This window comes from Serratia sp. CY27727 (genome assembly GCF_052169275.1).
Taxonomy (GTDB): Bacteria; Pseudomonadota; Gammaproteobacteria; order Enterobacterales; family Enterobacteriaceae; genus Serratia; species Serratia sarumanii.
Map to the genome: position 1 here is coordinate 170,788 of NZ_JBJNLB010000005.1, position 112,512 is coordinate 283,299.

The window sequence follows — 112,512 nt, forward strand, 5'->3', positions numbered from 1 at the left end:
GCTCCATGTTTCGCGCCGCTTTGAGCGTCGCCTCCGCCTGCGCCACATTGGCGGAAAGCGTGTGCACCCGCGTTGTCGCCTGCTGCGCCGCCTGCTGGGAGCCCGCGCCGCTGCTGGCCATTCTCTGGTAGCGATTCTGCTCCTGGCGCGCAAACGCCAGCTCCGCCTGCGCCGCCTGCCGCTCCGCCTGCGCGGCGGCGATCAGCGCACTCTGGCGGGTGAGGTTAGCCCTGGCGTCGTCCTGCCGGGCGCGGGCGGATTGCTCCTGCGCCGTCGCCTGCGCCAGCGCGACGTTGAATTCACGCGGGTCGATCACCGCCAGCAATTCACCCTGTTTGACCCACTGGTTGTCCCTGACCAACACCTGCGCAATTTCACCGGCAATCTGCGGAGAAATACGCGAGATATCGGCGCGAATATAGGCGTCGTTGGTATTCTGCTGTGTTTCTTTAATAAATAATTTATTGATTAATAACCCCAGCGTAATGACGGTAACCGCCAATACGGCGACGGCGACTTTCTTGTTAGCCATAAAAGTGACTCCACTTAATATTTATTTCTGATGATAAAATGTCAGGCGGCGACCGAACGCGGCGGATAAATACGGGTCGGCATAAATAAAATCAGCGCGGTCAGTAATAACGCCAGGCCGGCAACCAACAGATAAAGATCGGCGCTGGCCAGCACGTGGCTCTGCCGGGCGGCAAGCTGCGCCAACTGCTCCGCCGACCCCGATGCGCGGCTGTAGGCCGAGCCAAAGCCGTCGGCGATCGTGCCGGCGTGATAGTCCCCGCGCTGCCGGCTGAGCAGCGCGATGGCGCCGCCGGCCGCGGTGGCGGCGAAACCCTTCACCGCGTTGAACCAGGCCGCCGCAAACGGCCCGTCGGTCGGCAACAGCCCGCCGGTCGCCTGCATCAACAGGGGGATGATCGCCATCGGTTGAGCGACCGCCTGCAACAGCGCGATAACGCGAAACGTGTCGCCGTTCCATTCCGGCGTCAGCTGGGCGGCCAGCACGCAGGCGGTGGCCATCAACAGCAGGCTGATCGCCAGCACCCAGCGGCAATCCACCCGCGGCGTATTGCAAATAATGGCGACAATCGGCAGCGTAATTAATTGCGGCAACGCCACCCACAGCATTAAGTCGGAAGTTTGTTCCTGACGATAGCCCTGAATCGCGGCTAAATATCCCGACGTAATATTAACCAGCGACACCATGATTAACAGCACGCCACCCAGCGTAATTAAAGAGAAGGACAAGTTCCTTTTGCTTAATAGCTGCAAATTGAAAAAGGGCAGCGGGTGATACCATTCATTCATCAGAAATAATGCCAATAGCCCGACGCCGCCCAACAATAAAACGTAGATCAGCGGCGAATTCAGCCAGTCGAGGCGCTCCCCCTGTGAGATGCCCATCGTCAGCATGCCGAGTGCCATGCCGCCGAGCAGCAGGCCGCGCCAGTTGAACTGCCGCAGGCGCTCCAGCCGCAGCGGATCCTGCGGCAGACCGTAACCGATGCACACGGCGGCGATCGCCATCAGCGGCAGGTTCCAGTAGAAATATCCGCTCCAGCCCCAGTGAAAGGCAAAGGCGGCGGCGGTGGCGCCCAGCGTGGCGCTCCAGGCGGAGACCCAGCCATAGGCGCCCAGCCCCAGCACCTTGATCAGCGGCGGCATAAAACGCAGCACCACCGTCATCAGCATCGGTGGCAACGCACCGCCGGCGAAGCCCTGCAGGCTGCGCACCGCCAGCAGCGCGCCATACTGTTCTCCCAACCAGGGCGTCAGCAGTCCACCGGCCAGGTAAATGCCGCACATCGTCAACGCCACCCGGCGCAGCGAAAAGGTCGGCCAAAAACAGGGCGTGAACCCGGAACCGATCACAAAGCCGGTGACATAACAGGTGGTCAGCCAGCTGCCGGCATCGAAGCTCAGCAGCATGCCGCCCTGTATATCCGCCAGCGCGAACTTGCTGGCGTTTTCCCCCACGCCGCTGGCCATCACCGCCAAAAACACGCCGAACAACCCCAGCCAGGTTCGGCCGTTGATTTCGCTGGCGCTGGCGAGCCATCGATTTTTGTGGTGCGGCGTAACAGACACCTCAACCATTCCCCACTCCTGCTGTTTCAGCCTCAATCTTTGTTGTCGTGGGCAGTATCCGGGCTTACTTCGATTGTTTAAAATGAAATGATGTAATTAACTAGTTGCACAAAACGCAATCCATAGAGCGCACCATTACCGGAGAGGCCATGCCGCAAAAAATTGATTTCAACCTGATCTATGCGCTGAATCTGCTGCTGGAAGAAGGGAGCGTGAGCGGCGCCGCCGAAAAGATGAATCTGAGCGCGCCGGCGATGAGCCGCATTCTGGGGCGCATCCGCCGGCAGTTCGACGACCCGATCATGGTCAGAGCCGGTAAGCATCTGGTGCCGACGCCGCGTGCGCTGGAGTTGAAACGCCAGCTCGGCGAGATCATCGAGCAGGCCGCCGCGCTGATCGCGCCGAATGAATCCTTCGAGCCCGGCAAGCTGACCAGAACCTTCACCATTCGCGCCAACGACATTTTTATCGGCGCGCTGGCAGGCGGCTTGCTGGAGACGCTGCGGGACATGGCGCCGCTGAGCGGCCTGAAGTTTATCGCCGAAAGCGACAGCGAGGATGACGCGCTGCGCAGCGGCAAGGTGGATCTGGTGATCGGTTCCTCACGCGACTGGCACCCGGAAATCAAGACACAGAGCCTGTTCACCAGCACCTTTCAGGCGTTGGTGCGGCCGGGGCACCCGATCATTGGCCGGGTAACGCCCGAAACCCTGACCCATTACCCGCATATCAGCGTCTCCCGCCGCGGGCGCACCCAGGGGCCGATCGACGACGCGCTGCGCGATCTTGGCCTGCAGCGCAACGTCGCCCTGACCCTGCCGGGCTTCCATTCAGCAATGATGCTGACCATGAAATCGGACTTTATCCTGCCGCTGCCGCGCCACGTGCTGCAGGGGGTGAGCAACATCCACCTGCCGTTAGCAGAGATCGAGCTGCCGCTCGAGCTGGAATCGGTGTTCATCGTGCAGGCCTGGCATCCGCGCCTCGATCGCGATCCGGCGCACCGCTGGCTGCGGCAGACCATCAAGCAGTTCTTTTTGCAAAGGGAGTGAAGGGGTTAGGTGTTGGGGAGAGGGACGATCGCGGCAGAACCCAAATACGCCTGCCAGATAAGCCGGTAACATGGCATTTTGCCGAAGCCCTGCGCATACTCGGTATATTCGATGAAAGCATTAATTATTCAATTAGTTAAAAAATCAGTATCTTGAGTTCCGCTCTATTAGGAGGAGCTCACGGTCTTACATTGTATTTGCTATCTTTTTAACCAATGGATTATGACATGAAAAAACATACGTTTGTCGCCCTCCTGCTACTGTGTTTGACGCCTGCGCTGGCGCTCGGTGCCGCACCGTCCCCCAAAGCTCTCATTAAAACGGCTCCCGTTTACCCTGAACAGGCCCTGTTGAAAAACACCAATGGCATCGTCAAGGTGAAATATGATATCGAGCACGACGGCACGGTCAGCCATGTGCGTATTATGCAGGCGAAACCCGCCGGGATCTTTGACGAGCCGGTGCTGACTGCCATGAAAAGCTGGCGCTTTGAACGCGGTCAGCCAGTGAAGGATCGTGAATTTACTTTTAACTTCACCACCAAACCGCACAACTCAGTCTATGGCAATGGGGTTCCGTTTCGCTGATCGTACGCTAAATTTTCTCTACCCACACAAGCCGTGCTCTCACAAAATGAAAGAAGCAAATTACCCTTACCGGAGCTGGCAATCGCAGAAGAGATTGGGAGATACTGATTGGCGATCACAAGAGTTGAATTTTTCATGTAACCATATGGCAAATAATATTTTATTATAAACTTATGGTGGGGCTATGCACATTTCTATACGTGTATTAAGCTCTTGATGTAATTATGGAACAACCTCAAATTAAAGAAATATAGGGTTATAGATTTACAGATACTTGTGAACGTATGATTCCATTAAATTACCTTATTATGTGAGTTTTCAATACCTCTAATCTCTTGAAAATACTTTCTGTTTAATTTTGTATAAAAATGAGGGTCAATACTCTTGGCATAAGCAATGTAACCTGAAAGTTTATTATAATCCTCTTGCTTTAATCTGCCCTTAGATAATAGAGATATATATAACCGTATTTTATCTTTCATTGACCTATGTAAAGTAACATGGAAATCATGGCATATTTTTAATCCTGTGGCAATTATACTTCCACCTGAAGCACTACAAATATGTATCTTGTCATTATTTATTTTAAAATTAGGCTCAATTCTTTTTATTGTGCTTTTTATAGCATTTAATATTTTAACGCTCGCTCCCTTCAGATTAGTAGATATGATAATATCATCTGCATATCTAGTATATACAGCATTAAGCCTGTCTATCGAATTTAGTTTCAAAGTAAGTTTTTCGTCAAACTCTCTTGCGACAAAATTCGCAATTATAGGAGATGTCGGAAATCCAATTGGAAGGCTTTCATCTGAAATGAAGCATATACTTTTTATCAGTTGCAATAACTCTGCATCATATACATCCGAAAATTCTATGCGATCGCGGTATAATTTAAATGCATACTCAAAGTTACTGTATTTTATTGAGGGAAAAAAATCTTTTAAATCGACTTTGACATAATATTTATTTTTAGCCGTTGCATGCAGAAGAGCATTACTTTTGATCGAACGTCCATTAACAAATGCATAAGCTGAATTATGAATCGGCAGATTTGAGAATATATTACTTATAAGCCAATATTGGATAAGCTTTACTTTGGATGAAGGGTGATAAATCGTCCTGACACCACCATTCCTTTTAGGAATATGCCATTTTTTAGGCAATTCGGGAGATCGCATTACCTCGCTGGTAAATCCCTTTCTCATCAATGTTTCACTGTCAATCAACTTATATATTTCCATTAATATTAACCCTACCCAATTTATTTTTAAGAAAAAAAACTTTAAACATTGATGATATGTTATCCATATCAAAATCATATTTAAAATAATATTGCTTATAAAGGGAATAGTAAAGTTCATCCTTACATGAAATGATTTTTATAGCCATTAAAATACCAAGATGTTTTAGCAGTTCTTTCCTATAGAGCCTATCCTTTCCAAATATCTTTATCGCTATTTCAATGAGCTCACTTAGTTTTAACGGGCCACAAGCTAAAATTATATCATGAATAAATCTAACTGAATCTTTATTAAAGTTATTGGAAGGATCTAGGTCCTCCTTCTTAAGTGTCCTAGCAATTGCACGTTCATTTTTTGATAATATTTCATGTAAGGGATTAAATATCTGACCTACTCCATCTGAACGCTCGATGCTTTCATATCCTTCAACCATCTTATAATGCAAGAAGTGGCCTGATTGTTGGGACTGTTGTGTAATTGCCTTTATAGGCCCCATGTTTATAAAAGATTTTTCATTAATAAATTTTGTGTTATTAATAATGATAAGCTTCTTACGTAAATGCTTACTGTATGCAAATGCCCCAAGTTCGGTAAAAGATGAAAAACTTTCTAAAACAATTATAATATGATCGGCAAGTTTTGAAAGGTCAGCTTCTATATCTAATAAGTTATCAGAGGATGATTCCTCTTCATCTTTACTAAGCTCTTTGAATACCAGTTCGGCAAGAAAGAAATGACAATTGCTAAGATGTTTCTCAGAAAAGTCTATCAGTTCTATGCGCCTTGCAGAAGGCTCACCATTATTTTTATTGGCTCCGCATAGAAAAATAAATTTTTTCACATCCCCGGGACATTTTACTTTGTTTTTTTCAACATAAGTTGCAAACAAATTAGTAGCTCTATGAACTTCTGTACCGACTTTTTTGAGCTGGGTTAACATTGGTCAGATCCTTACACACCAAAATGTTAGGGGACAGAAAAAACCAAACCTACTTGAGCACGTCGATCAGTTATCGGATCGGTGGCCCCCAGCCGCCGCTCCGATAACTGAACGACGGGCATAGTTAAAATACTAGGCGAAACCATGACTCATGGCCCGATGGGCTGTTAACCCATAAAATGCTAGGTTTGGCTACACAAAGCTCTCATATTTGGCGTATAGATTCAAGTCGATGAGAGGAGGAATAGACGTGAATTATTCTTTATGTAGTTATTGGTCACACTATTCACTATGTTTTTTATGAAAATATTTCAATGGATTGCTTGGTGAGGCTTAAGTGACCGGTGAATACCCTACTCATCACTCGCAACGTGTAATTATTAAAAGACCGGTTATTGCCGGTCAGAGATTGTTTAAGCGGGCTTTATCTGCAAACCGGTAGCGGAATCCCCATCCTTTGCTACCGTCGGGGTTTAAGAGCAAGGATAAGCCTTGTTCATCATTGATGAGTGTAGGGCTTGTCTTGTGCCTTGGCGCGTAGGATTTGTACGTCTGTAAGTGCCATATGTATAAGTGAAATCAGTGTATAAAAATTATACATATTTTTCATGGATTCAGGGAGATGCCCTTGGACTGATACGGACAGCAATGTCATTTAATTTACTGTAATTTATGATTTTATTTGGTTTCCTAGGACGTGATAAAAATATAATTTGGCGGAAGATCACAGGAGCACTAAAAGCAACACAAGTCACTGTTTTAAATAAAATAATTATGCATCACCCAGCCATAGTATACACACACATATACATACTTGTTACCGCTACATTCAGAGTTGTTTAAATTACAGCCAATACCGGCGCTTACTCCACTTACAAAAAAGATTTATCGCAAAACTGTTCACCCTATACACTTTTTTGTTTTCTATTTTAATTTCAATGTATTAGCGAGTGTATAGCTACCTTCTCAGTGTACACAACTGTTCACCTACAGGGTGAACAGTCTGAACCTCAGGCACAAAAAAAAACCGGACAGAGCCGGTTTTAAATATTTTTATCATATCAGCGAGTATACTTTATCGCCGTGAGTATAGCGTAAATATTATAACTCACCAAGATGTTGGGGCAATAAATAGCATTTCAGACCCCTCAAAATTTTTAACATTATTTAAATGCAAATGATACACTTTGGGGGAAAGCGTAGCGTCAGGAGAACAATCAACATTCCATGACCTCAGAAAAAACCCAGCCGTTGCCTCTCTTACTTTTATTTTTAGCATTCCTCTAATCATTTTATATTCATATTCTATTGTCTCTTTCACCTTTATACCTGGATGAGGAACAATATCTAACTCAATGAATAAATTCCACTTTTCATCATCCTCAATTTTTTCGCCCACACCTAGCTTTGAGTCAAGTAGTTTAGAGGAAACCACTCTTGATGGTGAAAAGTTTAAGAATTTCTTTCTATTGCTATCAAATGCTCTTATATATATCTTTAACCCATCATCAAAAAGACTGTGTGGTGTAATAATTCTTTTAGAAATGCCATTATCAACCGATAGATATTCAATCTCCACCTTCGATTTCTGCGTGATCGCTCTAGTAATTGGAGCAAACTCTCTTTGCGAAGGCAAATTTATCCTTTGGCATCTGTAAGTATAATACTGTTCACTCTTATCAACTTTCTCCGCCTTTAACCAGCAAAGTGCGTCTATGTCAGTAAGCTCAAAGTGTGGAGAGAAAGTTTCATCTCTAATTACATGTTTTTTAGACTTTTTATCAAAAAAACTGTTCTTTTCATTAGTTAACTCAATGTATTGATTCAGATCTCTTGTAGCAGACGCCTCTTTGATACCAAATGTATCCATGAGGTTCGCTCTTGACACCTCCCCTTTAAAGATGAGTGAAAACTCTATGTATTTCAGCCTGTCACGGCCATGGGGTATAAAACTAGATATCGGGTTCATAATCGCCACACCCTCTTGGTGAAAAAATCAATAGAAAACACTACATGTAGACATTATGACACACATCAGATCGTTTTTGTTCCATTGATGAGATCATTTTGATTCGATTAATGCTTGATCAATTCTGCGCCGTTGGTATACTGACAATCGGCAATAATGCCACGCACATAGGAAGGGCATATCATGGCAGTCAACAAACCATATGGTGATGGACATCGAATTGGTGCGGTACGGGATCGCAGCCAGTGCCAAACCCCCTCGGGTCATTGGGTTAAGCGAGATACTGATACAGGACGATTCATCGATGTGAAATCGGATGGGACTCCGTTTAAAGGAGTTCGCAAAGAAAAATAGCCATTATCGGTGGAACGAAAATGGCTATCCTTGGGGCTAGAGCTTGGTTAATAGTGGAATATTAAACAAGCGAGGATGCTACACGGGAGGTCTCAATCCCAGAGCATGACCTTTGATAAGACGCGAAGATTATACTCTTCTGGCCCCTATATATCCAGAGATCCCTCCTTAATGCAATAGAGGGATTCATATGAATCAACAAAAAGTTGTACATGTGTGCTCTTACGTACGCCGTCGCTTAGGACGTTTAGAGTATGTATGCGCACACTGGCGTTCACTACCGCACGCCGCTTGATAGACCATTAAAGGGGAGGTTTCACTCCCCTTTTTCCTATCAAGAACTTTTCATGCACCTCATCGAAATACCAGCTATCCATTTAAAACAATTTATTTACTTATCAATCAGTTGAAATATCACATTTTAATGATCATAGTGCTTAAAAAAACCGGCCTGAGCCGGTTTGGGGAGCGCTTGTCGTTATGATATTGGCCGTTCAGCGGCCGATAGGATGCCCTGGTGTTGCTGCGTGTATTCGGGTCACTGCCACTATAGGCGGCGTGGCGATTGAGCGTCCAATGGGTTCGGCAGATCAATAAATGCCTATTGATCGGCCCGGCCGATCGACTCGCTCATTGTCACACGGCGCCACACTTCGGCAACCAGTCCGCCTCACATTCCTCACTCAATATCAGGTTGGTCTGTATTCCTTGCTTGGTGCGGCGTTTCAGCAGCGTATGCTCATACTCTTTCAGCGTCTGCGGCACCGCCTGGCCGAACGCCGTCAGGTTCATCACGTGCTGATAGCCCCGTGCCGCCATAAACGACAGGTAGGCGTGGTAAAGGTAGCGACGTGGGTTCGGCGGGGTGATGTTGGCATTACCGATCATCATCCCTTCCGGGGTGCCCAGCACCGTCAGATAGCCACAAAAATCGACCAGCGGATCGGCATGCCGTTTGATTTCCAGGGCTTCCGCCGAACTTTGCTGCGCCTGGAGCAGTGCGCGCGCGTCATTCGGGCTGGCAAAGCGTTGCATCAGGTGACGCACAATCACGGCCAGCTCTTCGGTGATCTTCGCCAATAGCAACGGGTCGCGCTCTTCGGGTGCGATAGCCTCCGGGAACGGCAGAATAACGCGGCGGCGCGAGATGCCGCCGCTGCGGTCGCTGAACTGCATCGGGTTGTTGTTCACCGCCAAAATCACCGCCGGGATGTGCGCCGCGTAGGCATCGCGGTATTTGGGGTCGATGGCGACTGCATCGCCGCCGGTGATGGCCTTGATACCCGCCCCGTCACCGCTCCACTTCTCCTGGTCGGGCAGAATTATCAGCGAGAAGCCGACCACGCTGGCACGTTCGCGCGCCGACTCCAGGTTGTCAATGGTGGCCGAGGTGGTGTTATCGGCACCGGCCAACAGCCGGGCGATGGCCGCCATCACGCTCTTGCCGCTGCCGCCGGGGCCGGTCACTTCGAGGAACAACTGCCAGTCGTAACGGTTGGCCAGTACCATAAAGAGTGCCGCGAGAATGCGCTCCTGCTTGTCGTGGTTGCATCCGGCGGCTCGCGTCAGCCACTGCCAGAAGTGCGGCGCATGGTCGGCCAAGTTCTCCCCGTCGCGCGGCGGGGTGTAGTCCACGCTGTTGACGGTGCGCAGCCAGTGCTCTTGGCGGTGGGCGCTGAACTGCCCGCTGACGGTATCAAACACCCCGTTACGAAAACCTATCAACCGGCGAACCGGGTCGCCCATTTGCGGCACCATCAGCTTGAGGGTGTCCAAAATGCTGTTGATACCGGCGGCGGAGAACGGCGCGCGCACCTTCTGGAACAGCGCGGCAATTTCCCGGCTCAGCTGTCGCTGTGGCAGCACCTGCCAGGCGCCGCGCGTATAGCGGCACAGCTCTTCCCCCACCGGTGGCACGGCCAAGGTGTTGCCGTAGTGCTCGGCCAGCAGTTCGGCCTTCTCGCTGGCGCTCATGGCTTTCAGGTCAGCATCGCTCAGCGTGTCGAACGGGCTCGGCTGCGGCGGTTGGCTGAATGCCTGTAGCTGGGTGCGCGTGGCCTCGGCCCCTTCCCGGCCATAAACGTCGTTCCAGTCTCCTTCCAAGGGCGGCAGTGCCGGGACACCGCCGGTGAGGGTGGCCGCCTCGGCAGCGCGGGTCTGTCCGGTGCCGTTTCGGTCATTATCGGCCGCCAGCAGCAACCGCGCATCCGGGTAATGGCTGCGCAGCTGCTGCGCCACCGCCGCCAGGTTGTTGGCGCTCAGCGCGACGCACACCGTCTCACCGGTCAGGCGATGCACGGTGAGGCCGGTGGCGTAGCCTTCGGTGAGCCAGATAACCGCGTTGTCCGGGCCGTTCAGAATGTGGCAGGCGGCTTTCACCTGCCCGTCTGCCAGCATGCGCTTGTCCCCGTTGGCGTTAATCAGCTGCACGTTAACCACCTCGCCTCCGGCATTATGCAGCGGCAACAGCAGGTCGCCGGGCCGGAAGGTGATACCGCCGACGCGCAGCGGCTGGTCGTGCAAGGTCAGGGTTTCTGCCTCCGGCCAGCCTTTGGCGCTCAGGTAGGCATTGCCGCTTTTGCACTGAGCGGCAGCCACCAGAGCCTGTGCCTGTCGCGCGGCCTTGCGCTGGGCCTCGGCCTTGTCTTGTGGTGAATGACCGGCCTCAGCGGCCGGTGGCAAAGCGTTGGTGTTACTCCCCATCACAGCGGCCACCTGTTCGGCGGCGGCCTTTGTTGACAGCGACAGGGCCTTTTCCACCAGGTTGAGGCCGTCACCGGCCCCGCACTGATTGCAGAACCAGGTGCCGCGCCCGTTCTGGTTATCGAAGCGGAAGCGGTCTTTACCGCCGCAGGTCGGGCACGGTTGCGGCTTGCCGTTCGGCTGCAAGGCAATGCCGAGGGCCGGGAGTATCACCGGCCAGTGGCCGGTGGCGGTGCGTACGGTCTGGGAAACGAAGTGGGCGCTCATCCTTTCTCTCCTCAGTGTACGGTGGCGTTCTGCGATGCCGACAGGCGCTCGCAGCACAGCTCGTCCATCATCTTTTGCCCCAGCGCGGTCAGGCGCGGCGCAGCCACCAGAACGTCCGGCTGCACCATGTCGCTCAGCAGGGTGCACGCCATATCCATGCCGTCCTCTGCGCCGTACTGACGCACAAAATGCCCCTCCAGACGCAGGGCAATCGTCATCTGCAGCTCGTCCAGCGTGTACCCGAGGCTCACCCGGTAAAAGGCGCAGGTATCCAGATAGGCTTGCGCCACGGCGCGGCGGAAAACGGCGGTACGGACTTCAATCGGTAAACAGGATGCAGTGTTCATGCGGCGGTGGCCTCCATGCGGGCAAGGATTTGGGTTTCACAGGTGTTGACGACGTGGCCGAGCTGGTCAGTCAACAAGGCAATGACCGAGGCAAACGATGCCTGTTGCACGGCGTCGGGGCGCTGCCCGCCGAGGTCGAGGGTGTCCAGCAGGTCAAGGAACAGCACGCCGGTGGCGTGCGCATGCTGGAGACGCAGAAAATCGGCGTGCGGGATAGGGTAATGGGTGTCGCGGTAATAACGGTCGGCCAGGGTGTTCATGCTGCCGCCTTAACCGGCAGACGACCGGCAAAGGACAACACATAATCACGGGCCAGCACGCGGCGAGCGTTGTGCTCAGAATCCGCCACGGTGCGCACGATACGCGGGGCGGCAGTCAACGCAGAACGGCGCACGGCCGCAAACAAAAAGCAGAATGTAGGATGAGTCGGGGTGAGGGTCGTAGCCATGGTGGCAGCCTCCAAGGTTAATGGATTACCGCTACCACCGAAGTTCTCACGCAAGGGTGGTAGCCCAGACGGGGGTGAGAAACCGGCAACCTTGGAAACCGGCCAGCACAAAGGCTGCCCCGCCTGAGCCACCATTGATTGACTGCTGCGGTAGCATAACATGCACCGCGCAAAAAATGAGCACACTAAGGCTGTGACATAAAAAAACACGCGTGGCGCGTGTTCATTTGTCGCCAAGATTAAACTCGGGTTCTCACGCCCGGCTGCCGATTTTGCGACAGCGGGAGGACTATAGCGCAGGGCCAGACGTGGGGGCAAGCCGTAAGACGCCCCCGGACGTTCAATCGATCGCATAGTGATCAACAGTCGGTAAGCTGGTCGTTGCGAGTATCGGCAGCCGCGCAAGTCAGCGGCACCGGCCCGGCACGGAACAGGCGCGGCTCAGCCTGGCGACTCGCCAGACGAATAACGCCGTGTTTTTCGCTGCGGTGCTCCGGCAAGACGACGCCAGGCTCTTTACGCTGCAACAGGATAGCTTCCGCCACAAACAGCGCGTCGCGCTCATCGAGGGTGAAATGCTGGCGACCAAAGGTTAACTGCATCATACGGCGGCCCCCTGGTGACGGTTGGCGATACGTTCGTCCATCCACTGCTCGACCTCGGAGGCCAGCCAGGCGACGTTTTTACCGCCGAGGGAGACCTGAGCCGGGAACTGCCGGCGGCTCATCATCTCGTACACGGTGGAGCGGGATAGACCGGTGGTGTAGAGCACTTCCGGCAGACGAATAAAGCGCTCGCGTGGGGTGTAACTGCCAGGAATAACCGGCGACAGGGTGGATGGAGTGGGGGTGGAAACGGTCAACATAAAAACGCTACCTCTTTGTGTCCAGCCAACGCTGGCCGGGACTGTGTGAACTTCGGTAGCGCCCTATTATGTGAATATTTACCGGGGTGGCAACAAGGTGTTGTTGTGTAGCTCGTCAAGAAATGGTTATAAAAACAACAAATTATAATAGCTCAGCAATCCTCACTACTCCTCACCCTTCCTCAACATTACCCCATAGTTTTCAACAATGAATTCATTGCTAATGAATAGGTATAAACAGACTAACCACCGCTAGCCAGGGAAAAGGCTGTTTTGGGCTGGGTGAACAGTGGTGAACACCTGGTGAAGAGTTTAGCGAGAAGTGTTCACCCTATTATTTACTGATTTATCTCTATTTTTTATTTAGGTGAATAGTAGTGAATAGTTTTAGGTAAAACTAAAAACGGCTTGATGGTTTTCTCATCAGTGCTCAAGGCTGTTGTCCTGGGAACACTCCAACCGGGATGAATGGCGATGTTGTATGGCGGTCAGCAGAATAGCTTCACATTGACTGACACCGGAGACACGACCATGAGCACCACCGCCTTACCGAAATACATCACCGATAAACTGCAAGCCCTGCGTGACGCTCGCGCCGCCCACGACAAAAACTATCAGGCGTTGACCGACGTCGTGACAGGCATTGCCCGCTGCCACCAACAGAAGAAAGACACCGAAGTGCAGAGCCAGGAGGCAGAAAGCCAGTGGCGCACCCTGTTTCGCAAACTGCGCGGAGAAATGACGCCGGAACTGCAAGCGCAACACCACAGCCGGATTTCCAAGCGGGAGCTGGCGAAAGAGTTCGACGGACTGATTGAGGAGATGGAGCTGGACAAAATGCAGCTTCACCTCAACTGCGGCGGCACAGCCCCGAAGGTGGTGAGCGCGCACAAAGACGCCCTCACGACCTTTGCAGCTCACGCGATGCATCAGGCCGTGGATGCGCTGAGCAAGGCGCTAATCAGCCCTGACGTTATCAAGGCGTGTGCACTGGCTTCACGGGCTTACGGCGTCTATGCGGACAATCCGATGAGGATGATTGAGCTACAGGTACAGGGCGCCCTACAAGGCCGCATTCGCGCTACCATGGCTACGCAAAATATCGACCACCCGGTGCTGAATGAGATTGGCCTGACGATACCGCAAGAAACCGGCGTATTGCCGGAACTGCAAAGCAGCCCAATTCGCCGGACGCAAGTGGCAAGAGAACTGGCGGAAAAACGCCGTCTGCTGCAAGAGAAAGGGGCCCAATCATGATGCGCTGCCCGCTGTGCACCCATGCGTCCTATACTCGCACCAGTCGCTATATCACGGAACGGACAAAAGAGGCGTATTACCAATGTCAGAGCCTGACCTGTTCTTGCACATTCAAGACGGTGGAAAGCGTCGATAAAATCCTGTGCCAGCCGATACAGGCGCAACCGGTCGATGAGAACGCCTTGCCACCGCCGGAGAAACGGACGCTGAACCGCTATCGCCGCTACAACAGCAATCATACCCTGCACTAATCACACTCCGCCCCGCCGCTCTCGACAGCATCGCGGGGCATTCCCTCTCCCACCTCGCCCAAAACAGCCTTTTTCCTGGCTAGCCAGCCTCAAATTGCGCGTGCATGCATAGGGTGCATGATTTTGCATGCAAGAAAATGCACGTTTCATCCCCGCCAGCACCAGTACTGGCGCGGCCTACGGCCGTTCATGCAACTGCATGAAAAGCGACACATGAAGTGCGCAGGCGAGGCGGGGATAGCATTGCGCGCCATGGCTGCACTTAAGATCTGGACTACCAACGAATGATCAGTTATAAATTAATGGCTCTAAACGTGTATGGCATATTTAGTTATGCTTGTCGGGCGCTTAGCCAGACACTTTTATATTGAACGGCTTTAGGGTTGCGCTTGGTGTGCCTCTGGATTGCACTCCTAGTTGCACGTCGTCGCGCAATCCAGAGGCACACCAAGCGCTTCCTCTAGGTAAGAGCAACACGAAAGCTTACGCCACTATGTGGCGTAAGCTTCTTTTATGGCAATTAATATAAGTCTTTACTCATGGAAAAAAATCAAAAAGAAAAATATGAGGAAAAGTTAAAAAAACATGTGTCAGGCTGGGATCTTAAGAATTTTCGCGTATGTTATGACGAGCAAATAATATTTCTTTGCGGGGCTAAAGTTGCACCATTCAATGAGCCTCAAACGACAATGAGAGGCATGTTTTATGAATTCTGTAAAGAAAATGACTCTAGGCTTTTTAATAAACTTCTTCTTGCTGAAGCGTTTAAAAACTATTTAAAAGAAAGTCATTACCCTGACTTAATTTCATTTGAAAAAGACATTGCGAACTTATCCTCTTTGATTATTATATTTTTGGAAAGTAGTGGCTCCATTGCAGAATTAGGCTTGTTTTGTAATTTGGATGATATAAATAAAAAACTTTTAGTTATTGTCCCTGAACATGAAGTAAAGGATGATAAAAAAGAGTCGTTTATTTATCTCGGCCCACTATCCTATCTTCGTGAAAAGGTTAATGAGAAATCATATATTGTTTACCCTGGTCCTATTGATGGAAGGGATTACAATGAGCACCTAGAGTTAATTCTCGATGATGTAAACTCATTGGCCCCCTCAGATGGAAAGGAATATAAGTTTGATGTAAATAACTCAGGCCATTTAGCCTTTTTACTTACCCATATTATTTCTTTAGCCATGCCGATTAGACTAAAAGAAATCATGATGTGTGTAAATGAATTAGGTATTAATGCAACTTTGCAAAAAGACATAGAGCGAATGCTGTTCCTGCTTGAAACCTTTTTCCATATTGAAGTATATGAATATGGAGGTACAAAATATTATTATACCAAGAGTTCAAAAGGATGCATTAGATTGGGTAAAAACAAATCTGGCTTTACGGTTGATGAGGTTGGCATAAAAGCCGATTTGCTACTTTTTATTAATGATGTAGCAAGGTGTGATGATAAGAAAAGGCGGTTAGCATTGAATTCGATAAAGGAGAGGATCAATGAACATAATTGATATTATTTCTAAAAAGACCCTGCTTCCATCACCTAACGTTATGGTTTTTATTAATACAGCGCCATATCGCTATAAAAAATATTATTTACCAAAAAATAGTGGTGGCGTTCGTGAAATTGCTCAACCTTCACGTGAGTTGAAGGTTATGCAACGAATTATCATTGAAAAAATAGCTGATTTTTTACCAATTCATGAAAGTGCATTTGCATATGTAAAAGGGAAAAGCATCAAAGAAAACGCGCAAAAACACAAAAGAAATGAATATTTTCTTAAGTTAGATTTCTCAGATTTTTTCAATAGTATAAAACCCAGTGATTTGCGAAATGTCCTAATAAAGAACGGGTTTGAAGATGATTCATTTAGCCTTTTATTAATTGATAAAATATTTTTTTATAAAAAAACAAAAAAAAGTGGTCTTACCTTAAGTGTTGGTGCCCCAAGTTCGCCGCTTATTTCAAATGCTGTTCTTTACGAATTTGATGTGCAAGTTACAGAGCTATGTAATAAAGAGGGAATTACCTATACAAGATATGCGGATGATCTAACGTTTTCATGCAATGAGAAAGGAAAGCTTATAGGCTTTCAAAAAAACATAATCAAAATTTTACGAAAAATACCGTCGCCGCATTTAAGGCTGAATGATAAAAAAACGATCTATACATCAAAATCTGTGAGTCGCCGAGTCACAGGAATAGTTATAAACAATGACGGCCAATTGTCATTGGGCCGAAAAAATAAAAGAATGATTAGTAGTTTAATACATCATTATACACTTAATAAGTTAAGTGCTGAAGATGTTTATAAGTTGAAGGGATACCTTTCTTATGCAAAGCATATTGAGAGTACATTTATTAACTCGATGAAAATAAAGTATGGCGTTGATACGATCAATGCCATACTTAAATCTAATTAAGCCCTTTCGGAAACAATATTTATTATTGTCATTTGTGGAGTGGGTTTGGTTTCCAAATTAAATGTAAATAATATTATAACCACATTCAAAAGAATAAGAGTTAGGGGAATCAAACGCTCAATTGAAGTTAAATGGAAATAACACTTTGATTTAAGGTAGTCATGCTCTTCATTAAACGGCTTAAAAGGAAAGTTATTGTCATTTTCTATCTTGTTTATTGTTTCATATTTCGCTTCGTTTATTTTTTTGTATGTTGAAACTAAGAACATCCAGTACAGATTAACTATGATACATACAAGACATATAATTGAACTCCATGCAGTTTGTGATAACCCCGCAGTTGATAGGTAGCTGTTAAGTGATATAAGACCTGTGTTAATTGCTATAATGAATGCATTAGTCTTTAGTCTACGCTCACTAGTTTTATCTGCCATATCAATGCAGAGTTTATAAATATCTATTTTCTCTTTTAGTTCCATATAATTTATTTCCTCTAAGAATTTACAACCAAAATATTATTTATATAGTAAAGAAGCATACCACTGCATCATTTCTCTTCTTTTTTCAAGATATAAAGCATGGTTATATACTCCCCTTATAGAATTCTTATCCGCATGCGCCAACTGAATTTCGATCCAAGCACTATCAAATCCCTGTTCATGTAAAATTGTCGACATCGTATGCCTAAATCCGTGACCTGTAGCACGTCCTTTATAACCAATAAGTTCAATCACTTGTGAAACACTTTCTTTCGAGATCGGTTTGCTGCGGTTGTTTCTGCCAATAAAGACATAAGGGTAATGGCCGGTAATAGGTTTGAGTTGCTTAAATAGGTCAACTACCTGAGTAGATAAAGGAACAATGTGAGGCCTCCTCATTTTCATCCTTTCTGCTGGTATTTCCCATATACCTTTCTCAAAGTCAACTTCATCCCATGTGGAAAAGCGCATTTCTTGCGTTCGTACGCCAGTAAGCATAACTATTTTCGTCGCATTTTTAGTGATGATGCTACCGGTATACCCTTCCAAGTCCCTAACAAAGTAAGGCAACTCCTCAGCCGAAAGGAACGGATGATGCTTTTGCTTAGGCACAGCCAGCGCGCTGGCGAGATCTGGAGCTGGATTATACTCCGCCCTGCCGGTAATAATGGCGTAGCGAAACACCTCTCCACAGCGCTGGCGTACCTTGCGGGTCTTCTCCAATGCCCCACGCTTTTCAATGCGTCGTAGCACTTCCAGCAGTTCCAAAGGCTTAATTTCGACAATCGGACGTTGACCGATGTACGGGAACACATCCTGTTCAAAGGTACGCATAATTTCTTCCCTATAGGCCAGCGTCCAACGATCGGCTTTAATCGCGTGCCACTCGCGGCTAATCGCTTCAAAGGAATGCTCTACAGAAAGCTTCTGCGCGAGCTTTTGCGCCTTTTTCTCGGCTACTGGATCCATGCCATTCGCAACCAGTTTACGAGCTTCCACGCGCTTTTCTCGCGCTTCGGCCAGTGATATCAAAGGATAGGTGCCGAAAGACATTAGCTTGGCTTTCCCGGCATAACGATAGCGGAAACGCCAGCCCTTACTACCGTCCTTATTGATAAGAAGGGACAGACCCTGGCCGTCGTTGAGAGTGTAGGGTTTTTCCTGCGGTTTGGAGCGTCGAATTTGTATGTCAGTTAGGAGCATGTGTATAAGTGGATTATGTGTATAAAAAACCTATACACATCACTATACACATTTTTCACGGATTCAGGCAGTAGCCCACGGACTTATACGGACAAAAAACCAACCAATGCATTGATTTATTGTGTTTTTATGTATTCACCAGGAACTATCAGGACAAACTTTGGCGGAAGATCACAGGAGTCGAACCTGCCCAGGACCGCTGGCGGCCCCAACCGGATTTGAAGTCCGGCCGCCCCACCGGGGACGAGGATCTTCCTTGGAGAAGAGAAGAAGCAAGGCGCTGATTATAGCGCAGTTTGTTCGCTGCGCTAAGCGGGAAATGGCGGCCGCCGGCGATGCGGCGGCCGGGGAGCACTACTTCAGGAAATCCTTCACGTCCAGCAGGATGAACTCGTTGTCATCCGCCATATTGGGCTGGCGGCTGGAGGAGAACGGGAAGTTGTTGTCGTTGCCGACGATGATGTGGTTGGCGTCCACCACGTCTACGTTCTCGATGGTGAAGAACGGGAAGGTCAGCACGCCGTCGTTCAGCGGCTTGCGCGCCAGCTTGTTAGGATCCTGAATGTTCATCAGGTCGATATAGCCCAGTTTTTCGACCGGTTTGCCGACGTTGGCGTCCGAGAAGGCGATTTTATATACCCGTTTGAACTTGGCCACCTGGCTGAAGCAGTTGTCGGTCGGCGCGCCTGCGGCGCAGGCTTTATCCGGCGTGCCTTCGCCGTTGTCGCGCTCGATCACCAGCCCGTGGGTGGCGTCGATCATGTTGAAGTCGCCGATGGCGTTCTGGTTGTCTTCCAGCACGTACTGCCAGCTGCGGCCGGTCCAGGCCTGCTGTTTCACGTCGAACTCCAGCACCCGCAGGTAGCGTTTGCCGCCGACGTTCTCGAACTGCTCGCCGTCCCACAGCGCCCCTTCCAGCAGCGGGTACAGCTTGCTGCCGTCCGGCGAGGCGGCCATGCCTTCAAAGCCTTTGGAGCGTGCCACCTGGAAGTTCTGCTTGCCGTCCGGCGCGCCCGGCAGGGTCAGCGTCGGGTTGTCCGGCGATTTCACCACCTTGCCGTCCACCTGGGTGTCGAACACCGCCAGCACCTTGCCGTTCAGGTCGGCCTTGATCAGGTAAGGCCCGAATTCTTCGCCGATCCATAAGGCATCGTCGGCAAACTGGAAGCTTTCCGGATCGAAATCGCTGCCGGTCAGATAACGCTTCTCGGTACTCTCGTTAATGATGTGGAACGGCACTTTTTTATCCGGATCGTGCAGGAACACCGTCTTCAGCGGCGCAACCGTGCCGTCTTTGAAATCGATCTTGTAGTGGTTGAGATACAGCATGGCGTCCGGCGAGTTGGCCTTGCTGCCGAAGCCGTTGTCGGTCAGCACCCAGTAGGTGCCGTCGGGCATGTGTTTGATGCCTGAGTGGCCCTGCAGCGGTTGGCCTTCGATCGGCAGGCCGAGGCCGGTCAGGCGATCGGCGGATTTGCCCGCCACGCTGCCCAGCTCGGTGACGCGTTTGCCGCTGGTGTACTTACCGCTCAGCTGCAAATCGCTCGGCGCGTCCTTCGGCGTGGAAACGGTGGATTTCACCGGCAGCAGCGCATGCCCGGCCAGCGTCGCCGGTACCGGCTGCGCCTCGGCCCACAGGTTGGCGCTCAGCGCCATGCAGCCGACCAGCAGCGCCAGCCGGGTTTTGGTGTTGTGCATGTCATTGTCCCTTTTCGTTGTTATCGCCCAGAAGTAAAAGCAACGTCACTATAGGGAGCGGCAATGACAGAAATATTATTCGGCGAACGCCCGCCGGTAGCTGTGCGGGTGGAAGCGCCAGGTGATGGCGATCAGCACCACCACCAGCAGCGCGTGGATCTGCCAGTCCAGCACGAAGCCACCGCTGTAGTCGCGCAGCAGGCCGGAGAGGTAGGGTGTCACGCCCGCCAGCAGGAAGCCGACGCCCTGCATAAAGGCCACCAGCCGCCCGGCCGCCGCCGGCTGGTGCAGGTGATCGAGCGCCAGCACCAGGCACAGCGGGAACGCGCCGCCCAGCCCCAGCCCAGAAACCAACACCCACAGCCACGGCAGCGTCTGCGGCAGGTAAATCAGGCCGATAAAGCCGATCAGCTGCATCATCAGCGCCAGCAGCAGCAGCGGCCGCCGGTCATGATTGCGCGCCAGCGCCGGCAACAGCAGCGCGCCCACCACCTGGCCGAAGGTCATCAGCGCCAGCAGCGAACCGCTGGCCTGCGGCTGCCAACCGAGCTGCATGTAATACGGTGGCAGCCAGGCGATCAGGCTGGTATAGCCGCCGTTGATCAGGCCGAAATAGGCGCCGAGCAGCCAGGCGCGCCGGTTGCGCAGCAGGCTTGGCCCGCGGTTTTCTCCCACCGCGCTCAGGCGCGACAGCCCGCGACTGACCGGCCACCAGGCCAGCAGCGCCACCAGCGCCGGTAACGCCCACCAGGCCAGCGCGCTGTGCCAGTCGTGCCCTATGCTCATCAGCCACGGAGTGATCGCCGCGCCCAGTCCGCCGCCGCCCATCAGCGCCGCCGACCACAGCCCGGCCACCAGCGCCATGCTGTTGAGGAAATGATGCTTGATGATACCGGGCATCACCGCCTGGATCACCCCGATGCCGAGCCCGCCGAGCACCGCGCTCATCAGCAGCTGCACGCTGCCGGGGGCCAGCTCGCGCCAGAGCGCGCCCAACCCGATCGCCAACAGGCTCAACGCCACGGCGCTGCGTTCGCTGAACAGCCGGTTGATGGCGCCACCCGCCAACGCCATCAGGCCCATCATCAGCACCGGCAGCGCGGTCAGCAGCGCCGCGCCGCCAAAGCTCAGCCCGGTAGCCTGGCGCAGCGTCGGCAGCAACGGGCCGATCGAGGTCAACAGCGGCCGCATGTTCAGGCAGATCAACACCAGCGCCAGCAACAGGGGATTGAACCAGCGGCGCGAAGAAGGTGAATTAACAGAATGATTTAACACGGTATATTCCTGGTACTGCAAAATGAAGAGTGTGACGTCACAGCGCGATCGCCGCAGCGTTGCGTTACTGTAGGCAACGCCGCTAGTATTGGAAAATTAAATAATAAAATAGCCAACAGTGGGAAAATGAATCGCTACCCGATGTTCAATCCGCAGCTGCTGCTCAGCTTCGTCGCCGTATGCGACAGCAACAGCTTCACCCGCGCCGCAGAGCGGGTGTTTTTGTCGCAGTCCACCGTCAGCCAGCAGGTGCGCCGGCTGGAAGAGATGCTGGGCAAGCCGCTGTTTGAGCGCTCCTCGCATCAGGTGCTGCTGACCGAAGAAGGCGTCAAGCTGTTGAGCTACGCGCGCCGCATCATCGCGCTGAATGAAGAGGCCCACGACGCGCTGACCGGCATCTGGCGCGACGGCGTGCTGCGGATCGGCATGCCGGAGGATTTCGCCGTGCCCACCACCGAACTGCTGGCCGAATTCAGCCGCGAGCACCCACACCTGCGATTGGACGTCGCCAGCGGCCTGAGCGCCGATCTGCACAGCGCCTACGCGCGTGAAGAGCTGGATCTGATCCTGGTGAAGCAGCGCCGCCGGCAACCGCCGCGCGCCGCGCGGCCGGAACCGCTGCTGTGGCTGGACAGCCTGGCCTTCCCGGCCATCGAGCAATCGCCGGTGCCGCTGGCGGTATTTCCGCTCAGCGGCCTGTACCGCGACGAGCTGTGCCAGGCGCTGGACAACCTCGGCAAACGCTGGCGCATCGGCTACAGCAGCGCCAGTCTGGCGGCGCTGACCGCCGCTTCCGCCGCCGGGCTGGGCATCACCCTGCTGCCGGCCGGCTGCCGTCTGCCCACGCATCGGGTGCTGGGCGAAGCTGAAGGATTGCCGCCGATAGACAGCTTCGAACTGGCGCTCTACTACCGCGACGGTGCTCCCGCCGCCACGCTGTCGCTGGCCCAGCGGCTGGCGGTGTTTTGCGGGTTGATATAACGCCGGCACACGCCGATCATTACCAAATCGAATAGTCACCAGTGGCAAATGTCGCTGCCAACCGGCCGGTTCCTCTCCTAAATTGGGGGATGTTTTCACCCCTCACCTCTGGATTAAGGAACCGAACGTGGAAAACCCTCAACAACCGGGCCGCAGAGCCTTCCTCAGCCAAACCGGCAAACTTACCACCGCCTGCGCGGTGATCGGCCTGACGGGTGGCATGGCGCAGGCCGCTTCACCGGGCGACGGGCAGTGCGCACCGGCACCGATGACCCTGACCGATCGCCACTACTGCCTGAGCGAGGTGCGGCTGGAAGACGGCTTTGAATACGACGGCGAAACGGTGATCGGCACCCGCACTGCGCTGTACACGCTGGAGATCAAAGACGGCAAGATCGCCGCCATTCACGCCGCCAACGCCGCGTTGCCCGCCGGCGTGCCCCGCTATAAGGCGCAGGGCCAGCTGCTGCTGCCGGCGTTTCGCGACATGCACATCCACCTGGACAAAACCTTCTACAGCGGCCCGTGGCAGGCGCCGCGCCCGCGCCAGGGCAAGACCATCATGGACATGATCGCACTGGAGCAGACGCTGATCCCGACACTGCTGCCCACCTCGCAGCAGCGGGCGGAAAATCTGATCGCCCTGCTGCAGTCCAAGGGCAGCACCGTGGCGCGCAGCCACTGCAATATCGATCCGGTCAGCGGCCTGAAAAGCCTGGAGCACCTGCAGCGCGCGCTGGAAAAACACCGGGCGGACTTCAGCTGTGAAATCGTCGCCTTCCCGCAGCACGGGCTGTTGCACTCCAAAGTCGATGCGCTGATGCGCGAAGCGATGCAGATGGGCGTGCAGTACGTCGGCGGGCTGGATCCTACCAACGTCGACGGCGCGATGGAGCAATCGCTGGACGCCATGTTCCAGATCGCCCTCGATACCGGCAAAGGCGTGGATATCCACCTGCATGAGACCAGCCCGGCCGGGGTCGCCGCCATCAACTATATGATCGCCACCGTGGAGCAAAACCCGGCGCTGCGCGGCAAGGTCACCATCAGCCACGCTTTCGCCCTGACCACGCTGACGCCGGGCGAACTGGCGGAAACCGCCACCCGGCTGGCGGCGCAGCAGATCACCATCGCCTCCACGGTGCCGATCGGCGGCCTGATGATGCCGCTGCCGCAGCTCAGCGAGAAAGGGGTGTTCGTGATGACCGGCACCGACAGCGTGATCGACCACTGGTCGCCGTTCGGCACCGGCGACATCCTGGAGAAGGCCAACCTGTACGCCCAGCTGTACCGTGGCTCCGACGAGTATCACCTGTCGCGCGCCATGGCCATCTCCACCGGCGGCGTGTTGCCGCTGGACGATAAGGGCCAGCGCGCCTGGCCAAAAGCCGGCGACGCCGCCGAGTTCGTGCTGGTCAACGCCAGCTGTTCCGCCGAGGCGGTCGCCCGCCTGCCGGCGCGCAGCGCCACCTTCCATCAGGGGCGTCTGGTGGCCGGCCAGGTGAGCAAAGCCTAAGGTCGGTCCGCTGTTGTCATCATGATGGCCGTTTTTGGCCTTCTGCCAGAGTAAGGAGCGGCGCAAGATGGTCGCCACACACACAGGCGGAGGGCCGAAAATGTCACAGAGTGCGTTATTGATCATCGATGTCCAGCAATCATTCCAGCACCGTCCATTCTGGCAGGAGGACGATCTGCCGGCGTTTCAGCAGGCGCTGACGCGCCTGATCGCGGGTTGCCAACAACGCGGCGCAGCGCTGGTCGATGTGCTGCACGTTTCGCCGCAGGGGCCGTTCTCGCTGGCTTCGGGCCATGTGCAGCGCCTGCCATTCCTCACCCACCAGGCGGATATCACCGTGCATAAGCACGTACACAATGCGCTGACCGAATCCGGCCTCGACGCCTGGTTGCGCGAGCGGGATATCAACCACCTGATCGTCTCCGGCATCCGCACCGAACAGTGTTGCGAAACCACCACCCGGGTAGCGTCCGATCTTGGTTATCGGGTGACCTTCGTCACCGAGGCGACGCTGACCTTCCCGATGCGTCATCCCGACGGTGAAACCTTTACCCCCGCGCAGCTGAAGCGGCATACTGAAACCGTACTGGTCGATCGTTTCGCCCGCATCGCCAGCGTGGATGAGGCGCTGGCGCAACTCGCACAGGAGTAACCATGTCGCAGGCCGTCTATTTTCTGCTGTTGCCCAACGTGCTGTCGCTGGACGTCAGCGGCCCGGCGGAAACCCTGCGCCTCGCCGGGCAGTTCAGCCTGCATTATCTCAGCCCGGCGCCGCAGATCGTCTGCTCCATCGGCATGACGCTGAGCGGCCTGCAGCCGTTGCCCGAACGCCTGGAAGACGGCGCGATTCTGGTGCTGCCGGGCGTCGGCGATTCGCAGCGCTATTTCGCCGGGGAAGAGGCCGAGCAGGCGCGCCGCTGGCTGGCGACGCTGCGGCCCGATCTGCAGCGGCAGCGCATCACCCTGGTGTGCATCTGTTCCGGCGCGCTGCTGGCGGCGCAGGCCGGGCTGCTCGACGGCTATCAGTGCACCACCCACCACGACGTCATCGAACGTATCCGCCGGCAGGCGCCGGCGGCGCAGGTGAAAGAGAACCGTATCTTCGTCGAAGATCGCGGCGTCTACACCAGCGCGGGCATCACCACCGGCATCGATTTGGCGCTGCACCTGGTCCACCGCCACTGCGGCTCCGGCCGGGCGCGCGACGTCGCACGCGACATGGTGGTCTATTTCCGCCGCGCCGGTGACGATCCGCAGCTGTCGCCCTGGCTGCGCTATCGCAACCACCTGCACCCGGCGGTACACCGCGCGCAGGACATGATGGCCGCCGAGCCGGAGGCCGACTGGTCGGTGCCGCAGGTGGCGGAAAAAGCGCACGTCAGCAGCCGCCACCTGGCGCGGCTGTTTCGCAACCACGTCGGCATCAGCGTGCGGGAGTATCATGAGCAGCTGCGGTTGGCGGTGGCGCAACAGCGCCTGCAGCAAGGGTATGGGTTGGAGAAGGCCGCGCTGGCGGCCGGCTTTTCTTCCGGGCGGCAGCTGCGCCGCGCCCAGCAGCGCCAGCGCTCGCCGCTATGACACCAGCCGGCGGGTATCCAGCCGCTGCAGGCCGACAGACAGCAGCAGGCTGAGCCCCAGCGCCACGCCGAACACCCAGAAGATATCCAGCAGCGGGTGGCCGGTGAAATCCAGGTGCCGGCTGCGCATCACGTTGACGATAAGGGCGTGAAAACCGTAGATCGCCAGCGAATGGCGGGAGAACGCGCTCAGCCAGCCGATCGGCTGCGGCAAACAGTGTTTCACCCACACCAGCAGCGCCACCGCCGCCATAAACACCAGCGGGCCGCTGTAGATGTAGTAGGTATCGGCGAAGTTGCCGTTGATGAACAGCTGGTGCTTGGTGCCGCGCGCGATCAGCACCGCGCACAGCGCAAATCCCAGCGCCGCCAGCCAGCCCACGGCGCGCCCGCGCGCCTCCATCATGCCAATCGCCCGCCCGGCCAGCGCATACAGCAGGTAGTAGAAGGTATCGCCGTAGATATACAGGTTAACCGGCAGCAGGTGCGCATTGCCGAAGGTCAGCTTGTCGGTATTCGGGTTGGCGATCGCCGCCAACACCACCAGCGCGGCGGCCAAGTAACGGCGCGACACCGGCTTGACGCTGATCAGCGGCGACAACAGGTAAATCACCGTAATGGCGTAGAAAAACCACAGGTGGTAGAACACCGGCTTTTGCAGGATGGCGCGCAGCGACGGCCAGAAGCCGATCTTGGTGAAGGCCGCGATATAGATCAGCGCGATGGCGCTGTAGAACAGAATGCAGCAGGCGATACGGGTGAAATGCCGCCGGCCGGCGCTCTTTTCACCGAAGAACAGGTAGCCGGAAATCATGAAGAACAGCGGCACCGACACGCGCGACAGCGAGTTCAGTGCGTTGGCGATATCCCAGTTGTGCAGCCCTATCGCCGCGCCGTTGGTGACGTAATAGGTGGTGGCGTGGATCATCACCACCATCATGCACGCTATCGCCCGCAGGTTGTCTATCCAGCCGATTTTCTCGCTCAAACGCTCGCCCGATCTTGTGTCATATTGATATGTTAAGAAGAGGTTATCGGGCACGGCGTTCGGCGACAACCCAAAAGCGAAATATCAGAATGCACTTAAACAACACCTTATGATTGCGAAGGTGAACAATTGGCGGCAAAATAGCCGCCACAACTCGCTCAGTTTGCGCTTCCCGCCCTGGCAGTTCCTTTTTCTCTTTTACTATCAGTACAATAATATGAAAACGACATTACCACCTGCGGCACGTTTGGGCCGACAGGCGCTTTTATTCCCTCTTTGTCTGGTGCTGTTCGAGTTCGCCACTTATATCGGCAACGATATGATTCAGCCGGGCATGCTGGCCGTCGTGGCGGATTTCAACGCCGGCGAAGAGTGGGTGCCCACCTCGATGACCGCCTATCTGGCCGGCGGTATCTTCCTGCAGTGGCTGCTCGGGCCGCTGTCGGATCGCCGCGGCCGCCGCCCGGTGATGCTGGCCGGAGTGGCATTCTTTATCGTCTCCTGCCTGGCGATCCTGTTGGTCACCACCATCGAGCAGTTCATCGCCATGCGTTTCCTGCAGGGCATCGGCCTGTGCTTTATCGGCGCGGTCGGCTACGCCACCATCCAGGAGTCGTTTGAAGAATCGGTGTGCATCAAGATCACCGCGCTGATGGCCAACGTGGCGCTGATCGCCCCGCTGCTCGGGCCGCTGGCCGGCGCGGCGCTGATCCACGTCGCGCCGTGGCAGAGCATGTTCGTGCTGTTCGCCGCGCTGGCGGCCATCGCCTTCTACGGCCTGTGGAAAGCGATGCCGGAAACCGCCACGCTGCAGGGCGAGGCGTTTTCCGCCGCCAACCTGTGGCGCGACTACCGTCAGGTGCTGGGCAACCGCCGCTTCCTGTGCGGCGCTTTGGCGATCGGTTTCGCCAGCCTGCCGCTGCTGGCCTGGATCGCCCAGTCACCGGTGATCCTGATCAGCGGTGAGTCGCTGTCGACGCTGGATTACGGCCTGCTGCAAATCCCGGTGTTCGGCGCGCTGATCCTCGGCAACCTGACGCTGGCGCGCCTGACCGGCAAAAACAGCGTGGAGCGCCTGATCAAGCTGGGCGCGGGCCCAATGCTGCTGGGGCTGCTGATCGCCGCGCTGGCGACCCAGTTCTCCAGCCATGCCTACCTGTGGATGACCGCCGGCCTGAGCCTGTACGCCTTCGGCATTGGCCTGGCCAACGCCGGCCTGTACCGCCTGACGCTGTTCTCCAGCACTGTCAGCAAAGGCACCGTGTCGGCCACCATGGGCATGCTGAGCATGATGGTGTTCACCATCGGCATCGAGCTGGCCAAGGTCGCCTACGTCTGGGGCGGCAGCGGGCTGTTCAACCTGTTCAACCTCATCAGCGGCCTGTGCTGGCTGACGCTGGTGGCGCTGTTTATCGGCAAACGCCGCAACGGCGACCCCACGCCGCAGCCGACCGGCGCGGCTTAAACACGATAAACGCCGGTCCGGTTTCCCGACCGGCGTTTTTTTATGCGGCTTCAGCCGAGCAGACCCCACAGCGCATACCCCGCTCCCACCACCGCCACCCCCAACAGCAGCAACGCCGACAGGACAGAGATCGCCCGCCGCGCGCGCTGCAGCGCCGTTCCCGACAGCAGGGTGATATAGGCCAGCAAGATGGCGAAGTCCGCCAGCACCCACAGTGCAGTCAACAGCGTCAGGCTGGCGCCGATCGAGGGGGTGACGGCGATAAACTGCGGGAAAAAAGCGACGAAGAAGATAATGTCTTTGGGGTTGGCGATGCCCACCAGAAAACCGGTCAGGATCGCCGAGCGTTTTTGCGGCGGCGCAACGGGCTGCGCATCCGGGGTTCGCGCGGATAAATCCTCATACAGCGAGGCGATCGCCATACGGCCGATAAACAGGCAACCCAGCAGGCCTATCCACTGCAGCAAGCGCATATCCACCGCGAACAGCCCGGTGATAATCAGCGCGGCGATGCCGATCAGCAACAAGGAGGCCCCGTTGCTGCCCAGCGCAGTCAACAGCGCGCGCCGGGCACCAAAGCGCGCCGCGGTGTTGGCCACCATCGCCACCACCGGCCCCGGCGTGGCGATCAGCAAGAAAATGGCGGCGAAATACGCCGCCAGCAACGACAGGTTCATCTTTATTTCACTCACATTCAGTCAGTTGGCGTCGCGCCATTATCCTGCCGCCGCCCCCGCCTTGAAAAAGGAGTAATCCTGTCGTTTACTGTGAATCAGACTCATTATTAGAGACGCCGCGATGGCCAGTTCCCTTCCGCCGCTTTACGCCCTGCGCGCCTTCGAAAGCGCCGCCCGCACCGGCTCGTTCACGCTGGCCGCCGAGGAGCTGCATCTCACCCCGAGCGCCGTCAGCAAGCACATCAAAACGCTGGAGCAGCACTTCGGCTGTCGGCTGTTCCAGCGCAACGGCCCGCGCATCGAGGTCACGCCGCAGGGGAAAATCTTCGCCGCCGAGCTGCAGCAAGGGTTTGGCCGCATCGAGCAAGCGTGCGAGTTGTTCAGAAGCCACCGCGATCTGCTGCGGCTGAAGGCGCCCTCCACGCTGACCCTGCGCTGGCTGCTGGACTGCCTGAGCCGGTTCCGGCAAACGGCGCAGGCGTTCGAGGTGCAGGCAGCCAGCGTCTGGATGGACATCGACAGCGTGGATTTTTTCAGCGAACCCTACGACTGCGCCATCCTGCTCGGCAACGGCCACTTCGGTGCCAACACCGCCGCCGCCAAGCTGTTCGACGAATGGCTGATCCCGATTTGCGCCCCTGCACTGCTCGCCGACGGGCAGCGCGATCTCGCCGCCTGCCCGCTGATCCACCCTTCGCCCGATCGGCGCGACTGGCGGCGCTGGCTGCAAAAAAGCGGCATCGCGGCCCCGATCGATCTCACGCGCGGCCAGGTATTTGATTCGCTGGAACAGGGCAACACGGCGGCCATCGCCGGGCACGGCGTCTCGATCGGCGATCTGGCGCTGAGCCTTCGGACGATTGAGGAGGGGTTATTGGCGCTGCCCTGTGACGCCGCCGTGCGTACCGGCGACGGTTACTATCTGGTTTGGCCGGAAGAATCGGCGAAACGGCCGCTGATCGAACGCTTACAGGCGTTTCTGACCGCCCAGACGCCCGACGTCAGCCGGGCCGCCGTCAGATTTATCGGGTAGGGGAATTCGGCCTATCGCTCTTCGCGGGTATGCCAAATACGCAGAACATAAATCGTTGCCGGCTGCACCTGGTAACGTATCTCATAACGGCCGACCAGAATACGCCTCACTTCCTGCGGTAAAAACTCGTCCAGTCTTTCACCCAGGCGAGGATTATCAAGCAACGCTTTAGGCGCGGCGACCAAGGCCTTCACCGAATTCGCTGCCGCAGTACGGTTAGCCAAGGCAAGAAACTCAAACAAACGCGCCAAATCCGATAGCGCCTTACTCGTCCATTTTAACTCCATCAGCGCGGTACCGGCAGCGGATCGTCACTGTCCAGGCTGGCAGCCCAGGCTTCTACCGATTCATGATCGATAACGTTTTGCTGTTCGACATCGGCCAGCGCCGCCAGCGTTAACCGACGGCGCTCTTCCTCTTGCTCGAGCCAGGCGGTGAGGGCTTGCTTCACTATCCATCCCCGTGAGCGGTCAAGTTTGGCGGCCATTTCATCCACCTTTTCAGCCAAAGGCAGCGGGACATGAGCGGTGATGACTTTCGTATTCATCGTCTTGCTCCTCAGTACAATCAATATCAATCAAAGTGATTAAAGCTGATTATACCGCCATCAGAGAACAAAAAACACGCAATCAGTTGCCGAACAACCCACCGTCGCGCAGCAGATGCTCGTTACCCTTGCGGCGGGTAAAGCCGCTGCGATCGAAGAACTCCAGCACCTGGATCGCCAGCTTGCGCCCGACGCCGAGCCGATCGCGGAAGTCGGCGGCGTTGGCGCCGCCCCGCTCCGCATCCAGCTCGCGGATCAGCGCCGCGAACTGATCGATGCGTCGGCTGAGGTAATAGCGATCCACCACCACCGCTGTCACATGGCCCAGCTGGGCCGCCTTGCGCAGCAGCGCCCGCACCCGACTCTCCTCCTCGCCCAACTCGCTCGCCAGATCGCGCACCCACCACGGCTCGTCGCCGAACAGCGGTTCGATGCGCGCCCACAGCGGCGCCTCTTCGGCGCTGAACGCCAGACCGTGTTCCGGCAGGTGCAGCCAGCCGCGCGTATTGCGCAGTGCGCCGGCCTTCAGCAGCCGATCGATCATCATAAACACCAGCGTTTCCGGCTGCTGGGGCAGGGCCATGCGCCGCAGACGGGCGCGCCCTAACCCCAGCTGGTCGGCGTGCTGTTGGTGGTACTCCGCCAGCACCTGCAGCAACCGGCTCTCCGCCTGTTGCACCTGATCCTGCGCCAGCGCCCGGTCACCGACGATCAGCAGATCGCGGTTCGCCAGCAGTGCCGCCAGGCCGTCGTCGGTCAACTGACGCGCCCAGGCGAACGCCGTCAGAGACAGCGCGCCGTGCGGCAGCTCAAGCGTCAGCGCCTGCGCATCGTCCTGCGCGTTCGCCAGGGCCTGCAGCCATACCAGGTAGTCCGGCTGGCGCTTGCCGCGCTTGGGCGCGCTCAGCCTGAGCACCCGGGCCGCGCCCAGCGTTTGCCGTGCGCCGATATCGCGCAGCACCAGCCGATCGTTCTCCGCCAGCCACAGCGGGCGATCGAGGATCAGTTCCGCCAGCCCGTCGTTCAGCAGCGAAATGCGCCCGGTGATGTGGCTGGCGGCATGGTGCAGGTGCAGCGGCTGCCAATGGCGGATCGGCCGATCCGCTTCCAGCGCCACCAGAATGCGTTCCGCCGCCTCCGGCGGACGCTGCGCCAGCAGCCAGTCGCCGCGCGCGACACGGTCTTTATCGACATCGCCGCTGATGTTCAGCGCGATGCGTTGCCCGGCCTGCGCCTGTTCCACGGCCTGATTTTGGGCGTGCAGGCCGCGCACCCGCACCGGCGCGTCGGCGCCGGTCAGCCACAGCGTATCCCCCACCTGCACCCGGCCGCCGAGCGCGGTGCCGGTCACCACCAGCCCCGCCCCTTTGACGCTGAACGCACGGTCTACCGCCAGGCGAAAACGGCGCGTCAGCGCGTGCTCGCCGGAGGGTAGCGCCAGCAAATGCGCGCGCAGCGCCTCGATACCCTCTCCCGCCGCCGCCGCGGTAACAAACAGCGGTGCATCGGGCCAGCCCTGGCGCGCCAGTTCGTCGCGCACCTGGCGGCGTACCTCGCCGACACGCGCCGCGTCCACCCGGTCGGCCTTGGTCAGCGCCACCGTCAGCGCCGGGCGCCCGCTCAGGCGCAGGATCGCCAGATGTTCGCGGGTTTGCGCCATCACGCCGTCGTCGCAGGCCACCACCAGCAACGCATGGTCGATGCCGCCGACGCCCGCCAGCATGTTGGCGAGGAATTTCTCGTGGCCGGGCACGTCGATAAAGCCCAGCACCCGGCCGTCCGGCTGCGGCCAGTAGGCGTAACCCAGATCGATGGTCATGCCGCGGCGCTTCTCTTCCGGCAGGCGATCCGCGTTGATCCCGGAGATCGCCTGCAGCAGGGTGGTTTTGCCATGATCGACATGGCCGGCGGTGGCGATGATCATGAGGCGCTCAGCGCGTCGATCAGCGCCCCTTCCTGTTCCAGACAGCGCAGATCCAGCCACAGCCGGCCGTCACCGAGGCGGCCGATCACCGGCTGCGGCAGGCGGCGCCAGCGTTCGGCCAACGCTTCCAGCGTGGCGCCGCGGCCGTCGCGCGGCGTGAAGGTCAGCGCATAGCTGGGCAGGCGATCCACCGGCAGCGAACCGCTGCCAATTTGCGACCAGCACGGTTCGGCGCGCAGCTCGAAATCGGCGGTGAACCGCGGTGCCAGCGCCGCCAGCAGCCGTTCGGCCGCCTGTTGCATCTCCAGCTGCGGGCGGGTCAGCAGCCGCAGCGTCGGCAGCTGCTCAGCCAGTTTTTCCGGCTGCAGATAGAGCCGCAGCGTGGCCTCCAGGGCCGCCAGCGTCAGCTTGCCGACGCGCAGCGCGCGCTTGAGCGGATGCTGCTGCAGGCGGGCGATCAACGCCTTTTTGCCGACGATGATCCCGGCCTGCGGGCCGCCCAGCAGCTTATCGCCGGAGAACGTCACCAAGTCGACGCCGGCGGCCAGCAGCCGCTGCGGCATCGGTTCGGCGGGCAGGCCGTACTGCGCCATGTCGATCAGCGAGCCGCTGCCCAGATCGGTGGCGGTCGGCACGCCCTGTTCGGCTCCGAGCTGCGCCAGTTCAGCCTCGTCGACCGCCGCGGTAAAGCCCTGAATGCTGTAGTTGCTGGTGTGCACTTTCATCAACAGGCCGGTCTGCTCGTTGATAGCCTGGCGGTAATCTTTCAGATGGGTGCGGTTGGTGGTGCCGACCTCCACCAGTTGGCAGCCGGCCTGGCGCATCACGTCGGGTATGCGGAATGCGCCGCCGATCTCCACCAGCTCGCCGCGCGACACCACCACCTCTTTACCGGGGGCGATCGCCGCCAGCATCAGCAGCACCGCCGCCGCGTTGTTATTGACAATGCAGGCGTCCTCCGCGCCGATCAGCCGGCACAGCAGATCCGCCACCGCCCGATCGCGATGGCCGCGCCCGGCGCCGTCCAGATCGTACTCCAGCGTCACCGCCTCCCCCATCACCGCGCTCACCGCCTCCTTCACCGGCTGCGCCAGCAGGGCGCGCCCGAGGTTGGTGTGCAGCACGGTGCCGCTGAGGTTGAACACCGGCAGCAAAGCCGGGCGTTGCTGCCGGGCCAGCTCGGCCCGCAGCGCCTGCGGCCAGTCGCCGCACCAGGCGGGTAAACGTTGCTGTTGCCCGATCGCGTCGCGCGCCTGGGCCTGTAGCCGGCGCAGCAGTTCGCCGATCAGCGTCTGGCCATGCTGCGCCACCAGCGGTTCAATCGCGGGTTCACGCAGCAGGCGGTCGATGGCGGGCAGTTGGCTGTAAAGAAGGTGGGATTCAGTGCTCATGGTCGCTCGGTTTTCAATTTAGACGTATCGGCATAGCAAAACCCCGCCGCGGCGGGGGAGAAAAAAGCTCAGGGTGGCGCGGTACGGGCGAAGCTTTCACGGGCGAACAGGCGTTCGGCCAGTTTGACCAGCGCCGGGCGCTCGACGCACCAGTTGGGCAGGATGCGGCGGAAATTGAGGTAGCCCAGCGCGCAGCCGGTGGCGATATCCGCCAGCGTCAGCCGCTCGGCATTGAGCCACGTTTTTTCCCGCGCCAGCGCCTCCAGCGCATCCAACCCGTGCGTCAGTTTGTCACGCTGGCGCAGCATCCAGTTTTCGTCCTGTTTTTCCGGCGCGCGCCGGCTTTCGCGAAACAGGGTCGCCGCCGCTTCGGTCACGCCATCCGCCAGCGCCGCCACCTGGCGGACGCGCAGCGCGGCGGCGCGTTCGGCCGGCAAAAACGCCGGCTCCACCGTCAGCAGCTCAAGGTATTCGGCCACCACCAGCGAATCGTAAAACACCTCGCCGTCATCGGCGATCAGCACCGGCACCTTGCCGAGCGGGTTAAGCTCCTTCACCCGGCTGCCTGGCTCATACGGCGGATCGTTGACGAATTCGAACGCGATCCCTTTTTCCAGCAGCATCACGGAAATCTTGCGCACAAAGGGGCTGGTGTAACTGCCGATAAGCTTCATCCGGTCTCCTCCGCTTCGTCCTGGCCGCGGCGTGGCGCCCTTACTTCACCGCCAGGGTATCGATAATCTGCTGCACCAGCGCCTGATGCACTTCCGGCGTTTTGGCCGGCGACAGCATTTGCAGCGTCACCACCCGCTTGTTGAACACCGTCAACACCAGCGTGGAGACCACCTTTTGCCCGTTGACGGTCTGCTCGGTATCCACCCGGCGAAACTTCTGTTTGCCGACGCTGAAGTTCTCTTCTTTGGTGGTCTGGATATTCTGATAGCGCTCGGCCAGCACCGTGATGGCGCTCTGCGCCAGCTCTTTCAGCATTTTGTCGCTGGTGTTGAGCTTCATGCCGTCCGGCGGGATCACTTCGGAAGAGACCGCGCTCTGGCGCGACTTGCCGTCGAGAAAGCGCTGAATGGTGGAGGTGCTGTCGTTGATGATACCGCTGTTCAGCGTTTGATCGCTAAAGCCCGGCGGCAGCTCGAAGGTGATTTTGCCCTTCTGCAGCGACACGTTCAGCCCCGGCGGCGCGGGCGGGGTTTCTACCGGCGCAGGCGGCGGCGGTGGCGCGGGCTGCGTCACGGTCGGCTTGGTGTCCGGTGGCGGCACCGCCGGTTTGGTGTCGTCTTTGTTGTCGCAGGCCGCCAGTCCGACCGCCAGCACGGCGACCGCGGTCAGTTTTGCCAGGGTGTTTAACATCGTGGTTCCTTTCGCTTGGCGCGTTATGGCCTAAACGTAGCAACTCGTCCGGGCGAATGCCAGAAGCCCGTGCTGAAATTGCTGGTCCGGCCCCGCGCGAACGGGGCCGGGCGGTTACTCCGCCGGGAACAGGAACGGATTGATGCTGCTGCGGCCGAAGCCTTCTTCTTCCATGCGGGCGTCCAGCACCAGCGAAGCCAGATCGTCGGCCACCGCTTCGACCTGCGGGTCTTTTTCCTGATACAGGATCTTCAGGTAAGTGCCGCAGTCGCCGCAGCTTTCCGCCTTCACCGCCGCCTGCTCGCTGTCCAGCGACCAGTAGTTGAGATCGCGGGTCTGCTCGCAGTTGCTGCACTTCACCCGCACCACGTGCCATTCGCTTTCGCACAGGTTGCAGTGCAGGTAGCGCAGGCCGTTGACGGTGCCGATGTGCACCATGCTGGAGACCGGGATGCTGCCGCACACCGGGCAGAATTGGCGCTGCTCGCCGTATTCGGCGCGCGCCTTGCCGGGGATCAGGCTGGCCATCTGCGCCCAATAGAGCGACAGCGCGGCCCAGAGGAACGGCGCCTTCTCGCTGCCCACCTTGCCGAACTCGCGGTTGAGCAAGGCGTCGGCCATCAGCTCCAGCTCGTGCGCCGAGGCTTTCTCCAGGTTGTCCAGCACCGCCAGGATATGCTCCGGCGCCTGCGGGCGCAGCTCGGCGATCAGCGACGCCAGCAGCTTGCGCCAGTGCTCGCTGCGCGGGAACACGCTCAGATCGAGCGGCGGTTTGCCGCTGGCGGCACCCTGCGCCAGCGCTTCGCTAAGATCGAGCTGCAGCGGATTATCGTGCAGCGCATGCTGCTGCGCCTGCGCCAGCTCGGCGGCGAAGTTCAGATAGTCGCCCAGCGGATTGTCGACCGCCAGCTGACGCAGGCGATCGGCGCGGCGGCTGTACAGGCTTTTCAGGTTGGCGAAAAGTAACGGCGGGATGTTCTCCGCCGTTGAGGACTTCTCACGCTGTGCCCCTAACTGCTCTTTAGGAACGATGCGGATACTCATCAGGGTTTATCTTCCTGTCGTTTCTCGCGGACCTCGCGGTACCAGCGCGGATGATGTTTCTTGGCCCAGGCCGCCGGCACCCAGCCTTCCACCATCGCGGTAATGGTGCCTTTTACCCACAATGCGGCGTAAATGTGCACCATAATCACGATAATCAGGCCGACCGCGGCCAGCGAATGCACCAGCAGCGCGATGCGGATCAGCGGGATGGAGAACGACGGCGCAAAATACGGCCGCCAGATCACCACGCCGCTGGCCAGCAGCAGCACCAGGCTGATAATCGCCGCCCAGAACACGCACTTCTGGCCGAAATTATAGCGCCCGGTGTCACCCACTTCCTCGTTCATGGCGATTTTGTGGATGTTCTTGGCCCAGACGATATCTTCCCGGTTGATCAGGTTATGCTTCCAGTAGCGCAGGAACATCAGCAGGAACGCGGCAAACATGATCACCCCGACAAACGGGTGCAGAATGCGCGCCAGCTGCGGCGTCCCGAAGATGTTCATCAGCCAGTTGAAGGAGGGGAAGAAGAACCCCAGCCCGCTGATGGCGGCGAACACAAAGCAGAACGCCACGATCCAGTGGTTGATGCGCTCCGGTGCGCTGTAACGCTGAATGGGCTTTTCCTTTCTCATTTGCGCGTCTCCTCGTCGTGCGACTCGTCGTGCTCGTCCTCATCGTCGACGCGGTTAGGCCCGACGCCGACATAGTGGAACACGCTGGCCGCGAAGGTGGCGGCAAAGCCGATGGCCGCCAGGGGTTTCCACACGCCCTTCCAGAAGGTCACCGCCGGGCTGATGCTCGGGTTGTCCGGCAAACCGTGGTACAGCTGCGGTTTGTCGGCGTGGTGCAGCACGTACATCACGTGCGTGCCGCCCACCCCCGCCGGATCGTACAGACCGGCGTTCTGGTAGCCGCGGGTGTTCAGCTCGCTAACGCGATCCGCCGCCACCTGCTTCATCGCTTCCTTGGTGCCGAAGTGAATGGCGCCGGTCGGGCAGGTTTTCACGCAGGCCGGTTCCTGGCCGACGTCCACGCGGTCGACACACAGGGTGCACTTGTACACCCGGTTGTCGTCCTTGTTCATGCGCGGCACGTCGAACGGGCAGCCGGCGATGCAGTAGCCGCAGCCGATGCAGTGCTCGGACTGGAAGTCGACGATGCCGTTGGCGTACTGAATGATCGCGCCTTCCGACGGGCAGGCCTTCAGGCAGCCCGGATCGGCGCAGTGCATGCAGCCATCCTTGCGGATCAGCCATTCCAGCTTGCCGTTTTCCTCCACCTCGGAGAAGCGCATCACCGTCCACGACTTGGCGGTCAGATCGGCGGGGTTATCGTACACCCCGACGTTGTGCCCCACTTCGTCGCGGATGTCGTTCCATTCGGAACAGGCCACCTGACAGGCCTTGCAGCCGATACAGGTGGTGACATCGATCAGTTTGGCCACTTCTTCCTGGTGGTCACGGGCGCGCGGCGCCGGCGTGAAACCATTGGTGGCGGATTTACGAATGATGTCTTGAGATTGCATGGCCATAATTCGTCTCCGTTACACCTTTTCCACGTTGACCAGGAACGCCTTGAACTCCGGCGTTTGCGTATTGGCGTCGCCGACGAACGGCGTCAGCGTGTTGGCGATAAAGCCTTTCTTCGCCACCCCTTCGTAACCCCAGTGGATCGGGATGCCGATGGTGTCGACTTCCTGGCCGTGCACCTGCAGCGTGCGAATACGCTTGGTCACCACCGCCTTGGCCTTGATGTAGCCGCGGTTGGAGCTGACCTTCACGGTATCGCCGTGCTTGATGCCTTTTTTCTCCGCCAGCTTCTCGCCGATCTCCACAAACTGCTCAGGCTGCGCGATGGCGTTCAGCAACGCGTGCTTGGTCCAGTAGTGGAAGTGCTCGGTCAGACGATAGGTGGTGCCGACGTACGGGAACTTGTCGGATTTGCCCATCGCCGCCAGATCGTCCTTGAACACGCGCGCCGCCGGGTTGGACACCACGTTCGGGTGCAGCGGGTTGGTGCCGAGCGGCGTTTCGAACGGCTCGTAGTGTTCAGGGAACGGCCCTTCCGCCATCTTGTCGGTGGCGAACAGGCGGCCCATGCCTTCCGGCTGCATGATGAACGGCCCGACGTCGCTGCCCGGTGCGGCGGTGCTGTAGTCCGGGATATCGGCCCCGACCCACTTGGCGCCGTCCCACTCCAGCAGTTGGCGTTTCGGATCCCACGGTTTTCCCTGCGGGTCCGCCGAGGCGCGGTTATACAGGATGCGGCGGTTGAGCGGCCATGCCCAGGCCCAGCCCAGCGTATTGCCGAGGCCGGACGGATCGGCGTTGTCGCGCCGCGCCATCTGGTTGCCGGCCGGCGTCCAGCTGCCGGCGAAGATCCAGCAGCCGCTGGCGGTGGTGCCGTCGTCGCGCAGCTGCGCGAACGAGCTGAGCAGCTCGCCTTTTTTCACCAGCACCTTGCCGTCGGCATCCAGCAGATCCGCCAGCGCCTTGCCGTTGTTTTCCTGCGCCACCTCTTCCGGCGCCGGGTTGTCCGGCGTCAGGTAGTCCCAGGTCATGTTCAGCACCTGTTCCGGCACCGCACCGCCGTCGCGCGCATACATCTCGCGCAGGCGGCTGAAGATGCCCGCCAGGATCTCGCCGTCGTTCAGCGCTTCGCCCGGGGCGTCCGCGCCTTTCCAGTGCCACTGCAGCCAGCGGCCGGAGTTGACGATCGAGCCGTTCTCTTCGGCGAAGCAGGTGGACGGCAGGCGGAACACTTCGGTCTGGATCTGCGCAGGATCCACCTCGTTGAACTCGCCGTGGTTCTGCCAGAAGTTGGAGGTCTCGGTGTTCAACGGATCGATGGTCACCAGGAACTTCAGCTTGGACAGCGAAGCCACCACCTTGTTTTTGTTCGGGAACGACGCCACCGGGTTAAAGCCCTGGCAGAAGTAGCCGTTGACCTTGCCCTGCGCCATCATCTCGAAGTACTGCAGCACGTCGTAGCCTTTGTCCCACTTCGGCAACCAGTCAAAGCCCCAGCTGTTATCCTTCTGCGCCTTGTCGCCGTAGAAGGTCTTCATCATGCTGACGAAGAATTTCGGGTAGTTACCCCAGTAGTTCACCTGGCCCGGCAGCAGCGCCTTCGGCGTGTTGGCCTTCAGGTAGGTGTCGAGATCGGTCTGTTTCTCCGACGGCAGCGTCAGGTAGCCCGGCAGGCTCTGCGACAGCAGGCCGAGATCGGTCAGACCCTGAATGTTGGAGTGGCCGCGCAGCGCGTTGACGCCGCCGCCCGCCATGCCCATGTTGCCGAGCAGCAGTTGGATCATCGCCATGGTGCGGATGTTCTGCGCGCCGACCGAGTGCTGAGTCCAGCCCAGGGCGTACAGGAACGAAGCGGTTTTATCCGCGACGCAGGTTTCGGCGATGTATTCGCACACCTTGAGGAAATCGTCCTTCGGCGTGCCGCAGATGTTGGTCACCACGTCAGGCGTGTAGCGGCTCACGTGCTGTTTCAGCATGTTCCACACGCAGCGCGGATCCTGCAGCGTGACGTCGCGCTTGGCGAAGCCGTTCTCGTCGAACTGGTAGTTCCAGGTGGTTTTGTCGTACTTGCGGTTTTCCGCGTCGTAGCCGCTGAACAAGCCGTCTTCGAAGGCAAAATCTTCCCGCACCAGCAGGCTGGCGTTGGTGTAGGCCTCGACGTACTCGCGGTTGAACTTGTTGTTGGTCATCAGATACAGCAACACGCCCGACAGGAAAGCGATGTCGGTCCCGGAGCGGATCGGCGTGTAGAAGTCCGCCACCGATGCGGTTCGGGTAAAGCGCGGATCGATCACGATCAGCTTGGCATTGTTGTGTATTTTGGCTTCCATCGCCCAGCGGAACCCCACCGGATGCGCTTCCGCCGCATTACCGCCCATGACGATAATCAAATTCGCGTTCTTGATATCAACCCAGTGGTTGGTCATCGCACCGCGACCAAATGTTGGAGCAAGACTTGCTACCGTTGGTCCGTGTCAGACACGCGCCTGGTTGTCTACGGCAAGCATGCCGAGAGCGCGACTAAATTTTTGCGACAGAAAACCGGTTTCGTTGCTGGCGGCCGAGGCGCACAGCATGCCGGTGGTCAGCCAACGGTTGACGGTAACGCCCTGGTCGTTGGTTTTGATGAAGTTGGCGTCGCGGTCTTCTTTCACCAGCTTGGCGATGCGGGTAAAGGCGTCGTCCCAGCTGATGCGTTGCCATTTGTCCGATCCTGGCGCCCGGTATTCCGGGTACTTGAGGCGGCTTTCGCTGTGGATGAAGTCAACCAGGCCGGCGCCTTTCGGGCAAAGCGCGCCGCGGTTTACCGGATGATCCGGATCCCCTTCGATATGGAAAATGCTTTCTTTGGCGTTTTTGGCGCCATCACCAAGGCTGTACATCAACAGCCCACAGCCGACGGAACAATACGTACAGGTATTACGGGTCTCGCGGGCGCGCAGCAGTTTGTACTGCCGGGTTTCCGCCAACGCCACTTCGGGGGCAAAGCCCAGCGCGGCCACCGTCGTTCCTGCCATACCGCCAGCGCAGATCTTAAAGAACTGCCTTCTGCTGACCTGCATGGGGGTCTCCTTTACTCTCGATTGTCACATTGTTCAAAGGCGCCTGCCCGCTAGCGCGGCAAACGCGAATGTCACTGTTGTTATGCTTGCTACGAACGCCGGCCATATTACCACAGCGTGCTTGTGGTTGTTACACACTCGTGCTCATTCAGTGAACGCTTTGGCACATTTCGATACATTTCGGCGTTGGCGCTCCCTACAGTATAGAGAGTAACCCGCGCGCCGGGGCGACGGCTTCACGCAGCCATCCGCCCCTTCTTCTATCAGTAGGTTAGCGCAGCGATTTGATCGTTAACCACACAGTTCACAGGGCATTGATAATCATTTTCAATATCATTTAATTAACTATAATGATCCGACTGCTTACGCGGTGCTCACGCTTTGCGCCGCCCATACACCACTGGAGATGATGATTATGAGTTATTCACTGCCATCCCTGCCGTACGCTTACGACGCACTGGAACCGCATTTCGACAAGCAGACGATGGAAATCCATCACACCAAACACCATCAGACCTACGTCAACAACGCCAACACCGTGCTGGAAGCCTACCCTGAGCTGGCCAAATACAGCGTTGAAGAGCTGATCCAGGATCTGGATAAAGTGCCTGCCGACAAACGCACCTTCATGCGCAACAACGCCGGCGGCCACGCCAACCACAGCTTCTTCTGGAAAAACCTGAAAACCGGCACCACGCTGGGCGGCGATCTGAAAGCGGCCATCGAGCGCGATTTCGGCAGCGTTGAGAAATTCCAGGAAGAGTTCGAGAAAGCCGCTGCCACCCGCTTCGGTTCCGGTTGGGCTTGGCTGGTGCTGAAAGACGGCAAACTGGCCGTGGTGTCTACCGCTAACCAGGACAGCCCGCTGATGGGCGAAGCGGTCGCCGGCGCTTCCGGTTTCCCAATCATCGGCTTGGACGTGTGGGAACACGCTTACTACCTGAAATATCAGAACAAACGTCCTGACTACATCAAGGCGTTCTGGAACGTGGTCAACTGGGATGAAGCCGCCGCACGCTTCGCCGCGAAGAAGTAATTCGCCCCCGTTGATGAAGATGCCCGCCACCGGCGGGTATTTTTTTGCCTGAAATCCGCTAAAGTTTGACCACGTCTTGCCGATGGTTTGTTCAATTGACGTTCGCCCGGAGAAGGAAAAAACGCTATGGCGGCATTGCAAGCATTGGCAGGAAAGTTCACTCATCTCACCGTAGGTAAAAAGCTCGGTCTCGGCTTCGCACTGTTGCTGCTGTTGGCGGTCATCATCGCCGGCACCGGGGCGCAATATCTGCATATCATCGAATCACGCGCCGATCGCATCGACTTCAGCAACCGGCTGAACGAAGAGATCAACCAGGCCAAATACAACCGCGCCATGTACGGCCAAACCTACCGGCCGGAGTATATTCAGAACAACCGCGCCAATATTGAAAACGCCGTCAAACTGATAGATCACGGGCAGGCGCTGGACTGGGACGCCCAAAGCCGCAAGGATCTGCAGCGTCTGGTGACGCTGATCGGGGAATATCAGCAGCAGCAAAAAGAGTTTGAACAGGCGGTCACGGCGAAAGACGCGGTGCGCCAGAGCTGGAACATGTCGGAAGTGCAGGCCAGCCTGAGCCAGGTGGAGCGCCAGCTGACCAACGGCGATCTGCAGTTGGCCTTCATCCAGCTGAACCAGAAGCTGACCCAGGTGCGCTACGGCGCGCGCGGCCTGCTGCTGAGCCTGAACAAGGAAACCGAAGCCCCGCTGATGGCGGCCATCGACGATGCGCGCGACGCGGCCAGTGCCTTGAGCCGCCGGGTCAGCGACGCGCAGCGCCCGCAGCTGCAACCGCTGCTGGCCGCGCTGGACGATTACAAAAACCGCATCGCGGCCTACCTGCCTGCCTATGAGCACGAGCAGCAGATCAGCCGGCGGCTCGGCGAACGCGCGCAGGCGATCGGCATGCTGGTGAACGCCTTTATGCAGGACGAGCTGGCGCAGACCCACAATGATATCAATCTGGCGCAGCTGCAGATGGGCATCACCACGCTGATCGCCATCATCGCCGGGGTGCTTATCGCCTGGCGCATCACCCTGCAGATCACCCGTCCGCTGCACAGCACGCTGGCCATGGCGGAACGCATCGCCAGCGGCGACCTGCGCCAGGCGCAGACCAGCACCCGCCGCGACGAGCTGGGGCAGTTGCTGAACGCGGTGGCGGCGATGAGCCAAAACCTGCGCACCATGATTGAGAAGATCCAGATGGGGGTCAGCCAGGTCTCCACCGCCTCGGCGGAAATTGCCGCCGGCAACACCGACCTCTCCTCACGCACCGAACAGCAGGCGGCGGCGGTCGAGGAAACCGCCGCCAGCATGGAACAGCTGACCGCCACGGTGAAACAGAACGCCGACAACGCCCATCACGCCAATCAGCTGGCCACCGACGCCTCGCAGACCGCGCAGCAGGGCGGCAAGCTGGTGGAAAACGTAGTCAGCACCATGCGCGATATTTCCAGCAGTTCGCAGCGCATCGCCGAAATTACCACCCTGATCAACGGTATTGCCTTCCAAACCAATATCCTGGCGCTCAACGCCGCGGTGGAAGCGGCGCGCGCCGGCGAACAGGGCCGCGGCTTCTCGGTGGTCGCCAGCGAAGTGCGCAGCCTGGCGAGCCGCAGCGCCCAGGCGGCCAAGGAGATCGAAGGGCTGATCGCCGAATCGGTCAGCCGGGTGAAAACCGGCACCGAGCTGGTGGAAAGCACCGGCAACACCATGGAACAGATCGTCCGCTCGGTCACCCACGTGCGCGACATCATGGCTGAAATCGCCGCCGCTTCCGATGAGCAGACACGCGGCATCGCCCAGATTGGCCAGGCGATCGTCGAGATGGACCACACCACCCAGCAGAACGCCGCGCTGGTGGAAGAGTCCGCCGCCGCCGCCGATTCGCTGGAAGAACAGGCCGACATGCTGCTGCAGAGCGTCTCGGTGTTCCGTTTGGCGGAGCAGACTGAACCCGCCGCCGTGAAAGCCGCCGCGCCGAAAGCGCCGGCGGTAAAACCCGCAGCCGCCAACGCCGCCGCGGAAGAGAACTGGACCACTTTCTGACGCCCCGCCGCCCGCCCGAGGATTTTCGGGCGGGTTGTTATGTCCCCCCGGCGCAACTCAGGCTATGCTGAGCCTTCGACGCGAGACACGGAGGCGCACATGCATCACCCAGACGTTTACATCGGCAGCATCCAACCCTATGAAGGCGGGCGCCCCAGCGCCATCGCCAAACGCCAGGTGGATGGCGCCATCCGGCTCACGCCGCTCGGCCTGGAAGGCGACGAGCAGGCGGAAAAAAGCTACCACGGCGGGCCGGACCGCGCGCTGTGCCACTACCCGCGCGAGCATTACGCCCACTGGCGCGCGCAGTTTCCGGCGCAGGCCGAGCAATTTTGCGCCCCGGCCTTCGGCGAGAATATCTCCACCGAAGGGCTGACCGAACACAATGTGTTTATGGGCGACATTTTCCGCTGGGGCGAGGCGCTGATCCAGGTCACTCAGCCGCGCTCGCCGTGCTTCAAGCTCAATTATCACTTCGCCATCGAGGACATTTCGGTGCTGATGCAGCAAAGCGGCCGCTGCGGCTGGCTGTATCGGGTGGTGTCGCCGGGCGCGGTCAGCGGCGATCGTCCGCTGGCGCTGGCGGCGCGCAACAGCGACGTGTCGGTGGCCGAAGCCATCGCCATCGCCTGGCATATGCCGTTCGACGCGGAACAGTATCGCCGCCTGTTGGCGGTCGCCGGCCTCTCCGCCAGCTGGAGCAAGACCATGCTCACGCGGCTTGCCGAAGGGCACCTTGAGGACTTCAACCGCCGCCTGCTCGGCCGTTGAAAGCGCGGGCGGAAAAGATGAAAAACGTGCGCCGAATGCCGCGTTAACCCTGTTCTTCCGCCTATACTGTAGCCGCGTGTTTTTCAGCCAGGAGCAAGGTAATGACCACCCCGACCCATTCGATTCATCACGCCGCCGCCGAGGGCTATCAGGCCAATGCCGATCGCTATATGAAAGGCCGGCCGGATTATCCGCCGGAAATCGCCGCCTGGCTGCGCGAGACTATCGGCCTGCACGCCGGCATGACGGTCATCGATCTCGGCGCCGGCACCGGCAAGTTCACCCCGCGCCTGCTGGAAACCGGCGCTCAGGCGATCGCCGTCGAACCGGTGCCGCAAATGCTGGAAAAACTGTCGGCGGCGCTGCCGCAGGTGAAAACGCTGGCGGGCACCGCCGAGGCGATCCCGTTGCCGGACGAGTCGGTCGATGCGGTAGTGTGCGCCCAATCCTTCCACTGGTTCGCCACGCCGCAGGCGCTGGCGGAGATCCGGCGCATTCTCAAACCCGGCGGCAAACTCGGTCTGGTGTGGAACATGCGCGATGTGCGCGTCGGCTGGGTGCGTAAACTGAATCAGATCGTCGATCGCCACGAAGGCGATGCGCCGCGTTTCTATACCGGCGAATGGCGCAAGCTCTTCCCGTTCAAAGGCTTTGAACCGCTGCAGGAGCAGGTCTTTATGTTGAGCCACCGCGGCGCGGTGGAGGACGTGATCTACAACCGGGTGCGTTCAACCAGCTTTATCGCCGCGCTGCCGCAGCCGCAACAGGAGCAGGTTATCGATCAATTGCGCCAGCTGGTGGCGGAAGAAGAGGAGCTACGGGGCCAGGACACGGTCACCGTGCCCTATCAGACCAAGGCGTATTTCACCACCAAGGCCTGACGCCCGGGGGTTCAGAACGCTTTCTTGGCGTAACCGGTGACCGCTTTCAGGCCCATCTCGCGGCCCAGCGCGGTCATTGGATGCACCACGATCAGCCCGCGCGCGCTTTTCTTCAGCGCGCCCATGTCGGCCTGCTCTTTCTTGGTGATTTCGCGGCTGAACGGCAGCTTGCTCAGCTTCTGCGCTTCGGCGCTCAGCTTCTCGCCGCGCACGTTTTTCAGGCGCTCGATCTCCGTCGCCAGCTTCTCTTTCTCTTTGGTGTGCTGCGCAATCAACTCAGGGTTGCCCTGTTGGATCACGGTGGCGTCTTTGTGGTTCAAGGCGTCCAGCAGGTCGCTCAGGCGCTTGATCTCTGCCTTTTCTTTCTCTTTCATGGTCTCTGGCCCGTTGTGCCCAAAATGGCACGCTAATCAATGATACCGGCATTGTAGCAAAAGGCGCGCGCCGTTACCCGTCCTGCGCAATGCCGGGCGGCAGGCCGCTCATCTCGCAGGCCCTGGCGCCGAGCCGGGCCAACGCCTGGGTGTAGCGCGCGTTGAACGGGTAGCAACAGGAGAGCCGCAGCGCGTTGCGGTAGCGCCCGCTGGGGGAATACAGGGTGCCCGGCGTCAAACAGATCTGCTCTTCCAGCAGTTGGTGGAACAGCGCCACGCTGTCCACGCCGGGAGGGAATTCGACCCAAAACACGAAGCCGCCCGCCGGCTGCGTGGCCAGCGTGCCGCGCGGGAAATGCCGGGCGATCAGCGCCCGCGCCTCGTCTACCTGCGCCGCATAGCGCTTGCGCAGGTTGCGCAAATGGTGATCGTAACCGCCGCTCTCCAGGAAGGTCGCCAGCGTTTCCGACAGCAGCTGCGACTCGGACATCGACGACACCGCCTTCAGCTTGCGCAACGCCTCGTGAAAGCGGCCGCCGCAGATCCAGCCGACGCGAAAATCCGGCGCCAGCGTTTTGGTGAAGCTGGAGCAAAACAGCACCCAGCCGTCACGATCGAACGCCTTCACCGCCGGCGACAGCGCGCCGCCGAACTGGATCTCGGCATACAGCCCGTCTTCAATCAACGGCACCTGATGATCGTTCATCAGCCGCGCCAGCCGCTTTTTCGCCGCCAGCGGCATAGTGCAGCCCAGCGGGTTTTGCACCGTCGGCATGGCAATCACCGCGTTCAGCCGTTTCTCGTTCAATAGCAGCTCCAGCGCGTCCAGCGACAGCCCCAGCTGCGGATCGGTGGGGATTTCCAGCGCTTTCAGCCCCAGGCTGGCCAGCAGCGGCAGCAGGTAGAAGTAGGTCGGTGACTCCAGCCCGACGCAGTCGCCCGGTTTGGTGGTGACGCGCAGCGCCAGCTGCAACGCCTCCATGCAGCCGTGGGTCAGCACCACGTCGCCCGGCTCCAGCAGCATGCCCAGCGTCATCGAACGGCGGGCGATCTGCTGACGCAGCCGCAGGCTGCCGGGCGGCAACGAATACTGTCCGATCAGATCCGGTTGACGGCGCAGCTGAGAGGACAGCATGCGCCCCAGCTTGCCGCCGGGATAAAAATCGCTGGTCTGCGGGCAGGCCAGCGCAATGTTGGTGAAGGCCGGATTCTGCTGGGCGGCGAACACGGTATCGATCAGCGCCAGCACGTCGTCCGCCGGCGGCTCGATGCGGCCGCTGGGCGCCGAGGCCATCTTCAGCGCCGGCAGCGTGCTGCGGACATAAAACCCCGATTGTGGCCGCGCTTCGATCAGCCCGCGATCCTCCAGCGTGCGGTAAGCCGACACCACGGTATTAATGCTGACGCGATGGGTTTGCGCACAGCGCCGCACCGAAGGCACGCGGTCGCCGGGCAGCAGCGTGCCGCGGCGAATGGCCTCGGCCAGCGTATCCGCCAGCTGCAGGTAACGGGTATCCGGGGTTTCATCGAGCAGGGTCACAGTTTCTCTCCAGGCAATGGGTACAGTTTACATTTTGCACAACTGTAACCATAACAATATCCAATTTGTGGTTCTGTCACCACCCCATCGCAGCGATTATGCTGATCCTCTCGTTATTACCGTCATTTTCAAGGAACCTGCCATGCTGGACTCCGCCTTTGTCAGCTACGTCACCGTCATGTCGATTACCCCCGGCCCCAACAACCTGCTGCTGGCCTCGTCGGGCGTCAACTTCGGCCTGCGCCGCACCCTGCCGATGCTGTTCGGCATCGGCGCCGGCTGCGCGGTGCAGTTGGCTATCATTATCCCGCTGCTGGCGCTGGCGCTCAGTTGGGCCGGCGTCATCCGCTTCCCGCTGGCGGTGATCGGTTGCGCCTACCTGCTGTGGCTGTCATGGAAACTGTTCAAGGCGGCCTCGCCGGACGCCAAAGAGCAGGTGAGGCCAATGAGTTTCCTCAACGGCGCGCTGTTTCAGGCGGTCAACCCCAAGGCCTGGCTGATGGTGATCAACGTGGCGATCCTGTTCACCCCGCGCGAAGGCGCCACCTTCTTCCATACGCTGAGCGTCATCGCAGGTTTCGTCGTGCTGAATTTACCCTGTGTGCTGCTGTGGGCGGTGCTGGGCGACCGGTTGCGCAACGCGCTCCAGGTCGCCTGGAAGCTGCGCGCGTTTAACGGCGTCATGTCCGGCCTGATGGCCGCCACCGCGCTGTGGTTGCTGTTCGACGAGTGGCGCGCGGCCTTTGCTTAGCCGCGGCCGAGAGGAGAGAGTCGGGAAGGTTGTTTGGCGCCGATGCCGGCGATCAGATCGGTAATGGACAGCACCATGGTGGAGCGCACCATCTGCTGATAGCGCTGACGCTGCATGGCGATCAGCGCTTCATCCGCTTCGCCCGGCTGCAGGAAGGTCGGCGCCGGCGGCAGCGCGGCCACGCAGTGCAGCTCGCCAAACGGCCCGAGGATTTCGTCGTCGACGAAGCGGTATTCCGCACCGTCGTGATTCAGCTCTTCGCGCATCGCCATCAGCAGCTCGGCGTCTTCATATTCGTGGCGGGAGATCACCCCCAGCCCATACATCAGCTTCAGGCGCACCGACAGCTCCCCCAGCGGGCCGCTGCCGGACAATAGCGGTTCGACGGCATATTTCACCGCATAGTCGTCCTTGCGGAATACCTGCACCACCAGCACGTTGAGCGCTTCCGCCAGCAGCTCTACCGCCGCGATCAGGAAACTGCGCACCGTTTTGCCCGCGTTCAGCTTTTCCAGAACCTGATTTTCAAATGCCTGTGCTTCTTCCATCATCGCTTTTCGAAAGGCGTGGGGAGGGCCGTCGATGTCGAACTCGGATTGCAGGAGCGCAGCAAGCTGCGCTCGGGTGTTCATCATCACGATTCTACTTGTGCATGGCGTTATACACAGCAACGGCCTCTTCTACAACCTCGCTTTCCGCCGGCAGGCCGGAAATTTGCGCCAGCGCGGCTTTCGGCCCGAGCGTGTTCAGCAATTCCGCCAACTCCTGCGCCTGCGGATCCTGTTCGCTGCGGTAGCTCATGGCGGCGGCGATGCCCTGGATCAGGTTGGCGTGCGGCAGGCCGTATTCCAGCGTGCCCAGCAGCGGTTTGATCAGGCGATCGCCGGCGCTCAGTTTGCGCAGCGGCTGGCGCCCCACGCGCTCGACGTCGTCGTGCAGATACGGGTTTTCGAAGCGGCCGAGGATTTTGTTGATGTAGGCGGCGTGCTTGTCGGCGTCGAAGCCGTAGCGCTTGATCAGCACCGCACCGCTCTCTTCCATCGCTCCTTTCACCACGCGGCGGATCGCCGGGTCGAGAATGGCGTCGCGAATGGTTTGCAGCCCGGCCCGTTGGCCAAGGTAGGCGGTGATGGCGTGGCCGGTATTGAGGGTGAACAGCTTGCGCTCGACGAACGCCATCAGGTTGTCGGTCAGCTCCATGCCGGCGATCGCCGGAGGCTGGCCTTTGAACTGGGTCTGATCGACGATCCATTCGCTGAAGGTTTCCACCGTCACTTCCAGCGGATCGCTGCTGTCCGCCGGCGGCACGATGCGGTCGACCGCCGAATCGACGAAGCCGACGTGCTGCTCAACCCATGCCTGCTCGTCCTGCGGCAGCGCGGCGAGCACATGCTGCTTCAGCTGGCTGGTGCCGCGCACCATATTCTCGCAGGCGATGATGTTCAGCGGCTGCTCATTGCCCTGCTGATGACGCAGCACCAGCCCTTTGGCGATCGTGCCGGCGATTTTGCCGAGAATTTGCGGGCCAACGGCGGTGGTCACCAGATCCGCCTCGGCGATCAGCGCCACCGCCGCCTCGCTGCCGCTGTTGACGGCGCTGACGTTGTTGACGCTCTCCACGCGTTCTTGCTCGCCCACCACGTGCACCTGATAACTTTTACGGCTGTTCAACAGATCCAGCACCGTTTGATTGACGTCGGCGAAGGTCAGCTCAACCCCGGCGTCCGCCAGCAGCTTGCCGATAAAACCGCGGCCGATGTTCCCTGCGCCAAAATGTAATGCTTTCATAACTCTACCTTCTTAATGTCGAAGGGTGCAGCAAGCTGCACCCTTTAAAATGATTCCGTTATCCGGCTTTTTTGCCGCCGAGCAGGTCCAGCACTTCCTGCACGCTGGTGGTATTCGCCAGCCGCTCGATCACGCTCTCGTCATCCAGCGCGTTGGTCAGGCTGGTGATCACCTGAATATGCTCGTTGTTGCGCGCGGCGATGCCGATCACCAGACGGGCCACTTCATCCTCTTCCTCGCCGAAGCGCACGCCCTGCGGGTACTGGCAGAACACCACGCCGGTGCGCAGCACCCGGTCTTTGGCCTCAATGGTGCCGTGCGGCACGGCGATCGACTCGCCCAGGTAGGTGGAGGTGAGTTTCTCGCGCTCCAGCATCGCCGGCACGTACTCCGCCTCGACGTAGCCGCCTTTCACCAGCTGCTCGCCGGCGAAGCGGATCGCCTGCTCTTTGTCGCTGGCCTGCAGGTTAAGGAACACGTTGCTCTCGCTCAGCTTGAACAGGTTCGATTCACCGGCTTCGAAGCTGTCGTCCAGCGCGCCCAGTACCTTCTGCTGGTTGTCGCTGGTTTTGTTGGCCGCCAGCAAACGGTCGACCAAATCGCTGTACAGCTTGCTGTCGAGGAAGTTGGTCAGCGAGATGTGCTGGGCCTGCGGCGCGTGGCGCATCGCACGCTCGGTCAGATCGCGGTGGGTGATCACCAGATCAACATCGTCCGGCAGGCTGTTGATGGCGCTGTTGGTCACCGAGATGTTCTTCAGCCCGGCGTCGGCCACTTTCTTGCGCAGCACCCCGGCGCCCATGGCGCTGGAACCCATGCCCGCATCGCAGGCGACGATGATTTTGCGCACGGTGCTCAGATCGCCGTCGACCGATGCCGGCGTCGCCGCGCCGCCTTTGGACTGCGATTTCATCTCTTGCATGCGACGGGTCGCGGCTTCCAGATCGTCATCCTCTTTCACCTTGGAGGTTTTCAGCAGGAAAGCGGACACCACGAAGGAAACGGCAAAGGCTGCGCACACCGCCGCAATGTTGGCGAAGTAGGCGCCTTTCGGGGTCATCGCCAGCACTGCCAGGATCGAACCCGGAGAAGCCGGAGAAACCAGGCCGCCGTTCAGCATCGTCAGGGTGAAGACGCCGGTCATGCCACCCAGGATCACCGCCAGCAGCAGGCGTGGGTTCATCAGCACGTAAGGGAAGTAGATTTCGTGGATGCCACCCAGGAAGTGAATGATTGCCGCACCGCCGGCGGATTGCTTGGCGCTGCCGCGACCGAAGAACATGTAGGCCATCAGTACGCCCATGCCCGGGCCTGGGTTGGCTTCGATCAGGAAGAATACCGACTTGCCGACTTCCGTGGCCTGCTGGATACCCAGCGGCGAGAAGATGCCGTGGTTGATGGCGTTGTTCAGGAACAGGATTTTCGCCGGTTCAACGAAGATGGACGCCAGTGGCAGCAGGTTGTTCTTCACCATCACGTGCACGCCCGCCGCCAGCAGCTTGGAGAGCACCTCCACCAGCGGCCCGATGCCCAGGAAAGCCAGGATCGCCAGCAGCATGCCGATGATGCCGGCGGAGAAGTTGTTCACCAGCATTTCAAAACCGCTTTTGATCTTGCCGTCCACCCAGCGGTCAAAGTGCTTGATAGCCCAGCCGCCCAGCGGACCGGCGATCATCGAGCCGAGGAACATCGGCATGTCGGCGCCGACGATGACGCCCATGGTGGTGATAGCGCCGACCACACCGCCGCGCTCGCCGCCCACCAGCCGCCCGCCGGTATAACCGATCAGCAATGGCAGCAGGTAGGTGATCATCGGGCCGACCAGCTTGGCTAAGGTTTCATTCGGCAGCCAGCCGGTTGGAATGAATAGCGCGGTGATAATCCCCCAGGCGATAAAGGCGCCGATGTTGGGCATCACCATGTTGCTCAGGAAGCGGCCAAAGTTTTGTACTTTAACCTTGATGTCTGGTGAAAACATAAAACACACCCCTATTGTTACGCGCTGACAATAGAGCGCGTGATTATTGTTGTGACGATCCAGCCGTGTTGCCGCTGTATGCGAAACGGACTCTATCACGCTGTTTTTGTCACGCGAACTTCACGGATTTTTTGTGACACAAATCACATACAACACCCCAACAAACCACCCTTTATAGTGATAAAGATCACACTTATGGCGTGTAAAAAAAGCACAGTGAGAAAAAAATCGCCTGAAAACCCATAATAAAGCGATGTTGATCACATTTTTAAATTGATAGTTTGTTTTTAAATTGTGATAAGCATCACAATTTATTTTCAACTGCGGCGCCGATCGCGACGCTCTGTTTGATCATCCCTGTGAGCATTCATCCCGCCGGGAACTAGCGAAGTGATGAATGAAAGAAAACTACATTGCCGAATGAATGGATTAATTGAAGTGTAGTACAGAAGCCTGCGCAATAAACCAGCAAGCTATTGGAAACGCTGAGGGGAAATAAAACGGGCCGGCAATGCCGGCCCGTATGTCGTGCATGCGGTGCGTTATTGCGTCACGCTTTGAACGGCTTTCTGCGCATTCAGCAGGTTCTGCTGCTTGGCCACCAGATTCGACATCATGGTGTTGTACTGCGCCACCTGCTGCGCGGTGCGGAACTGCACGCCGTTGTTGTTGAAACTGACCTGGTTGCCCTGGCTCTGCAGGAAATCGCCAACCTGCACCAGATCCTGCACGAAGCCGGCGGTGGTCGGGATCGCCGGCATCAAGGCGTTGGCCGGTGCGGTAACGATCTTGTCATAGGCCTGGTTGTACACCGCCTTCAGATCGTCGGGCTGCTTCAGCGCCACGCGGGCGGTATCCGCCTGCGATTTAGCGGACTGGATCTGCTGGCCCAGCAGGTTCAACGCGCCGACCGATTGCTGCAGCGCGTCGCGTTTGTTCAGGTAGTCCTGCGCGGTGCGGATCTGGTTAATCTGATCCAGCGCCGGCGTCAGGCTGGCGCCGACCGACTTGGACAGCTGCTGCGAAAAGCCGACCAAAATCGCGTAATCGCCGGCATAGTTGCCGAACTTCTGCTTCTGGTCTTCGCTCAGCGTGGGGATGTTCGCCCCGCTGCGCATCACGGTATTCTGTAAGTAATCGATAAATGCTTTGCGCTGTTCCGGCTCTTTATCGCCGCAGGCGGTCAATTGCATGACCACCAACAATGCCAATACCGGTGCCAACCAACGCGCGAAACCTCTGCTCTGGATCCCTACCGCCATGTGACATAACTCCTGTTATAAACCTGCTTTTTCATTGGACTCCGCCCCTTTTTCCGCACTCCGTGCGCCTATAAGAATAGATCAACTGGCGGCATTCCGATACGCGATTCCGCTTGCGGTGAGCATTGCCCCGGCCGGATGCGGTTGAAAATCGTGCGCAAAACGCACTGAGGTTCATTGTCGTCGGCGACCGGACGCTTCAATTTCCCCAAGTCGCCAGGCGACCTTGCCTTCGCACCCAGGAAACGGAAATAAAAAAAGGCGCCCGCAGGCGCCTTTTCACAGCAGAGAGACCGCTTACTGCAGCACGGAGATATCCGCCACCTGCAGGAACAGTTCGCGCAGCTTGCTCAACAGCGTCAGACGGTTCACGCGCACTTCCGCATCGTCCGCCATGACCATCACGTTGTCGAAGAACGCATCCACCGGCTCACGCAGCGCAGCCAGTTCCACCAGCGCTTCCTGGTAGTTGCCCGCCGCGAAGTACGGCTGCAGCTTGTCGCGCAGCACCACCAGGTGAGTCGCCAACTGAATTTCCGCTGCATCCTTCAGCACCGAGGCGCGCACGCTGTCGTTCAGCGTTTCGGTAGACTTGGCCAGAATATTGGAGACGCGTTTGTTGGCCGCAGCCAGCGCCGCCGCCGCTTCCAGCGTACGGAAGTGGGAGACCGCCTTGACGCGCGCGTCGAAGTCGGCCGGCTTGGTCGGACGGCGCGCCAGCACCGCCTGAATGGTATCGACAGCGTGGCCTTCTTCCTGATACCAGGCGCGGAAGCGGCCCAGCATGAATTCCACCACCTCGTCGACCACCTTGGCGTTGGTCAGCTTGCTGCCGTACAGGCGCACGGCCTCTTCGGTCAGGGTCTGCAGATCCAGCGGCAGGTTTTTCTCGACGATGATGCGCAATACGCCCAGCGCGGCGCGGCGCAGCGCGAACGGGTCTTTATCGCCTTTCGGATGCTGCCCGATGCCGAAGATGCCGGCCAGGGTGTCCATCTTGTCGGCGATCGCCAGGGAACAGGCTACCAGCGACTGCGGCAGCGCATCGCCGGCGTAGCGCGGCTGATACTGCTCGTTCAGCGCAACGGCGACGTCTTCCGCCTCACCGTCGTGGCGCGCGTAGTGCATGCCCATCACGCCCTGGGTGTCGGTGAATTCGAACACCATGTTGGTCATCAGGTCGCACTTCGACAGCAGGCCCGCGCGGGTGGCGTGGTTGACGTCGGCGCCGATCTGGCCGGCAACCCAGCCCGCCAGCGCCTGAATGCGGTCGGTCTTGTCGCGCAGGGTGCCCAGCTGCTGTTGGAACAGCACGGTTTCCAGGCGCGGCAGGTTGTCTTCCAGGCGTTTCTTGCGGTCGGTGTTGAAGAAGAACTCGGCGTCGGCCAGACGCGGACGCACCACTTTCTCGTTACCGGAGATGATCTGCTGCGGGTCTTTCGACTCGATGTTGGCCACGAAGATAAAGTTCGGCAGCAGTTTGCCCGCGGCGTCGTACACCGGGAAATACTTCTGGTCGCCCTTCATGGTGTACACCAGCGCTTCCGCCGGCACCGCCAGGAATTTCTCTTCGAATTTGGCGGTCAGCACCACCGGCCATTCCACCAGCGAGGCCACTTCTTCCAGCAGGCTGTCGCTCAGATCGGCCTTGCCGCCAATCTTCTGCGCCGCCAGCTCGGCGTCGCGCTTGATGAGGGCTTTACGCGCTTCATAATCGGCGACCACTTTGCCGCGCTCCAGCAGGATCTGCGGGTATTGGTCGGCGTTGTCGAGGGTGAACTCGGCTTCGCCCATGAAGCGGTGGCCGCGCACGGTGCGCGCAGAGTCGATACCCAGCACGGTGCCCGGGATCAGATCGGCGCCCAGCAGCATCGTGACGGTGTGCACCGGACGCACGAACTGCACGTCGGAGTCGCCCCAACGCATCAGTTTCGGAATCGGCAGTTTAGCCAGCGCGGTGCTGACCATGCCGGCCAGCAGCGCCTGCGCCGACTGGCCTTTGACGTGGGCGCGGTACATCAACCACTCGCCCTTGTCGGTCACCAGGCGTTCAGCCTGATCGACGGTGATGCCGCAGCCGCGCGCCCAGCCTTCGGCCGCTTTGCTCGGTTTGCCTTCGGCGTCGAACGCCTGGGCGATCGCCGGGCCGCGTTTTTCAATTTCGCGATCGGCCTGCGCCGCGCTCAGGTTGGCCACTTTCAGCGCCAGACGGCGCGGTGCGGCGAACCAGCTCACGTCACCGTGTTCCAGGCCGGCGTTGTCCAGCTCGGCGGTGAAGTTGGCGGCGAAAGATTCCGCCAGGGAACGAAGAGCCTTCGGCGGCAGCTCTTCCGTGCCGATTTCCACCAGGAAAGTCTGTTGAGTCATGGCTGCCTCTTAGTTCTCGTTCTTCTTGTTGCACATCGGGAAGCCCAGCGCTTCGCGGGAAGCGTAGTAGGCTTCGGCAACGGCTTTGGTCAGCGTGCGGATGCGCAGAATGTAGCGTTGACGCTCGGTCACCGAAATCGCCTTGCGCGCGTCCAGCAGGTTGAAGGTATGGCCCGCCTTCAGGATGCGTTCGTAGGCCGGCAGCGGCAGCGGTTTTTCCAGCGCCAGCAGCGATTGGGCTTCTTTCTCGTACTGCTCGAAGCAGGAGAACAGGAAGTCGACATCGGCGTATTCGAAGTTGTAGGTGGACTGCTCCACTTCGTTCTGGTGGAACACGTCGCCGTAGGTGGTGACGCCCAGCGGACCGTTGCTCCACACCAGATCATATACGCTGTCCACGCCCTGGATGTACATCGCCAGACGCTCCAGACCGTAGGTGATCTCGCCGGTGACCGGCTTGCACTCCAGGCCGCCGACCTGCTGGAAGTAGGTGAACTGCGTCACTTCCATGCCGTTCAGCCACACTTCCCAACCCAGGCCCCAGGCGCCGAGCGTCGGGTTTTCCCAGTTGTCTTCCACGAAGCGAATATCGTGGATGGTCGGATCCAGACCCAGCTCTTTCAGCGAGCCCAGGTAGAGTTCCTGAATGTTGTCCGGCGATGGCTTAATCACCACCTGGAACTGGTAGTAGTGCTGCAGACGGTTCGGGTTTTCACCGTAGCGGCCGTCGGTCGGGCGACGGGATGGCTGCACATAGGCGGTAGCCATCGGCTCCGGCCCCAGTGCGCGCAGGCACGTCATCGGGTGTGAGGTTCCCGCGCCGACTTCCATGTCCAATGGTTGAACGATGGTGCAGCCCTGGCGCGCCCAATAATCCTGCAGTGTCAGGATCAGGCCCTGGAAGGTCTTGGTATCAAACTTTTGCATGTTGAATTCGCACGCGATACAAGTGGATTTAGATGGAATGCGCCAGTATACCCTTTGACCGTAAGATATACAGCCAGAATCCGGCAACAAGTGCGAATCGGGGCGAGAAGCGCTGGATTTTCCCGCGGCGGGCACAGCGGGAAGGACAACACGCCGGCCGGTTACCTTGCCGTTCAGAAAGACATACCCGGCATACACATTAGAGCCACTTAACAAAAATATCACTCACCGCCGTTTAAATAGTCAATTGGCTGAACGATATTTCCCTCTTCATCGACCAAATTTAAGCTGATTTACGTGCGTATATCCTTATATTTCCCACGAGATAAAGTTGCACCAATGTTATTTTTGTTAATTTTATCAACTAAAAAACTCCCTTCATCGAGAGATAATGTGATCAAGTGCCAGATTATTTCTTATATCGTGAAAAATAAGGCGATATCGCGCGGCGTGCCGACGCGTTGGGTATGGAAGGAATGGCCATGGATGAAATACGGCGCTAACGGGCCACAGAAACAAATTGACAGTTAATCTTTGGTTATACAATAATAAATAAAATTTTCCCTGGTGTTGGCCAAGTGGCTACCTGATCCTTTCATAGGATCAGTTTTTTTTTGTATTTCCGCCAACGTCACTGCGGCCCGCATAATTCCCCCCAGGCCGCCTTTCGCATAAATCCCTTATCAGACCTTATGGCTTATCCTGATCCTGCGCCCTTGAACGCGCCGATGGCCAATTCAAAAACGCGCGCTGACGCCGACGTTATACATAAACTGCTCGCCGCTGCTCAGCCCGCCGGTTTGCGAGACGGTGGCGAAGGCCGATACCCTGTCCGTCAACGGCATGTTGGCCCCCAACGTGACATCCACCCAGTTTTTGTCCTGGCCCGCACTGTCGCGGGTGAACGAGGTTTGCGTCGATTTCAGGCCGCCGCCGGCGCGGTAGACGTCGTCGCCGAACTGGTGCTGATAACTCACTTCCGCATAAGGGTTAAACACGCCGAATTGCGTATCCAGCCGCCAGCCCAACGCGCCGATCTGCGAGTGGTAGGTTTGATCGTTGAAGCGCATGGCGGTGCTGTCATCGCCATCTTCGCTGTAGCCGGAAACGCGGCTGTAATCCCAGGCGAACTGCGCCACCGGCCCGGTGGTCAGGTAAGAAGCGATCGGGAAGTCATAGCCGGCGGTCACGCGCGCGCCCCACTGCCTGCCGGTGGTCGAACCGGTTTCGGTGCGCGTCAGCGGCCCCAGCCGCAGGCTGCGGCGGATGTCGTCATAATCCATCGTCGCATAGTGCAAATCGGCGTTGACCCAGCCCTGCTCGAATATCGCCAGTGAACTGAAAGCCGACAGCAGCAGCCCGCGCGCCTTGTAATCAAAGCGGCTTGAAGGATGTTGATCGTCGTTGGAACCGGCGATCAACGCGCCGATCAGCCAGCCGTCGGTCAGCTGATAGTCCACCCCGACGGTCAGGTTGTGGGTGGTGGCGTTGCCGTCCCCCGCCGCCCGGTTATCGGCATAGTCATAGTGCTGGCCGGCGTAACCGCCGAACACGCCCAGCGAACCCTGCGGGTTTTCGCCGTGGCGCAGCTGCTGGAAGCGGCTGTCGAGCGTGGCGCGGCTGTCGCGCGCCATCGCCGCCGTCGCCTGATTCAGCGCCACCACCTGCGCCGGGCCATCCAACACCGCCTGGATATAATCCGCAATCAGCAGGTGCGCCTGCGGGCTCGGGTGGAAATGGTCGGAGAACAGATAGGACTGGCCGGCGTCGAAGCCGGGCATATCGGAGCTGCAGACCGCCGAGGAAACGCCCGGCGGGCAAGCCATGCCGGCGGTGTTGGCGAAGCCGAACTGCGCCGGATTGGCGATCGCTTCGGCGAACAGCTTGTTGACGTCCACCCGCACGATATTGCCGCCGCCCTGCGCCAGCAAACGGTCTTCACTTTGATTATAGAAATCGGTCAGCTGGGCGGCCTGCGCGCTCAGGCTGTCATACGCCGCGATAAGCTGCGTGGCGATCGCCTGCTGCACCTGAGGAATGGCGCTGCCCTGCTTCGCCGCGGCGGCCAACGCCGCGTGGATCGCCTGCGTGCGTGAAGCGTTGTCCGGCGTCGCCACCGAATTAAGCGTGGCATAGGCCGCCTGGATCGCCGCCCCCTGCACCGGCGACAGCGCCTGTTGAATGATCAATTCCATCAGCTGCGGCGTGGAGCCGATGTTCGGCACCGTCGGCACGATCACCGTGCCGGCGCCGGCGTTCAGCAGCGAATGCACCTGCGCGGCTGCCGCGGCGGCGCTGTTATAGGCCACGCCGGGCGCGGTAGCGGCATTTAATGCCGCCGCCGCCAGATCGTTGCCGCCGATCCAATGAACGTACAAACCGTCGCCGTCGGCCTGGCCGTTGACCCGGTTCAGATAGCGCTGCACCTGATCCTGGGTGTTATCGGCCGAGTTCAGGCCCGGCACCGCCACGGCGCCTCCGGCGGCGTAGTTCTCACCGCCGTTGTCCGAAGCCACCAGCGCCGCCCCGATGCGTTGCGCCAACGCTTCGTCGTACAGCAGGTGCTGGTTACCGTCATAGGTGAACCGGCCGTTGTTGCCGGTATCGCTCAGGCTATCGCCAAAGACGTAGAGTTGATCGTACGCCTGAGCCGGAAGGGTCACACTGCAAAGCAACGCCACTGCAAGCGCCGCCGGGCGGGGCATGCACGTTATTTTTAGAGGCATGAATCGACTCCTGAGAGCCTGCAAATAAAGGCAATGTCGTTTTTATCGTTGGCCGGTTTTCCACCGGCCATGTAGTAACTATTGTCGGCTTTTTCGTCACGTCAAGCGGGCTGATGACAAAACAATCAGAGGCTTGCCAAGTTCGGCGCTTCGAGCGATGATTACTGTTCATAAATACAGCATAAGGACAGTCAGGATGGCAGACGAACGTTGCGGTTGGGTGACGGCCGATCCGTTGTATCTCAAGTATCACGACCAGGAATGGGGAGCGCCCACCACCGACGCGCGCGAGCTGTTTGAAATGCTGTGCCTCGAGGGGCAGCAGGCCGGCCTTTCCTGGATCACCGTGCTGAAAAAGCGCGAGAACTACCGCCGCGCTTTCCACGGTTTCGATCCGCAGCGGGTCGCCGCCATGACCGAACAAGACGTGGAAAACCTGCTGCAGGACAGCGGCATCATCCGCCACCGCGGCAAGATAGAAGCCATCATCACCAACGCCAAAGCCTATCTGGCGATGGAGGCGGCGGGCGAGAATTTCGTTACCTTCATTTGGGACTTCGTCGGCGGCCGGCCGCAGCTCAACCGCTGGCAGGCGCTGAACCAGGTGCCGGCCAAAACCGAGCAGTCCGACGCCATGTCCAAGGCGCTGAAAAAACGCGGCTTCAAGTTTATCGGCTCCACCGTTTGTTACGCCTTCATGCAGGCCAGCGGGCTGGTGAACGATCATCTCACGGGATGCATGTGCTACCCAAAGCCACGGTGATCCGCCCCTGTGGCCCGGAGGATATCGACCGGCTGATGGCGCTGTGGCTGCCCAGCACCATCGCCGCTCATCCGTTCGTGGCGGAAAAATACTGGCGTGAGAGCGCCGCGCTGGTGCGTGAAAACTACCTGCCGCGCGCGCAAAGCTGGGCCTGCTGGCATGACGACGAGATCGTCGGCTTTATCAGCGTGCTGGACGAGCAGTTCATCGGCGCGCTGTTTGTCGAGCGGGCGTTTCACGGCCGCGGCGTCGCCCAGGCGCTGATGACGCACGTGCAGCAGCGCTACCGCCGGCTCAGCCTGGAGGTGTACCAGCAGAACCTGCGCGCCTGCGCGTTCTACCACAGGCACGGTTTTCAGGTGACGCAGCGCCTGTTCAATGATGAAACCCAGGCCTATACGCTGATCATGAACTGGCCGGCAGTCGAAAATTCAACCCGTTATGCTTAAAAAAGGCGCATCTGCACTCCGGATGCGCACAATTAAGAATCCGCTGCATAGCGCCGCCCGGCGTTTTACCGCATAACTCCCCCAGCACTTACCCGCGCTCATCATTTGTCACGTTTTTCTCCGGAACTGCCGGCGAAACCGCGCGTCATAGGTAGCGCGGCGACGCGAGCTCCCTGCGTCACCCACTTTTTTTTGCGTCCCCGCTTTGGGCCGGCGCGTACAGATTCTGATGCCATTAAGGACAAGAACATGAAAAAACGCATTGCAATTATTGCCGGCGCCGTGAGCCTCACGCTCGCGCTGTCGGCCTGTACCACCAACCCTTACACCGGCGAATCCGAAGCCGGTAAATCCGGCATCGGCGCGGGCCTCGGGGCCGCACTGGGCGCCGGCGTCGGCGTGCTGTCCTCTTCCAAGAAAGATCGCGGCAAGGGCGCGCTGATCGGCGCAGCGGCCGGTGCAGCCCTCGGCGGCGGCGCTGGCTATTACATGGACGTGCAGGAAGCCAAACTGCGCGACAAGATGAAAGGCACCGGCGTCAGCGTCACCCGCCAGGGCGACAACATCGTGCTGAACATGCCGAACAACGTGACCTTCGACAGCAGCAGCGCCACGCTGAAACCGGCGGGCGCCAACACCCTGACCGGCGTCGCCATGGTGCTGAAAGAGTATCCGAAAACCGCGGTCAACGTTGTCGGCTACACCGACAGCACCGGCTCCCGCTCGCTCAACATGAACCTGTCGCAGCAGCGCGCCGACGGCGTAGCCAGCGCGCTGATCACCCAGGGCGTGGCGGCGAACCGTATCCGCACCACCGGTGCCTGTCCGGACAACCCGATCGCCTCCAACAGCACCGCGGAAGGCAAGGCGCAAAACCGCCGCGTCGAGATCACCCTCAGCCCGCTGCAGTAATCCCGTGCGGGGCGCCACCGGCGCCCCGCCGCCTCCCTGCGACTTTCTCCTTACCCTTCAACACTCCCGCCCGCACATCGGGTATGGTAGTCTCCTTGGCAATTAACCGCAGGAGGGATCGGCTGTGAGCACAGGCAAGGCAACGCGCGCCTCAGGACGCGCCACCATCAGCGATGTGGCCAGCATCGCCAAAACCGGCAAGACCAGCGTGTCGCGCTATCTGAATGGTGAACAGCACCTGCTTTCCGACGATCTCAAACAGCGCATCGAACAGGCGATCCAGCAGCTCGACTACCGGCCAAGCCAGATGGCGCGCAGCCTGAAGGGCGGCCAGACCCGCCTGATCGGCCTGATCCTCGCCGATATCACCAACCCCTATTCGGTGGACGTGATGCGCGGCATCGAGGCTGCCTGCCGCCAGCACGGCTTTACCCTGCTGGTGTGTAACACCAACAACGAAGTCAATCAGGAACAGCACTACCTGCAGCTGCTCAGCAGTTACCGGGTGGAGGGCATCGTGGTCAACGCGGTCGGCATGCGCGAGGAAGCGTTATCCACGCTGCAGCAGTCGATGCTGCCGATGGTGCTGATCGACCGCAAAATCCCCGATTTCGCCTGCGACGTGGTGGGCCTGAACAACCGCGAAGCCGCCACCGTCGCTACCGAACACCTGCTGCAACAAGGTTTCGAAGCGATTTTGTTCCTCAGCGAGCCGCTCGGTACGGTCAATACCCGTCTCGAGCGCCTGCACGCTTTCAGACATACCATGGCGCAGCACCCCACGCTGTCGGCGGAGCAGGCCGAAACGCCGCTCAACGATCGGCAGAAGCTGGAGCAGGTGCTGAGCGATTTCAGCGGCCGCCATCGCGGCATGCGCAAGGCGGTGATCTCCGCCAACGGCGCCCTGACGCTGCAGGTGGCGCGCGCCATGCGCCGGCTCGGCATCCAGTGGGGCAACGACATCGGCCTGCTGGGCTTCGACGAGCTGGAGTGGGCGGAGCTGGCGGGCGTCGGCATCACCACGCTGAAACAGCCCACCTACCAAATGGGGCACGCGGCGCTGGAGCGGCTGGTGCAGCGCATTCAGGGCCTGGCAGCCCCCAGCGGCGAGCAGATGTTCTCCGGCGAGCTGATCGTCCGCGGCTCCACCACCCGCTAACCCGCCTTCTTCGGGGCCGTTGCCCGCCCCGCCCTCATCGGCTGTTTTTTGCTCAGCTTCGTGATTGCGATCATATTTTTACACTCTGTCGCTTTTCGCTGGAACCGGTTCCATTTAACGTACCGGTAACAGCAGCGGCGGCGACAATGCCGCCTCAGGAGTCAAAATGAAAACAGAAATCATCGTGGTCACCGGCGCCTACGGCACCGATACCGTCAAACAATACGGCGGCCAGCGCGCGCTGTTACCCATCATCGCCGGAGCAGGCGCCGACGGGGTGGAAATCCGCCGCGAACTGTTCGCCGCCGGCGAATTGGACAGCCTGCCGGCCCTGGCGCAAGAGATTGAGCGCCAACAGCTGTTCGCCGTCTACTCCGCCCCTGAGGCGCTGTTTACCCCGCAACATACGCTGAACCCCAACCTGGCGGCGCTGCTGGCGGAAGCGCAGGCGCTGAACGCGCGCCAGCTGAAACTGTCCCTCGGCCATTTCCGCCCCGGTTTTGATTTTACCGAGCTGAAAGTGGCGCTGGAGCAGCACCCGGTCAAACTGGTGGTCGAAAACGATCAGACGCCGGACTGCGGCATTTTGTCGATGCTGAACGCCTTTTTCCACGCCGCGGAAGATAGCCACCTGCCGGTCAGCATGACCTTCGATATGGCCAACTGGCTGTGGGTGGGGCAAGACGCTTTCGCCGCCGCCGAACGCCTGGCCCGCCACGTCGGTTACGTGCACGTCAAAGCCGCCACCCAAGGCCCGCGCGGCTGGCGCGCCGTCGCGCTGGACGATACCGACGGCAGCTGGCGCGATCTGCTGGCCCGCCTGCCGCACGATGCGCCGCGCGGCATCGAATTCCCGTTGCAGGGCGATGATCTGGAAGCCGTCACCCGTCATTACGTCAATATTTTGCGTGCGGAGTAACCCCATGATGACAACGTTAACGGCAACGACGGCGCAGCAGGCGCCCCTGGATGTGGTCACGCTGGGCGAAGCCATGGCGATGTTCGTGGCGGCGCAAACCGGCGATTTGGCGGAGGTGGAAACCTTCACCAAACGCATCGCCGGCGCCGAGCTGAACGTGGCGATCGGCCTGGCGCGCCTGGGCATGAATGTCGGCTGGGTCAGCCGCGTCGGCAACGATTCGTTCGGCCGCTTCACCCTGCAGCAGCTGAAAAAAGAAGGCATCAACTACCGGCAGGTGACGGTCGACGGCCACTATCCCACCGGCTTTCAGGTGAAATCCAAAACCGCCGATGGTACCGATCCCAGCGTGGAATACTTCCGCAAAGGCTCGGCGGCCAGCCACCTGTCGGTCACCGATTTCAACCCTGAGTATTTCGGTTCTGCGCGCCACCTGCACCTGAGCGGCGTGGCGGCGGCGCTGTCCAGCGAATCGCTGGCGCTGTGCCACCATGCGGCGCGCGAGATGCGCGCCATGGGCAAAACCATTTCATTCGATCCCAATCTGCGCCCGGTGCTGTGGCCCAGCCGCGAGGTGATGATCGAGCAGCTGAACCAGCTGGCGTTCGCCGCCGATTGGGTGCTGCCGGGGCTGAAAGAGGGGCAGATCCTCACCGGCCAATCGACGCCGGAAGGCATCGCCGATTTCTATCTGGAACGCGGCGTGCAGGCGGTGATCATCAAAACCGGCCCGGACGGCGCCTGGTTTAAAACCGCCGCCGGCGACAAGGCGGCGGTGGCCGCGGTCAAGGTCGACAACGTGGTGGATACCGTCGGCGCCGGTGACGGCTTTGCCGTCGGCACCCTCAGCGCCCTGCTGGAAGGCAAAACGCTGATACAGGCGGTGCAGCGCGGCAACAAAATCGGTTCGCTGGCGATCCAGGCCATCGGCGACAGCGAGGGCCTGCCAACCCGCGCGGCGCTGGCCGAATAACAATAAAAAAACGACTTCTCCGCATGACGTCAGCCTCTGGCCCTACAACCGGGACGCGTCGGGAGAGCATCTGCCCCTTCCTCTTGCATGCCCAGCGTACCGGGCGAAGGGGACGCAACACCACTGAAGGATACTGAACATGAACAAAGCGACTGTCGCGGCCAAACGCTGGTGGTACATCATGCCCATCGTGTTTATCACCTACAGCCTGGCCTATCTCGATCGCGCCAACTTCAGCTTCGCCTCTGCCGCCGGCATCAATGAAGATCTCGGCATCACCAAAGGCATGGCCTCGCTGCTGGGCGCGCTGTTTTTCCTCGGTTATTTCTTCTTCCAAATTCCCGGCGCCATCTACGCCGAACGCCGCAGCGTCAAAAAACTGATCTTCTGGTGCCTGATCCTGTGGGGCGGCTGCGCCTCGCTGACCGGCGTGGTGAGCAATATTCCGATGCTGGCCGCCATCCGCTTTATCCTCGGCGTGGTGGAAGCGGCGGTAATGCCGGCGATGCTGATCTACATCAGCAACTGGTTCACCAAATCGGAGCGCTCACGCGCCAATACCTTCCTGATCCTCGGCAACCCGGTGACGGTGCTGTGGATGTCGGTGGTGTCCGGCTACCTGATCCACGCCTTCGGCTGGCGTGAAATGTTCATCATCGAAGGCATTCCGGCGGTTATCTGGGCGTTCTGCTGGTGGGTGCTGGCGAAAGACAAACCGGCGCAGGCCGGCTGGTTGAGTGCCGATGAGAAACAGGCGCTGCAGCAGCAGCTGGACGAAGAGCAGAAAGGCATCAAGGCCGTGCGCAACTACGGCGAAGCCTTCCGTTCGCGCAACGTGATCCTGCTGTGCGTGCAGTACTTCGCCTGGAGCATCGGCGTGTACGGCTTCGTGCTGTGGCTGCCTTCCATCCTGCGCAGCGGCATGCAGATGGGCATGGTGGAAGCCGGCTGGCTGTCGGCGGTGCCTTACCTGGCGGCGACCATCGCCATGATCGTGGTCTCCTGGGCGTCGGACAAAATGCAAAACCGCAAGCTGTTCGTCTGGCCGCTGCTGCTGATCGGCGCGCTGGCGTTCTTCGGCTCTTACGCCGTCGGCGCCAACCACTTCTGGATCTCCTACGGCCTGCTGGTGGTCGCCGGCGCCGCGATGTACGCCCCCTACGGGCCGTTCTTCGCCATCATTCCGGAAATGCTGCCGAAAAACGTCGCCGGGGGCGCCATGGCGCTGATCAACAGCATGGGCGCGCTGGGGTCGTTCTTCGGTTCGTGGTTCGTCGGCTATCTGAATGGCGCCACCGGCAGCCCGGCGGCCTCTTACATGTTTATGGCCATCGCACTGGTGGTGGCGGTGGTGTTGACGCTGATCGTCAAACCCGCCCGCAACGAGATCCAGCCGCAATTGGCTTGATCCGGTTATACTTTTTATCTGTTAACCCAACCGGGGGGGCGCCATGCCCCCTTTGGTCCAGCTGGAGTTCGTGATGAAGCCTTCTATCGTATTGTACAAAAGCCTGCCCGCAGATCTGCGTGAACGTCTGGAACAGCACTTCACCGTGCACGCCTTCAACGGCCTGCAGCCGGAGAACCGCGACGACCTGCGCCAGGCGCTGCAGCAGGCCGAAGGGATCATCGGTTCCGGCGGTAAAATTGACGAAGCCTTCCTGCAGCAGGCGCCCAAACTGCGCGCGGCCTCGACCGTTTCCGTCGGCTACGACAACTTCGACGTCGAGGCGCTCAACGCCCATAACGTGCTGCTGATGCACACCCCGACGGTGCTGACCGAAACCGTCGCCGACACCATCATGAGCCTGGTGCTGGCGACCGCGCGCCGGGTGGTGGAAGTGGCCGAGCGGGTGAAGGCCGGCGAATGGCGCGGCAGCATCGGGCCGGACTGGTTCGGCGTCGACGTGCACCATAAAACCATCGGCATCCTCGGCATGGGGCGCATCGGCCTGGCGCTGGCGCAGCGCGCGCATTTCGGCTTCGGCATGCCGGTGCTGTACAACGCCCGCCGCACGCACGAAGAAGCGGAGCAGCGCTTTAACGCGCGCCGCTGCGATCTGGATACCCTGCTGGCCGAGTCGGATTTCGTTTGCATCACGCTGCCGCTGACCGAACAAACCTTCCACATGATCGGCCGCGATCAGCTGGCGAAGATGAAGAAAAGCGGCATTCTGATCAACGCCGGCCGCGGGCCGGTGGTGGATGAGCAGGCGCTGATCGAAGCGCTGCAAAACGGCGTGATCCACGCCGCCGGGTTGGACGTGTTCGAGAAAGAGCCGCTGCCGGCCAACTCGCCGCTGCTCAGCATGCCGAACGTCGTGGCGTTACCGCACATCGGCTCCGCCACCCATGAAACGCGCTACGGCATGGCCGCCTGCGCGGTGGATAATTTGATCGCCGCGTTGACCGGCACGGTGAAAGAAAACTGCGTCAACCCGCAGCTGTTGCGGAAATAACTCAGCGCGGCCGGTGGTCTGCGGATAACCGGCCGTGTTGCTCTTCCTGCTGCGGCGCGAACAGCGCCTGCAGCTGATGTTCTTCGGCGAAGTGCTGCAATTCGGCATCCTGAATTGCCTGAACGATCTCTTCTCGCCAGTTTTTGTCCGTCATCGCTAACCTCCTTTGATGTTCATCGTTTAATCTGCCGCAGCGCGCGCGCAAAGCCAAGCCGAATCAATCCGAAAACGCTCCGCCCTTTCTCTCCTCCCCGAAAAAACCTCGCAGGGAGGAGGCTATTTTTCCGCCGTTTGCCACACTGGGCACTACCCTGCGAGAAAAACGCTTCCTGCCGCGCGTAAGGAGAGCCATGAAACTGTTACCCCTGCCCTTGTTGATACTGCTGTCGCCTTCGGCGCTGGCCGGCTGGACGCTGCCGGGCTTCCCGGCCTTCGACGAAACTGCCGCCGGGCTGTTCGCCAGCCAGGCCGCGCTGCCCAAAGGCCAACTGCCGCTGCGGCTGTACCAGGATAATCACTGCTGGCAGCCGGCCGAGGCGGTGAAACTTAACCAGACGCTGTCGCTGCAGCCCTGCGGCACTCATCCGCCGGTCAACTGGCGGCAGTTCCGCGCCGGCGACTATCAGGTGCGCATCGACACGCGCAGCGGCACGCCGACGCTGCAGCTCAGCCTGCACAGCGCGCCGGAAAGCGCCGCCGTTGTTGCCCGCAGCTGCCCGCGCTGGGACGGCAAGCCGGTCACGGTCGACGTCGCCTCCACCTTCGCCGAAGGCGAAACGCTGCGCGATTTCTATTCCGGCCAAACGGCGCAGGTGAGCCAGGGGAAAATCACGCTGCAGCCCGCCGCCGCCAGCGGCGGCCTGTTGCTGCTGGAATCCGCCGCCACGGCGAAACCGGCGGCGTTCAGCTGGCATAACGCCACGGTCTACTTCGTGCTGACCGATCGCTTTGAGAACGGCAATCCGGCCAACGACCACAGCTACGGGCGCCGCAGCGACGGCCTGCAGGAAATAGGCACCTTTCACGGCGGCGATCTGGCCGGCCTGACGCAAAAACTGGATTATCTGCAGCAGCTCGGCGTCAACGCCTTGTGGATCAGCTCGCCGCTGGAGCAGATCCACGGCTGGGTCGGCGGCGGCACCAAAGGCGATTTCCCGCATTACGCCTATCACGGCTATTACGCTCTCGACTGGACTCGCCTCGACGCCAACATGGGCACCGCACAGGAGCTGCGCACGCTGGTCGAGCAAGCGCATCGGCGCGGCATTCGCATTCTGTTCGACGTGGTGGTGAACCATGTCGGTTACGCCACGCTGGCGGATATGCAGACGTTTCACTTCGGCTCGCTGTATCTGCAAGGCGCGGAGGTGGAGAAAACCCTGGGGAAAAACTGGGGCGACTGGCGCCCCGGGCCAGGGCAAAACTGGCACAGTTTCAACGACTACATCAACTTCAGCGACAAGGCGGGCTGGCGCCAATGGTGGGGGAAAAACTGGATCCGCACCGACATCGGCGACTATGACTCACCGGGCTATGACGATCTGACGATGTCGCTGGCCTTCCTGCCGGACATTAAAACCGAAGCGCCCGGCGTCAGCGGCCTGCCGCTGTTCTACCGCCACAAGCCCGACACCGCCGCACGCGACATGCCCGGCGCCGCCACCCGCGATTACCTGACCGTCTGGCTCAGCCAGTGGGTGCGCGATTACGGCATCGACGGTTTCCGCGTCGATACCGCCAAGCACGTGGAAAAACCGACGCTGGCGCTGTTGAAGCAGCGCGCCACGGCGGCATTGGCGGCGTGGAAAGCGGAGCATCCGCAGCAGGCGCTGGATGGTGCGCCGTTTTGGATGACCGGCGAGGCCTGGGGCCACGGGGTGATGAAAAGCGATTATTACCAAAACGGCTTCGACGCGATGATCAACTTCGATTTCCAGGATCAGGCGTCGCAGGCGCTGGGCTGCTTCGCCGACATCGACGCCACCTACCGGCAGATGGCCGAGCGGCTGCAGGATTTCAACGTGCTGAGCTACCTCTCTTCACACGATACCCGGCTGTTTTTCGCCAGCGACGCCAAAGGCTCGCTGCCGCGCCAACGGCGGGCGGCGAACCTGCTGTTGCTGGCACCGGGCGCGGTGCAGATTTACTACGGTGATGAAAGCGGCCGCCCGCTCGGCCCCACCGGTTCCGATCCGCTGCAGGGCACCCGCTCCGACATGAACTGGCGTGAGCTGCAGGGGGAAAAAGCCCCGCTGCTGGCCCACTGGCAGCGGTTGGGTCAGTTCCGCGCTCGCCATCCGGCGATCGGCGCCGGCGTGCAAACCCCGCAACCGCACGCCGCCTATTATGCCTTCAGCCGCCGGCTCGGCGACGATAAGGTGATGGTGGTGTGGGCCGGCGAACGGTCACAATAATCCAGCGTAATATGCTACCAATCGGCCAATGAGCGAAGTTTGTGCCCATTGGCCGATTTGTCGGCCGCATTGCAGCGGGGTTTGTCTGGCGGTATGGTGGGGGATTACCTGCTAAGAAACAGTACTGCTGCACCTATGACTTTCTCACTTTTCGGCGAAAAATTTACCCGTTATGCGGGCATTACCCGTTTGATGGACGACCTGAACGAAGGCCTGCGCACCCCCGGTGCCATCATGCTCGGCGGCGGCAACCCGGCGCAGATCCCAGAGATGGAAGCCTACTTCAAACAGCTGTGCCAGGAGATGCTCGACCAGGGCAAACTGACCGAAGCGCTGTGCAACTACGACGGCCCGCAAGGCAAGGACGCGCTGCTGAAAGCGCTGGCCAATCTGCTGCGCGACGAGCTCGGCTGGGAGATTTCGCCACAGAATATTGCACTGACGAACGGCAGCCAAAGCGCATTTTTCTACTTGTTCAACCTGTTCGCCGGCCGCTACGCCGACGGTTCGCGCCGCCGCGTGCTGTTCCCGCTGGCGCCGGAATATATCGGCTATGCCGACGCCGGGCTGGACGAAGGGCTGTTCGTCTCCGCCAAACCGAACATCGAGCTGCTGCCGGACGGCCAGTTCAAATATCACGTTGATTTCGAACACCTCACCATCGGCGACGACATCGGCATGATCTGCGTTTCACGGCCGACCAACCCGACCGGCAACGTGATCACCGACGAAGAGCTGATGAAACTCGATCTGCTGGCGCAGCAGCGCGACATTCCGCTGGTGATCGACAACGCCTACGGCGTGCCGTTCCCCGGCATCATCTTCAGCGACGCCACGCCGCTGTGGAACCCGAACACCATCCTGTGCATGAGCCTGTCCAAGCTCGGCCTGCCGGGCTCGCGCTGCGGCATCGTGATCGCCGACGAGAAGGTGATCACCGCGCTGACCAACATGAACGGCATCATCAGCCTGTCGCCGGGCAGCATGGGGCCGGCGATGGCGACGGAAATGATCGCGCGCGGCGATCTGCTGCGCCTGTCGAACGAGGTGATTCGCCCGTTCTACAAACAGCGCGTCGAGCACACCATCGAGATTATCCGCCGTTACCTGTCGCCGGAGCGCTGCCTGATCCACAAACCGGAAGGGGCTATCTTCCTCTGGCTGTGGTTCAAGGATCTGCCGATCACCACCGAAGTGCTGTATCAGCGCCTGAAAAAGCGCGGCGTGCTGATGGTACCGGGCCACTACTTCTTCCCGGGGCTGGAGCACGAATGGCCGCACACCCACCAGTGCATGCGCATGAACTACGTGCCCGATCCGGAGAAAATCGAGCGCGGCGTGGCGATCCTGGCGGAAGAGATCGAACGCGCGCATCAGGAAGGCTAACGCCAGCTGATTGAAAATCGACCGATAAAGATATACGATGCATATATCGTATATCTTTTTTTGGAGGGCTAGCGATGACTCGCATCGTGATCGATTTACCTGAAGAAGACCTGCGGCAGCTCGACAATCTGAAAAATATCCGCCACGTTCCCCGGGCCGAAATCATCCGTCAGGCCGTCTCCCGTTATCTGACGGAGAACCACGTTGAAGATCCCAGCAATGCTTTCGGGCTCTGGTCCGGGGCGATGGGCGATGGCGTAGACTACGAAAATCGTCAGCGCGAGGAGTGGGAATAATGGTGGCTCAACGGGCGTTATTCGACACCAATATCCTGATCGATTATCTCAACGGCATTCCTCAAGCCAAAGACGTTCTGACCGAATACCACATCAACCCGGCTATTAGCGCCATCACCTGGATGGAAGTGATGGTGGGTGCCAAAAAACAGGGGCCGGCGCTGGAGCTGAAAACGCGCCAGTTTTTAGGGCAATTCCTGCTGCTGCCTATTACCGATGAAGTTGCCGAACGCGCCGTAGAACTGCGCCACTCACAGCATGTGAAGCTGCCGGACGCCATTGTCTGGGCCACCGCGCAGGTGGGGTTCCGGACGCTCATCTCCCGCAACCCCAAAGATTTTGGCACTGACAACGGCGTGTTAATGCCTTATCGGCTGTAGTCGGGCAGCGTTACAGCGTCCAGAACAGCACCGCCAGCAGCTGCGGCGACATGATGCGCAGGAACATCGCCAGCGGATACACGGTGGCGTAAGACAGCGCGGCGGCGCCGCTGGTAGGATGCAGACCGTTGGCGAAGGCCAGCGCCGGCGGATCGGTCATCGATCCCGCCAGCATGCCGGACAGCGTCAGGTAGTTCATCTTGCCCACCGTGCGCGCCAGAATACCGACGCTCAGCAGCGGAATGGCGGTGATCAGCGCGCCGTACCCGACCCACGTCAGCCCCTCGCCGTGCAGCAAGGTATCGATGAAGTTGCCGCCCGACTTCAATCCGACCACCGCCAGAAACAGCACGATGCCCAGTTCGCGCAGCGCCAGGTTGGCGCTCGGCGGCATAAACCAGTACAGCTTGCCAATGCTGCCGATGCGCCCCAGGATCAGCGCCGCCACCAGCGGCCCACCGGCCAGCCCCAGCCGCAATGCCGCCGGGAAGCCAGGCACGAACAGCGGAATGGAGCCGAGCAGCACCCCAAGGCCGATGCCGATAAACACCGGCAGCATCTGCACCTGCTGCAGTTTTTGTTGGGCGTTGCCGACGATTGCCGTCACCGCGTCGATGGCCTCCGGCCGGCCGACCAGGTTCAGAATGTCGCCGAACTGCAGCGTCACGTTGCTGCCGGCCACCAGCTCCACGCCGGCGCGGTTGAGGCGTGAAATTACCACGTCATACTTTTGCTTCAGGTTCAGATCGCGGATTTTCTTGCCCAGCACCTGCTCGTTGGTCACCACCGCCCTCACCACCTGCAGCGCGGTGCCGCGCGTGGACAGCGAGGCGTCCACCTCTTCGCCGATCACCAGCCGGGCATTTTCCAGATCTTCGCGTTTGCCCACCAGATGCAGGTAGTCGCCCAGCTCCAGCCGCTCGTGCGGCGCCGGCACCATCAGCAGCTCCCCGCGTTTGAGGCGCGAACAGACGATCGCTTCACCATTGAGCAGCGGCACCTGCTTGATCGCCATGCCCTGCAGATTGGGGTTGCGCACCGCCACGTTGATGGCGTGCAGTAGCTCACGCTGATTGCCCAGGCTGCTTTCAAACGCCTGCGCTTCGCGCTCGATGTTGATGCGGAAAAACAGCCGAATCAGCCACATCACCAGCAGGATGCCGCATATGCCGAACGGATAGGCCATGGCGTAACCCATCCCCATGCCGTCCACCAGCGCCGGATCGGAACCGAGATCGGTCAGGATTTGCTGACCGGCGCCCAGCGCCGGGGTGTTGGTAACCGCACCGGAGAACACGCCGAGGATGATCGGCAGCGGCACGTCGAACAGCTTGTGTACCGCCGCCGCCACGACGCCGCCGGTCAGCACCAGCAGCACCGCGAAGGCGTTGAGGCGCAGCCCGGAGACGCGCAGCGAAGAGAAGAAACCGGGGCCGACCTGAATGCCGATGGTGTACACGAACAGGATCAGGCCAAACTCCTGGATAAAGTGCAGCATGTCCCCATTCAGGCTGATTTGCCCGCTCTGGGCGAAGTGGCCGATCAGGATGCCGCCGAACAGCACGCCGCCGATGCCCAGCCCAACGCCGTACAGCTTCCAGTTCCCCATCCACAGCCCAATGACGGCCGCCAGCGCCAACATGCTGACGGTCAGGGCGATATCGCTCATAGGTCACATCCTTGCCAAAGTTGAAAAGGAATTTGCGGCCAAAGACACACAATTAACAAGGATTATGACATCGGACAAACGGGGGGACTGTGGCATGCGCCACATAACGCAGCGGGGGAGACCCGTCTGGATCTCCCCCGCATGATGATGACCGTTTTTCAGTCGGTTATTTGGCTTCCAGCTCCGGCGTCGCCCCGATGGCGATGCGCTGCGGCTGCAAGGCTTCCGGCACCTGACGCACCAGATCGATGTGCAGCAGGCCGTTTTCAAATTTGGCCTCCGACACCTGCAGATGCTCCGCCAGGGTGAAGGTCAACTGGAACTCTTTGCACACCAGGCCCTGATGCAGGTATTCGACCTGTTTTTCCGGCGGTGTGGGTTTACCGCTGACGGTCAGCCGCGGCCCTTCCACTTCGATATTCAGTTCGCTCTGCCGGAAACCGGCCAGCGCCAGAGAAATGCGGTAGTGATTGTCATCGCTTTTCTCGATGTTATACGGCGGGAACCCCTGGGGTTCCTGGCCGCCCATTGAGCTGGCCAATTTATCAAAACCAATCCACTGACGCAGAAGCGGGGATAAATCGTAATTACGCATAGGAACAACTCCTTTCATTAAGCGAGATGTGTTTATTCAGCCCCCTGACGGCAGGCTAGGTATTATTTTCCGGCAGCGTACCTGCCGGCGAAACGGAAATTTATTTAATTTCGATGCGGCGCGGTTTTAATGTTTCCGGTACGATGCGTTGCATGTCGATATACAACAGGCCATTCTCCAGTTTGGCACCTTTAATTTGAATGTGTTCGGCCAGCTGGAATTTACGCTCGAAATTACGCTCGGCGATGCCCTGATATAAATAGGTTTTTTCTGCCGGTTCGCTATTGTGCGCCCCGCGCACGATCAGCAGATTATCTTGCGTGGTGATCTCCAGCTCCTGCTCGGCAAACCCGGCTACCGCGATGGCGATGCGATAATGATTTTCGTCCACCAGCTCGACATTATAAGGCGGATAACCGCCGTTGCCCTGACTCTGGCCGGCTTCCAGCGCGTTGAACAGGCGATCGAAACCAATGGCGGAACGGTATAGCGGGGAAAGATCAAAATTACGCATAAAACAGCCTCCTAAGGCACTTCAGCGAGGTTGAAATAAATACGCCTTCCACTCTGGACAGGCTAATTAAGCCAGAATTCCCTTACGGCGAATTCTCAATTCGGCTCTGATGATAAAATGGGGGTTGATTTCATCAATTCAACAGGCGAGGATCAAAAAAAATTCGCACCGATTAGGCGAAAGTTTTTTTACCACTTACACTAAAGTGAGAGAGCCGCCACAGAGCGGGATTTTGCTTCTTTTAAAGCAGCGACAGGATGTTATAACTCAGCTTAATTTTAGGGGCACAGCAACCCTGCAGGATGGATTAATGACGACGATGAAAGCGATAGCGACGGGCTGCATGTTGTTGGCGACCAGCGGTTGCTCCAGCGTGATGAGCCATACCGGCCCGAATCAGGGTTACTATCCCGGCACCCGCGCCAGCGTGGACATGCTGAAGGACGACAACACCAGCTGGGCGATGATGCCGCTGGTGGCGCTGGATCTGCCGTTCTCTGCGGTGATGGACACCGTACTGCTGCCTTACGACTATCTGCGTTCCGGCAACGACGCCACCGCAGACTCGCCAAAAGCGCGCATCCTGCGCAGCGAGCAGCAGAATCTGGCGGCAACCGGCAATCCCGGCGAAGGCAACGACAGCGCCGCCACCCACTAATCACACACGCAGCGGGCCATCAGGCCCGCCTTACACCTCAACCACAAAGATCTGGTTGAATCCCGCTATCTCGCGCATAAACGCCACTTTCTTGCCGTCCGGTGAAAACACCACGGCGTCCCCCGACGGCGGCTGCACGCTGCGCTGCGTCAAACGCTGCAGACGGCCGCCGGCGACCTCGCACAGCATCACGCTGTTGTCACACACCAAGGCAATCGCCCCGCCCTGCGGGTGCCAGCTGAAGGCAGACTGGATATCATGCTCGCTGTGGCTCACCTGGCGCGGCTCCCCGCCGTTCGGCGACACCGTCCACAGCTGCACCACGCCGCCGTCATCCTTCATCAAAAACGCGATCTGGCTGCCGTCCGGCGAGCTGCGCAGCCAGTGGCGCGGTGCGCCGGCCACGCCCGGAAAACGACGATCGCCGGTAAAGGTCACCCGCCGCTGCCTGACGCCCTGCGGCGGCGCCGGCAGCTCGCTTTCCGTTCCCTGCAGCGGCAGAGCACCCGCCCTGGCGTAATCGGCATCGTTCTCCGGCAGATCGACGATAAACACCTCCGGCAGCTTTTCACCGGCGGCGGACAGCGTATCGCCGATGAACGCCAGCGCCCAGCGCTGCCGGCTGCCGTCGGCCTTACGATAACCTTCGCGGCCAATCCAGCCTTCTTCGTAAGCACGATTGATCTGATCGCTGCCCGGCTGCGGCTGCGGCACGGTCTCGCTGACCAGCACGCAATAGTGGCTGCCGTCATACTCGCGCGGATGCTGTTTCGGCGGATTGACCCCGTGCAGCGGCACGGCCACCCCGACGTTGCGCAGATCGCGCGCCGGATCGCACTCGTGCATGACGTGATCGTTATAGGTAAAGCTGAGGCGGCTGCCGTCCGGGCTGAAAACGTGCACATGGCTGCCGCCGCGCAGCGCGCCGGGGGTGTAGGGGGCGGTGATATCCAGCGCGTCGAGGGTGATGGCCAACTCGCGATCCGGTTCGCTGACGATCACCCCGCGGCGGTGGTGAAAATCATATTGCCAGGCGCTGTCCGGGTGCTCCGGGCCATGGATAAAGGCATAGCGCGCCGGCGCATCGGGGCTGACCGTGACCACGCCGACGTGGGCGCCGTGCTGAGCGCGATAAACCACCTCCACCGCGCCGCTGGCGACGTTGACCCGCTCGATGCTCAGACCGGTGAAAGAGGCGCCGCGCGGGCGCACGTCATAAGCCAGCCATTGGCTGTCCGGCGTCCAGACGTTGATATTGGTTAACTGATGCCCGCGAGGGTCGAAAGTCAGCTGTTTTTCCCGATGGCTCATGGCGGTTCTCCTGCGCATGCCGGCACTGAGTCGCCATCTTACCGGATCGGCGGCAGCGTTTCATATGGCGCGCTGCCGCGTGAAGCAAGGTTATTTTTTCAGGGCGTTGAATTCCGTTTTGGCCCTTTGCAACTGCGCGGCGAAGGTGGGCTCCGCGTGCAGTCGGGCGACGATGGCCGAGGCGACCAAGCGCGCGGCGGTCACGTCGCTTTGCCAGTGATAACCGCAAATCACCCGGCTCTGGCCCATCTCATAGCCGCGCTGCAGTATCGTCCCCTGCCTGGGAGGGTTAATCTCCGCCAGCACCAGCGCGGTCGCCCAACCGATGGCGGTGTGCCCGGAAGGATAAGAGCCGTTCGTCGATAGCGTGCTCTCTTCATCCGGTCGGCAAGTGGGCTCATGGTAAAAAGCGAACGGCCGAATGCGCATATAGTGATTTTTGGCGCTGCGGGTAGCCAGATCGCCGGCGTCTTCACGCATTTTCATCACCAGTTTGAACAGCTCCGGCGTATTATCCTGGGTGATTTCCGTACCGAAAGCGCCGGATAATGCGGCGGCGACGCCATCCCCCGTTACGTGTGCGTCGTGATAAGCCTGTTTGCCCCGTTCGGTATTACGCAATAATTTCCCGGCATCATATTGCGCCTTGTCATTCATAAAATCGATGCTGTCAACGGCGGGCGGCGGCGGCAATAACGCCAGGCTGTCTATTGATTGCGACTCTTGCAGAAAATAGACCTCCGGTTGGGTGGTCACATCTTTGGCGGCGAAACCAAACGGTGTCAGCGCGGCGTAGGTTAATGAGGCGAGTAATATTTTTTTCATTGTCGTTCCCTTATTAAAATAATTGAGCGGTTGCGACTTCCTTAACGCAAATAAATAAAAAATCGTGCCGCTAAACTATACGTTAATGATTATTTTTCGCCGCCAGTGCGATCACATTACGCCGTGCCCGCTTTTGCCCGGCGGCCGGGCGACGGGGTTTACAATCAATACAAAAAAGTACAAACTGGATTTTTAAGTACAAAAACTCTGGAGCCGGTATGAACCCCCTCTTCGATGCCATTGTTTCTGCCCATCAACAGCTGCGCCCTCAGGTACGGGTCACGCCATTGGAGCGCAGCGTGCTGCTTTCACAGCAGCTGGGCTGCGAGCTGTATCTGAAATGCGACCATCTGCAGCACACCGGCTCCTTTAAATTTCGCGGCGCCAGCAACAAGCTAAGGTTACTGGATAGCGAGCAACGCCGGCGCGGCGTGATCGCCGCCTCTACCGGCAACCACGGCCAGGCGGTCGCTTTGGCGGGGCAGCTGATGGGCGTTGGCGTCACGGTTTATGCGCCAGAGACGGCGGCGAGCATCAAGCTAGACACCATCCGCGCGCTGGGCGGCACCGTGGAACTAATGCCGGGCGATGCGCTGAACGCCGAACTGGCGGGGGAACAGGCCGCACGCGAACAGGGAAAAACCTATATCTCGCCGTATAACGACGAGCAGGTGATCGCCGGCCAGGGCACCTGCGGCATGGAGCTGGTTGAACAGCTCACCGGTCTGGACGCCGTGTTCGTGGCGGTCGGCGGCGGTGGCTATATCGCCGGTATCGGCACCGTTTTGCGGCAATTGTCGCCGAACACGCAGCTTATCGCCTGCTGGCCGGAAAACGCCACCAGCATGTACTGCGCGCTGGAAGCGGGCCATATCTTCCCGGTGGAAGAGCAAGACACCCTGTCCGACGGCACCGCCGGCGGCGTCGAGCCGGGCGCCGTGACCTTCCCGCTGTGCCAACAGCTGATCGACCGCAAAGTGCTGGTCAGCGAGACGGAGATCAAGCACGCGATGCGCCGGATCGCCGCCAGCGATCGGTGGATTATCGAAGGCGCGGCCGGCGTGGCGCTGGCGGCGGCGATTAAACTGGCGCCGGAATACCAGGGGAAAAAAGTGGCGGTGGTGCTGTGCGGTAAAAATATCGTGCTGGAGAAGTACCTCAAGGCCATCGCCGATGCACATCCTTAATCGGCAGCAAATCCTCGCCGCGTTCGACGCCGAGGCCATAACCGCGCTGCTGAAGCAGGGTTTTATCGCCTATTCGCAGCGGCGGGTGCAACAGCCGCCGGTGCAGCACTTCCTGTTCGAACAGGCCGCCGGCGATTGCTGCATCAAATCCGCCTGGCTGGAAGGCGAAGAGATGTTCGTGGTCAAGGTCTCCGCCGGTTTCTATCGCAACGCCGAACGCGGTTTGGCCAGCAATCAGGGGCTGGTGATGGCGTTCTCCGCCCAGACCGGCGAACCTCGGGCGCTGCTGCTGGATGAGGGCTGGCTGACCGCGCTGCGCACCGCACTGGCCGGCCGCATCGCCGCCGAACTGTGCGCGCCGCCGCATATTCAGGCGATCGGCATGGTCGGCACCGGCCTGCAGGCCCGGCTGCAGCTGCAATGTCTGAAACCGGTGACCGATTGCCGCGAAGTGTGGGTGTGGGGCCGCAACGATCAGGCGCTGGCGGCGTATCGGCGCGAAGCCGAGGCCGAAGGTTTTCGGGTGCGGGTTACGCAGGATGCGGCGGAACTGGCGGCGCACTGTCAGCTGATCGTCACTACCACGCCCAGCCGCGAACCGATTTTACAGGCGGCGGATATTCGGCCCGGCACGCACATCACCGCCGTGGGTGCCGACGCGCCCGGCAAGCAGGAGCTGGCGACCGATCTGGTGGCTCGCGCGGACGCACTGCTGGTCGATGCGCTGGCGCAGTGCGCTGACTATGGCGAGATCGCGACGGCTTATCGGCAAAATAGGCTGATTTCAACGCCAATCGTCGAAATGGGCGCCGTCTTGGCGCAGGGTGGGCGGTTGCGAACCGAGCCGCAGCACATCACCATCGCCGATCTTACCGGGCTGGCGATTCAGGATCTGCAGATCGCCAAAGGGGTGTTGGCGGCAATATAAAGGGGCGCCGCAGCGCCCCACTTGATCAGGCGTTGAGCACGAACTTCTCGATGGCGCGCGCCACGCCGTCTTCGGTATTGGCGCCGGTGACAAACTGCGCCACCGCTTTCAGCTCGGGAATGGCGTTGCCCATCGCCACGCCGACGCCGGCATACTCGATCATCGCCGTATCGTTGGCCTGATCCCCCAGCGTCATGATGTTTTCCCGCGCCACGCCGAGGTGCTCGGCCAGCATTCTCACCCCGGCGCCCTTATCGACGTTCTTATGCAGGATTTCGAGGTAGTAAGGCGCGCTTTTCAGAATGGTGTAACGCTCGCGCGTTTCCGCCGGGATGCGCGCAATCGCGTTGTCCAGCAGCGCCGGCTCGTCGATCATCATCACTTTCGGGAAACGCATCTGGCGATCCATCTCCTCCACGCTGCGGTATTTCAACGGAATACCGGTCATTTCCGCCTCGTGTATGGTGTATTTGCCGATGTCTTTGTTCGGGGTATACAGGGTGTCGAAGTCAAACGCCTGGTAGTGAACGCCGAGCTCGCGCGCCATCTGCTCGAAGTGCAGATAGTCCTCAAAACCCAGGGTTTCCTGCAGAATACAGGCGCCGTCGGCCGCGCGCAGCACCAGCGCGCCGTTGTAGGTTATGCAAAAATCGCCGGGGCCCTGAATGTCCAACTGGCGCAGATAGTCCTGCACGCCGACATAAGGCCGCCCGGTGGCCAGCACCACGTGCACCCCTTTGCGCCGCGCCGCCGCGATAGCCTGCTTTACCGCCGGCGTGATTTGGTGCTGCGGATCCAGCAACGTGCCGTCCATGTCGATCGCAATCAGTTCAATAGCCATTCAACGCTTCTCCCAGTGGTTTTTTCCCATGCTAACGCGTTTCAGCCTTGGCTGTCAGCGCCAAAAAAGGCGCAAAAAAAATCCGCGCGGGTCGCCCGGCGCGGATTTTCACAGCCATTAACGCATCAGATATCGATGTTCGCCGCTTTCAGGGCGTTTTCTTCGATAAAGGCGCGGCGCGGTTCAACCGCATCGCCCATCAGCGTGGTGAACAGCTGATCGGCAGCGATGGCGTCCTTGACGGTCACGCGCAGCATGCGGCGGCTTTCCGGATCCATGGTGGTTTCCCACAGCTGCTCCGGGTTCATCTCGCCCAGGCCTTTATAGCGCTGCACCGACAGGCCGCGGCGCGACTCTTTCACCAGCCACTCCAGCGCCTGCTCGAAGCTGTCTACCGGCTGACGACGTTCGCCACGCTCGATGAACGCACCGTCTTCGATCAGCCCGCGCAGCTTCTCGCCCAGCTGGCAGATCTTGCGGTATTCGCCGCCGTGGATGAAGTCGAAGTCCAGCTTATAGTCGGTATCCACGCCGTGGGTGCGGATGCGCAGCGCCGGTTCGAACATCTGGCGTTCGCGGTTCTCGAAGATCACGAAGTCATAGCTGCTGCCGTGCTGCTCTTTGTCGTTCAGCGCCTGCACCAGCGAAGCGATCCAGGTTTTCACCTTGGCTTCATCGCTGAGATCGCCTTCGTTCAGCGTCGGCTGATAGATCAGGTTGTTCAGTAGCGCGCGCGGATAGCGGCGCTCCATGCGGCCGATCAGCTTCTGCACGGCATAGTGTTCTGCCACCAGTTTTTCCAGCTGCTCGCCGCCGAGCGCCGGTGCGCTGGCATTGGTATGCAGCGTAGCGCCGTCCATCGCGATGGCGATCTGATACTGATCCATCGCCTCGTCATCTTTGATGTACTGCTCCTGCTTGCCTTTCTTCACCTTGTACAGCGGCGGCTGCGCGATAAACACGTGGCCACGCTCGATGATTTCCGGCATCTGGCGGTAGAAGAAGGTCAACAGCAGCGTACGGATGTGCGAACCGTCGACGTCGGCATCGGTCATGATGATGATGCTGTGGTAACGCAGCTTGTCCGGGCTGTACTCGTCGCGGCCGATGCCGCAACCCAGCGCGGTGATCAGCGTCGCCACTTCCTGCGAGGAGAGCATTTTGTCGAAACGCGCTTTCTCGACGTTGAGGATTTTCCCCTTCAGCGGCAAGATAGCCTGGTTCTTGCGGTTGCGCCCCTGCTTGGCAGAGCCGCCCGCGGAGTCCCCTTCCACCAGGTACAGTTCGGACAGCGCCGGATCGCGTTCCTGGCAGTCCGCCAGTTTGCCCGGCAGGCCGGCCAGATCCAGCGCGCCTTTGCGGCGGGTCATCTCACGCGCTTTACGCGCCGCTTCGCGCGCGCGCGCCGCGTCGATGATTTTGCCGACCACGATTTTCGCGTCGCCCGGATTCTCCATCAGGTAATCCACCAGCTTCTCGTTCATCAGCGTTTCAACCGCGGTTTTCACCTCGGAAGAGACCAGCTTGTCCTTGGTCTGAGAAGAGAACTTGGGATCCGGCACCTTCACCGACACCACGGCGATCAGACCTTCACGCGCGTCATCGCCGGTGGCGCTGACCTTGGCCTTCTTGCTGTAGCCTTCCTTCTCCATGTAGCTGTTCAGCGTACGGGTCATCGCGGTACGGAAACCGACCAGGTGCGTGCCGCCGTCGCGCTGCGGAATGTTGTTGGTGAAGCAGTAGATGTTTTCCTGGAAACCGTCGTTCCACTGCAGCGCCACTTCCACGCCGATGTCGTCTTTCACGGTCGAGAAGTAGAACACGTTCGGGTGGATCGGGGTTTTGTTCTTGTTCAGGTACTCGACAAACGCCTTGATGCCGCCTTCGTAATGGAAGTGGTCTTCACGGTCGGTGCGCTTGTCCTTCAGGCGGATAGACACGCCGGAGTTGAGGAAGGACAGCTCGCGCAGACGCTTGGCCAGAATGTCGTACTCGAAATCGGTCACATTGGTGAAGGTCTGGTGGCTCGGCCAGAAGCGCACCATGGTGCCCGTCTGTTCGGTTTCGCCCACCACGGTCAGCGGCGCCTGCGGCTCGCCGTGGCTGTAAGTCTGTTCGTGCACTTTGCCTTCGCGGCGGATCACCAGCTCCAGTTTCTCCGACAGGGCGTTAACCACCGAGACGCCCACGCCGTGCAGGCCGCCGGAAACCTTATAGGAGTTGTCGTCGAATTTACCGCCGGCGTGCAGCACGGTCATGATGACCTCTGCGGCTGAAACCCCTTCTTCCGGGTGAATGCCGGTCGGAATGCCGCGGCCGTCATCCTGTACCGATACCGAGTTGTCGGCATGGATGGTGACCTGAATGTCACTACAGTGGCCCGCGAGCGCTTCGTCGATAGCGTTGTCCACAACCTCGAATACCATGTGGTGCAGACCGGTGCCGTCATCGGTATCGCCGATATACATGCCCGGGCGCTTGCGCACCGCATCCAGCCCTTTTAATACCTTGATACTTGAGGAGTCATAAGAATTCGACATCAACGTTTCTCGCTCATTTTAGTCCTGTGGTTGAACCTCTATTTTACCCTGTTCCACGCGGAACATCTTGCCCTTTTCACCGGCCATGTCGGTCACTTGTTCAGCGCTCACCGCGCTGACAAAAACCTGGGCCTGGGTGGCTTTCAGGCGATCGGCCAGCAACCGGCGACGGCCGGTGTCCAGCTCGGAGGCAAAATCATCAATCAGATACAGGCAACGCCGCCCGCTCTGCCGGGTGAGAAACTCACCCTGCGCCAAGCGCAACGCGCACATCAGCAGTTTAAGCTGACCGCGCGATAACAAATCCTCTACCGGCGTGCCGTCGGCACGAATGCGAAAGTCCGCTTTATGCGGCCCCACCGCGGTATAGGTCAATGCCCTGTCTCGCTCAAACTGGCGCTCCAGCAGCTCGCCGTAGTCGCTCTCTTTGTCCCAGCCGCGCTGGAAGGAGAAGCTCAGGGCGAATTCAGGCAGAAACTGCGCGCAGGTCGCGGTAATATCCGCGGCGATCGCGTCGCTGTATTCCGCCCGCCATTCGCTGATGCGCTCCGCGAGCGGGATCAGTTCCTGATCCCAGGCGCGGATCTGCGCATAGCGACTCACCTGGCGCAGCGCGGCATTGCGCTGCTTCAGTAACCGTTTCAGGTTGCTCCAGGCGGTGAAAAAACCGGGTTCGTTATGAAAACAGCCCCAGTCCAGGAAGGCGCGCCGGAATTTCGGCCCGCCGTTCAGCAGGGTAAAACCTTCGGGGGTGATCAGTTGCATGGGCAGCAGCTGCGCCAGCTCGGCCACCTTGTGGCCATCGCTGCCATCGATGCGTACTTTGCTGTCACCCTGACGGCTCTTGCTCAATCCTACCGACAGCTCGCGCTCCGCGCCTTCGATGCGGCCGTGCAGCACGAACTCCGGCTGGTCGTGGCGGATCACCCGACCGGCCTGCAGGCTGCGAAAGGCGCGGCCGTGGCCGAGCGTATACACCGCTTCCAGCACGCTGGTCTTGCCGCTGCCGTTGGCGCCGACCAGGAAGTTGAATCCCGGCGCCAGCGCCAAATCCGCCGCCTCGATATTGCGGAAGTCTTTAATCAATAAACGCGTCAGAGCCATGCAATCTCTTTACCGATGACGGTGCTGTAATTCAAGGTAACGAGACTACAACCGCATTGGCATGACAACGTAGGCCGCCGCCTGGCTGGCGCCGTCTTCGATCTGCACGCTGGAGACCGAATCGGTCAACAGCAGGCGCACGTCTTCACACTTGAGCGCGTTCAACACGTCCAGCACGTAGCTGACGTTGAAGCCGATCTCCATCTCCGCGCCGTCGTAGCTGACGTCGAGGATCTCTTCCGCCTCTTCCTGCTCCGGGTTGTTGGCGGTGATCTTCAGCTGGTTCTGGCTGACGTACAGCCGCACGCCGCGGAATTTCTCGTTCGAGAGAATGGCCGCGCGGGCAAACGCCTGCTTGAGCAGATCGCAGCCGGCTTCCAGCGTTTTATCCGGGTTCTTCGGCAAGACGCGGCGATAGTCCGGGAAACGGCCGTCAACCAGCTTGGAGGTGAAGATGAAATCGCCGACGTGGGCGCGAATGTTGTTGCTGCCGATCTGCAGCTGCAGCAGCGAATCGCCGCCGTCCAGCAGACGCACCAGCTCCATCACCCCTTTACGCGGCACGATCACCGAATGGGACGGCAGCTGTTGGCCGATCGGCATCGAGCACACCGCCAGGCGGTGGCCGTCGGTCGCGACGGTGCGCAGCTCTTCGCCTTCGGTTTCAAACAGCATGCCGTTCAGGTAGTAACGCACGTCCTGATGGGCCATCGAGAACTGGGTGGCTTCGATCAGGCGCTTCAGCGTCGCCTGCGGCAAGGTGAACTCCACCTCGCTCTGCCAGTCGTCCAGGTTCGGGAAGTCCGCCGCCGGCAGCGTGGACAGCGAGAAGCGGCTGCGGCCGGACCGCACCAGCATGCGCTCGCTCTCCAGCGTGACGGCGATCTCCGCCCCTTCCGGCAGGCCGCGGCAGATATCAAAGAATTTGCGCGCGGGCACGGTGGTCGCGCCCGGCTCGTGCGGTTGGGACAGGGTGACGCGCGCCACCATCTCCATCTCCAGATCGGTGCCGGTCAGCAGCAGGGAGCCTTCCGTCACCTGCAGCAGCAGGTTGCCCAGGATCGGCAAGGTCGGGCGGCCGCCCAGCGGGCTGCTTACCTGTTGCAGCGGTTTTAGCAGATGCTCACGTTCAACGATAAATTTCATAGCGCTATGAAGATAATGTTCTGATTAAATTGGAGAAATCTTCTTTGATGTCGTGACTTTCCTCACGCAGCTGCTCGATCTTCCGGCAGGCGTGCAACACCGTGGTATGGTCGCGGCCACCAAACGCATCGCCGATTTCCGGCAGGCTGTGGTTGGTGAGTTCCTTCGCCAGCGCCATCGCCATCTGGCGCGGGCGGGCAACGGATCGCGAACGCCGCTTGGACAGCAAATCCGCGACTTTAATCTTGTAATACTCCGCCACCGTCTTTTGAATATTGTCGATGGTGACCAGCTTTTCCTGCAGCGCCAGCAGATCGCGCAGCGCTTCGCGCACGAAATCGATGGTGATGGACCGGCCGGTAAAGTTGGCGTTGGCGATCACGCGGTTCAGCGCCCCTTCGAGCTCACGCACGTTGGAACGCAGGCGCTTGGCGATGAAGAACGCCACTTCGCCCGGCAGGCGGATGTCGTTTTCGTCGGCCTTTTTCATCAGGATCGCCACGCGGGTTTCCAGCTCCGGCGGCTCGATCGCCACCGTCAGCCCCCAGCCGAAGCGCGACTTCAGACGATCTTCCACCCCGTTGATCTCTTTAGGGTAGCGATCCGAGGTCAGGATGATCTGCTGATTGCCTTCCAACAGAGCGTTAAAGGTATGGAAGAACTCTTCCTGCGAACGCTCCTTGTTGGCGAAGAATTGGATGTCATCGATCAGCAAGGCGTCGACCGAACGGTAGTAACGCTTAAACTCTTCGATGGCGTTGTTCTGCAACGCTTTGACCATGTCCTGCACGAAGCGTTCCGAGTGCATGTAGACCACTTTGGCGTTGGCCTTGCGCGCCATGATGCCGTTGCCGACCGCGTGCAGCAGGTGGGTTTTACCCAGGCCGGTGCCGCCATACAGGAACAGCGGGTTATAGGCGCCGCCCGGGTTGTCCGCCACCTGACGAGCCGCCGCGCGCGCCAATTGGTTGGACTTACCCTCGACGAAGTTGTCAAAGGTGTGTTTGGGGTTGACGTTGGAGCGGTAAGAGAGCTCGGGTTGCGCCGCCGCGTTGTCCCAGCTCGGGCGCAAAGGCGCGGCCGTGCGCGCCGCGGGGGCCGCAGGGGCGCTGCTGACGCTGGCGGTCACGGTCTGGCTGATCACCTGCGCGATCGGCTTGCTGCCGACCTCAAAACGCAGCAAAGGCGCGTCCGTGCCGCAGAAATCATTCAGCAGACCATTGATGTTGTTTAAGTACTTATCGCGAACCCAATCCAGCACAAAGCGGTTAGGCGCATACAGCGCCAAGGTGTTGTCACTCAGTTCCGCCTGCAATGGGCGTATCCACATACTAAATTCTGTGGCAGGTAACTCATCCTGCAATCGGGCAAGACACTGCTGCCAAAGCGAAAGTGACACGGCGGACTCCACTCGAACAAGATCAATAAAGAAAAGAAACGGGCAACTTTTTTATAACTCATGATTTTTGACACATACCCGGCATCGGCGATTTGCCTGTGGGGGATGCGAACCGCCTTTCACGGTTTGTGTCCCTCACGATCCCGGCATGAGGGATCGCGATCGGAATGACGGATCATAGCGCAATCCGCGCAAGAGATCCTCCCCTTCCTCACAGATTAGATCCATTTTATCCACAGGCCGCGGCCGGCGGCGATCTTTTCACCGTCGGCGCCGGATGACCGCGCAGATCCCGGCCGCTGCGCCGCATTTTTTACATTGTCAACCGGTTATACCCTGTTATCCACGCCGGATCCTGCGATCGCGCGCAAAGGATCTCTCGGGGATCCTTGCGATTTCACCCCGAGTCCGTATAATCTTCGCCCTACGTGTGATACCTGGTTCCTTATGGTGCGTCATTAGCCAGACAGGATTCTGCGGTGACCACGGGCCAAGACCGGATTTTGTTCCGTTATTGGCAGACAACCAGGTAGGCTGGCGCGATGCGAATTGACTCAGGACTGTACAATTATTACAATCCCGCTTCTTTATGTATTGCGATTGAGGCGTCGGTCATCTTCACGCCGAGTAGCCAAACGCGTTTACTGATCAGTAATTATTTTAAGTTTAGGTAGAAATCGCTATGAAACGCACTTTCCAACCGTCCGTATTGAAGCGCAACCGTAGCCACGGTTTCCGTGCTCGTATGGCCACCAAAAATGGTCGTCAAGTTCTGGCCCGCCGTCGTGCGAAAGGCCGTGCTCGTCTGACTGTTTCTAAGTAATAAAGCTAACCCGCTGAGTGGTTAAGCTCGCTTTTCCCAGGGAGTTACGTTTGTTAACTCCCACTCATTTCACTTTCGTCTTCCAGCAGCCACAACGGGCTGGCACGCCGCAAATTACCATCCTCGGCCGCCTGAACCAGCTGGGGCATCCCCGCATCGGTCTTACCGTCGCCAAAAAACACGTCAAACGCGCGCACGAGCGTAATCGGATCAAACGCCTAACCCGCGAAAGCTTCCGCCTGCGCCAGCACGAATTACCGGCGATGGATTTTGTCGTGGTGGCCAAAAAGGGGATAGCGGATTTGGATAACCGCGCGCTGACGGAAGCTTTGGATAAATTATGGCGTCGCCACTGTCGCCAGGCTCCCGCATCCTGATCGGGCTGGTGCGGGCCTATCAGCTCGTCATCAGTCCGCTGCTAGGGCCTCGTTGTCGCTTCCAGCCGACATGCTCTCATTACGCAATTGAGGCATTAAGCAGGTTTGGCATGATAAAAGGCAGTTGGTTAGCATTGAAACGCGTATTAAAATGCCACCCTTTGAACCCAGGTGGCGATGATCCGGTGCCGCCAAAAACCGACGATAACAGAGAACACTAACGATGGATTCGCAACGCAATCTTCTCCTCATCGCTCTGCTGTTCGTGTCTTTCATGATCTGGCAGGCATGGCAAACGGACAACGCTCCGCAGCCGGCCGCACAGACCACGCAACAGACTTCGAACGCAGTAGCCGGTGATGCCGCCAGCCAGGCCGTGCCAGCCAGTGGTCAGGGTAAGCTGATTACCGTGAACACCGACGTGCTGTCACTGACCATCAACACCCGTGGTGGCGATATCGAGCAGGCTAAACTGTTGGCCTACCCGGATACTCTGGGTTCATCGACTCCGTTCCAACTGCTGGAAACCACTCCGTCGTTCGTCTATCAGGCGCAAAGCGGCCTGACCGGTAAAAACGGCCCGGACAACCCGGCCAACGGCGAACGCCCGCTGTATCAGGCGGCGCAAGACAGCTACACCCTGCCGGAAGGCCAGGACGAGCTGCGCATCCCGCTGACCTACACCGATAAAGACGGCGCAGTCTACACCAAGACCTTCGTGCTCAAACGCAACCACTATGCGGTCGGCGTGGATTACAGCATCGACAACAAAGGCGCGACGCCGCTGGAGCTGACCCTGTTCGGCCAGCTGAAGCAAACCACCGAATTGCCTAAACACCGCGACACCGGCAGCAGCAACTTCGCGCTGCACACCTTCCGCGGCGCGGCGTACTCGTCCAGCGAGGACAAGTACCAAAAATACGCGTTCGACAAAGACGAAAACCTGAGCGTCACCACCAAAGACGGTTGGGTCGCCATGCTGCAACAGTACTTCGCTACCGCGTGGGTGCCGGCGACCAAGGGTGACAACACCTTCTACACCGCCAAACCGGGCGACAACCTGTCCACCATCGGCTTCAAATCTACGCCGGTCGTGGTGCAGCCGGGCGCTCAGCAGCAGCTGAACGCGACCCTGTGGGTCGGCCCGGAGCTGCAGGACCAGATGGCCCAGCTGGCGCCGCACCTGGATCTGACCGTGGATTACGGCTGGCTGTGGTTCATCTCCCAGCCGCTGTTCAAACTGCTGAAGTTCATCCACGGCTTTATCGGTAACTGGGGCTTCTCCATCATCATCATCACCTTCATCGTGCGCGGCATCATGTACCCGCTGACCAAGGCGCAGTACACCTCGATGGCGAAAATGCGCATGCTGCAGCCGAAGCTGCAGGCGATGCGCGAGCGCATCGGCGATGACAAGCAGCGCATGAGCCAAGAGATGATGGCGCTGTACAAAGCGGAGAAAGTGAACCCGCTCGGCGGCTGCCTGCCGCTGATCATTCAGATGCCGATCTTCCTGGCGCTGTACTATATGCTGATGGGTTCGGTCGAGCTGCGCCACGCGCCGTTCGCCCTGTGGATCCATGACCTGTCGGCGCAAGACCCGTACTACATCCTGCCAATCCTGATGGGCGTGACGATGTTCTTCATTCAGAAGATGTCGCCGACCACCGTGACTGACCCGATGCAGCAGAAAATCATGACCTTCATGCCGGTGATCTTCACAGTGTTCTTCCTGTGGTTCCCGTCCGGTCTGGTGCTGTACTACATCGTCAGTAACCTGGTGACCATCCTGCAGCAGCAGCTGATTTACCGTGGTCTGGAAAAACGCGGTCTGCACAGCCGCGACAAGAAAAAAAGCTAAGCGTATTGTAGGGGTTCGGCGCGCCGACCCTTGCAGTCACCCCAAAGGCGGTCATTAGACCGCCTTTTTGCATCTTAATCGTCAGAGAGAACCGTTATGAGCACCACCGATACCATCGTAGCCCAAGCCACCCCGCCGGGACGCGGCGGCGTCGGCATTCTGCGCATTTCCGGAAGCAAGGCCAAAGACGTCGCCCAGGCGTTGCTCGGCAAGCTGCCGAAGCCGCGCTACGCTGACTATCTGCCGTTCCGCGACGCTGCCGGCGCCACCCTCGATCAGGGCATCGCGCTGTGGTTCCCGGGGCCGAACTCCTTTACCGGCGAAGACGTGCTGGAACTGCAGGGCCACGGCGGGCCGGTGATCCTCGATCTGTTGCTCAAGCGCGTGCTGGCGCTGCCCGACGTGCGCATCGCCCGGCCCGGCGAGTTCTCCGAACGCGCGTTTCTCAACGACAAGCTCGATTTGGCGCAGGCCGAAGCGATCGCCGATCTGATCGACGCCAGCTCCGAGCAGGCGGCGCGCTCGGCGATGAACTCGCTGCAGGGGGCATTTTCCACCCGCATCCACCAGCTCGTGGAAGCGCTCACTCACCTGCGAATCTACGTGGAAGCGGCGATCGACTTCCCGGACGAGGAAATCGACTTCCTGTCCGACGGTAAAATCGAAGCACAACTCAACGACGTGATGGCGGATCTGGATAGCGTGCGCGGCGAAGCGCGCCAGGGCAGCCTGCTGCGCGAAGGGATGAAGGTAGTGATCGCCGGGCGCCCCAACGCCGGTAAATCCAGCCTGCTCAATGCGTTGGCCGGGCGCGAGGCGGCGATCGTCACCGATATCGCCGGCACCACCCGCGACGTCCTGCGCGAACATATCCATATCGACGGCATGCCGCTACACATCATCGACACCGCTGGCCTGCGCGACGCCAGCGACGAAGTGGAGCGCATCGGCATCGAACGTGCATGGAACGAGATCGAACAGGCCGACAGAGTGCTGTTTATGGTCGACGGCACCACCACCGCCGCCACCGAGCCGGCGGAGATCTGGCCGGAGTTTATGGCGCGCCTGCCGGGCACGCTGCCGATCACCGTGGTGCGCAACAAGGCCGACATCACCGGTGAAACGCTGGGTCTGACAGAAGTGAACAACCACTCACTTATTCGCCTGTCGGCCCGCACCGGCGAAGGCGTCGATGTGCTGCGCGATCATCTGAAACAGAGCATGGGCTTCACCAGCAACATGGAAGGCGGCTTCCTGGCGCGCCGCCGCCACCTGCAGGCGCTGGAGCTGGCGGCACAGCACCTGGTGCAGGGCAAAGAACAGTTAGTGAGCGCTTACGCGGGCGAGCTGCTGGCAGAGGAACTGCGCCAGGCGCAGCTGGCCTTGAGCGAAATCACCGGCGAATTCACCTCCGACGATCTGCTGGGCCGCATCTTCTCCAGCTTCTGCATCGGCAAATAATCGCCTGCGGGTGCCATATCCTCTTCGGCGCCCGCATTTTACGTCTCCGGCGCCAAAACTCACCTAAGCTTATCTCATCAATTTTTCCGCGTGAGAGATAAGCTTAAATGAACGAACCTTTAGACTTGATTGGCGTGGGATTGGGGCCTTTCAATCTCAGTCTGGCCGCTCTGGCCGCCGAAAGCGGCGCCGTCAACTATACCTTTCTCGATCGTAACGCGAGCTTCCGCTGGCACCCCGGCATGCTGCTGCCTTCCGCTTATATGCAGACATATGTGCTGCAGGATTTGGTTACCGCCGTCAGCCCTCGCAGCCAATTTTCATTTATTAATTACTTGGTAGAACAGAAAAAAATTTATCGGTTTTTAATCACCGAGCAGCAAATTATCAGCCGAGAAGAATTTTCCGACTATCTACGCTGGGCCTGCGAAAGATTAGACGGGCTACAGTTTTCACAGTCCGTAGAGCGCATTGATTTTGACGATGAAAAGAGTTTGTTCAAGGTAACCACCCATGATCAGACGCTGTGGGCGAAAAATATCTGTCTGGGCACCGGCCATAACCCTTGGTTACCGAAAGCGTTTTACCCGGCGCTGGGCGAAAACTGCATGCATGCCGCCGAAATAGCCCTGCGCAATCCGGACTTCAGCGGCAAGCGAGTTATGGTGGTGGGCGGCGGCCAAAGCGGCGCCGATGTGTTTTTGAACGCATTGCAGGGGCACTGGGGCGAACCGGCGCAGCTGGACTGGCTCTCGCGCCGTCCCAATTTTCAGCCGCTGGACGAGTCCCCCTTCACCAACGAATATTTCACTCCCGAATACGTCGACTATTTCTATACACTGCCGTCAGAAATCCGCGAGCGTGAAATCAAAACACAGAAATTGCCGGCAGACGGCATCAGCAATCATACGCTGCGAACCCTGTACCGTGAGCTATATATGCGTTTTGACGTGATGCGCCAGACGCGCAATGTGCGTTTACTGCCTCATCGCACCCTACTGGCCATCGAATCAATGGGTGAAGCTTTTCATCTGCGCACGCTTCACGGCCTGGAAAATCGCCAGGAAAGTTTCAGGGCCGATATCATCATTCTGGCCACCGGCTATCGCGCTTCGCTGCCCGCTTACCTGAAACCCTTGCTGCCGCGCATTCCTCTCGATGCGGAACAGCATCTGCCGCTACTGCCGAATTTTAATCTGGACTGGCTCGGGCCGGAGCAAAATCGAATTTATGCGGTTAATGCCGGAATACATAGCCACGGCAGCGCAGAAGGCGGACTGAGCCTGATGGCCTGGCGTTCAGCCCGCATCCTCAATCACTTGCTGGGTAAGCCATGCTTTGATTTGGCACCGAACGCATCAATGATCCAATGGTGGAGCGATGCCGCGCCGGGCGATATCTCTACCACCGCTGATAAATAGGATAATCCGCATAGCGTTTTTTGATGATAAATCCTCAACTTAGTCTTAATCTAACACCCCTGCGTTCTTAGCGACCCTCTGTCATGGAGCGAACAATGGCGTGTCATTTTGCCCGATGGACCCCGGCCTCCGCCGTCCTGGATACCCAGAGACTCGCCGACGAAGTGATAGCCGCCACCCGCACCTTTTCCGTTAAACGCCGCACGCGCTTCCTGCAAGGGCGCATTCTGCTCGCCGAAATGATGTTCTACCTGTACGGCCTGCCGACGCTGCCCCCCATCGCCACCACGCCGACCGGCCGCCCCTGTTTCGCCGATCATCAGCTGCCCGATTTCAGCCTCGCTTACGCCAGCAACACCGTGGGCGTACTGCTCAGCGACGAGGGCAAAGTCGGGTTGGATATCGAAGTGATGCGGGCGCGCGGCACCCGGCAAAGCGCGCTGCAACACGCGCATCAGACGCCGGCGGAAAGTGCCTGGATCGGCGCGCAGGACGATCGGCTGGAGGCGGAGACTCAGCTGTGGAGCATTCGGCAAAGCGTGCTGAAAATTTCCGGCCTCGGCAACAGCGGCCAGTCTACGCTGCGTCTGCATCCCTTCTCCGGCCACCTGCGCTCCAGCGCCACGCCGGACGTTCAGGTGATGAGCGACGCCGACGAATACCTGAGCTGGGCCTGCGCCGGCAGCCCCGGCCTGGATCGCCTGCTGTGCTGGCGCTACGAAGAGCGCGGCGGCCTGCAGAAAGACGGGGAAATCTCGCCGCGCAGCCCGGCGGCGTCCTCACGCTTCGTTAAACTGACGGGGCTGAAGACGCCCGGTTAACGCGGCGCAAAGCGGATAACGCTGTCTTTACCGCACGAGTTGCTGGATTAAATTGTAAAGACAGCTAAATGTTGAGCAATCGCCTATTCTCGACCAGCGCTTTAGCCTACTATTCGCCCATGTTGTACGCTGAATCTGCTCATTCGAAAGGGAGAATCACCATGTCAGACCAAGCCTTAAAAATCGTCACTCTGCTTGGCAGCCTGCGCAAAGGCTCCTACAACGCCATGGTGGCCCGCGCCCTGCCAGGCCTGGCTCCACAGGGCGTCACCATTGAAGCGCTGCCCTCCATTCGCGATATCCCGCTGTACGACGCCGACATGCAACAGGGTGAAGGCTTCCCTGCCGCGGTCGAGGCGATCGCCGAACAGATCCGCCAGGCCGACGGCGTGATCATCGTCACCCCTGAATATAACTATTCCGTGCCCGGCGGGTTGAAGAACGCCATCGACTGGCTGTCTCGCTTGCCGAATCAGCCGCTGGCCGGCAAGCCGGTCGCCATTCAGACCAGCTCGATGGGGCCGATCGGCGGCGCGCGCTGCCAATACCATCTGCGCCAGATCCTGGTATTCCTCGATGCGATGGTAATGAACAAGCCTGAGTTTATGGGCGGCGTGATCCAGAGCAAGGTCGACGAACAGGCCGGTGAACTGAGCGATCAGGGAACGCTGGATTTTCTGACCGGCCAGCTGTCCGCGTTCAGCGATTTTATTCGCCGCGTGGAGTGAAGGTCTCGCGGCGCCCCTTAGGCGCCGCAACAGGACATGAAGTCCATCAATTCATTGAAAATTAAAGCCATAGCATCATGTATTTTTTCATTTTAGCGTTATTTTTTGTTTCCATCACCAGTCCCGCTTTCGCGGCAGAGATGCGTTATCCCGCCGGTGAAGAGCCGCTGGAGCTGCCGGCACACAGCACGCTCAACGCCCAGCTGTCGCGATCCGCGCAAAACCAGGAAGATAAAAAGCTGGGCGCCATGTCGCTGTACCTGACGCTGATGCGCGAAGACGGCCGCAACGTCTGGGCGCCCTACCAGCTGGCGGTGTCATCGGCGGAGAAAGGGCAAACCGAGCTGGCGGAGCGCTACCTGCAGCTGAGCGCCGACCGCGGCCTGTGGTACTACTACAACCTGCTGGAGGACGACGCCTTCAACAGCATCCAGCACTCCGCCACCTACCAATCGATCCTGGCCGCCACCAAAGCGCGCTATCTGCAGCACGCCCGCCACTATGAAGGCAAGGCCAGCTACGCGATGCCGGACGGCGAAGCGCCTCCCGAAGGCTGGCCAACGGTGATCTTCCTGCATACCTACGGCAAAGCCGCCGCCATCAGCCCCGAAGAACGGCTGCTGTTCGGCGAAATGGGCGTGGCCTACATCGAGCTCAACGGCACGCAGATGCTGTCGGAAAACAGTTTCCGCTGGTCGAATTACAGCGACGAGAGCACCCAAACCGCCATTCAGCGTACGCTGCAACAGCTGGCTCCGCAGCTAAAGCTGAATCCCCGGCGGATTTACCTCAGCGCCCGCGGCCAGGGCGCGCTGCACGCCGCCAACCTGATCGCGAAGTACCCGCAGTTTTACGCCGGCGCGCTGCTGATCGCCCCCAACGGCGAGATCAAGCCGGCCCAGCAGTCGCTGGCGGCGCAAAAGAAAATCGTGATGGCGTATTACGATCGGCAGAATTTCAGCGAGCAGGCGCTGGCGTTGCACTTCGCCAATCTGTTCGGAGAGGATAATCAGGTAGAAACGCTGCACTTCGCCCAGGGAGAGGATGCCGCCGGCAGTTGGCAGGCGCGCTTCAAGCGGCCGTTGCAGTGGGTGTTGGGTAAGGCGCCGGATGCGACGCCGGGCGTCTAGGGTTTCAGGGCCGACAGGCGTCGGCCCTTTGGCGGTCAATGGCCGTCGACGAAGACGATCTTCAGCACGAACAGCAGCGCCACCACCACCACACACGGGCTGATTTCACGCCAGCGGCCGGTGCCGAGCTTCATCACGCAGTAGGAGATAAAGCCGAGCGCGATGCCTTCGGTGATCGAGAAGCTGAACGGCATCATCACCGCGGTGACAAATGCCGGTACCGCTTCGGTCAGATCGTCCCACTTCACCCGCGCCAGGCTGGAGGTCATCAGCACGCCGACGTAGATCAGCGCGCCGGCGGCGGCGTAAGCCGGCACCATGCCCGCCAGCGGCGACAGGAAGATCACCAGCAGGAACAGCAGGCCGGTGACCACCGCCGTCAAACCGGTGCGGCCGCCGACGGCGACGCCGGATGAGCTTTCGATGTAAGCGGTCACGGAAGAGGTGCCCGCCAGCGAACCGGCCACCGAGCTGATGCTGTCGACGTACAGCGCCTGCTTCATGCGCGGGAATTTGCCCTGGTTGTCGGTCAGGCCGGCTTTATCGGTGACGCCGATCAAGGTGCCCGAAGAGTCAAACAGGTTCACCAGCATAAACGAGAAGATGATCCCGGCCAGCCCGATGTTCAGCGCGCCAGCCACGTCGACCTGGCCCACCACGGAGGTGATGCTCGGCGGCAGGGAGAACAGGCCGCCGTATTTCACGTCGCCCAGCATCCAGCCGATCAGGGTGGTGACCACGATCGACACCAGCACCGCCGCGTGGAAGTTACGTGAAGAGAGCACGGCGATGATGAAGAAGCCGAGCGCGCCCAGCAGCACATTGTGCGAAGTCAGGCTGCCGATGGTCACCAGCGTGTCCGGGTTGGCCACCACGATGCCGGCGTTTTTCAGCCCCATCATGCCGATGAACAGGCCGATGCCGCTGGTGATGCCGACCCGCAGGCTGACCGGAATGTTGGCGATCATCCAGTAGCGGATGCGGAAAATGGTCAGCAGCAGCAGGCCGACCGCCCCCCAGAAGATGGCGCCCATGCCCACCTGCCAGGAGATGCCCATCGCCCCGACCACCACGAAGGCGAAGAAGGCGTTCAGGCCCATCGCCGGCGCCAACGCCACCGGCAGGTTCGCCAGCAGGCCCATAAAGATGCTGCCGAAAGCGGCGATCAAACAGGTGGTGACAAATACCGCCTGGGTATCCATGCCCGCCGCGCCCAAAATTTGCGGGTTAACGAACACGATATACACCATGGTAAGGAAGGTGGTGATACCGGCAATCGTTTCCGTACGCGCCGTCGTGCCATGTTGCTTGAGTTTAAACACGCGCCCAAGCAAGCCTTGCTCAGCGTCAAGGCCAGATACTGGTTTGGTCATTATCAGAATTCCGAAAATGGGAATGGACAGTCGCCGGCTATCCTATAACAAAAAGTGGGGCTTTTGACGCCGGTCACAGGTTTTTTTCGCCATCTTTACGGCTAAACGCGTCAACGGCTTGTATTTACAGGCTTTCATCCCGCGTTTCCGTCCGCTGCGTTGCCGTTTGCCGACACGGCCGATAAAATGACCTATCGCATCTCTTACCCTACCCGCGAAAAAACAGGAATCCGCATGTCTTCAACCTTTATCGATAAGCTCGCGTTGATCGCGCTGAAAGATGACAAAGTGGCGCTGGTGCGTTCACACAATAAAACGCTGTTTTATATGCCGGGCGGAAAGCGCGAAGCGGGCGAAACCGACGAACAGGCGCTGTGCCGCGAAATCGACGAAGAGCTGACCGTCGCGCTGCAGCCCAACTCCATCGTGTTTTACGGCGAGTTCGCCGGCCCGGCGGACGGCAAGCAGGACGGCACCCAGGTGCGCATTCGCTGCTATCAGGCCGACGTTATCGGGCAGCTGCAGCCGGCCGCCGAAATCGCCGAACTGAGGTGGTGCGACAGCCGCGATTTACCGCACTGCTCACACGTCGCCGCGCTGATTTTGCACGATCTCAAGGCGCGTAACCTGATCAAGTGATCGCTGAGCGGCCTCCGCGCCGTTAACCCGAAGGAACCTGTCCCGCATGAATCAGATTGACTGCATTTTGTTCGACTGCGACGGCACGCTGGTGGACAGCGAAGTGCTGTGCAGCAAAGCCTATGTGCACATGTTCGCCCGCTACGGCATTCATCTGTCGCTGGAAGAGGTGTTCAAGAAATACAAAGGGGTGAAGCTGTACGAGATCATCGATCGGGTCAACGCCGAGCAGGGCACTGACCTGGCAAAAGAGGCGCTGGAGCCGCTGTATCGGCAGGAAGTGGCGCGGCTGTTCGACAGCGAACTACAGCAGATTGCCGGCGCCCGCGAGCTGCTGGCGCAGGTGACGGTGCCTGTCTGCACCGTCTCCAACGGACCGGTCAGCAAGATGCAGCACTCGCTCGGCCTGACCGGCATGCTGCCTTATTTTGATGACCGGTTGTTCAGCGGCTATGACATTCAGCGCTGGAAGCCGGATCCGGCGATCGTATTCCACGCCGCCGAACAGATGCAGGTGCCGGTAACGCGCTGCATCCTGGTAGATGACTCGCCCGCCGGCGCCCAGGCTGGTATCAATGCCGGCATCCCGGTCTTTTACTTCTGCGCCGATCCGCATAACCCGCCGATCGACCACCCGCTGGTGACGACGTTTAACGACCTGGCCCAGCTGCCCGCGCTGTGGCGCGAACGCGGCTGGCGGCTGACGGCCGATTAACTGGCCGGCAACGGCGGCTTGTTGCGCCACCAGCGCCACGACCGTTTCAGCGCGCGAGTTTGCGCGCCGAAGCGGCGGTTGACCGCGTTGGCCAGCAGATCGAGCGCCAGGCAGAACACGAAATAGACCAGCGCCACGAACAGGAACACTTCCATCGGATAGACCATGCTGCGGTTGTTGACCTGGGTCGCCAGGAAGGTCAGTTCGCCAACGCCGACGATATAAGCCAGCGAGGTGTCTTTGATCAGGGATATCCACTGGTTGATGAACGACGGCACCATCATGCGCAGCGCCTGCGGCAGCACGATCATGCGCAGCGTCTGCCAGCGGGTCAGCCCCAGGGAAAGCCCGGCCTGCCACTGGCCGGGGCCGATCGCGGCGATGCCGGCCTTCACCGCATGGGCCAGATAGGCCGAGGCGATCAGCGCCAGCGCGCACACCACGGTGGTGATTTCCGGGATCTCGACGCCAAACACCATCGGCAGCAGGAAATAGGTCCAGAAGATCAGCATGATGACCGGTATGGCGCGGAAAAAGCCCAGCACCGCCGCCAGCAATCCGGCAGCGACGCCGCGCGACATCGCCAGCGCCACGCCGAGCAAGGTGCCGAGCGCCGCCGAGGCGACGCCGGCCATCAGGCTGATCGCCAACGTCAGCGCCGCGCCGCCTAATGGACCATCCGGCCAGGTGCCCCACAGCAGGTAGCCCAGGTTATCGTGAATTACGCTGAAATCCATCTCAATGCCCTCCCAGCGGTTTACGCTGTTGGCGCCACATGCCCCAGCCTTCCAGCAGCGCGATGATGGCGATATACAGCACCGTCGCCACGCCGAACGCCTGGAAGGTGCGCAGGGTTTCGGTTTCGACCTGACGCGAGGCGTAAGAGAGTTCGGCCACGCCGATCGCCATGGTCAGCGACGAGTTCTTGATCACGTTCATGTATTGCCCCAGCAGCGGCGGCAGCGCGATTTTCAGCGCCTGCGGCAGCACCACGTAGCGCATCGCCTGCCAGCCGGTCAGCCCCAGCGCCTGCGCGGCATATTTCTGCCCGCCGGCGACGCCGCGAATGCCGGAACGGATCTCTTCGGCGATAAAGGCGGTGGAGTAAAGCGTCAGGCCGAAGAAACCGGCGAGAAACTCGAACGACGGCCATTCCAGCGGGCCGACCTGATGTGAGCTGTTCAGCCACTGCATGGCGGCGGACGGCAGGATCTGCCCGGCGGCGAAGTACCAGAAGAACAGCTGCACCAGCAGCGGCGTATTGCGAAACAGCGAGCTGTAGCCCATCGCCAGCCAACGCAACGGCCGCAGGCTGCTGTCGCGCATCGCCGCCAGCACGAAGCCCAGCAGCGTGGCCGCCAGGCCCGCGCAGGCGGAAAGCCACAGCGTCAGCAGAAAACCGTGCCACAGCCAGCTCAGGTATTGCGGCGCCAGCAGCCAGTCCAGGTTCATGTTCAATCCTTGTCTTGCAGAATGCATCAGGGGCGCAGCAAGCTGCGCCCCTCCGTGCCGATCTCACCGCGAGCGGTTAAATCAGGCTTTCGGTTGCTGATCCAAAGGCGCGATTTTGAAATCGCCGCGCGGTTGGGCGGATTGGGTTTCCGGCCCGAACCAGCGATCGTAAATCTTAACCGCTTCGCCGTCTTTTTCCAGTTTGATCAACGTCTCGTTCACCGCGGCGGTCAGGCGATCTTCGCCCTTGGGAATGCCGACGCCCTGATACTCTTTGGTCAGGCTGAACGGCGAAATTTCAAACTCCGCCTTCTGCGCCGCCGGCAGGTTGCCGAGCAGGCCAACCAGCTTGGCGTCGTCCTGGGTGATCGCCTGCACGTTGCCGTTGCGCAGCGCCACAAACGCCAGCGGGGTGTCATCGTAAGAGATCACTTTCGCCGTCGGGAAACGCTCGCGCAGGGTGATTTCCTGCACCGTGCCCTTATCCGCGCCGATGCGCAGCTTTTTGATGTCTTCCGGGGTTTTCAGCACGCCTTTGCGGGCGATGAATTTCTGGCCGGTGGCGAAGTACGGCACGCTGAAGTTCACTTCCTTGGCGCGCTCGTCGGTAATGGTGAAGTTGGCGGCAATCAGGTCAACCTTCTTCGACACCAGCAGCGGAATGCGGTTGGCCGGGTTGGTGGCGCGCAGCTCCACTTTTACCCCCAGCGCTTTGCCGATCACATCGGCGACGTCCACATCGTAGCCCACCAGCTTCTTGCTCTGCGGATCGATGTAGCCGAACGGCGGGTTGCTGTCGAACACCGCGATACGCACCACGCCGGCTTGCTTGATATCGTCAAGTTTGTCCGCGTGCGCGGCGCCGGCGGCGAGGCCGGTCAGACTGGCTAACAACGTTAAGGCCAAAGCGCGATGTTTCATAGAGAGCTCCTAAGTGGTTGATGTCCTGCTGGCGGATAAGCTAGCAAGCGCCACATAGGTCAGGAAATAATATAAAAAGCTATATTTATAACCTTTTTATCTTTAAGAACTTAAGATGGAATAAAGGCGCGGGAAACCGCGCCTTTGAAGGATATTACCCGGAAAGGGTCAGTCGGCTTTGTCGTCTTTACCGCCCGGAGAGAGCAGCTTTTCCAGGGCGTCGCCGCCCAAATGACGGAAATCCTGTCCTTTGACGAAATAGAAGATAAATTCGCAGATGTTCTGGCAGCGGTCGCCGATACGCTCGATAGAACGGGCGCAGAACAGCGCGGTCAGCACGCTCGGAATGGTGCGTGAGTCTTCCATCATATAGGTCATCAGCTGACGCACGATGCCTTCGTATTCCTGGTCGACCTTTTTATCTTCGCGGTAAATACGGATCGCCTCGTCCAGATCCATGCGCGCGAAGGCGTCCAGCACGTCGTGCAGCATTTGCACGGTGTGGCGCCCCAGCGATTCCAGGCTGACCAGCAGCGGCTGGTGCTGGTGCGAGAACTTCTCCAGCGCGGTGCGGCAGATTTTGTCCGCCACGTCGCCGATGCGTTCCAGCTCGGAAATGGTTTTGATGATCGCCATCACCAGGCGCAGATCGCTGGCGGTCGGCTGGCGCTTGGCGATGATGCGCACGCAGGCTTCGTCGATCGCCACTTCCATCATGTTGACCTTGGCGTCGCCTTCGATAACTCGCTTGGCCAGCTCGCCATCCTGATTGTGCATCGCGGTGATGGCATCGGTCAGCTGCTGCTCCACCAGCCCGCCCATGGTCAGCACCTGGGTGCGGATATGCTCAAGCTCTGCGTTGAACTGGCCGGAAATGTGTTTGTTTAAATTCAGGTTATCCATGATGCTTCCTATCAACCATAACGGCCAGTGATGTAGTCTTCAGTCTGCTTTTTCTGCGGCGCAGTGAACAGGTTATCAGTATCACTGAACTCGATCAGCTCACCCAGATACATAAATGCGGTGGAGTCGGAGCAGCGCGCCGCCTGCTGCATATTGTGGGTTACGATCACCACGGTGTAATCGGCCTTCAGCTCGCTGATCAGCTCTTCAATCTTGCCGGTGGAGATCGGATCCAGCGCCGAGCAAGGCTCATCCAGCAACAGCACTTCCGGACGAATGGCGATGCCGCGGGCGATGCACAGGCGTTGCTGCTGGCCGCCGGAAAGGCTGTAGCCGCTCTGGTGCAGCTTGTCCTTGGTTTCGTTCCACAGCGCCGCCTTGGTCAGCGCCCACTGCACGCGCTCGTCCATATCGGCGCGCGACAGCTTTTCAAACAGGCGAACGCCGAAGGCGATGTTGTCGTAAATCGACATCGGGAACGGCGTCGGCTTCTGGAACACCATGCCGACCTTGGCGCGCAGCAGCGCGATATCCGAGTTGTCGGTCAGGATGTTCTGGCCGTCCAGCAGGATGCCGCCTTCCGCGCGCTGTTCCGGGTACAGCTGGTACATCTTGTTGAAGGTGCGCAGCAAGGTGGATTTGCCGCAGCCGGACGGGCCGATAAACGCGGTGACCTTGTTCTTGGCGATATCCAGCGTGATGTTCTTCAGCGCATGGAATTTGCCGTAGTAGAAGTTCAGATCGCGTACCTGAATTTTGCTGCTGGAAGCGTCAGTAACCATACTCATCAAGACTTCTCTCTTTTCATCAGCGCCGCCAGAGCGGCGCTCAAAATTTTATGAATGCTTTTTCTTGGCGAAAATCACGCGCGCCAGGATATTCAGTAACAGTACGCACAGGGTGATCAACAGCACCCCGGCCCAGGCCAGCTGTTGCCATTCGGCGAACGGGCTCATGGCGAATTTGAAGATGGTCACCGGCAGGTTGGCGATCGGCTGCATCAGGTCGGTGCTCCAGAACTGGTTCGACAGCGAGGTGAACAGCAGCGGCGCCGTTTCCCCCGCGATGCGCGCAATCGCCAGCAGCACGCCGGTGATGATGCCGGACACCGACGCCTTCAGCGTGATGGCGGAAATCATGCGCCATTTCGGCGTGCCCAGCGCATAAGCGGCCTCGCGCAGCGTATCCGGCACCAGCTTCAGCATGTTCTCGGTGGTGCGAATGACGATCGGCACCTGCAGCAGCGCCAGCGCGACGATGCCGGCCCAGCCGGAAAAGTGTTCCATCTTCGCCACCACGATGGTGTAAACGAACAGGCCCACCACGATCGACGGTGCGGACAGCAGGATGTCGTTGATAAAGCGGGTCACTTCCGCCAGCCAAGATTTACGGCCGTATTCCGCCAGGTAGATGCCGGCCATGATGCCCAGCGGCGTGCCGAAGATGGTCGCCCACAGGATCAACAGGCCGCTGCCGGCGATGGCGTTGGCCAGACCGCCGCCCGCGGTGTTCGGCGGCGGGGTCATTTCAGTGAACAGCGCCAGCGACATGCCGTCGAAGCCTTTGGTCACGGTGGCGATCAGGATCCAGATCAGCCAGAACAGCCCGAACACCATGGTCGCCATCGACAGGAACAGCGCGAGACGGTTTTTCTGCCGGCGCCAGGCCTGCATTTTGCGGCGGCTTTCCGCCAGAACGACTGCGTTTTGCATATCCATCGTCGCCATGTTAACGCCCCTCATTCTTGGCCAGACGCATGATCATCAACTTCGACAGCGCCAGCACGATAAAGGTGATAACAAACAGAATCAGGCCCAGCTCCATCAACGCGGCGGTGTGCACGCCGGACTCGGCTTCTGCGAATTCGTTGGCCAGCGCCGAGGTGATGCTGTTGCCCGGCATGTACAGCGAAGCGCTGTCGAGCTGGTAGGTGTTGCCGATGATAAAGGTCACCGCCATGGTTTCCCCCAGCGCACGGCCCAGGCCCAACATCACGCCGCCGATGACGCCGTTTTTGGTGAACGGCAGCACGATGCGCCAGATGACTTCCCAGGTGGTGCAGCCGATGCCGTAGGCCGACTCTTTCATCATCACCGGGGTCTGTTCGAACACGTCGCGCATGACTGCCGCGATGTAAGGAATGATCATGATCGCCAGGATCACCCCGGCGGCCAGAATACCGATGCCGAAGGCCGGGCCGGAGAACAGCTCGCCGACGATCGGAATGCCCGACAGCACTTCGCCGACCGGCGTCTGGAAGTATTCGGCGAACAGCGGCGCGAACACGAACAGGCCCCACATGCCGTAAACGATGCTGGGGATGGCCGCCAACAGCTCAATGGCGATGCCCAGCGGCCGCTTCAGCCAGTTCGGCGCCAGCTCGGTCAGGAACAGCGCGATGCCGAAGCTCACCGGCACGGCGATGATCAGCGCGATAAGCGAGGTGACCACGGTGCCGTAGATCGGCACCAGCGCGCCGAACTGCTCCGCCGGCGCGTCCCACTCTTTGGTCCACAGGAAGGCGAAGCCGAATTTCTGCATGCTTGGCCAGGAGGCGAAGATCAGCGAAACAATGATGCCGCCCAGCAACAATAGGGTAATCAGCGCAGCCAGTCTCACCAGCGCGCTGAAAATGATGTCACCGTTTTTGCCCGGTGCTTTGATGGTCGGCTTGTACTCAGCCATAGATTACTCTCTGTTTGAACCCTGGCAGCCCCAACCGGGATCGGAGCCTGAAGAACTGTGTGGGGCGCGGCGAACCCGCGCCCCTGCGTTGTTAGTACAGCGCTTTGCCTGAACTGTCTTTTACGTTGGTTTTCCAGGCCGCACGCACCTGCTCAACCACTTCTGCCGGCAGGGTGGCGTAATCCAGCTCGTTAGCCTGCTTGGCACCGGTTTCGTAAGCCCAGTCGAAGAACTTCAGCACTTCGGCGCCCTGAGCAGGGTTTTTCTGCTCTTTGTGCACCAGGATGAAGGTGGTGGATGTAATTGGCCACACGTTGTCGCCTTTCTGGTCAGTCAGATCCTGAGCGAAGGTCTTGCTCCAATCCACGCCTTTGGCCGCGTTGCTGAAGCTCTCTTCGGTCGGGCTGACCGGTTTACCGTCGGCGGATACCAGCTTGGTGTAAGCCAGGTTGTTCTGCTTGGCGTAAGCGTATTCTACGTAGCCGATAGAGCCAGGCAGACGCTGAACGAAGGCGGCGATGCCGTCGTTGCCTTTACCGCCCAGACCGGTCGGCCAGTTAACGGTAGAACCGGCGCCGATCTTCTCTTTCCACTGCGCATTGGCCTTGGACAGGTAGCTGGTGAACACGAACGAGGTGCCGGAACCGTCGGCGCGGCGCACCACGGCGATGTTCTGGTCAGGCAGTTTCACGCCTGGGTTCAGCTTGGTGATAGCCGGATCGTTCCATTTTTTGACGTTGCCCAGGTAGATATCGCCCAGGGTTTTGCCGTCCAGCGTCAGTTCGCCGGATTTGATGCCCGGGATATTCACGGCCAGCACCACGCCGCCGATCACGGTCGGGAACTGGAACAGGCCATCGGCCGCCAGTTTGTCGTCAGACAGCGGGGCGTCGGAAGCGCCAAAGTCAACGGTGTTGGCCACGATTTGCTTCACGCCGCCAGAGGAGCCGATGCCCTGATAGTTAACTTTGTTGCCGGTTTCTTTCTGATAAGAATCTGCCCACTTGGCGTAAACCGGAGCGGGGAATGTCGCACCTGCACCGGTCAGGCTGGCAGCAGCGAACGCGGACACGGTGGTCAGGGAGAAGGTCGCTGCCACAATACTGGCGACGGTGGTACGCATCAGTTTCATAATCCCTCCTAATGGGATATTTAAAATCGACTTCGAGTCGTTTTAATCAGAGTAAGTATTGCTGCAGGAGGGAAAATAGGACAGTTTGGTGACAGAAAAATGTACGCAATATGACAATTATATTACAGTACGCCAGACAGACGTTTGTTTCTTTAAAAATCAATCGATTAGTCAAAAAACAGCGCAATTGACGTGCAATAAAAAAACGGTTTGGCGCGGCCTATCCGCTTGAATATGACAATGTTTATCGCCGAATCGGTCGCGTTGTCACCTTTAAGGTCGCTCATGAAAAAAGCCGGCGCAAAGGCCGGCTTTTGCAGTTTACCTGCGGCAGATTACTCTACGGTGACAGACTTCGCCAGGTTGCGCGGCTGGTCAACGTCGGTGCCTTTGATCAGCGCCACGTGGTAAGACAGCAGCTGCAACGGCACGGTGTAGAAGATCGGCGCCACGATTTCCTCGACGTGCGGCAGAGGAATGATGGTCATGCCTTCGCTGCTGACGAAGCCGGCGTCCTGATCGGCGAACACGTACAGCTGGCCGCCGCGCGCGCGCACTTCTTCAATGTTGGACTTCAGCTTTTCCAGCAGTTCGTTGTTCGGCGCCACCACGATCACCGGCATATCGGCGTCGATCAGCGCCAGCGGGCCGTGTTTCAGCTCACCCGCCGCATAGGCTTCGGCGTGAATATAGGAGATCTCTTTCAGCTTCAGCGCCCCTTCCATGGCGATTGGATACTGATCGCCGCGGCCGAGGAACAGCGCATGGTGCTTGTCGGAGAACCCTTCCGCCAGCGCTTCGATCTCTTTATCCATCGACAGCATCTGCTCGATACGCGCCGGCAGCGCCTGCAGGCCATGCACGATCTCCTGCTCCACGCTTTCCGCCATGCCTTTCAGGCGGCCCAAGCGCGCTACCAGCATCAACAGCACGGTGAGCTGCGTGGTGAAGGCCTTGGTCGAGGCCACGCCGATTTCCGTGCCCGCTTTGGTCATCAACGCCAGATCCGATTCGCGCACCAGCGAAGAGCCGGCCACGTTACAAACGGCCAGCGAACCGAGATAACCCAGCTCTTTGGACAGACGCAGCGCCGCTAACGTATCGGCGGTTTCGCCGGACTGCGACAGGGTGATGATCAGGCTGCCCGGACGCACCGCCGATTTGCGGTAACGGAATTCGGACGCGATCTCGACGTCGCACGGCACGCCGGCCAGCGCTTCGAACCAGTAGCGCGCCACCATACCGGAGTGGTAAGAAGTCCCGCAGGCGATGATCTGCACGTGCTGCACCTTGGCCAGCAGCTCGTCGGCGCGCGGGCCCAGCTCGCTTAGATTGATTTGGCCATGGCTGAAACGCCCTTCCAGGGTGTTTTTCAGCGCCAGCGGCTGTTCGTAGATCTCTTTTTGCATGTAGTGACGGTAAGCACCCTTGTCGCCGGCGTCATACTGCACCTGGGATTCGATCTCAGGGCGCTCGATGGCGTTGCCCTGCTTGTCGAAGATGTTGACGGTGCGGCGAGTCACTTCCACCACGTCGCCTTCTTCCAGGAAGATGAAGCGGCGGGTGACCGGCAGCAGCGCCAGCTGATCGGAAGCAATGAAGTTTTCCCCGACGCCGCGGCCGATAACCAGCGGGCTGCCGGAGCGCGCCGCGACCAATACGCTCGGTTCGCGGCTGTCCATCACCACGGTGCCGTAAGCGCCGCGCAGCTGTGGGATCACGCGCTGAACCACTTCCAGCAGCGTACCGCCTTGCAGTTGTTCCCAGTGCACCAGGTGCGCAATCACTTCGGTGTCGGTTTCGGAGCTGAAGCGATAACCGCGTTCGATCAGCAGTTCGCGCAGCGGTTCATGGTTTTCGATGATGCCGTTATGCACTACGGTAATGTAGTCGGAAACATGCGGGTGCGCGTTCGCCTCGGTCGGTTCACCGTGCGTTGCCCAACGGGTGTGAGCGATGCCGGTACCGCCGTGCAGATCGGTCTGCTCCGCCGCTTCGGCCAGTTTTTGCACCTTGCCTACGCGGCGCAGGCGGCTGACGTTACCTTGCGCGTCGACCACCGCCAGACCGGCGGAGTCATAACCGCGGTACTCGAGACGACGTAAACCTTCCAACAGGATTTCTGCGATATCACGTTGCGCTACTGCGCCTACAATTCCACACATCAGTTGTATTCCTAATGAACGCCCTTCATGGGCGCTTTCGATGCCTTGACCTGATTTTTGCCGGTTTTACCGTGCGTCCCCGAGCCTGTAGATGGTGGGGGTTATTATGTTTTGTATTGGGCTCTGAACGGAGCCCAACGCAAAACACACTATGACTTCTTCTTCACCGGACGTTGCCAGCCCTGAATGTGCACCTGCTTGACGCGGCTCAGCACCAGTTCGTTCTCGGCGATATCGCGCGTCACCGTGGTGCCGGCGGCGATGGTGGAGCCTTTGCCGACCGACACCGGCGCCACCAGCTGAGTATCGGAACCGACGAACACGCCGTCGCCGATCAGCGTCTTGTGCTTGTTGGCGCCATCGTAGTTGCAGGTGATGGTGCCGGCGCCGATATTCACGTCATCGCCGATTTCGGCATCGCCCAGGTAGCTGAGGTGGCCGGCCTTGGAGCCTTTGCCCAAACGCGCCTTTTTCATTTCCACGAAGTTGCCGACGTGGGCCCCTGCCGCCAGCTCCGCGCCTGGGCGCAGGCGGGCGAACGGCCCCACGGTGCAGTCGGCTTCCAGCACGCTGTCTTCCAGCACGCTGTAAGGGCTGATCTCGCAGTCATCGCCAATCACGCAGTTTTTCAGCACGCAGCCGGCGCCGATTTTCACCCGGTCGCCCAGCTTGACGTGACCTTCGATCATCACATTCGCATCAATAGTGATGTCGCGGCCGTGAACAAGTTCCCCGCGCAGGTCAAAACGCACCGGATCCAGCAGCATCACGCCGGCCAACAGCAGCTTTTCAGACTGTTCCGACTGGAAGACGCGCTCCAGGGTCGCCAGCTGCAGGCGGTTGTTCACGCCTTCCACTTCACTCAGGCGCGACGGGTGCACGGTTTCGATTTTCTTGCCGTCGGCATGGGCCAACGCAATGATATCGGTGATGTAAAACTCGCCCTGTGCGTTGTCGTTATTCAACATCCCCAGCCAGCGCTTCAGATCGCGCCCGTTCGCCACCAGGATGCCGGTATTGATCTCGTTGATCTGGCGCTGCGCCTCGCTGGCATCCTTGTGTTCGACGATGCCCACCACGTTGCCCTGCTCGCGCACGATGCGGCCGTAGCCGCTCGGATCGTCCAGCTTGACCGTCAGCAGACCGATACCGCCCTGCGGTTTGGCCGCCAGCAGGCGTTGCAGCGTATCCACGGAGATCAACGGCACGTCGCCGTACAGCATCAGTACGTCTTCATCGTCGGCAAAGTGCGGCGCGGCCTGCTGCATTGCATGGCCGGTACCCAATTGCTCGGCCTGCAGCACCCAGTTCAGCGCGCCGTCAGTCAACGTGCTTTTCAGCAGATCGCCGCCGTGGCCGTATACCAGGTGAACATGTTGCGCGCCCAGTTTCATCGCGGCATCAATGACGTGTTGCACCATCGGCTTACCGGCCAACGGATGTAAAACCTTGGGAAGATCGGAATACATGCGTGTTCCCTTGCCCGCGGCGAGGATAACCACGCTCATTGCGCTGTTCGACATAAGCAACCTGATAACTCCATTTTGATAGACGAAAGTAAAACCGTTTAGCGACGATATTACTACATATTTCTCTGCACGAACCCGGCGCAGGCCGCGTGGGCCTTGGCCTGCCGCTATCGCGGCCAATTCGGCGCCGGGACGAAAAAACTGTCGGCGATCGGCGACGTTTATTTCCCGATATCAGGGGTTATACACCACACCGCCCGCCGGGCTGAAATGCTTATTTTAAAGTAAAAAAAAAGCGACCCTATAGGCCGCTTTCTTAAAGTTGGGTGCTTTGCACCCAAACATTACATCGCTTTTCTGGTGAGCTCGATAACGCGCAGTTTCGCGATCGCTTTCGCCAGTTCAGCGGATGCCTGAGCATAGTCGACATCGCCATGAGAGCTGCGAATGTGTTCTTCAGCTTTACGCTTAGCTTCCAACGCTCTCGCTTCGTCGAGGTCAGTACCACGGATAGCAGTGTCCGCCAGCACGGTAACCACGCTCGGCTGCACCTCGAGGATGCCGCCGGACAGGTAGATGAACTCTTCTTCACCGTGCTGCTTAACAATACGCACCATGCCAGGCTTGATGGCAGTCAGCAGCGGCGCATGGCCAGGGAAGATCCCCAGTTCACCTTCGCTGCCTGTCACCTGGATCTTCTGCACCAGGCCGGAAAACATCTGTTTTTCCGCGCTGACTACATCCAGATGGTAAGTCATAGCCATATCACCCTCCTCTCAAGGCGTTACAGTTTCTTGGCTTTTTCCACTGCTTCTTCAATGGTGCCAACCATGTAGAACGCCTGCTCCGGCAGGTGGTCATAGTCGCCGTCCATAATGCCTTTGAAACCACGGATGGTGTCTTTCAGCGATACGAACTTGCCCGGAGAACCGGTGAAGACTTCTGCCACGAAGAACGGCTGAGACAGGAAGCGTTGGATCTTACGCGCACGGGATACGACCAGTTTGTCTTCTTCAGACAGCTCGTCCATACCCAGGATCGCGATGATATCTTTCAGTTCCTGGTAGCGTTGCAGAATGGACTGCACGCCACGCGCTACGTCGTAGTGCTCCTGGCCAACAACCAGCGGATCCAGCTGACGGCTGGTGGAATCCAGCGGGTCAACGGCCGGGTAGATACCCAGAGAAGCGATGTTACGGCTCAGTACCACGGTTGCGTCCAAGTGCGCAAAGGTGGTGGCTGGTGACGGGTCAGTCAAGTCATCCGCAGGAACGTAAACGGCCTGTACGGAAGTGATGGAACCGGTCTTGGTCGAGGTGATACGTTCTTGCAGAACGCCCATCTCTTCCGCCAGCGTTGGCTGATAACCTACTGCGGATGGCATACGGCCCAGAAGTGCGGACACTTCGGTACCGGCCAGGGTGTAACGGTAGATGTTGTCAACGAACAGCAGAACGTCACGGCCTTCGTCACGGAATTTCTCCGCCATGGTCAGGCCGGTCAGCGCAACGCGCAGACGGTTACCCGGTGGCTCGTTCATCTGGCCGTAAACCAGGGATACTTTGTCCAGAACGTTGGAGTCGGTCATTTCGTGGTAGAAGTCGTTACCCTCACGAGTACGCTCGCCCACGCCCGCAAACACGGAATAACCGGAGTGCTCGATCGCGATGTTACGGATCAGCTCCATCATGTTTACGGTTTTACCCACGCCCGCACCACCGAACAGACCGACTTTACCGCCCTTGGCGAATGGACAAATCAGGTCCATTACCTTGATACCGGTTTCCAGCAGTTCCTGGGAGTTGGACAACTCTTCGTAGCTTGGCGCCGCGCGGTGAATCGCCCAACGCTCTTCTTCGCCGATGTCGCCTTTCATGTCGATCGGTTGACCCAATACGTTCATGATACGGCCCAGGGTAGCTTTACCCACCGGCACTTCAATCGGGTGGTCCAGGTTGTTCACTTTCAGACCGCGACGCAGACCGTCGGAGGTCCCCATTGCGATACAGCGAACCACGCCACCGCCCAGCTGTTGCTGAACTTCCAACACCAGTTTTTCGGTGCCGTTTTCTACCTCAAGGGCGTCGTACACTTTCGGTACGGCATCCTGAGGGAACTCGACGTCCACCACGGCGCCGATTACCTGGATAATCTTTCCAGTAGCCATCTTGAATCCTCTACGTAATTCGTAAACCTAGCTTAAACCGCGGAGGCTCCCGAAACGATCTCGGTGAGTTCCTGAGTGATGCTGGCCTGACGCGCCTTGTTGTATACCAACTGCAGCTCTTTGATCAGGCTACCGCCGTTATCGGTTGCGGCTTTCATCGCGACCATTCGTGCGGCCTGCTCGCTGGCCAGGTTTTCCACGACGCCCTGATAAACCTGCGACTCCACATAGCGGCGCAGCAAGGTATCAAGCAGCACTTTTGGATCGGGTTCATACAGGTAATCCCAAGGCGTTTTCTTCAGCTCTTCGTCATCGGCTGGCGGTAACGGTAGCAGCTGAAGCACCTGCGGCTCTTGGGACATCGTATTAACAAATTTGTTGCTGACAATGTACAGCTTGTCCAAACGACCTTCGTCGTAGGCCTGCAGCATCACTTTCACCGGCCCGATCAGATCCGACAGGGAAGGTTTGTCCCCCATGCCGGTCACCTGGGCAACCACGTTGCCGCCCACGGAACCAAAGAAAGAGGCCGCTTTAGAGCCAATCAGCGCCAAATCGGTTTCGACGCCTTTTTCGGACCAGGCTTTCATCTCCGCCAGCAGCTTTTTGAACAGGTTGATGTTCAAGCCGCCGCAGAGACCACGGTCAGTAGACACCACCAGATACCCGACGCGCTTAACGTCACGCTCATCCAGGTACGGGTGCTTGTACTCCAGATTCCCTAACGCAAGGTGACCAATCACTTTGCGCATGGTCTCTGCATAAGGACGGCTGGCCGCCATGCGATCCTGCGATTTACGCATTTTGGAGGCGGCGACCATTTCCATCGCTTTAGTGATCTTTTGCGTGTTTTGCACGCTAGCGATCTTACTACGTATCTCTTTTGCGCCGGCCATCTCTGCTTCTCCTCAGTGCCAGACGGCCTGCTGTCTTTCAACAGCAGGACCGTTCGGCGTTACCAGGACTGGGTTTTCTTGAAGGTCTCGAGGATGTCTTTCAACTTGCCCTCGATCTCATCATTGAAGTTGCCAGTTTGGTTGATGTGGTTCAGCAGCTCGGCGTGCTCGCGGTCCGCATAGGCGACCAGCGCGGCTTCGAAGCTCACCACTTTGGCGACTTCGACGTCGTTCAGGTAACCGCGTTCTGCGGCAAACAGCACCAGAGACTGTTGTGCGACCGACATCGGCGCATACTGTTTCTGTTTCAGCAGCTCGGTCACTTTCTGACCGTGGCTCAGCTGTTTGCGGGTCGCGTCGTCCAGATCGGAGGCGAACTGGGAGAACGCAGCCAGTTCACGATACTGCGCCAGCGCGGTACGGATACCGCCGGACAGTTTCTTCATGATCTTGGTCTGCGCGGCGCCACCAACACGGGATACGGAGATACCCGGGTTAACTGCCGGACGAATACCGGAGTTGAACAGGTTGGATTCCAGGAAGATCTGACCATCGGTAATCGAGATTACGTTGGTCGGAACGAACGCGGAAACGTCACCCGCCTGGGTTTCAATGATCGGCAGAGCGGTCAGTGAACCGGTTTGGCCTTTAACTTCACCTTTGGTGAAGGCTTCAACGTATTCGGCGTTAACGCGCGCTGCACGCTCCAGCAAGCGGGAGTGCAGGTAGAATACGTCGCCTGGGTAAGCTTCACGACCTGGCGGACGACGAAGCAGCAGGGAAATCTGGCGGTAAGCAACGGCCTGTTTGGACAGGTCATCGTACACGATCAGCGCATCTTCACCGCGGTCACGGAAATATTCGCCCATTGCGCAACCGGCGTATGGCGCCAGGTATTGCAGTGCAGCGGATTCGGAAGCGGTCGCCACAACCACGATGGTGTTGGCCAGTGCGCCGTGCTCTTCCAGTTTGCGCACCACGTTAGCGATGGTGGACGCTTTCTGGCCGATAGCCACGTAAACGCATTTGATGCCGGAGTCGCGTTGGTTGATGATCGCATCGATCGCCAGCGCGGTTTTACCGGTCTGACGGTCACCGATCACCAGCTCACGCTGGCCACGGCCGATTGGAATCATGGCGTCAACGGATTTGTAGCCAGTCTGAACCGGCTGATCAACGGATTGACGCTCGATAACGCCTGGCGCGATAGCTTCTACCGGAGAGAAACCGTCGTTCTCAATCGGGCCTTTGCCGTCGATTGGCGCGCCCAGGGTGTTAACTACGCGGCCCAGCAGACCACGACCGACTGGAACTTCCAGGATACGGCCGGTGCATTTAACCTTCATGCCTTCGGCCAGATCCGCGTACGGACCCATAACCACGGCACCGACGGAGTCGCGCTCCAGGTTCAATGCGATTGCGTAACGGTTGCCAGGCAGCGCGATCATTTCGCCCTGCATAACTTCGGCCAGGCCGTGTACGCGGATGATCCCGTCGCTGACGGAAACGATAGTAC

The 112,512-nt window shown here is 59.1% G+C and carries 105 protein-coding genes, 1 tRNA gene and 1 pseudogene (2 of these 107 cut by a window edge); 43 read left to right on the plus strand and 64 right to left on the minus strand.

Annotated elements, in window-relative coordinates:
• A protein-coding gene (locus tag ACJ8HB_RS14865; RefSeq protein ID WP_047569882.1) for an HlyD family secretion protein crosses the window boundary here: on the minus strand, window positions 1–532 show its 5' portion. 512 nt of this gene lie to the left of the window's left edge; only the first 532 of its 1,044 coding nucleotides appear in the window; its start codon is at window positions 530–532; the stop codon falls past the left edge of the window.
• Window positions 533–573: 41 nt separating this feature from the next.
• Complete coding sequence (locus ACJ8HB_RS14870) at window positions 574–2,109, minus strand: MFS transporter (protein ID WP_047569885.1); 1,536 nt, start codon at window positions 2,107–2,109, stop codon at window positions 574–576.
• A gap of 140 nt (window positions 2,110–2,249) precedes the next feature.
• On the opposite strand from ACJ8HB_RS14870, the gene ACJ8HB_RS14875 reads away from it, so the two are divergent.
• Window positions 2,250–3,152, plus strand: a complete 903-nt coding sequence (locus ACJ8HB_RS14875; protein WP_047569888.1) for a LysR family transcriptional regulator — start codon at window positions 2,250–2,252, stop codon at window positions 3,150–3,152.
• Between the two features lie 227 nt (window positions 3,153–3,379).
• The gene (locus ACJ8HB_RS14880; protein WP_052133472.1) at window positions 3,380–3,739 is read left to right on the plus strand and encodes a TonB family protein; all 360 of its coding nucleotides are present in this window, start codon (window positions 3,380–3,382) and stop codon (window positions 3,737–3,739) included.
• 293 nt (window positions 3,740–4,032) lie between these two features.
• On the opposite strand, the gene ACJ8HB_RS14885 is transcribed toward ACJ8HB_RS14880, so the two are convergent.
• The 10 genes and pseudogenes from ACJ8HB_RS14885 to ACJ8HB_RS14930 all read right to left on the minus strand — a co-directional run bounded on the left by ACJ8HB_RS14885 (window position 4,033) and on the right by ACJ8HB_RS14930 (window position 12,876).
• Window positions 4,033–4,968, minus strand: a complete 936-nt coding sequence (locus tag ACJ8HB_RS14885; protein ID WP_230199901.1) for a retron St85 family RNA-directed DNA polymerase — start codon at window positions 4,966–4,968, stop codon at window positions 4,033–4,035.
• Window position 4,969: 1 nt separating this feature from the next.
• Window positions 4,970–5,923, minus strand: coding sequence for a retron St85 family effector protein (locus ACJ8HB_RS14890; protein ID WP_047569890.1), 954 nt, complete (start codon window positions 5,921–5,923; stop codon window positions 4,970–4,972).
• A 414-nt stretch (window positions 5,924–6,337) separates the two neighbouring features.
• Window positions 6,338–6,488: pseudogene (locus tag ACJ8HB_RS14895) on the minus strand (Arm DNA-binding domain-containing protein); the annotation flags it as partial.
• A 543-nt stretch (window positions 6,489–7,031) separates the two neighbouring features.
• Window positions 7,032–7,793 (minus strand): WYL domain-containing protein, encoded by a 762-nt coding sequence (locus ACJ8HB_RS14900; protein WP_080298877.1) that lies wholly within the window; start codon window positions 7,791–7,793, stop codon window positions 7,032–7,034.
• 1,089 nt (window positions 7,794–8,882) lie between these two features.
• Window positions 8,883–11,216, minus strand: coding sequence for a primase-helicase zinc-binding domain-containing protein (locus ACJ8HB_RS14905; protein ID WP_047569892.1), 2,334 nt, complete (start codon window positions 11,214–11,216; stop codon window positions 8,883–8,885).
• Window positions 11,217–11,227: 11 nt separating this feature from the next.
• On the minus strand, window positions 11,228–11,563 hold the full coding sequence (locus ACJ8HB_RS14910; protein WP_047569894.1) for a DUF5375 family protein: 336 nt from the start codon (window positions 11,561–11,563) through the stop codon (window positions 11,228–11,230).
• A complete protein-coding gene (locus ACJ8HB_RS14915; protein ID WP_016928972.1) occupies window positions 11,560–11,823 on the minus strand; it encodes a hypothetical protein in 264 nt (87 codons plus the stop codon). The genes ACJ8HB_RS14910 and ACJ8HB_RS14915 overlap by 4 nt, the downstream gene beginning before the upstream one ends.
• Window positions 11,820–12,365 (minus strand): host cell division inhibitor Icd-like protein, encoded by a 546-nt coding sequence (locus ACJ8HB_RS14920; protein ID WP_072021636.1) that lies wholly within the window; start codon window positions 12,363–12,365, stop codon window positions 11,820–11,822. Before ACJ8HB_RS14920 ends, ACJ8HB_RS14915 begins: the two co-directional genes overlap by 4 nt.
• Window positions 12,366–12,370: 5 nt before the next feature.
• On the minus strand, window positions 12,371–12,616 hold the full coding sequence (locus ACJ8HB_RS14925; protein ID WP_033638862.1) for a hypothetical protein: 246 nt from the start codon (window positions 12,614–12,616) through the stop codon (window positions 12,371–12,373).
• Complete coding sequence (locus ACJ8HB_RS14930; protein WP_047569897.1) at window positions 12,613–12,876, minus strand: helix-turn-helix transcriptional regulator; 264 nt, start codon at window positions 12,874–12,876, stop codon at window positions 12,613–12,615. The genes ACJ8HB_RS14925 and ACJ8HB_RS14930 overlap by 4 nt, the downstream gene beginning before the upstream one ends.
• 531 nt (window positions 12,877–13,407) lie before the next feature.
• On the opposite strand from ACJ8HB_RS14930, the gene ACJ8HB_RS14935 reads away from it, so the two are divergent.
• The 4 genes from ACJ8HB_RS14935 to ACJ8HB_RS14950 all read left to right on the plus strand — a co-directional run bounded on the left by ACJ8HB_RS14935 (window position 13,408) and on the right by ACJ8HB_RS14950 (window position 16,817).
• Window positions 13,408–14,133, plus strand: coding sequence for a hypothetical protein (locus ACJ8HB_RS14935; RefSeq protein WP_047571707.1), 726 nt, complete (start codon window positions 13,408–13,410; stop codon window positions 14,131–14,133).
• Window positions 14,130–14,384 (plus strand): ogr/Delta-like zinc finger family protein, encoded by a 255-nt coding sequence (locus ACJ8HB_RS14940; protein ID WP_047569899.1) that lies wholly within the window; start codon window positions 14,130–14,132, stop codon window positions 14,382–14,384. Before ACJ8HB_RS14935 ends, ACJ8HB_RS14940 begins: the two co-directional genes overlap by 4 nt.
• A 539-nt stretch (window positions 14,385–14,923) precedes the next feature.
• Entirely contained in the window at window positions 14,924–15,904 is a 981-nt protein-coding gene (locus ACJ8HB_RS14945; protein WP_047569901.1) for a retron St85 family effector protein, read from the plus strand.
• Window positions 15,891–16,817: a retron St85 family RNA-directed DNA polymerase gene (locus ACJ8HB_RS14950; protein WP_072021597.1), complete on the plus strand. Its 927-nt coding sequence runs from the start codon at window positions 15,891–15,893 to the stop codon at window positions 16,815–16,817. The genes ACJ8HB_RS14945 and ACJ8HB_RS14950 overlap by 14 nt, the downstream gene beginning before the upstream one ends.
• Here the strand turns inward: ACJ8HB_RS14950 and ACJ8HB_RS14955 are convergent.
• The 5 genes from ACJ8HB_RS14955 to ACJ8HB_RS14975 form a co-directional block, all read right to left on the minus strand.
• Window positions 16,814–17,296 carry a RipA family octameric membrane protein gene (locus tag ACJ8HB_RS14955; RefSeq protein ID WP_072021598.1) on the minus strand — a complete coding sequence of 161 codons (483 nt, stop codon included), beginning with the start codon at window positions 17,294–17,296 and terminating at the stop codon, window positions 16,814–16,816. The genes ACJ8HB_RS14950 and ACJ8HB_RS14955 overlap by 4 nt on opposite strands.
• A 36-nt stretch (window positions 17,297–17,332) precedes the next feature.
• Complete coding sequence (locus ACJ8HB_RS14960) at window positions 17,333–18,499, minus strand: tyrosine-type recombinase/integrase (RefSeq protein ID WP_047569902.1); 1,167 nt, start codon at window positions 18,497–18,499, stop codon at window positions 17,333–17,335.
• 161 nt (window positions 18,500–18,660) lie between these two features.
• Window positions 18,661–18,755, minus strand: a tRNA-Sec gene (locus tag ACJ8HB_RS14965).
• Between the two features lie 98 nt (window positions 18,756–18,853).
• A complete protein-coding gene (locus ACJ8HB_RS14970) occupies window positions 18,854–20,197 on the minus strand; it encodes an esterase-like activity of phytase family protein (protein ID WP_047569905.1) in 1,344 nt (447 codons plus the stop codon).
• Between the two features lie 75 nt (window positions 20,198–20,272).
• A complete protein-coding gene (locus tag ACJ8HB_RS14975; RefSeq protein WP_052133473.1) occupies window positions 20,273–21,472 on the minus strand; it encodes a cyanate transporter in 1,200 nt (399 codons plus the stop codon).
• Between the two features lie 126 nt (window positions 21,473–21,598).
• On the opposite strand from ACJ8HB_RS14975, the gene ACJ8HB_RS14980 reads away from it, so the two are divergent.
• The 4 genes from ACJ8HB_RS14980 (at window position 21,599) to ACJ8HB_RS14995 (ending at window position 25,547) form a co-directional block, all read left to right on the plus strand.
• A complete protein-coding gene (locus tag ACJ8HB_RS14980; protein ID WP_047569907.1) occupies window positions 21,599–22,453 on the plus strand; it encodes a LysR family transcriptional regulator in 855 nt (284 codons plus the stop codon).
• Between the two features lie 127 nt (window positions 22,454–22,580).
• On the plus strand, window positions 22,581–23,969 hold the full coding sequence (locus ACJ8HB_RS14985; protein WP_094860178.1) for an amidohydrolase family protein: 1,389 nt from the start codon (window positions 22,581–22,583) through the stop codon (window positions 23,967–23,969).
• 100 nt (window positions 23,970–24,069) lie between these two features.
• Window positions 24,070–24,621 (plus strand): isochorismatase family protein, encoded by a 552-nt coding sequence (locus ACJ8HB_RS14990; RefSeq protein WP_033636578.1) that lies wholly within the window; start codon window positions 24,070–24,072, stop codon window positions 24,619–24,621.
• A gap of 2 nt (window positions 24,622–24,623) precedes the next feature.
• On the plus strand, window positions 24,624–25,547 hold the full coding sequence (locus ACJ8HB_RS14995; RefSeq protein ID WP_094860177.1) for a GlxA family transcriptional regulator: 924 nt from the start codon (window positions 24,624–24,626) through the stop codon (window positions 25,545–25,547).
• On the opposite strand, the gene ACJ8HB_RS15000 is transcribed toward ACJ8HB_RS14995, so the two are convergent.
• Window positions 25,542–26,534, minus strand: a complete 993-nt coding sequence (locus tag ACJ8HB_RS15000; protein ID WP_047569913.1) for an acyltransferase — start codon at window positions 26,532–26,534, stop codon at window positions 25,542–25,544. The two genes, ACJ8HB_RS14995 and ACJ8HB_RS15000, sit on opposite strands and share 6 nt — an antisense overlap.
• Window positions 26,535–26,751: 217 nt before the next feature.
• Here ACJ8HB_RS15000 and ACJ8HB_RS15005 point away from each other — a divergent pair, with 217 nt between their 5' ends.
• Window positions 26,752–27,999: an MFS transporter gene (locus tag ACJ8HB_RS15005; RefSeq protein ID WP_047571709.1), complete on the plus strand. Its 1,248-nt coding sequence runs from the start codon at window positions 26,752–26,754 to the stop codon at window positions 27,997–27,999.
• 50 nt (window positions 28,000–28,049) lie between these two features.
• On the opposite strand, the gene ACJ8HB_RS15010 is transcribed toward ACJ8HB_RS15005, so the two are convergent.
• Window positions 28,050–28,676, minus strand: coding sequence for a LysE family translocator (locus ACJ8HB_RS15010; protein ID WP_047569917.1), 627 nt, complete (start codon window positions 28,674–28,676; stop codon window positions 28,050–28,052).
• 121 nt (window positions 28,677–28,797) lie between these two features.
• On the opposite strand from ACJ8HB_RS15010, the gene ACJ8HB_RS15015 reads away from it, so the two are divergent.
• Window positions 28,798–29,709 (plus strand): LysR family transcriptional regulator, encoded by a 912-nt coding sequence (locus tag ACJ8HB_RS15015; RefSeq protein WP_033636572.1) that lies wholly within the window; start codon window positions 28,798–28,800, stop codon window positions 29,707–29,709.
• A gap of 11 nt (window positions 29,710–29,720) precedes the next feature.
• Here ACJ8HB_RS15015 and ACJ8HB_RS15020 read toward each other — a convergent pair whose 3' ends face one another.
• From ACJ8HB_RS15020 to fdnG, 10 genes are all read right to left on the minus strand, one after another.
• The gene (locus ACJ8HB_RS15020) at window positions 29,721–29,996 is read right to left on the minus strand and encodes a type II toxin-antitoxin system RelE/ParE family toxin (protein ID WP_033636570.1); all 276 of its coding nucleotides are present in this window, start codon (window positions 29,994–29,996) and stop codon (window positions 29,721–29,723) included.
• Window positions 29,996–30,256 carry a CopG family ribbon-helix-helix protein gene (locus tag ACJ8HB_RS15025; RefSeq protein WP_047569919.1) on the minus strand — a complete coding sequence of 87 codons (261 nt, stop codon included), beginning with the start codon at window positions 30,254–30,256 and terminating at the stop codon, window positions 29,996–29,998. The genes ACJ8HB_RS15020 and ACJ8HB_RS15025 overlap by 1 nt, the downstream gene beginning before the upstream one ends.
• An 82-nt stretch (window positions 30,257–30,338) precedes the next feature.
• On the minus strand, window positions 30,339–32,180 hold the full coding sequence (selB, locus tag ACJ8HB_RS15030) for a selenocysteine-specific translation elongation factor (protein WP_047569921.1): 1,842 nt from the start codon (window positions 32,178–32,180) through the stop codon (window positions 30,339–30,341).
• A complete protein-coding gene (gene selA, locus ACJ8HB_RS15035; RefSeq protein WP_047569922.1) occupies window positions 32,177–33,571 on the minus strand; it encodes an L-seryl-tRNA(Sec) selenium transferase in 1,395 nt (464 codons plus the stop codon). The genes selB and selA overlap by 4 nt, the downstream gene beginning before the upstream one ends.
• Window positions 33,572–33,639: 68 nt before the next feature.
• Entirely contained in the window at window positions 33,640–34,245 is a 606-nt protein-coding gene (locus tag ACJ8HB_RS15040; RefSeq protein ID WP_047569924.1) for a glutathione S-transferase, read from the minus strand.
• A 40-nt stretch (window positions 34,246–34,285) separates the two neighbouring features.
• Window positions 34,286–34,936: a DcrB-related protein gene (locus ACJ8HB_RS15045; protein ID WP_033649530.1), complete on the minus strand. Its 651-nt coding sequence runs from the start codon at window positions 34,934–34,936 to the stop codon at window positions 34,286–34,288.
• A gap of 114 nt (window positions 34,937–35,050) precedes the next feature.
• Window positions 35,051–35,980, minus strand: a complete 930-nt coding sequence (gene fdhE, locus ACJ8HB_RS15050; RefSeq protein ID WP_033649531.1) for a formate dehydrogenase accessory protein FdhE — start codon at window positions 35,978–35,980, stop codon at window positions 35,051–35,053.
• The gene (gene fdoI, locus ACJ8HB_RS15055; RefSeq protein WP_004934017.1) at window positions 35,980–36,615 is read right to left on the minus strand and encodes a formate dehydrogenase cytochrome b556 subunit; all 636 of its coding nucleotides are present in this window, start codon (window positions 36,613–36,615) and stop codon (window positions 35,980–35,982) included. Before fdoI ends, fdhE begins: the two co-directional genes overlap by 1 nt.
• The gene (gene fdxH / locus ACJ8HB_RS15060) at window positions 36,612–37,514 is read right to left on the minus strand and encodes a formate dehydrogenase subunit beta (protein ID WP_033649532.1); all 903 of its coding nucleotides are present in this window, start codon (window positions 37,512–37,514) and stop codon (window positions 36,612–36,614) included. The genes fdoI and fdxH overlap by 4 nt, the downstream gene beginning before the upstream one ends.
• Before the next feature lie 12 nt (window positions 37,515–37,526).
• On the minus strand, window positions 37,527–40,574 hold the full coding sequence (fdnG, locus tag ACJ8HB_RS15065; protein ID WP_094887892.1) for a formate dehydrogenase-N subunit alpha: 3,048 nt from the start codon (window positions 40,572–40,574) through the stop codon (window positions 37,527–37,529).
• 415 nt (window positions 40,575–40,989) lie between these two features.
• Here fdnG and sodA point away from each other — a divergent pair, with 415 nt between their 5' ends.
• The 4 genes from sodA to ACJ8HB_RS15085 all read left to right on the plus strand — a co-directional run bounded on the left by sodA (window position 40,990) and on the right by ACJ8HB_RS15085 (window position 45,317).
• Window positions 40,990–41,610, plus strand: coding sequence for a superoxide dismutase [Mn] (sodA, locus tag ACJ8HB_RS15070; protein WP_004934003.1), 621 nt, complete (start codon window positions 40,990–40,992; stop codon window positions 41,608–41,610).
• 126 nt (window positions 41,611–41,736) lie between these two features.
• Window positions 41,737–43,665: a methyl-accepting chemotaxis protein gene (locus ACJ8HB_RS15075; RefSeq protein ID WP_047569926.1), complete on the plus strand. Its 1,929-nt coding sequence runs from the start codon at window positions 41,737–41,739 to the stop codon at window positions 43,663–43,665.
• Window positions 43,666–43,764: 99 nt separating this feature from the next.
• The gene (gene yiiM, locus ACJ8HB_RS15080; RefSeq protein WP_033649535.1) at window positions 43,765–44,436 is read left to right on the plus strand and encodes a 6-hydroxyaminopurine reductase; all 672 of its coding nucleotides are present in this window, start codon (window positions 43,765–43,767) and stop codon (window positions 44,434–44,436) included.
• A gap of 101 nt (window positions 44,437–44,537) precedes the next feature.
• On the plus strand, window positions 44,538–45,317 hold the full coding sequence (locus ACJ8HB_RS15085; RefSeq protein WP_047569928.1) for a class I SAM-dependent methyltransferase: 780 nt from the start codon (window positions 44,538–44,540) through the stop codon (window positions 45,315–45,317).
• Between the two features lie 11 nt (window positions 45,318–45,328).
• Here ACJ8HB_RS15085 and ACJ8HB_RS15090 read toward each other — a convergent pair whose 3' ends face one another.
• Both ACJ8HB_RS15090 and ACJ8HB_RS15095 read right to left on the minus strand, forming a co-directional pair.
• Window positions 45,329–45,691 (minus strand): YibL family ribosome-associated protein, encoded by a 363-nt coding sequence (locus ACJ8HB_RS15090; protein ID WP_004933989.1) that lies wholly within the window; start codon window positions 45,689–45,691, stop codon window positions 45,329–45,331.
• Between the two features lie 73 nt (window positions 45,692–45,764).
• The gene (locus tag ACJ8HB_RS15095; protein ID WP_047569930.1) at window positions 45,765–47,231 is read right to left on the minus strand and encodes an aminotransferase-like domain-containing protein; all 1,467 of its coding nucleotides are present in this window, start codon (window positions 47,229–47,231) and stop codon (window positions 45,765–45,767) included.
• Between the two features lie 142 nt (window positions 47,232–47,373).
• On the opposite strand from ACJ8HB_RS15095, the gene ACJ8HB_RS15100 reads away from it, so the two are divergent.
• Window positions 47,374–47,982 (plus strand): LysE family translocator, encoded by a 609-nt coding sequence (locus ACJ8HB_RS15100; RefSeq protein ID WP_033649537.1) that lies wholly within the window; start codon window positions 47,374–47,376, stop codon window positions 47,980–47,982.
• On the opposite strand, the gene ACJ8HB_RS15105 is transcribed toward ACJ8HB_RS15100, so the two are convergent.
• From ACJ8HB_RS15105 to ACJ8HB_RS15135, 7 genes are all read right to left on the minus strand, one after another.
• Window positions 47,979–48,533 carry an MltR family transcriptional regulator gene (locus ACJ8HB_RS15105; protein ID WP_033638634.1) on the minus strand — a complete coding sequence of 185 codons (555 nt, stop codon included), beginning with the start codon at window positions 48,531–48,533 and terminating at the stop codon, window positions 47,979–47,981. The two genes, ACJ8HB_RS15100 and ACJ8HB_RS15105, sit on opposite strands and share 4 nt — an antisense overlap.
• 91 nt (window positions 48,534–48,624) lie before the next feature.
• The gene (mtlD, locus tag ACJ8HB_RS15110; RefSeq protein WP_033653964.1) at window positions 48,625–49,770 is read right to left on the minus strand and encodes a mannitol-1-phosphate 5-dehydrogenase; all 1,146 of its coding nucleotides are present in this window, start codon (window positions 49,768–49,770) and stop codon (window positions 48,625–48,627) included.
• A gap of 58 nt (window positions 49,771–49,828) precedes the next feature.
• A complete protein-coding gene (locus ACJ8HB_RS15115; RefSeq protein WP_041037303.1) occupies window positions 49,829–51,748 on the minus strand; it encodes a PTS mannitol transporter subunit IICBA in 1,920 nt (639 codons plus the stop codon).
• Between the two features lie 542 nt (window positions 51,749–52,290).
• On the minus strand, window positions 52,291–53,010 hold the full coding sequence (locus ACJ8HB_RS15120; protein ID WP_047569932.1) for a DUF3053 domain-containing protein: 720 nt from the start codon (window positions 53,008–53,010) through the stop codon (window positions 52,291–52,293).
• 297 nt (window positions 53,011–53,307) lie between these two features.
• Window positions 53,308–55,377: a glycine--tRNA ligase subunit beta gene (gene glyS / locus ACJ8HB_RS15125; RefSeq protein ID WP_033649541.1), complete on the minus strand. Its 2,070-nt coding sequence runs from the start codon at window positions 55,375–55,377 to the stop codon at window positions 53,308–53,310.
• A gap of 9 nt (window positions 55,378–55,386) precedes the next feature.
• A complete protein-coding gene (glyQ, locus tag ACJ8HB_RS15130; RefSeq protein ID WP_043140757.1) occupies window positions 55,387–56,304 on the minus strand; it encodes a glycine--tRNA ligase subunit alpha in 918 nt (305 codons plus the stop codon).
• Window positions 56,305–57,041: 737 nt separating this feature from the next.
• Entirely contained in the window at window positions 57,042–59,030 is a 1,989-nt protein-coding gene (locus ACJ8HB_RS15135; protein WP_094860176.1) for an autotransporter outer membrane beta-barrel domain-containing protein, read from the minus strand.
• A 196-nt stretch (window positions 59,031–59,226) separates the two neighbouring features.
• Here ACJ8HB_RS15135 and ACJ8HB_RS15140 point away from each other — a divergent pair, with 196 nt between their 5' ends.
• The 8 genes from ACJ8HB_RS15140 to ghrB all read left to right on the plus strand — a co-directional run bounded on the left by ACJ8HB_RS15140 (window position 59,227) and on the right by ghrB (window position 66,664).
• Window positions 59,227–59,793 (plus strand): DNA-3-methyladenine glycosylase I, encoded by a 567-nt coding sequence (locus tag ACJ8HB_RS15140; protein ID WP_047569936.1) that lies wholly within the window; start codon window positions 59,227–59,229, stop codon window positions 59,791–59,793.
• Window positions 59,790–60,242, plus strand: coding sequence for an N-acetyltransferase (locus ACJ8HB_RS15145; protein WP_033649543.1), 453 nt, complete (start codon window positions 59,790–59,792; stop codon window positions 60,240–60,242). Before ACJ8HB_RS15140 ends, ACJ8HB_RS15145 begins: the two co-directional genes overlap by 4 nt.
• Before the next feature lie 249 nt (window positions 60,243–60,491).
• Window positions 60,492–61,154 carry an OmpA family lipoprotein gene (locus ACJ8HB_RS15150; protein ID WP_094860175.1) on the plus strand — a complete coding sequence of 221 codons (663 nt, stop codon included), beginning with the start codon at window positions 60,492–60,494 and terminating at the stop codon, window positions 61,152–61,154.
• A 124-nt stretch (window positions 61,155–61,278) separates the two neighbouring features.
• Window positions 61,279–62,313, plus strand: coding sequence for a LacI family DNA-binding transcriptional regulator (locus ACJ8HB_RS15155; RefSeq protein ID WP_033653960.1), 1,035 nt, complete (start codon window positions 61,279–61,281; stop codon window positions 62,311–62,313).
• A 166-nt stretch (window positions 62,314–62,479) separates the two neighbouring features.
• Entirely contained in the window at window positions 62,480–63,232 is a 753-nt protein-coding gene (locus ACJ8HB_RS15160) for a sugar phosphate isomerase/epimerase family protein (RefSeq protein WP_033636544.1), read from the plus strand.
• Between the two features lie 7 nt (window positions 63,233–63,239).
• Window positions 63,240–64,205, plus strand: a complete 966-nt coding sequence (locus ACJ8HB_RS15165; RefSeq protein ID WP_041038167.1) for a sugar kinase — start codon at window positions 63,240–63,242, stop codon at window positions 64,203–64,205.
• A gap of 139 nt (window positions 64,206–64,344) precedes the next feature.
• On the plus strand, window positions 64,345–65,613 hold the full coding sequence (locus ACJ8HB_RS15170; RefSeq protein ID WP_033639091.1) for an MFS transporter: 1,269 nt from the start codon (window positions 64,345–64,347) through the stop codon (window positions 65,611–65,613).
• A gap of 73 nt (window positions 65,614–65,686) precedes the next feature.
• Window positions 65,687–66,664, plus strand: coding sequence for a glyoxylate/hydroxypyruvate reductase GhrB (ghrB, locus tag ACJ8HB_RS15175; RefSeq protein WP_047569939.1), 978 nt, complete (start codon window positions 65,687–65,689; stop codon window positions 66,662–66,664).
• Window position 66,665: 1 nt separating this feature from the next.
• On the opposite strand, the gene ACJ8HB_RS15180 is transcribed toward ghrB, so the two are convergent.
• Complete coding sequence (locus ACJ8HB_RS15180; protein WP_019455508.1) at window positions 66,666–66,818, minus strand: hypothetical protein; 153 nt, start codon at window positions 66,816–66,818, stop codon at window positions 66,666–66,668.
• Window positions 66,819–67,014: 196 nt separating this feature from the next.
• On the opposite strand from ACJ8HB_RS15180, the gene ACJ8HB_RS15185 reads away from it, so the two are divergent.
• From ACJ8HB_RS15185 to ACJ8HB_RS15200, 4 genes are all read left to right on the plus strand, one after another.
• Window positions 67,015–69,078: an alpha-amylase gene (locus ACJ8HB_RS15185; protein ID WP_047569940.1), complete on the plus strand. Its 2,064-nt coding sequence runs from the start codon at window positions 67,015–67,017 to the stop codon at window positions 69,076–69,078.
• A 135-nt stretch (window positions 69,079–69,213) separates the two neighbouring features.
• Window positions 69,214–70,464, plus strand: coding sequence for a valine--pyruvate transaminase (locus ACJ8HB_RS15190; protein WP_033645138.1), 1,251 nt, complete (start codon window positions 69,214–69,216; stop codon window positions 70,462–70,464).
• Window positions 70,465–70,538: 74 nt separating this feature from the next.
• Window positions 70,539–70,760 carry a ribbon-helix-helix domain-containing protein gene (locus ACJ8HB_RS15195; protein WP_004933932.1) on the plus strand — a complete coding sequence of 74 codons (222 nt, stop codon included), beginning with the start codon at window positions 70,539–70,541 and terminating at the stop codon, window positions 70,758–70,760.
• Window positions 70,760–71,140 carry a type II toxin-antitoxin system VapC family toxin gene (locus ACJ8HB_RS15200; RefSeq protein WP_033649548.1) on the plus strand — a complete coding sequence of 127 codons (381 nt, stop codon included), beginning with the start codon at window positions 70,760–70,762 and terminating at the stop codon, window positions 71,138–71,140. The genes ACJ8HB_RS15195 and ACJ8HB_RS15200 overlap by 1 nt, the downstream gene beginning before the upstream one ends.
• A 10-nt stretch (window positions 71,141–71,150) precedes the next feature.
• On the opposite strand, the gene ACJ8HB_RS15205 is transcribed toward ACJ8HB_RS15200, so the two are convergent.
• From ACJ8HB_RS15205 to ibpA, 3 genes are all read right to left on the minus strand, one after another.
• Window positions 71,151–72,809, minus strand: a complete 1,659-nt coding sequence (locus tag ACJ8HB_RS15205; RefSeq protein ID WP_047569941.1) for a putative transporter — start codon at window positions 72,807–72,809, stop codon at window positions 71,151–71,153.
• Window positions 72,810–72,975: 166 nt separating this feature from the next.
• Entirely contained in the window at window positions 72,976–73,404 is a 429-nt protein-coding gene (ibpB, locus tag ACJ8HB_RS15210) for a small heat shock chaperone IbpB (RefSeq protein WP_004933922.1), read from the minus strand.
• A 100-nt stretch (window positions 73,405–73,504) separates the two neighbouring features.
• Window positions 73,505–73,918 carry a small heat shock chaperone IbpA gene (gene ibpA, locus ACJ8HB_RS15215; RefSeq protein ID WP_047569943.1) on the minus strand — a complete coding sequence of 138 codons (414 nt, stop codon included), beginning with the start codon at window positions 73,916–73,918 and terminating at the stop codon, window positions 73,505–73,507.
• 310 nt (window positions 73,919–74,228) lie between these two features.
• Between ibpA and ACJ8HB_RS15220 the strand changes: the two genes are divergently transcribed.
• Entirely contained in the window at window positions 74,229–74,576 is a 348-nt protein-coding gene (locus ACJ8HB_RS15220) for a YceK/YidQ family lipoprotein (RefSeq protein ID WP_033636538.1), read from the plus strand.
• A 30-nt stretch (window positions 74,577–74,606) separates the two neighbouring features.
• Here the strand turns inward: ACJ8HB_RS15220 and ACJ8HB_RS15225 are convergent, their stop codons facing one another.
• Both ACJ8HB_RS15225 and ACJ8HB_RS15230 read right to left on the minus strand, forming a co-directional pair.
• On the minus strand, window positions 74,607–75,887 hold the full coding sequence (locus ACJ8HB_RS15225; RefSeq protein ID WP_047569945.1) for a DUF3748 domain-containing protein: 1,281 nt from the start codon (window positions 75,885–75,887) through the stop codon (window positions 74,607–74,609).
• A 90-nt stretch (window positions 75,888–75,977) separates the two neighbouring features.
• Window positions 75,978–76,712 carry an acid phosphatase gene (locus ACJ8HB_RS15230; protein ID WP_033636536.1) on the minus strand — a complete coding sequence of 245 codons (735 nt, stop codon included), beginning with the start codon at window positions 76,710–76,712 and terminating at the stop codon, window positions 75,978–75,980.
• A gap of 218 nt (window positions 76,713–76,930) precedes the next feature.
• Here ACJ8HB_RS15230 and ACJ8HB_RS15235 point away from each other — a divergent pair, with 218 nt between their 5' ends.
• Entirely contained in the window at window positions 76,931–77,899 is a 969-nt protein-coding gene (locus ACJ8HB_RS15235; RefSeq protein WP_047569947.1) for a threonine/serine dehydratase, read from the plus strand.
• Entirely contained in the window at window positions 77,886–78,827 is a 942-nt protein-coding gene (locus ACJ8HB_RS15240) for an ornithine cyclodeaminase family protein (protein WP_047569949.1), read from the plus strand. Before ACJ8HB_RS15235 ends, ACJ8HB_RS15240 begins: the two co-directional genes overlap by 14 nt.
• A 25-nt stretch (window positions 78,828–78,852) precedes the next feature.
• Here the strand turns inward: ACJ8HB_RS15240 and yidA are convergent, their stop codons facing one another.
• The 5 genes from yidA to dnaA all read right to left on the minus strand — a co-directional run bounded on the left by yidA (window position 78,853) and on the right by dnaA (window position 85,857).
• Entirely contained in the window at window positions 78,853–79,668 is an 816-nt protein-coding gene (gene yidA, locus ACJ8HB_RS15245; protein WP_033649554.1) for a sugar-phosphatase, read from the minus strand.
• Window positions 79,669–79,793: 125 nt separating this feature from the next.
• Window positions 79,794–82,208, minus strand: a complete 2,415-nt coding sequence (gene gyrB / locus ACJ8HB_RS15250; RefSeq protein ID WP_047569951.1) for a DNA topoisomerase (ATP-hydrolyzing) subunit B — start codon at window positions 82,206–82,208, stop codon at window positions 79,794–79,796.
• A gap of 18 nt (window positions 82,209–82,226) precedes the next feature.
• Window positions 82,227–83,312 (minus strand): DNA replication/repair protein RecF, encoded by a 1,086-nt coding sequence (gene recF / locus ACJ8HB_RS15255; RefSeq protein WP_004933895.1) that lies wholly within the window; start codon window positions 83,310–83,312, stop codon window positions 82,227–82,229.
• A 45-nt stretch (window positions 83,313–83,357) separates the two neighbouring features.
• Window positions 83,358–84,458: a DNA polymerase III subunit beta gene (dnaN, locus tag ACJ8HB_RS15260; RefSeq protein ID WP_047569952.1), complete on the minus strand. Its 1,101-nt coding sequence runs from the start codon at window positions 84,456–84,458 to the stop codon at window positions 83,358–83,360.
• Window positions 84,459–84,462: 4 nt separating this feature from the next.
• Entirely contained in the window at window positions 84,463–85,857 is a 1,395-nt protein-coding gene (gene dnaA / locus ACJ8HB_RS15265) for a chromosomal replication initiator protein DnaA (protein ID WP_072021599.1), read from the minus strand.
• Window positions 85,858–86,539: 682 nt separating this feature from the next.
• On the opposite strand from dnaA, the gene rpmH reads away from it, so the two are divergent.
• The 9 genes from rpmH (at window position 86,540) to ACJ8HB_RS15310 (ending at window position 94,479) form a co-directional block, all read left to right on the plus strand.
• A complete protein-coding gene (gene rpmH / locus ACJ8HB_RS15270) occupies window positions 86,540–86,680 on the plus strand; it encodes a 50S ribosomal protein L34 (RefSeq protein ID WP_000831330.1) in 141 nt (46 codons plus the stop codon).
• Window positions 86,681–86,697: 17 nt separating this feature from the next.
• The gene (gene rnpA, locus ACJ8HB_RS15275) at window positions 86,698–87,057 is read left to right on the plus strand and encodes a ribonuclease P protein component (RefSeq protein ID WP_004933883.1); all 360 of its coding nucleotides are present in this window, start codon (window positions 86,698–86,700) and stop codon (window positions 87,055–87,057) included.
• Window positions 87,021–87,278, plus strand: a complete 258-nt coding sequence (yidD, locus tag ACJ8HB_RS15280) for a membrane protein insertion efficiency factor YidD (protein ID WP_004933881.1) — start codon at window positions 87,021–87,023, stop codon at window positions 87,276–87,278. Before rnpA ends, yidD begins: the two co-directional genes overlap by 37 nt.
• 2 nt (window positions 87,279–87,280) lie before the next feature.
• Window positions 87,281–88,918 (plus strand): membrane protein insertase YidC, encoded by a 1,638-nt coding sequence (gene yidC, locus ACJ8HB_RS15285; protein WP_016929601.1) that lies wholly within the window; start codon window positions 87,281–87,283, stop codon window positions 88,916–88,918.
• Between the two features lie 96 nt (window positions 88,919–89,014).
• Window positions 89,015–90,379, plus strand: a complete 1,365-nt coding sequence (gene mnmE, locus ACJ8HB_RS15290; RefSeq protein WP_033649555.1) for a tRNA uridine-5-carboxymethylaminomethyl(34) synthesis GTPase MnmE — start codon at window positions 89,015–89,017, stop codon at window positions 90,377–90,379.
• A gap of 107 nt (window positions 90,380–90,486) precedes the next feature.
• Window positions 90,487–91,800: a lysine N(6)-hydroxylase/L-ornithine N(5)-oxygenase family protein gene (locus tag ACJ8HB_RS15295; protein WP_047569956.1), complete on the plus strand. Its 1,314-nt coding sequence runs from the start codon at window positions 90,487–90,489 to the stop codon at window positions 91,798–91,800.
• A 95-nt stretch (window positions 91,801–91,895) separates the two neighbouring features.
• Window positions 91,896–92,621 carry a 4'-phosphopantetheinyl transferase family protein gene (locus ACJ8HB_RS15300; protein ID WP_039568288.1) on the plus strand — a complete coding sequence of 242 codons (726 nt, stop codon included), beginning with the start codon at window positions 91,896–91,898 and terminating at the stop codon, window positions 92,619–92,621.
• A gap of 161 nt (window positions 92,622–92,782) precedes the next feature.
• The gene (locus ACJ8HB_RS15305; protein WP_025304752.1) at window positions 92,783–93,349 is read left to right on the plus strand and encodes an NADPH-dependent FMN reductase; all 567 of its coding nucleotides are present in this window, start codon (window positions 92,783–92,785) and stop codon (window positions 93,347–93,349) included.
• A gap of 77 nt (window positions 93,350–93,426) precedes the next feature.
• Complete coding sequence (locus ACJ8HB_RS15310) at window positions 93,427–94,479, plus strand: hypothetical protein (protein ID WP_047569961.1); 1,053 nt, start codon at window positions 93,427–93,429, stop codon at window positions 94,477–94,479.
• A 35-nt stretch (window positions 94,480–94,514) separates the two neighbouring features.
• Here the strand turns inward: ACJ8HB_RS15310 and ACJ8HB_RS15315 are convergent, their stop codons facing one another.
• Entirely contained in the window at window positions 94,515–95,852 is a 1,338-nt protein-coding gene (locus ACJ8HB_RS15315) for an NCS2 family permease (RefSeq protein WP_033636524.1), read from the minus strand.
• Window positions 95,853–96,086: 234 nt separating this feature from the next.
• On the opposite strand from ACJ8HB_RS15315, the gene ACJ8HB_RS15320 reads away from it, so the two are divergent.
• The gene (locus ACJ8HB_RS15320; RefSeq protein ID WP_047569964.1) at window positions 96,087–96,491 is read left to right on the plus strand and encodes an NUDIX hydrolase; all 405 of its coding nucleotides are present in this window, start codon (window positions 96,087–96,089) and stop codon (window positions 96,489–96,491) included.
• 46 nt (window positions 96,492–96,537) lie between these two features.
• Window positions 96,538–97,206 (plus strand): 6-phosphogluconate phosphatase, encoded by a 669-nt coding sequence (gene yieH / locus ACJ8HB_RS15325; protein WP_041037333.1) that lies wholly within the window; start codon window positions 96,538–96,540, stop codon window positions 97,204–97,206.
• Here the strand turns inward: yieH and ACJ8HB_RS15330 are convergent.
• The 14 genes from ACJ8HB_RS15330 to atpA all read right to left on the minus strand — a co-directional run.
• Window positions 97,203–97,943 (minus strand): amino acid ABC transporter permease, encoded by a 741-nt coding sequence (locus ACJ8HB_RS15330; protein WP_041037335.1) that lies wholly within the window; start codon window positions 97,941–97,943, stop codon window positions 97,203–97,205. The two genes, yieH and ACJ8HB_RS15330, sit on opposite strands and share 4 nt — an antisense overlap.
• Before the next feature lies 1 nt (window position 97,944).
• Complete coding sequence (locus ACJ8HB_RS15335; protein ID WP_025304748.1) at window positions 97,945–98,658, minus strand: amino acid ABC transporter permease; 714 nt, start codon at window positions 98,656–98,658, stop codon at window positions 97,945–97,947.
• Window positions 98,659–98,739: 81 nt separating this feature from the next.
• Window positions 98,740–99,579 carry an ABC transporter substrate-binding protein gene (locus ACJ8HB_RS15340; RefSeq protein ID WP_047569966.1) on the minus strand — a complete coding sequence of 280 codons (840 nt, stop codon included), beginning with the start codon at window positions 99,577–99,579 and terminating at the stop codon, window positions 98,740–98,742.
• 168 nt (window positions 99,580–99,747) lie between these two features.
• The gene (gene phoU, locus ACJ8HB_RS15345; protein ID WP_033636521.1) at window positions 99,748–100,482 is read right to left on the minus strand and encodes a phosphate signaling complex protein PhoU; all 735 of its coding nucleotides are present in this window, start codon (window positions 100,480–100,482) and stop codon (window positions 99,748–99,750) included.
• An 11-nt stretch (window positions 100,483–100,493) separates the two neighbouring features.
• Window positions 100,494–101,264 carry a phosphate ABC transporter ATP-binding protein PstB gene (gene pstB, locus ACJ8HB_RS15350; RefSeq protein ID WP_016929614.1) on the minus strand — a complete coding sequence of 257 codons (771 nt, stop codon included), beginning with the start codon at window positions 101,262–101,264 and terminating at the stop codon, window positions 100,494–100,496.
• Window positions 101,265–101,318: 54 nt separating this feature from the next.
• The gene (pstA, locus tag ACJ8HB_RS15355; protein WP_047569968.1) at window positions 101,319–102,209 is read right to left on the minus strand and encodes a phosphate ABC transporter permease PstA; all 891 of its coding nucleotides are present in this window, start codon (window positions 102,207–102,209) and stop codon (window positions 101,319–101,321) included.
• 1 nt (window position 102,210) lies between these two features.
• Window positions 102,211–103,167 (minus strand): phosphate ABC transporter permease PstC, encoded by a 957-nt coding sequence (pstC, locus tag ACJ8HB_RS15360; RefSeq protein ID WP_004933822.1) that lies wholly within the window; start codon window positions 103,165–103,167, stop codon window positions 102,211–102,213.
• 91 nt (window positions 103,168–103,258) lie between these two features.
• A complete protein-coding gene (gene pstS, locus ACJ8HB_RS15365; RefSeq protein WP_047569971.1) occupies window positions 103,259–104,299 on the minus strand; it encodes a phosphate ABC transporter substrate-binding protein PstS in 1,041 nt (346 codons plus the stop codon).
• 335 nt (window positions 104,300–104,634) lie between these two features.
• A complete protein-coding gene (glmS, locus tag ACJ8HB_RS15370) occupies window positions 104,635–106,464 on the minus strand; it encodes a glutamine--fructose-6-phosphate transaminase (isomerizing) (RefSeq protein ID WP_047569973.1) in 1,830 nt (609 codons plus the stop codon).
• Window positions 106,465–106,613: 149 nt separating this feature from the next.
• Window positions 106,614–107,987 carry a bifunctional UDP-N-acetylglucosamine diphosphorylase/glucosamine-1-phosphate N-acetyltransferase GlmU gene (gene glmU / locus ACJ8HB_RS15375; protein ID WP_094860174.1) on the minus strand — a complete coding sequence of 458 codons (1,374 nt, stop codon included), beginning with the start codon at window positions 107,985–107,987 and terminating at the stop codon, window positions 106,614–106,616.
• 290 nt (window positions 107,988–108,277) lie between these two features.
• Complete coding sequence (locus ACJ8HB_RS15380; protein ID WP_004933814.1) at window positions 108,278–108,697, minus strand: F0F1 ATP synthase subunit epsilon; 420 nt, start codon at window positions 108,695–108,697, stop codon at window positions 108,278–108,280.
• A gap of 20 nt (window positions 108,698–108,717) precedes the next feature.
• The gene (gene atpD / locus ACJ8HB_RS15385) at window positions 108,718–110,100 is read right to left on the minus strand and encodes a F0F1 ATP synthase subunit beta (RefSeq protein WP_033631385.1); all 1,383 of its coding nucleotides are present in this window, start codon (window positions 110,098–110,100) and stop codon (window positions 108,718–108,720) included.
• Window positions 110,101–110,132: 32 nt separating this feature from the next.
• Complete coding sequence (gene atpG / locus ACJ8HB_RS15390; RefSeq protein WP_004933811.1) at window positions 110,133–110,996, minus strand: F0F1 ATP synthase subunit gamma; 864 nt, start codon at window positions 110,994–110,996, stop codon at window positions 110,133–110,135.
• A 59-nt stretch (window positions 110,997–111,055) separates the two neighbouring features.
• Window positions 111,056–112,512 carry the 3' portion of a F0F1 ATP synthase subunit alpha gene (atpA, locus tag ACJ8HB_RS15395; protein WP_004933808.1) on the minus strand. It continues 85 nt past the right edge of the window, so the window shows 1,457 of its 1,542 coding nt (coding positions 86–1,542); its start codon lies off the right edge, out of view; the stop codon is at window positions 111,056–111,058.

What these genes read in the sequence shown, in the direction of transcription:
- ACJ8HB_RS14870 (WP_047569885.1), bottom strand. Translation starts at nt 2,109, where the DNA reads ATGGTTGAGGTGTCTGTTACGCCGCACCACAAAAATCGATGGCTCGCC.
- ACJ8HB_RS14875 (WP_047569888.1), top strand. Translation starts at nt 2,250, where the DNA reads ATGCCGCAAAAAATTGATTTCAACCTGATCTATGCGCTGAATCTGCTG.
- ACJ8HB_RS14880 (WP_052133472.1), top strand. Translation starts at nt 3,380, where the DNA reads ATGAAAAAACATACGTTTGTCGCCCTCCTGCTACTGTGTTTGACGCCT.
- ACJ8HB_RS14890 (WP_047569890.1), bottom strand. Translation starts at nt 5,923, where the DNA reads ATGTTAACCCAGCTCAAAAAAGTCGGTACAGAAGTTCATAGAGCTACT.
- ACJ8HB_RS14900 (WP_080298877.1), bottom strand. Translation starts at nt 7,793, where the DNA reads ATGGATACATTTGGTATCAAAGAGGCGTCTGCTACAAGAGATCTGAAT.
- ACJ8HB_RS14905 (WP_047569892.1), bottom strand. Translation starts at nt 11,216, where the DNA reads ATGAGCGCCCACTTCGTTTCCCAGACCGTACGCACCGCCACCGGCCAC.
- ACJ8HB_RS14910 (WP_047569894.1), bottom strand. Translation starts at nt 11,563, where the DNA reads ATGAACACTGCATCCTGTTTACCGATTGAAGTCCGTACCGCCGTTTTC.
- ACJ8HB_RS14915 (WP_016928972.1), bottom strand. Translation starts at nt 11,823, where the DNA reads ATGAACACCCTGGCCGACCGTTATTACCGCGACACCCATTACCCTATC.
- ACJ8HB_RS14920 (WP_072021636.1), bottom strand. Translation starts at nt 12,365, where the DNA reads ATGCGATCGATTGAACGTCCGGGGGCGTCTTACGGCTTGCCCCCACGT.
- ACJ8HB_RS14925 (WP_033638862.1), bottom strand. Translation starts at nt 12,616, where the DNA reads ATGATGCAGTTAACCTTTGGTCGCCAGCATTTCACCCTCGATGAGCGC.
- ACJ8HB_RS14930 (WP_047569897.1), bottom strand. Translation starts at nt 12,876, where the DNA reads ATGTTGACCGTTTCCACCCCCACTCCATCCACCCTGTCGCCGGTTATT.
- ACJ8HB_RS14935 (WP_047571707.1), top strand. Translation starts at nt 13,408, where the DNA reads ATGAGCACCACCGCCTTACCGAAATACATCACCGATAAACTGCAAGCC.
- ACJ8HB_RS14940 (WP_047569899.1), top strand. Translation starts at nt 14,130, where the DNA reads ATGATGCGCTGCCCGCTGTGCACCCATGCGTCCTATACTCGCACCAGT.
- ACJ8HB_RS14945 (WP_047569901.1), top strand. Translation starts at nt 14,924, where the DNA reads ATGGAAAAAAATCAAAAAGAAAAATATGAGGAAAAGTTAAAAAAACAT.
- ACJ8HB_RS14950 (WP_072021597.1), top strand. Translation starts at nt 15,891, where the DNA reads ATGAACATAATTGATATTATTTCTAAAAAGACCCTGCTTCCATCACCT.
- ACJ8HB_RS14955 (WP_072021598.1), bottom strand. Translation starts at nt 17,296, where the DNA reads ATGGAACTAAAAGAGAAAATAGATATTTATAAACTCTGCATTGATATG.
- ACJ8HB_RS14960 (WP_047569902.1), bottom strand. Translation starts at nt 18,499, where the DNA reads ATGCTCCTAACTGACATACAAATTCGACGCTCCAAACCGCAGGAAAAA.
- ACJ8HB_RS14970 (WP_047569905.1), bottom strand. Translation starts at nt 20,197, where the DNA reads ATGCACAACACCAAAACCCGGCTGGCGCTGCTGGTCGGCTGCATGGCG.
- ACJ8HB_RS14980 (WP_047569907.1), top strand. Translation starts at nt 21,599, where the DNA reads ATGAATCGCTACCCGATGTTCAATCCGCAGCTGCTGCTCAGCTTCGTC.
- ACJ8HB_RS14990 (WP_033636578.1), top strand. Translation starts at nt 24,070, where the DNA reads ATGTCACAGAGTGCGTTATTGATCATCGATGTCCAGCAATCATTCCAG.
- ACJ8HB_RS14995 (WP_094860177.1), top strand. Translation starts at nt 24,624, where the DNA reads ATGTCGCAGGCCGTCTATTTTCTGCTGTTGCCCAACGTGCTGTCGCTG.
- ACJ8HB_RS15005 (WP_047571709.1), top strand. Translation starts at nt 26,752, where the DNA reads ATGAAAACGACATTACCACCTGCGGCACGTTTGGGCCGACAGGCGCTT.
- ACJ8HB_RS15010 (WP_047569917.1), bottom strand. Translation starts at nt 28,676, where the DNA reads ATGAACCTGTCGTTGCTGGCGGCGTATTTCGCCGCCATTTTCTTGCTG.
- ACJ8HB_RS15015 (WP_033636572.1), top strand. Translation starts at nt 28,798, where the DNA reads ATGGCCAGTTCCCTTCCGCCGCTTTACGCCCTGCGCGCCTTCGAAAGC.
- ACJ8HB_RS15020 (WP_033636570.1), bottom strand. Translation starts at nt 29,996, where the DNA reads ATGGAGTTAAAATGGACGAGTAAGGCGCTATCGGATTTGGCGCGTTTG.
- ACJ8HB_RS15025 (WP_047569919.1), bottom strand. Translation starts at nt 30,256, where the DNA reads ATGAATACGAAAGTCATCACCGCTCATGTCCCGCTGCCTTTGGCTGAA.
- selB (WP_047569921.1), bottom strand. Translation starts at nt 32,180, where the DNA reads ATGATCATCGCCACCGCCGGCCATGTCGATCATGGCAAAACCACCCTG.
- selA (WP_047569922.1), bottom strand. Translation starts at nt 33,571, where the DNA reads ATGAGCACTGAATCCCACCTTCTTTACAGCCAACTGCCCGCCATCGAC.
- ACJ8HB_RS15040 (WP_047569924.1), bottom strand. Translation starts at nt 34,245, where the DNA reads ATGAAGCTTATCGGCAGTTACACCAGCCCCTTTGTGCGCAAGATTTCC.
- ACJ8HB_RS15045 (WP_033649530.1), bottom strand. Translation starts at nt 34,936, where the DNA reads ATGTTAAACACCCTGGCAAAACTGACCGCGGTCGCCGTGCTGGCGGTC.
- fdhE (WP_033649531.1), bottom strand. Translation starts at nt 35,980, where the DNA reads ATGAGTATCCGCATCGTTCCTAAAGAGCAGTTAGGGGCACAGCGTGAG.
- fdoI (WP_004934017.1), bottom strand. Translation starts at nt 36,615, where the DNA reads ATGAGAAAGGAAAAGCCCATTCAGCGTTACAGCGCACCGGAGCGCATC.
- fdxH (WP_033649532.1), bottom strand. Translation starts at nt 37,514, where the DNA reads ATGGCCATGCAATCTCAAGACATCATTCGTAAATCCGCCACCAATGGT.
- sodA (WP_004934003.1), top strand. Translation starts at nt 40,990, where the DNA reads ATGAGTTATTCACTGCCATCCCTGCCGTACGCTTACGACGCACTGGAA.
- ACJ8HB_RS15075 (WP_047569926.1), top strand. Translation starts at nt 41,737, where the DNA reads ATGGCGGCATTGCAAGCATTGGCAGGAAAGTTCACTCATCTCACCGTA.
- yiiM (WP_033649535.1), top strand. Translation starts at nt 43,765, where the DNA reads ATGCATCACCCAGACGTTTACATCGGCAGCATCCAACCCTATGAAGGC.
- ACJ8HB_RS15085 (WP_047569928.1), top strand. Translation starts at nt 44,538, where the DNA reads ATGACCACCCCGACCCATTCGATTCATCACGCCGCCGCCGAGGGCTAT.
- ACJ8HB_RS15090 (WP_004933989.1), bottom strand. Translation starts at nt 45,691, where the DNA reads ATGAAAGAGAAAGAAAAGGCAGAGATCAAGCGCCTGAGCGACCTGCTG.
- ACJ8HB_RS15100 (WP_033649537.1), top strand. Translation starts at nt 47,374, where the DNA reads ATGCTGGACTCCGCCTTTGTCAGCTACGTCACCGTCATGTCGATTACC.
- ACJ8HB_RS15105 (WP_033638634.1), bottom strand. Translation starts at nt 48,533, where the DNA reads ATGATGGAAGAAGCACAGGCATTTGAAAATCAGGTTCTGGAAAAGCTG.
- mtlD (WP_033653964.1), bottom strand. Translation starts at nt 49,770, where the DNA reads ATGAAAGCATTACATTTTGGCGCAGGGAACATCGGCCGCGGTTTTATC.
- ACJ8HB_RS15115 (WP_041037303.1), bottom strand. Translation starts at nt 51,748, where the DNA reads ATGTTTTCACCAGACATCAAGGTTAAAGTACAAAACTTTGGCCGCTTC.
- ACJ8HB_RS15120 (WP_047569932.1), bottom strand. Translation starts at nt 53,010, where the DNA reads ATGGCGGTAGGGATCCAGAGCAGAGGTTTCGCGCGTTGGTTGGCACCG.
- glyS (WP_033649541.1), bottom strand. Translation starts at nt 55,377, where the DNA reads ATGACTCAACAGACTTTCCTGGTGGAAATCGGCACGGAAGAGCTGCCG.
- glyQ (WP_043140757.1), bottom strand. Translation starts at nt 56,304, where the DNA reads ATGCAAAAGTTTGATACCAAGACCTTCCAGGGCCTGATCCTGACACTG.
- ACJ8HB_RS15135 (WP_094860176.1), bottom strand. Translation starts at nt 59,030, where the DNA reads ATGCCTCTAAAAATAACGTGCATGCCCCGCCCGGCGGCGCTTGCAGTG.
- ACJ8HB_RS15140 (WP_047569936.1), top strand. Translation starts at nt 59,227, where the DNA reads ATGGCAGACGAACGTTGCGGTTGGGTGACGGCCGATCCGTTGTATCTC.
- ACJ8HB_RS15150 (WP_094860175.1), top strand. Translation starts at nt 60,492, where the DNA reads ATGAAAAAACGCATTGCAATTATTGCCGGCGCCGTGAGCCTCACGCTC.
- ACJ8HB_RS15160 (WP_033636544.1), top strand. Translation starts at nt 62,480, where the DNA reads ATGAAAACAGAAATCATCGTGGTCACCGGCGCCTACGGCACCGATACC.
- ACJ8HB_RS15165 (WP_041038167.1), top strand. Translation starts at nt 63,240, where the DNA reads ATGACAACGTTAACGGCAACGACGGCGCAGCAGGCGCCCCTGGATGTG.
- ACJ8HB_RS15170 (WP_033639091.1), top strand. Translation starts at nt 64,345, where the DNA reads ATGAACAAAGCGACTGTCGCGGCCAAACGCTGGTGGTACATCATGCCC.
- ghrB (WP_047569939.1), top strand. Translation starts at nt 65,687, where the DNA reads ATGAAGCCTTCTATCGTATTGTACAAAAGCCTGCCCGCAGATCTGCGT.
- ACJ8HB_RS15180 (WP_019455508.1), bottom strand. Translation starts at nt 66,818, where the DNA reads ATGACGGACAAAAACTGGCGAGAAGAGATCGTTCAGGCAATTCAGGAT.
- ACJ8HB_RS15185 (WP_047569940.1), top strand. Translation starts at nt 67,015, where the DNA reads ATGAAACTGTTACCCCTGCCCTTGTTGATACTGCTGTCGCCTTCGGCG.
- ACJ8HB_RS15190 (WP_033645138.1), top strand. Translation starts at nt 69,214, where the DNA reads ATGACTTTCTCACTTTTCGGCGAAAAATTTACCCGTTATGCGGGCATT.
- ACJ8HB_RS15195 (WP_004933932.1), top strand. Translation starts at nt 70,539, where the DNA reads ATGACTCGCATCGTGATCGATTTACCTGAAGAAGACCTGCGGCAGCTC.
- ACJ8HB_RS15200 (WP_033649548.1), top strand. Translation starts at nt 70,760, where the DNA reads ATGGTGGCTCAACGGGCGTTATTCGACACCAATATCCTGATCGATTAT.
- ACJ8HB_RS15205 (WP_047569941.1), bottom strand. Translation starts at nt 72,809, where the DNA reads ATGAGCGATATCGCCCTGACCGTCAGCATGTTGGCGCTGGCGGCCGTC.
- ibpB (WP_004933922.1), bottom strand. Translation starts at nt 73,404, where the DNA reads ATGCGTAATTACGATTTATCCCCGCTTCTGCGTCAGTGGATTGGTTTT.
- ibpA (WP_047569943.1), bottom strand. Translation starts at nt 73,918, where the DNA reads ATGCGTAATTTTGATCTTTCCCCGCTATACCGTTCCGCCATTGGTTTC.
- ACJ8HB_RS15220 (WP_033636538.1), top strand. Translation starts at nt 74,229, where the DNA reads ATGACGACGATGAAAGCGATAGCGACGGGCTGCATGTTGTTGGCGACC.
- ACJ8HB_RS15225 (WP_047569945.1), bottom strand. Translation starts at nt 75,887, where the DNA reads ATGAGCCATCGGGAAAAACAGCTGACTTTCGACCCTCGCGGGCATCAG.
- ACJ8HB_RS15230 (WP_033636536.1), bottom strand. Translation starts at nt 76,712, where the DNA reads ATGAAAAAAATATTACTCGCCTCATTAACCTACGCCGCGCTGACACCG.
- ACJ8HB_RS15235 (WP_047569947.1), top strand. Translation starts at nt 76,931, where the DNA reads ATGAACCCCCTCTTCGATGCCATTGTTTCTGCCCATCAACAGCTGCGC.
- ACJ8HB_RS15240 (WP_047569949.1), top strand. Translation starts at nt 77,886, where the DNA reads ATGCACATCCTTAATCGGCAGCAAATCCTCGCCGCGTTCGACGCCGAG.
- yidA (WP_033649554.1), bottom strand. Translation starts at nt 79,668, where the DNA reads ATGGCTATTGAACTGATTGCGATCGACATGGACGGCACGTTGCTGGAT.
- gyrB (WP_047569951.1), bottom strand. Translation starts at nt 82,208, where the DNA reads ATGTCGAATTCTTATGACTCCTCAAGTATCAAGGTATTAAAAGGGCTG.
- recF (WP_004933895.1), bottom strand. Translation starts at nt 83,312, where the DNA reads ATGGCTCTGACGCGTTTATTGATTAAAGACTTCCGCAATATCGAGGCG.
- dnaN (WP_047569952.1), bottom strand. Translation starts at nt 84,458, where the DNA reads ATGAAATTTATCGTTGAACGTGAGCATCTGCTAAAACCGCTGCAACAG.
- rpmH (WP_000831330.1), top strand. Translation starts at nt 86,540, where the DNA reads ATGAAACGCACTTTCCAACCGTCCGTATTGAAGCGCAACCGTAGCCAC.
- yidD (WP_004933881.1), top strand. Translation starts at nt 87,021, where the DNA reads ATGGCGTCGCCACTGTCGCCAGGCTCCCGCATCCTGATCGGGCTGGTG.
- yidC (WP_016929601.1), top strand. Translation starts at nt 87,281, where the DNA reads ATGGATTCGCAACGCAATCTTCTCCTCATCGCTCTGCTGTTCGTGTCT.
- mnmE (WP_033649555.1), top strand. Translation starts at nt 89,015, where the DNA reads ATGAGCACCACCGATACCATCGTAGCCCAAGCCACCCCGCCGGGACGC.
- ACJ8HB_RS15295 (WP_047569956.1), top strand. Translation starts at nt 90,487, where the DNA reads ATGAACGAACCTTTAGACTTGATTGGCGTGGGATTGGGGCCTTTCAAT.
- ACJ8HB_RS15300 (WP_039568288.1), top strand. Translation starts at nt 91,896, where the DNA reads ATGGCGTGTCATTTTGCCCGATGGACCCCGGCCTCCGCCGTCCTGGAT.
- ACJ8HB_RS15305 (WP_025304752.1), top strand. Translation starts at nt 92,783, where the DNA reads ATGTCAGACCAAGCCTTAAAAATCGTCACTCTGCTTGGCAGCCTGCGC.
- ACJ8HB_RS15310 (WP_047569961.1), top strand. Translation starts at nt 93,427, where the DNA reads ATGTATTTTTTCATTTTAGCGTTATTTTTTGTTTCCATCACCAGTCCC.
- ACJ8HB_RS15315 (WP_033636524.1), bottom strand. Translation starts at nt 95,852, where the DNA reads ATGACCAAACCAGTATCTGGCCTTGACGCTGAGCAAGGCTTGCTTGGG.
- ACJ8HB_RS15320 (WP_047569964.1), top strand. Translation starts at nt 96,087, where the DNA reads ATGTCTTCAACCTTTATCGATAAGCTCGCGTTGATCGCGCTGAAAGAT.
- yieH (WP_041037333.1), top strand. Translation starts at nt 96,538, where the DNA reads ATGAATCAGATTGACTGCATTTTGTTCGACTGCGACGGCACGCTGGTG.
- ACJ8HB_RS15330 (WP_041037335.1), bottom strand. Translation starts at nt 97,943, where the DNA reads ATGGATTTCAGCGTAATTCACGATAACCTGGGCTACCTGCTGTGGGGC.
- ACJ8HB_RS15335 (WP_025304748.1), bottom strand. Translation starts at nt 98,658, where the DNA reads ATGAACCTGGACTGGCTGCTGGCGCCGCAATACCTGAGCTGGCTGTGG.
- ACJ8HB_RS15340 (WP_047569966.1), bottom strand. Translation starts at nt 99,579, where the DNA reads ATGAAACATCGCGCTTTGGCCTTAACGTTGTTAGCCAGTCTGACCGGC.
- phoU (WP_033636521.1), bottom strand. Translation starts at nt 100,482, where the DNA reads ATGGATAACCTGAATTTAAACAAACACATTTCCGGCCAGTTCAACGCA.
- pstB (WP_016929614.1), bottom strand. Translation starts at nt 101,264, where the DNA reads ATGGTTACTGACGCTTCCAGCAGCAAAATTCAGGTACGCGATCTGAAC.
- pstA (WP_047569968.1), bottom strand. Translation starts at nt 102,209, where the DNA reads ATGGCGACGATGGATATGCAAAACGCAGTCGTTCTGGCGGAAAGCCGC.
- pstC (WP_004933822.1), bottom strand. Translation starts at nt 103,167, where the DNA reads ATGGCTGAGTACAAGCCGACCATCAAAGCACCGGGCAAAAACGGTGAC.
- pstS (WP_047569971.1), bottom strand. Translation starts at nt 104,299, where the DNA reads ATGAAACTGATGCGTACCACCGTCGCCAGTATTGTGGCAGCGACCTTC.
- glmS (WP_047569973.1), bottom strand. Translation starts at nt 106,464, where the DNA reads ATGTGTGGAATTGTAGGCGCAGTAGCGCAACGTGATATCGCAGAAATC.
- glmU (WP_094860174.1), bottom strand. Translation starts at nt 107,987, where the DNA reads ATGTCGAACAGCGCAATGAGCGTGGTTATCCTCGCCGCGGGCAAGGGA.
- ACJ8HB_RS15380 (WP_004933814.1), bottom strand. Translation starts at nt 108,697, where the DNA reads ATGGCTATGACTTACCATCTGGATGTAGTCAGCGCGGAAAAACAGATG.
- atpD (WP_033631385.1), bottom strand. Translation starts at nt 110,100, where the DNA reads ATGGCTACTGGAAAGATTATCCAGGTAATCGGCGCCGTGGTGGACGTC.
- atpG (WP_004933811.1), bottom strand. Translation starts at nt 110,996, where the DNA reads ATGGCCGGCGCAAAAGAGATACGTAGTAAGATCGCTAGCGTGCAAAAC.